Genomic DNA, 115343 nt, shown 5'->3' with positions numbered 1-115343 from the left:
GATATCACCGCTAAAAAATGGATATTTGTTTCCGATTAAGCGGTTAAATGTATACAGGTAAATATGATTTGCGAATATATGAATAAATATATAAGCACCTGCTGCGAACATCAGTGGCCAGAACCCGTCTTCTGTTGTAACTCCCGTAAACCTGTAAACGAGTCCCGCCAGCAGACTGATCAGCATAAACATTGTTGAATTCAAAGGATAGCGATAAGCCGTTTTTAAAGTAATCCGTGATTTGATCAATACCGGAATCAGTACAATCTGCATTAAAATTAATTCATAAAATAAACCATAGGTTAAAAATGCAGCAAGATTAATCCAGTGAATAATGAATATTGTTGAATGATCTACCTTAAATGGGAAGTATCCTGAAATAACTGCCAGCAGGATCAGAGATACGACAATCCGCCAGTCAAGTGCAGGAAGCGGAGTAAGCTGAAAAGCCATATATAAACCGGCTGGAAACGTAATGAGCCACGTAATCCATAATACCCACTTTGCTGTTGTAGACACTTCTTTCAACTTACCTCACCTCACTTTTATATGATAATAGACTCATTTAGCAATAATCATACCAAATTAATTTCAACTCGTCACATAATATTTAACAAATGTAAATATTCTATTAATTATACTCTAATGCTCGTGATCAGCTTTTAACAAATGTTTCAGGTCCTTATAGATACCGGATAAGAAGTACAGTGATCCAGTAATCATATAAAGTGTATCATCTGATTGATTGAGCTCAGTCATCCACTCAGTATTTTCTATGGCCTGTTTATTTTTATGATTACTCAATTCATAAAGCGACTTTGCGTCTGCTGCTCTTGGAAAATCAAATGATGTAAAGGTAATCCGATCAGCGTGTTGATCGAGTTTACTAATCATATTTGTCAGGTCTTTATCTGACACAGCTGCAAAAATAAAATGCACGTGTTTTTCAGGGTACTTTTCATGAATTGTCTGCATCATCGTGTCGATGCCTTCAGGGTTATGAGCGCCGTCCATGATTACCAAAGGGTTTTCACTGATCTTTTCAAACCGCCCCGGCCAGAATGTCTTCTCAATTCCTGTTTGAATGATATTACGATTTAGCTTGGGTTCTGTCAGCTTTGCGATCGTAACAGCCAAAGAAGCATTTTCAACCTGATGCGCACCACTCATAGATGTTTTTAATTGAATATTGCTGTTATAGCTGAACATCTCCCCTTCACTGTCAGTTTTTTCAATCTGCACATGGAATTGTTCACCTAATTCATACACAGGAGCATTCATTTTTTCAGCCTGAGTCAGAATGACTTCACGTGCTCCACTGTGCCTCACATTAAAAACTAACGGCACGCCTTCTTTAATAATCCCTGCTTTTTCAAATGCAATTTCCTCATAGGAATGTCCGAGAATGTTGACATGATCAAGGCCGATCGAAGTAATACAGCTGCATACCGGTCTCACGATATTTGTAGAGTCAAATCTTCCGCCAAGCCCGACTTCAATCAGTACATAATCCGTTTGCTGCACTTCACCAAAGTAATAAAACATCATCGCCGTAATAACTTCAAATTCTGTCGGACCGCCAAGCTCATGTTCTTCAAGTTCATCTGCCAGCGGTTTAATTTTATTTACAAGTGAAGTCCAGTCTTCTTCAGAAGCCGGCTTTCCATTAACAGAAATTCTTTCGTTAAAGACTTCAAAGTAAGGTGAGGTGAATGTCCCAACCGAATAGCCGCCCTCTTCCAGAATATTTCTTAAGAAACTGAGCGTTGATCCTTTACCGTTTGTTCCGCCTATGTGAACTGCATTAATTTTCAAATGCGGGTTACCGAGCCGCTCCATCATCCATTCCATCCGCTCAAGTCCAGGCTTTATCCCTAGTCTGAGCCTCCCATGAATCCAGCTTACTGCTTCTTCAAAAGTCTGTATCATATCGCAATCACTCCTTAAAAAAGCGGACAGACAGTTACGTCTATCCGCCCGGTATTTTTATACTGTGCGCAGCTCTTCAATACGCGCTTTTACAGCATCCTGTTTTGACAGGTAGTCTTTTTGTTTTGCACGTTCTTCTTCCACTACGGCTTCAGGTGCCTTGCTTACAAAACGCTCGTTGCCGAGTTTCTTTTCCACACGTTCAACTTCTTTTGTCCACTTATCAAGTTCTTTTTCAAGACGGTCAATCTCTTCGTCAATATTAATTAAACCTTCAAGCGGCAAGATCAATTCTGCATTGGTCACGACTGAAGTCATTGCTTTTTCAGGCGCTTTCACCTCTGTACCGATTGTCAGGTTTTCAGGGTTACAGAATTTGTCGAGAAAAGCTTCATTTTTCTTTAGACGCTCTGCTGTCTGATCATTTGCTGCACGGATCAGCAGGCTGACTTTTTTACTCATTGGCGTATTTACTTCAGCACGGATATTACGTACTGAACGGATAATCTCAATGAGCAGCTTCATTTCTTCTTCCGCTTCACGGTCAATTTGAGACTCGTTGACTTCTGGCCATGCAGCTTCTGTAATAGACTTGCCCTGGTGAGGCAGGTTCTGCCAGATCTCCTCAGTGATAAACGGCATGAATGGGTGCAGGAGTCGCATTGTTTGATCCAAAACGTGAGCAAGAATGGAGCGGGTTGTCTTCTTCGCCTCTTCGTCTTCCCCATTTAACGGCAGCTTTGCCATTTCAATATACCAGCTGCAGAAATCATCCCAGATAAAGTTATAAAGTGTACGGCCGACTTCACCGAATTCATAGCGTTTAGCAAGGCTTGTTACATTTTCAACCGTATCATTCAGACGGGTCAGAATCCATTTGTCAGCAACAGATTTCTTTCCGCTGAGATCAATCTCTTCAAATTTGAGACCATCCATATTCATCAGTGCGAACCTTGAAGCATTCCAGATCTTATTGGCAAAATTCCAGATTGACTCAACACGCTCCATTGAGAAACGAAGGTCCTGACCAGGTGAAGAACCGGTTGTCAGAACGTAGCGCAGAGAATCAGCTCCGTACTGTTCAATCACATCCATCGGGTCAATCCCGTTACCGAGAGATTTAGACATCTTACGGCCTTCTGCATCACGGACAAGACCGTGAATTAATACATCTTTAAATGGACGCTGTCCGGTAAATTCAACACCCTGGAAGATCATGCGTGATACCCAGAACGCAATGATATCGTATCCTGTTACAAGTGCTGATGTTGGATAATAACGTTTGAAGTCAGCAGATGCTTCGTCCGGCCAGCCCATTGTTGAAAACGGCCATAGCGCTGAAGAAAACCAAGTATCCAGTACATCTTCATCCTGATTCCAGTTCTCAATATCTTCAGGTGCTTCTTCACCTACATATAGTTCACCAGTTTCCTTATGGTACCAGGCCGGAATTCTGTGGCCCCACCAGAGCTGTCTTGAAATACACCAGTCTCTGATATTTTCCATCCATCTCATATACGTATTTTCAAAGCGGTTCGGAATGAAGTTAACTTTGTCTTCAGTTTCCTGAATATCCATTGCCTGTTTCGCAAGCGGCTCCATTTTTACAAACCACTGTGTTGATAAATAGGGCTCTACAACCGCACCGCTTCGCTCGGAATGTCCAACTGAGTGAAGATGTTCTTCAATTTCAAACAGTACGCCTTCTTCCTGAAGGTCTTTGACGATCTGCTTTCTGCACTCAAAACGGCCCATACCCTGATATTTACCTGCATTATCATTCATAGAACCGTCTTCATTCATCACAAGTACGCGTTCAAGGTTGTGACGATTACCGATTTCAAAGTCATTTGGATCGTGTGCAGGTGTAATTTTAACAGCACCTGAACCAAATTCCATATCAACATAGTCATCAGCAACAATCTTGATTTCACGGCCAACGATTGGCAGTTTTACAGTTTTGCCGATCAGATGCTGATAGCGCTCATCATCAGGATGAACAGCTACTGCCGTATCACCAAGCATTGTCTCAGGACGTGTTGTAGCAATTTCAATGTGTCCACTGCCATCAGTAAGTGGGTATCTCATATGATAAAAAGCACCCTGAACGTCTTTATGAATCACTTCAATATCAGATAAAGCTGTTTTTGTTGCTGGGTCCCAGTTGATGATATACTCTCCGCGATAGATCAGCCCTTTATTATAAAGGTCGATAAATACTTTCTGTACAGCTTTTGAAAGACCGTCATCAAGTGTGAATCGCTCACGGCTGTAATCGAGTCCAAGTCCAAGCTTTGACCATTGCTCTCTGATATGTTCAGCGTACTCTTCTTTCCATTTCCATGATTCTTCAAGGAATGCTTCACGGCCCATTTCATAACGGTTTTTACCCTGCTCACGAAGCTTCTGGTCCACTTTGGCCTGTGTAGCAATCCCGGCGTGGTCCATACCCGGCAGCCATAGTACGTCATAGCCCTGCATCCGTTTCATCCGTGTCAGGATATCCTGCAGCGCTGTATCCCACGCGTGTCCAAGGTGAAGTTTACCTGTTACGTTTGGCGGCGGAATGACGATGATATAAGGGTCTTTGCTCTCATCGCTTCTTGCTTCAAATACTTTTTCTTTCAGCCACCATTCATAGCGGCCTTCTTCTATCGCTTTCGGATCATACTTTGTCGGCATTGATGTTTCATTCATATGATTACCTCCATTTTGTTTCGCTCTGTCAAAGTTGGCTGATGATTTCCGCTTCAGGGGGACGCTTTCCGCAGGGTCGGCGGCAAGCCTCCTCGTGCTTCGCACTGCGGGGTCTCGCCTGTCCGACTTCTCCTGCTGGAGTCGCCCCCTGCAGCGAGGATCAACAGCTGTGCTTATTAAACAGCTGACTTCGACATAACTATAATTTTTTCATTTGGTACCATTTCACATCAGTCACTTATAAAATAAACAACAAAAAAATCCCTCTCGTCGTAAAAGGACGAAGGGATTTGATTCGCGGTACCACCTTTTTACACAGACTGGTGTCTGTGCACTTAATTAAGATAACGGCTTCTAACCGGCACGGGCTACTGAAACTTCACCAATACTGCTCACAGGCGACTTCTGCAGGGTCTGTTCTGGAAATTCTCTCACCAAATGAATTTCTTCTCTGAAGAATGACAAACTGCGTACTACTCCTGATCAATGCATCTGTTTATATCATCTATCATAATCAAAATCAGCCTGTTTAGTCAATAAAAATCGCAAAAAACACCTCTGTGCATATGATAATAGAAAGCATAATGGAAAGGAGTCTGTTATGGGTAAAAGAATGCTGCCAAAGCCTAAACCGCCATGGTGGAAAAAATGCCGCTGTTATTTACAGACAATTATTATTCCAATTTGTATTTTTCAGGCTATCCTACTTTTACTAATACCATCCACGATTGACGTGCTGATCTTAGGTATTCTGATTGGCATTGCCTGTGTACTTCACTTTGAATGGATCTGAGGCGATGGGATCCAGATCAGTTCGCCTCTGTTGAACGGCCTTCTGGATTCAAACTGGTTGCTTTTCATCAGCTGAAGCATCGGTACCCCATAGCGCTCAGCAACCATTTCAGGTGTTTCATCCTGCTGGGCGATATGTATTTTAATGATGGTCCGATTTTCTTCAAGCGTCTGAATAAAACGTGCAAACGTATCTTCATCCCGCTTTTTATATTCTTCATCTTCCTCATCCGTTTCTTCTTCCTGCTCTTCTCTTTGTTCTGTCTCTTCCTGAACTGCTTCCTCCTGTGCTGCAGGTTCCTCCCGTGCCTCGACCGTCTCCTGCTCAATAGGCGGTTCAGTTATGTCTTCTTGTGTTTCTTCTTCAGTCACGGCAGGTTCTTCAGGTTCAGCCTCCTGCGGTTCTTCTGTCAACAGTTCTGTGAGTCCCTCTCCAGACCATTCTTCAGGCTGGTTCGGCAGCATTCTGACTTCTTCACGTTTCGGCTCAGAAATCCCTTCAATCATGATATCTGCTGTTACCTGCAGCACACCTGGTTCCGGAAGCTCATAGTCCACATGATCAATATACACTTCCACATCCTGTTTTCTTTCCACCCGCGCTGAAGAAATAGAGATCGATAGCGGGAAGTGATGTTCAAAAAATACGAGTTCTTCCATGACCGTTGATTCCTGTACTTCAGGATATTCATAGTCACGGGTTCCTTCTGCTGTTACATAACTGCCTTCTCCTGCTAAATGAAGTGTTCCTTCCACAACGACCTGATCAGCGTGTTCTGTTATGGACACGCTTGGTTCGAATGAGAGCGTGCGCAGCTCACTCAGGACATGCTCTCCTTTAAAAACGATGTTTTCCTGGAGTTGATAAACTGTGTTTTTTGTCATTGGTGCCTCCTTTTAATCATTGCTCTTACAGCTTATGAATGAAAAGAGGCCTGTATGATATAAAAAGCAGGACAGTAGATATGTGCGATCTACTGCCCTGCCTTTTTAAAATTATAGCTCTGTAAAGATGGCTGTTGATTTCCGCTGCAGGGGGAACGCTTTCCGCAGGGCGTGCGGTGAGCCTCCTCAGCGCGGGGCGCTTGCGGGGTCTCACCTGTCACGCTTCTCCTGCTGGAGTCGTCCCCCTTCCGCTCCAATCACCAGCTGTGCTAAAACAAGATTGGGCTTTAATATAGCCCTAATTATTATGATCTTTTGGATGCAATTTCTTTAAATGATGCTTCGACTGCTTTTAGTGTGCGGTCGAGCTCTTCTTCTCCATGCACTGTTGAAAGGAACCAGCCTTCAAATTGTGATGGTGGAAGGAAGACGCCGTTTTCTGCCATTAGTCTGTAGAACTCACCGAACAGTTCAAGGTCAGACGTTTTCGCTTTATCAAAGTTTGTTACTTTCTCATTTGTGAAGAAAAAGCCCAGCATTGACCCTGCACGGTTCACGCTGTGAGGGATATCATACTTTTTGGCAAGTTCAGTAAAACCGGCCTCAAGCTTATCTCCATATTCAACAAATCCGTGATAGCTTTCTTCAGTCAGCTGGGACAGTGTAGCGTAGCCTGCAGCCATCGCAAGCGGATTACCGGAGAGTGTTCCTGCCTGATAGATTGGCCCTGCTGGTGCAATGTGCTCCATAATATCCTTGCGGCCGCCAAATGCGCCAACCGGCAGACCGCCGCCGATTACTTTTCCAAGACATGTCAGGTCAGGCGTTACACCAAGATGTCCCTGAGCGCAATGATAGCCAACGCGGAAGCCTGTCATTACTTCATCAAAAATCAGCAGTGAGCCGTGATCGGTTGTAAGCTTTCTCAGTTCTTCCATAAAACCTTCAACTGGTGGTACAACACCCATGTTTCCAGCAACAGGTTCAACGATTACACCTGCAATTTCACTGCCGTATTCTTTAAATACATACTGGATAGATTCAAAGTCATTATAAGGTACAGTAATCGTATTTTGAGCTACACTCGCAGGAACGCCGGGTGAGTCAGGCAGTCCAAGTGTTGCAACACCTGAACCTGCTTTAATCAGAAGACTGTCTCCGTGACCGTGATAGCAGCCTTCAAATTTAACGATTTTGTCACGACCCGTAAAACCTCTTGCCAGTCTGAGCGCACTCATTGTTGCCTCTGTACCTGAAGAAACCATTCTCACTTTTTCAATAGATGGTACACGTTCGATCACCAGCTCTGCCAGTTTATTCTCAGCAAGACTTGGCGCCCCGAAGCTTGTACCACTTTCTGCAGTTTTTTTAATTTCTTCAATCACATGATCATCTGCATGTCCTAAAATAAGAGGTCCCCACGACAGGACGTAATCAATATATTCATTACCATCAATATCGTATATCATAGATCCTTTTCCTTTTTCCATAAAAATCGGATCCATATTAACGGATTTAAATGCACGGACAGGACTGTTGACTCCTCCTGGCATTAATTCAGATGCTGTTTTAAATGCTTCCTGTGACTTTTCATATGAACGCATGATATCGCTCCTTTGTGTTTATTGATCTTTCAGCCAGCGTGATGCTTCTTTCGCATGGTACGTAATAATCAGATCTGCACCGGCACGCTTCATGCTTGTCAGCTTTTCAAGAATAACTTCCTGTTCATTAATCCAGCCGTTTGCTGCAGCTGCCTTAATCATTGAGTATTCACCGCTCACGTTATAAGCAACCACAGGCAGTGTGTGACGATCTTTCACTTCTCTCATAATATCGAGGTATGAAAGTGCAGGTTTAACAATCAGGAAATCTGCGCCTTCATTTACATCAGAGTCTGCTTCACGCAATGCTTCAAGTCTGTTAGCAGGATCCATCTGATAGGTTTTACGGTCACCAAACTGAGGCGAGCTGTGGGCTGCATCCCTGAAAGGTCCGTAAAAGCTTGAAGAATATTTCACTGCATAACTCATAATCGGAACATCATGAAAGCCTGCTTCATCAAGGCCGTAACGGATCGCTGCAACAAATCCATCCATCATATTTGACGGTGCAATAATATCAGCCCCTGCTTTAGCCTGGCTGACTGCTGTTTTTGCAAGCAGGTCCAGTGTAGGGTCATTCAGTACTTTACCGCCTTCAATCACGCCGCAGTGCCCGTGGTCAGTGTATTGGCACAGACAAGTATCTGCTACCACAACCATTTCAGGCGCTTGCTTTTTAATCAGTCTTGTGGCCTGTTGCACAATACCTTCTTCAGCATAGGCCTGAGAACCGACTGCGTCTTTCTCCTTTGGCACACCAAAAAGAATGACAGACTTGATGCCAAGAGATTGACATTCATTAATCTCATCCATCACACCATCGAGTGAAACGTGGAAGACGCCCGGCATTGAAGGAACTTCAAGATGAATATTCTCTCCCTCTACGACAAATAGCGGATAGATAAAATCCTCCGGACGGAGCCATGTTTCACGTACCATCGCACGCAGCGCGTCAGATCCTCTCAGTCTGCGGTGACGGTCAAATTGTAAGTCATTCATATTATTACCTCCTGATTGCTCATAAACTTATCATTAACACTTCAGAGTCATGGCAATTTCTTCAATCATCGCTTCCATTGTATATTCTGAAGGTTCTATATGTACAGGCAGAGACATCTCTCTTATTGCTTCTGAAGTTGTCGGACCGATACTGGCAATTTTAATTCGTCCCTGTCTGACACTGGAGATCAGCTGATGATCTGCTTTAACAGTTTCATAAAAACGGACTGCAGCAGATGGCGAAAACAGTGTAATCACATCAGCATCTCTGAAATAGTCAAGCAGCCCGTCAGATATCTCCGGAATCGTGTTTTCATATACAGTCCAGCTGATACATTTATGTCCCTGCTCATTTAAAAATTTTGCAATCTCTCCACGTGAGAGATTGCCCTGTGGAAAAAGAACAGGGCCTTGGACGTGCTCTTTAAAATCACTTCTAAAACTTGAAGCAGAATATAGAGGCGGGATATAGTGAACCTGCATCCCCTCGTTTTCTAATGCTTCTGCAGTTTTTCTCCCTACTGCCGCAATTTTTTTACGAGTCAGAAGATCCGCCATACCTGCCTCTTCTACTAATTTGCAAAAGTAGTAAACACCATTCTTGCTAGTGAAAATAATCCAGTCTGCCTGTTCAAGTTGAGACTTCTTTTGTTCATCTATCTGAACGTCTGCAGCTCCGATTTTAATCATAGGAGCGATGACAGGAATGCCGCCTTTTTCTTCAATCAGCAGGCGGTCCTGCTCGGATGATTCTACATCTCTGGTCAGTACGATCCGTATCCCTTTGAGGGAAGTCATGTCACTGACCTTCCTGTTCTTCTTTAACCTGGTCGATTAAAGCTTTAGCACCCTGCTCTGTCAGGATTTCTGCAGCTTTAAGCCCTACTTCCACCGGGTCATTTCCATTAATCACTTCTTTATATACTTTCTTGCCGTCTGGTGAAGCAACCAGTGCAGTCAGAGATACGCCATCTTCAATCTGAGTTGCATACCCTGCAATCGGCACCTGGCATCCACCCTCCATTTTATGAAGGAACGTTCGTTCAGCAGTAACAGTCAAAGCTGTTTCCTGATCAGTAAAACGGTTCAGCAATTCTCTCAGCTCTGTATCATTTTCACGGCATTCAATTGATAATGCGCCCTGACCGATCGCCGGCAGGCAGTCTTCCGGAGAAAGAAATTCAGATACAACGTCTTTTGACCAGCCCATTCTTGATAGACCTGCTGCTGCTAAAATAATGGCATCAAAGTTTTCAGTTTCCAGTTTCTTTAACCGTGTATCAATATTCCCGCGGATCCATTCCACTTTCAGGTCCGGACGTACAGCAAGAATCTGCGCACCGCGTCTAAGGCTGCTTGTCCCGACAATTGAACCAGCAGGCAGTTCAGCAAGCGTTTCTTTGTTTTTTGAAATGAGTGCATCTCGCGGATCTTCACGTTTCGGAATACTGCCGATTACCAGACCCTCCGGCAGTTCTGCCGGCATATCCTTCATACTGTGAACAGCCATATCAATCTCTCCATCGATCATTGCCTGTTCAATTTCTTTTACAAACAGACCTTTGCCTCCTACTTTAGAAAGCTTCACGTTCTGGATCTGATCACCTTTTGTAACAATTTCCTTAATCTCGAACTCAGCACCTGGTTGAAGTGCTTTCAGCTGCTCAATCACCCATTTAGTCTGTGTAATCGCAAGCTTACTTCTACGTGATCCTACAATAAATTTCCTCATTATCAAAAGCCTCCATTGAATCGTTATTTAGACTGACCAGAAGTGGAACGAAGATAATCTGCTGCCAAGCAAAAAGTTAATCAGCAGACAGCCAAAAGCAACTGTGTTAAACAGTGCCAGTGATTTCCCTGACTGGCCCTTTCCGAACCTTCTGTATAAAAACACGCCATAAATGGCTAGTAACAGGAATGACCCTGAAATCTTAATGTCATACCATAAAACAGTAGGCAGAGAAACAACTGCCCATTGGACTCCCAGAATTAAACTGAGTAACAGCATCGGGAAACCGATACTGTTCAAAATGACTGATCCCTTTTCCAACTTCGCCAAATCCGTGATCCGCTGAATTTTCTGACCCCATTTTTTCTGTTTCAACAGCCTGTATTGAAGTAAATACAGGATGGAGAATACAACGGATACAGAAAAAGCAGCATAAGATACAATTGCCATTGTTATATGAACGAGCAGCAGCTCTGACATCAGCCTTTCAGCAGCTGCTTCTGTGCTGGCCTGGATCGGGGCGAACGTATGGATCGCCATGAAAGTAAAGCCTATCACGTTGACAAAGAAAACAGTGAAATCCACTCTCATTAAGCGGTTAAGCGCCAGCGATAGAGTGAGCAATACCCAAGCATAAAAATAAATGCCCTCAAACAGCGTTAAAACTGGAAATCTTCCAGTTCTGAACATGTAGAGAAATAAAAAAATTGTTTGAAGAACCCAAACAATTGATAAAAGCCAGAAGGCAACGCGGTTCGCCTTCTGGTCTTTTTGTACATAATCCATAAAATATAATAGAACGCTGATTGCATAGAGGATAATCATGACTTCATGAAGCCGTGTCATTGACAGTTCGAACATGTGTGATCCTCCCAATCAACTTTGCAGTGAAAGTTGAGGCTGTACGTTCACTGTTTCAGCAGTTTCAATTTCCTGACGCTCCGTTTCTTGTGTCAGGTTAAAGATCTGCTTGAACAGTTCAAGTTTTTCATCACCATCCGGCAGTGCCGCCAGTTCTTTTGCCTGCAAAATCGGATCTTTTAATAGTTGATTAATAATGCTTTTTGTATGCTTGTTCAATACTTTGCGTTCACGGTCAGTGAGGCTTGGCATTTTCCGTTCAATGCTTTCCATCGTTTCTGCCTGAATCGCAAGTGCCTTTTCGCGAAGTTCTGAAATCACCGGTACGACACCGAGCATGTTCAGCCATTCTTTAAATGCAACGATTGCTTCTTCCACCATCAGGCCAATGGCTTCTGCAGCCTGCTTACGTTCTTCAAGGTTAGCCTGTACAATGCCTTCAAGATCATCAATATCATATAAGAAGACGTTATCAAGTTCATTGATTGCAGGGTCAAGATCTCTTGGTACTGCAATGTCTACCATAAAGAATGGACGGCCTTTACGCATTCTTTCAACATCTGTCATCATCTCTTTACTGATTAGTGCTTCCTGAGCTCCAGTCGAAGTAATGAGAATATCTGCTTCAATTAATGCGCACTGAAGCTCTCTCAGTTCTTTAGCGCTGCCTGAGAACTTATCAGCAAGTGCTTCCGCCTTTTCAAAAGTACGGTTAATCACGGTCACTTTAGTAGCACCGCTGCCCTGAAGGTTTTGAATAGCCAGTTCGCCCATTTTCCCGGCACCAAGAATAAGCACATGTTTTTTATTTAAATCTCCGAATATCTTCTTTGCAAGCTCAACAGCTGCATAAGATACTGATACAGCATTTGAAGCGATATCAGTTTCAGAGTGTGCTTTCTTTGCTAACGTAACAGCCTGCTTGAAAAGCTCATTAAAAACAGTTCCTGTCGTACCATTTTCCTGGCCTGTAAAGAAGCTTTTCCGGACCTGTCCAAGGATCTGAGTTTCCCCGACAATCATAGAGTCAAGGCCACAGCTTACTTTGAACAGATGCTCCATTGCACCGTCTTTTTCGTACATGAATAAATAAGGACTGAACTCGTCCTTGTCCAGATTAAACCAGTCAGCTAAAAATTGTTTTATATAATAACGACCTGTGTGAAGCTGATCTACTACTGCATATATCTCAGTACGGTTGCATGTCGAAACGATGACATTCTCCAGAATGCTCTTTCTGCCCTGAAGTTCTGTCATTGCTTTACTAAGATCCGCTTCCTGAAAAGAAAGACGCTCTCTCATCTCTACCGGGGCCGTTTTGTAATTCAAACCTACCACTAAAATGTGCATGTGCTGAATGACACCCCCACGAATTAATCATTACTCCCATTATAACATGTTTGCGGACATGGCCTAATGGTAAATGTGAACAACCCTTGAAACGTACTGACACAATGACTGGCTGAGCCAGTTCGCACCATTGCATCACGTTTTCATCTGAACTAAGGTTACCAAACCACCCGGGCGTTTTCAACAGTTCCGCTCAATATCAGAACCTTCTGTGAAAACGTTTTACTAATAACATGTTTCACTACTTTGGTCACTAGTAAACCCTTTCAACTGTAAAAGCTTTATATACAGAGAAACTTTACAGAAACGCTGTCTCTTTTCGTGGAGGGCTGCGCTTTCCTGCCCCGGGCGGTGAGCTTCCTGGGGCGGGAGTCTCCGCCCTCCACTACAAGAGCCAGCTGAATGTATGTTAATAAAAAGTTAATTCATTAAAAAAGTTGACCTTATCCGCATCGGTCCACTGCACTGCCCACAGTGAAGATCAACAATAAAAAGCACACTGACAAAACCAGTGCGCTTTTAGATAAGTCTATCATTCTGCTATTCTTTCATTTTCCTTTCGATAAAATGCCATGCCTGGTCTTTGCCGAGGCCTGTTTCTGAGGAGAACATGATGAGTTCATCTCCTTCAGCGATTTCAAGCACTTTTCGTGTGACGCTAAGGTGTTTTTGCCATTTACCTTTAGGAATTTTATCAGCTTTTGTAGCGACGATTAAGCACGGAATATCAAAGTGCTTAAGGAAGTCATACATCATAATATCATCCTTGGTTGGCGGATGTCTGAGATCGACTATCATAATAACTGCTTTTAATGGTGCTCTGTCAGTCATATAAGTTTCGATCATTTTTCCCCATGCTGCCCGTTCAGTTTTAGATACTTTGGCGTATCCATACCCCGGAACATCCACGAAGTACAGTGCTTCATTCAATAAATAAAAGTTGAGTGTCTGGGTTTTACCCGGCTTTGAAGAAATGCGTGCCAGTGCTTTTCTGTTGATCATCTTGTTAATAAATGATGATTTCCCAACGTTTGATCTGCCCGCTAATGCAAACTCGGGCAGACCTCCTTCAGGATATTGTTCAGGTTTTACAGCACTAATCACGATTTCTGATTGTGTAATTTTCATTCTTTCTCACCTACTAATGCAACTTCAAGCACTTCATCTACATGAGATACCGGGATAAACGTCAGTTCAGCACGTACGCTTTCCGGAATATCGTCAATGTCACGCTCGTTCTCTTTTGGAATAATAATGGTTGTCAGTCCCGCTCTGTGGGCACTGAGGGATTTTTCCTTCAGACCGCCAATCGGCAGCACTCTTCCTCTCAATGTCACTTCACCGGTCATACCGACTTCTTTTTTAATTTTACGATTTGTCAGTGCAGATACAAGCGCTGTTACGATTGTAATACCGGCAGATGGCCCGTCTTTTGGCACTGCACCTTCAGGAACGTGTATATGAATATCATGTTTTTCATGAAAATCTTCTTCTAAGTTCAGCTGTTCTGCACGGGATCTGACAAATGAAAATGCAGTCTGAGCAGATTCTTTCATGACATCGCCAAGCTTACCGGTCAGTACAAGCTTCCCCTTACCAGGAGAAAGTGATACTTCGATTTGAAGTGTGTCTCCACCAACAGTTGTGTAGGCAAGACCAGTAGCAACGCCAATCTGATCCTCAACCTCAGCCTGTCCATAACGGAACTTCTTCTTGCCGAGAAAATCATAAAGGCTTTTTGACGTAACTACTACCTTTTTCTTCTCTTCTCCAACAATCATCTTGGCTGCTTTTCTGCATACTGTTGCAAGCTGTCTCTCAAGACTTCTTACACCAGCTTCACGCGTGTGATAGCGGACAATATCCTTAATGGCTTCATCGCGTACCTGTACCTGCGACTTCGATAAGCCGTTTTCTTCAATCTGTTTTGGAAGCAGATGATTTTTGGCGATATTAATTTTTTCAATCTCTGTGTATCCCGCAATTGTAATGATCTCCATGCGGTCACGCAGCGGCCCCGGGATCGTCGCCAGGTTATTGGCTGTTGCAATGAACATAACTTTAGACAGATCATAAGGTTCTTCAATGAAGTGATCACTGAATGAGTTGTTCTGTTCAGGGTCAAGCACCTCAAGCATCGCTGAAGATGGATCCCCTCTGAAGTCATTGGACATTTTATCAATTTCATCAAGAAGAAATACAGGGTTCACAGTACCGGCTTTTTTCATTCCCTGAATGATACGGCCAGGCATTGCCCCTACATACGTTCTGCGGTGTCCGCGAATTTCAGATTCATCTCTGATACCACCAAGTGACGCTCTGACAAATTTTCTGCCGACTGATTCAGCAATAGAACGCGCAAGACTTGTTTTACCTACGCCAGGAGGTCCCGCAAGACAAAGAATTGGACCCTTTAACGATTTTGTCAGCTGTTGTACAGCCAGATATTCAAGCACACGCTCTTTTACTTTTTCAAGTCCGTAGTGATCACGATCAAGAATTTTTTCCGCTTTTTTAATATCCAGGTCATCTTTAGTGGACTGACTCCAAGGTACTGTAATGAGCCATTCAATATAATTGCGGATAACTGAGCTTTCTGCTGAAGTAGCAGGCACTTTTTCATAGCGGTCAAGTTCTTTACGTGCAATCTTTTCTATAGATTCAGGCATCTTCGCCTGACGGATTCTTTTTGCCAGGTCAGAAATTTCACCGGTTTTTCCATCTTTATCCCCGAGCTCTTTCTGAATCGCTTTCATCTGTTCACGCAAATAATATTCTTTTTGGGTTCTTTCCATAGACTTCTTCACACGCTGACCGATTTTCTTTTCAAGACTCAGTACTTCTTTTTCATTGTTGATTGTCTCGATCAATCTTGTCATACGTTTTTTGATATCAGTTGTATCAAGTACTTCCTGCTTCATTTTTAATTTTAATGGCAGGTGGGAAGCCACGATATCTGCAAGACGGCCTGGTTCTTCAATGTCGAGAACCGTGTTAAGTGTTTCTTTAGAGACTTTCTTTGATAGCGCAATGTACTGTTCAAAGTAATCTGTTAATGTTCTCATCAGTGCTTCATATTCCGGTGTTTTTTCAGGATCATCCGGAAGAGATTCAACTGTTACTGTAAAGAATGGCTCACTTTCTTCAAATGAAGTGATTCTTCCCCGCTCAATTCCTTCAACGAGTACGCGGATTGTCCCGTTAGGAAGTTTCAGCATCTGCTTTACTTTTGTCAGCGTCCCCATTTCAGCCAGGTCATCCTGCTCAGGCTGATCGATGGCCATATCTTTTTGAGTGGATAAAAAGATCATATGGTCCTCCATCATTGCTTTTTCAAGCGCCTGAATAGACCTTTCGCGGCCAACGTCAATATGAAGCACCATTGTTGGATACACGAGCAAACCGCGCAGCGGCAGCAGTGGTAAGGTTTGTGTAGTTGATTTCGCCATATGTAACACCTCCAGGTTGTATCTGTAAGCTTCTGTTATACTTTACCCTTTCAATACACAAAACATCCGGGCAAAGCGAAGAAAAAAGCTGACTCTATATGATGAGCCAGCTTTTGTCTTAGACTTTAAGCAGATGTCTTTTCTTCATCATCCAGATTAATTTCAGAACCATCTTCTCTCAGAAGAACAGGACGTTCCGTCTGCTCAACAGCTCCAGGTGTAATGATACACTTTTTAATTTCTTCTCTGGAAGGAAGGTCAAACATGACATCAAGCATCAGGTTTTCAATAATAGAACGAAGTCCGCGTGCACCGGTTTTTCGTTCAATTGCTTTTTTAGAGATTTCACGCAGTGCTTCTTCCTCAAATTCAAGTTCAACATCATCAAGCTCAAGCATTTTCTGATATTGTTTTACTAATGCGTTTTTAGGCTTCGTCAGAATAGAGATCAGCGCTTCTTCATCCAGTGTCTCAAGTGTTGCAGTCACTGGAAGACGGCCGATAAATTCAGGGATCAATCCGAATTTCAGAAGATCCTCCGGTACCAGCTTAGCAAGCAGTTCACGCTCAGTCAGGTCACCTTTTGAATCCCCGGATCCAAATCCGATTACCTTTTGACCAAGTCGGCGTTTAATAATCTGGTCTACACCGTCAAATGCACCACCAACAATGAACAGAATGTTCGTTGTATCAATCTGAATAAATTCCTGGTGTGGATGCTTTCTTCCACCCTGTGGCGGCACACTTGCGGTCGTGCCTTCAAGAATTTTCAGCAGTGCCTGCTGTACACCTTCACCTGAAACGTCACGTGTAATTGACGGGTTTTCAGATTTACGGGCCACTTTATCAATTTCATCGATATAGATAATTCCCTTTTCAGCACGTTCAACATCGTAATCAGCAGCCTGGATCAGCTTCAAAAGGATGTTTTCAACATCTTCCCCTACGTAACCTGCTTCTGTCAGTGATGTCGCATCCGCAATGGCAAATGGCACATTCAAAATTCTTGCAAGTGTCTGTGCCAGTAATGTTTTACCGGAACCCGTTGGTCCGATCAGACAGATGTTACTTTTTGAAAGTTCAACATCATCAACTTTACTGTTTGATTTGATACGTTTGTAGTGGTTATATACGGCAACAGAAAGTGACTTCTTCGCACGTTCCTGCCCGATAACGTAATCACCCAGAATTGATAGGATTTCCTTTGGTTTTGGAACATCCTTGAACTCTACTTCTTCTTCAGTGCCCAGCTCTTCTTCTACAATTTCAGTGCAAAGTTCGATACATTCATCACAAATATATACGCCAGGCCCGGCAACAAGCTTACGAACCTGTTCCTGGGTCTTTCCGCAGAAAGAACATTTCAATTGTCCTTTTTCATCGTTAAATTTAAACATTCCATTCACCCCTTTATCAGTCTTGCCCTGAGCTAGAGCAGCTCTTCTTCACTCTGTAGAGAAAATTGTACCATAATGAATCATTAGACGGAACTAACTCGATTTTCCCGATATGCTTTCCTTTTAAACAATTATGTATGCATGAAATAATTAAAGCCTTTATGTTATAAAACAAGGCACGATATCATCGCGCCTTGCCCTTAAATCTTATTATGCAACAGTTTTACTGTTTTCCACAAGAAAATCGATTGCTTTTTGTACACGCAGATCATTTTCAAGAATTTCAGTAGATCCGCCAAGTGCAGCTTTAATCTGATCAACTGACATATTGAATTGTTCAGTCATGCTGCTAAGCTCTGACTCAACATCTTCTTCTGTTACTGTGATATTTTCTGCATCAGCGATTGCTTCAAGTACAAGGTTTGTACGAACACGCTTAGCTGCATCTTCCTGCATTTGTCCGCGAAGTGTCTCTTCGTCCTGTCCGCTGAACTGGAAGTAAAGATCAAGGTTCATACCCTGTGCACCAAGACGCTGTTCAAATTCCTGCATCATACGGTCAACTTCTGTGTTAACCATTGATTCCGGAATATCGATTTCAGCATTTTCAGCTGCTTTTTCAACAACTGAATCGCGAAGTGCCATTTCAGCAGCATTTTGCTTTTCTTCAGTCAGACGCGTTTTCGTTTTCTCTTTTAGTTCAGAAAGAGATTCAACTTCTTCGTCTGCATCTTTCGCGAATTCATCATCAAGCTCAGGAAGTTCCTTTGCTTTGATTTCATGAATTTTCACTTTGAAAGTAGCCGGCTTACCAGCAAGCTCTTCAGCGTGGTACTCTTCAGGGAATGAAACTTCAACATCTTTTTCATCTCCTGTTGCAAGACCTACCAGCTGTTCTTCAAATCCTGGAATGAATGAACCTGAACCGATTTCAAGTGAGTAGTTTTCAGCTTGTCCGCCTTCAAACGCTTCACCATCAACGAAGCCTTCAAAGTCAAGAACAACAGTATTGCCGTCTTCAACTTTTCCGTCTTCCTTCACAACAAGCTCAGCCTGACGTTCCTGAAGCTGCTTAAGTTCAGCATCCACATCTTCATCAGTTACTTCAGCATCAAGCTTTTCCACTTCAAGCCCTTTGTATTCACCAAGCTTAACTTCCGGCTTAACCGTTACTTTAGCTGTGAAGATCAGTTCTTTACCTTTTTCCATCTGCTCAACATCAATTTCAGGACGGTCTACAGGTACGATACCTGCTTCGTCTACTGCGCTTGCGTAAGCTTCAGGAAGGATTTCATCAAGAGCATCCTGATAAAGTGACTCTACACCAAAACGCTTTTCAAACATTTGGCGAGGCATTTTTCCTTTACGGAAACCAGGTACATTAATTTGCTTAACAACCTTTTGAAACGCGCTGTCTAATCCTTTGTTAACTGTCTCAGCGTCTACCTGTACAGTTAGTACGCCTTCATTACCTTCTTGCTTTTCCCATTTTGCTGACATAAATAATTCCCTCCAAAACATCTATTAAGTTAATGGTTTCATGAACATCATGAAATCAATGATTCTTTCATTTATCGATTTAAGAATCCCATTATGCAACCATTTTATTATAACATACGCGGTTTGTGTTTCAACTGCAAACCATTAGACCATTTCCGCTTTTTCGAGTCTCCTGATTTCGTCCAGCAGCTCTTCATCTGAGAATAGCTGAAAAGCAGTTTCATCCCCCATGTATTCTCTCGAGAGTCTCAGATACGCTTCTGAGAGCAGTTCCGCATTATTATTTCTCCAAGTGAAAGGGTACAGCAGGAAAGCATGTTTTTGCAAGAGCTCCTGAGCAATTTCTGCTGTCTGCAGTTCCTGACTGTGATCTTCTATCAACGCTTTCGTCTGCTGAAAAAGCTCCTGCTCGAATGGCTCGAGCAGCTCAGCGGGATTAACAGAAATTTCTTTCCCCCACTTACTGACGATAACCTCATCACCAATGCGCTGTTCCCTTAATATATTCAGAAGTAACGTCTGAATAAATGGATGCGTCTGTTCACTTTCGATTTCCCTGATGATATCATCTTTCATCGGTCTGATATTCTGTTTAGCCAGCGCTGCTGACTGGATCATCTGCTGTTCAAGACCCTTTTGCAATTGAAAAGATGCAAAAGATTCGTCTGCCGATTCAGTGATCTCTTTTTGCTCCTGTCCCAGATCAATCAGGCTTTTGAGACGTGATGCTTTCTCAGGAGGTAATTCAATCTCTCCTAACAGTGGACTGATAAATGCTGATATTTCACTGAATTTTCTCAGCTGGATCAGATTCATTACGTAAAGCTCAATCAGTTCATCATATTCACCCGAACCTTCGTGAAGCATCTTTTCACACAGCCCGGCTGATTCTCCCCACTGACGGTTTTCATAATAAGCAACGGCCAGCGAAGTGCCAGCAGCTGCATCCTGTTCATCCATTTCATACGCCTGTTCAAGAAGGCTGATGGCTTCAACATTTTCCTGATTTTGCAGCATGTCTAATCCTCGTTCTACAAGACGCTCTTTTAAGCCCGGGAATGGAATCACACGTCTGCTCTGCTGCTCACCCATATATGATGAACCACCTTCCGTTATATTTTGTGAATAGAGTGTAGCACTGTCATCTTAAAAATGCCAAGAATCGAACTGATTTATACAAAAAGAAAACCTGTCTGTTACAGACGTAACAGACAGGTTTTAGGTAGCGTCCCAGGAGCGATTCGAACGCCCGACCGACAGCTTAGAAGGCTGTTGCTCTATCCAGCTGAGCTACTGGGACATTATGTAGTCCTTGTTGAGGACAATTACTATTATATTAACTACTTTCTAAAAAGTCAACGGATTTTAAAAATATTATTTTAAAATATTTTCAACCGATTTGAATTTGCGTAAGAATCAGTCCCGCCGGCCTCATCAAAGAGGCGCGGACGGGCGCTGTGTTTACTCGTTGAATGCTTTATTCCATGATAACAGCTTCTCGTGCTTATCTGTATAAAAATCAATATCCACCTGCCGCTCGTGAAGATCCACGATTGCATAAGTAGGTTCATTGCGGTCCCTGGGCAATCTGATACTGCCCGGATTCAAGAACAGCCGGCCATCCGTCATTTCAGCACCCAGCTGGTGGGAATGTCCGAAAATGATGACGTCAGCTTGAAGTTCATCTCCCTTATAGCTGATTCTATCAAGTGAAGATTTAATGCCGTACAGGTGCCCATGTGTGATAAAAACTTTTGTCCCATCGCAATCAACAAGTTCATCTTCAGGATATGCTGAATCAAAGTCACAGTTTCCCCGCACTTTTACAAACGGGTTCATTACATCTGACTCGTAAGGAAGTTCTGAATCACCTGCGTGGAACATATAATCCACATGGTCGCGCCAGCGTTCAGTTACTTCCGCAAGAATTGCGCTGTCTCCATGGTTATCACTCACAACCAGTAATTTCATCCTATCACCTCACCGAAACTGTAATTGCAATTTCCTGAGTGCATTTGCACGGTGGCTGATCCGGTTCTTCTCATCCGGAGTCAGTTCTGCAAAAGTTTTACCAAACACTTCAGTATAAAAAATCGGGTCATATCCGAATCCATTCTCCCCAGTTGGCTTTGAAGTTATATACCCTTCCGACTCACCTGTAAACAGAACCGTATCTTTTTCAGGTTCAGCAAGCGCCAGCGTACAATGAAATCGCGCAGTTCTTTTTTCCTTCGGGACCCCTTCAAGCTTAGCGAGTACTTTTTCAATATTTTTCTGATCATCTTTCTCTGTCCCTGCGTAGCGCGCTGAATATACGCCCGGTTCACCGTTCAGTGCATCCACGATTAAGCCGCTGTCATCAGCTATGACAATTTCGTTAAAGTGTTTTGAAATCGCTTCTGCTTTTAAAGTCGCATTTTCAGCAAAAGTTGAACCTGTTTCTTCCACTTCTTCTATTGAAGGATAGTCAGAAAGTGTTTTGATTTTGTACCCAAAAGGTTCAAGCAGTGTTTTAAAATCTTTTGCTTTACCCTGATTGTGTGTAGCAATAATCATTGTCTTCATCCGGTTACACCACCCAGAATTTTAGCCGTAATTTCTTCACCAAGAATCATTTTCTGATGTTTAACAATCTTTTCAATACCCGCCTTACCGATATCGAGCATATCAAGCAGCTCTTCATGTGTGAATTCAGCTTCTTCACCAGTACCCTGAAGTTCAACAAAATTCCCTTTTCCAGTCATGACGATATTCATATCAACTTCTGCAGTACTGTCTTCTGCATAGTTCAGATCAAGGATCGGTTCACCTTCTGTACTGATACCTGCAGATACTGCAGCAAGAAAATCTTTTACAGGAAAGGCTGGAAGTGCTTTATCTGCAGCAATTTTTTCGATAGCCAGTGCCATTGCTGCAAATGCGCCTGAAATCGAAGCAGTCCGTGTGCCTCCATCAGCCTGAATGACGTCACAGTCAATCCACACTGTCCGTTCTCCCAGCGCGTCAAGATCAACTACTGAGCGCAATGCCCGTCCAATCAGCCTCTGGATCTCCATCGTACGGCCACTGACCTTCCCTTTGGAGGATTCACGGATCGTACGTTGCCCGGTAGCCCTTGGCAGCATAGCGTATTCTGCTGTAATCCAGCCTTTACCCTGCCCTCTCATAAATGGCGGAACCCGCTCCTCAACACTTGCCGTACAAATGACTTTCGTATCGCCAAATGATACAAGGACAGATCCTTCAGGATGCACCAGGTAGTTCTTTTCAATTTTTACTTCTCTCATTTCAGAGGGAATTCTTCCATCAATTCTCACAGATATTCACTCCATTTTTAATGATGTACATGACAAAAGCCGTGATAAGCTCACGGCAGTTTCACAGATTCTACTACAATGGACTCATCATTCATCCATTCTCGTGCAACTTGTCCAAATATAACGGGTGAACCAGTTGTATAGAATACATTTTGTTTCTTCTCATGACGCGAATGAAGCTCACCGCGATAAGAAAGAATTGCACTGACTTCTCTTGCGGTCTCATCGCCCGAACTGATTACCTTTACTTTTGGACCGACGTACTGCTCAATGAGCGGCTGCAGTAGCGGATAGTGTGTACACCCAAGGATTAATGTATCAATTGGGTACTGTCTCATCTCACTCAGTGTTTCAGCGACAATTTTTTTAGCCATTGAACTGTTATACTCTCCACTTTCTACAAGCGGAACAAATTTCGGGCATGCTTTCGGATAAGTTTTAATTGATTCTTTCAGACTGTGAAGCACATGTTCATACGCTTCACTTTTAATCGTTCCGGCAGTGCCCAGAATGCCGATATGATTATTCTTTGTATACTTAATCGCTGAACGGGCTCCGGGTGAGATGACACCGATTACCGGAATATCAAAAGCAGTTCTGATCTCTTCAAGCGCTGCTGCGGTTGCAGTATTGCAGGCAATCACTAACATTTTAATATCCTGCTTGTATAAAAATTCAGCCATTTCCCACGTAAACCTTCTGACTTCTTCTTCAGGTCTCGGGCCGTACGGACAGCGTGCTGTATCCCCTAAATAAATAATATGCTCATTTGGAAGCTGGTATATAATTTCTTTGGCAACTGTTAAGCCGCCTACACCGGAATCCATTACACCAATTGCTCTGCTCAAGAAAAACGCCTCACTCTTATTTCATTTCACCATGTAATTTATTCAGCACTTTAGCAAGTGAAGTCACTTCATCTTCAGTAAAGCCGGACAATACATCATTTAAATCATGCTGACGCTTTTTAATTACTTCTTCAATAATTCTTTCGCCTTCTTCTAACAGATGAATTCTAACCACCCTGCGGTCATGTTCGTCTTTCACTCTGACAACCAGGCTGCTTCTTTCCATCCGGTCAATTAAGTCTGTTGTTGTGCTGCATGCAAGATACATTTTATTTGATAGTTCGCCAATCGTCATGTCTCCGGCTTCAAACAGCCACTGAAGTGCCACAAATTGCGGTGGCGTAATCGTGTACTGACTGAGGATTTCACGACCCTTTTGTTTGATCAGTCCGGAAATATAGCGGAGGTCTTTTTCGATATCTGCTACAACCTCTCTTGGATGAAGCTCCTGTACACTTTTCGTTTCCATCGTTATATACACTCCCTATGTTTCGTTGTATACATATTGTCGCTTTTTTAATGATAATAATCAAGAAAATTTGAATAAACAGCCGGAAACAAAAAACCGTCTCTGAATTACAGAGACAGTTCTCCCAGCCTTAATAACTCGACGATTGCCTGAGCTCTTCCTTTTACACCAAGCTTCTGGATAACATTAGAAATATGATTTCTGACAGTTTTTTCACTTATAAATAATGCAGAAGCAATTTCTTTAGTCGTCAAATCTTTCAGTAAAAGAGAAAACACTTCTCTTTCCCTTTTCGTTAATATTGAGTTTCTCCGGGCCACTCCTTTTCCCCCTTATCCATTTACGCCGTTTGTTCAGTGTATGAAACCGGCAGAAAAGAAGTGAGTGTTCATCAGTCCATTTTTACAGCCGGCCTGATGAATAATTCTTTTTGTTCTTCAGTCCAGGCAAGTCCTTTACCTGATTTCTTATCCATTTGCACCATCGTACCCCGTCCTGAGAATACAGGTTGTTCTTTTTCGTTCATACCAAGATAGTGGATATCAACGGATGAATTACCTACAGAATCTGCTTTAACATAGACTTTCAGATTTTCATCGAAAAATGCCTGTTTCAGAAAATCACACTGCAGATTCGCAACAACCGGAATAGCCTGACTTGCCGGACCAAGCCAATTCTGCATAAAACCAAGATGCTTAAAAAATTCTATTCTGGCCTGTTCAAAGTAGATAAAAGGTACGGTATTATTCATGTGACCAAAAAGGTCTGTTTCAGAGAACCTGATTTTTACCGGATGATAAAAATCAAATTCTTTTTTCCACTCTTCAAAGTTATTTATGTAAGGTATTTTCAAATTTGACATCCCCTTCGCAAAATGAATGATCATTCACTTTTATTTTACATGAAGTCTGGTCTTTTGAACAGAAAAAAGAGACTCAGACGATTTGTCTAAGTCTCTTAGAGCGGTTCACTTCGCTGCAGGCGGTGCTTTCCGGACGGTGGACCGTTTTGTGGTCCGATATGGCCTCCTCGCCTTCGGCTGTGGGGTCTCAGCTATCCCGCTAATCGTCCCGGAGTCACCGCCTTCCGCTACGTTCACCTGAATATCATGTTAATAATATTCAAATCTAGTAATAAAACGTTCTTAAACTTCTTTATCGCTTCCAAAGAAGTTTCTGAACATTTGAAGGTTTGTGTCACGGTTAAGTGCCGCGATTGACGTTGTTAACGGGATACCTTTCGGGCAGGCTTCCACACAGTTTTGTGAGTTACCGCAGGTTGAAAGTCCTCCGTCACCCATAATGGATTCCAGGCGTTCGTTTTTATTCATTGCACCCGTTGGATGTGCGTTGAACAGACGTACCTGTGAAAGTGGAGCAGGTCCAATAAAGTCTGACTTGCTGTTCACATTCGGGCAGGCTTCAAGACAAACGCCGCAAGTCATACATTTTGACAGTTCGTATGCCCACTGACGCTTTTTCTCCGGCATACGCGGACCAGGTCCAAGATCATACGTACCATCGATCGGAATCCAAGCTTTTACTCTCTTAAGAGAATCAAACATGCGGCTGCGGTCAACCTGAAGGTCACGAACAACCGGGAATGTTCTCATCGGCTCAAGACGGATCGGCTGTTCAAGCTGATCCACTAGTGCAGTACATGACTGACGCGGCTTTCCGTTAATGACCATTGAGCAGGCGCCGCATACTTCTTCAAGACAGCCCATGTCCCATGATACCGGAGTTGTTTTCTCACCTTTTTTATTAAATGGATTACGTCTGATTTCCATCAGCGCAGAAATAACGTTCATATTCGCGCGGTATGGAATCTCAAACTCTTCGAAATAAGGTGCAGAATTCTCATCGTCCTGGCGGTGAATTTCAAACTTGATTACTTTTTCTTCAGTTGCTGTTGCCATGATTATTTTGCTCCTTTCTTCTTAGAGTAATCACGTTTACGCGGTTCAATCAGTGAAACATCCACATCTTCAAAATGGAACTCAGGAGCGTTTGTTTCAGGATTGAACTTAGCCATTGTCGTCTTCAGGAATTTCTCATCATTACGTTCTGGGAAGTCAGGCTTATAGTGTGCGCCGCGGCTTTCATCACGGTTAAGTGCCCCGATTGTAACAACGCGCGCCAAGTGAAGCATTCCTTTTAACTGACGTGTAAATACAGCTCCCTGGTTACTCCATTTAGCAGTATCGTTGATGTTGATTCGCTTAAAGCGCTCCTGCAGTTCCTGGATTTTCGCATCCGTTTCGCGAAGCTTATCATTATGACGGACAACTGTTACATTATCTGTCATCCATTCTCCAAGCTCTTTATGAATGACGTATGCATTCTCGTCGCCATCCATCGCCATGATTTCATCCCACTCCTGCTGCTTTTCTTTTTCAAAGCGGGTGTAGATGTCTTCTGGCATGTCTTCTGTAGTCTTTTCAAGTCCCTCAATATATTTTACAGCGTTTGGTCCTGCGACCATTCCACCGTAAATAGATGAAAGAAGTGAGTTAGCACCCAGACGGTTTGCACCGTGAATTGAATAATCACATTCACCTGCTGCGAACAGACCAGGGATATTTGTCATCTGATCAAAATCAACCCATAGTCCGCCCATTGAATAATGTACAGCAGGGAAGATCTTCATTGGTACTTTACGCGGATCATCACCCATGAATTTCTCATAGATTTCGATGATTCCTCCAAGCTTAATATCAAGCTCTTTCGGATCTTTGTGCGAAAGGTCAAGATAAACCATGTTCTCGCCATTAATACCAAGCTTCTGGCGTACACATACATCGAAAATTTCCCGTGTCGCAATATCACGCGGTACAAGATTTCCGTATGCAGGATACTTTTCTTCTAAGAAGTACCAAGGCTTACCGTCTTTATATGTCCATACACGGCCACCTTCACCACGGGCAGACTCACTCATCAGACGAAGCTTATCGTCACCAGGGATCGCTGTCGGATGGATCTGGATGAACTCACCATTCGAATAATACACACCTTGCTGATAAGCAACAGAAGCTGCTGCTCCAGTATTAATGACAGAGTTTGTTGATTTCCCGAAGATAATCCCAGGTCCGCCTGTAGCCAGAATGACTGCGTCCCCTTTGAAAGACTTAATTTCCATTGTTTTCAGATCCTGAGATACAACACCACGGCAGACGCCGTCGTCATCCAGGACTGAACCAAGGAATTCCCAGCCTTCATATTTCGTTACAAGACCGGCTACTTCATGTCTTCTCACCTGCTCATCGAGTGCATACAACAACTGCTGACCAGTCGTTGCACCGGCGAATGCAGTACGGTGGTGCTGCGTTCCTCCAAAGCGGCGGAAGTCAAGAAGTCCTTCAGGTGTTCTGTTGAACATTACACCCATACGGTCAAGCAGGTGAATGATACCAGGTGCTGCATCACACATTGCTTTTACAGGGGGCTGATTCGCAAGGAAGTCGCCTCCGTATACTGTGTCATCAAAGTGTTCCCAGGGAGAATCACCTTCACCCTTTGTATTTACAGCTCCGTTTATACCACCCTGTGCACAAACAGAGTGTGAACGTTTTACAGGTACAAGCGAGAAGAGGTCTACTGACATTCCTGCTTCAGCTGCTTTAATTGTCGCCATCAGGCCGGCAAGTCCGCCACCTACAACGATAATTCTGCCTTTACTCATTTTGTCACTCTCCTTACTGATATCAAAAGCTGCGCGTAGCAGCTGAAAAAGTTAATGGATTAAACGAATGCAAGAATTGCACGGATACCGATCACAGTCAGCACGATAAATACGCCAAGTGTCGCGTATGTCGAAATCTTTTGCGAGCGTGCGCTCACCGTAATACCCCAGCTGACCATGAATGACCATAAACCATTAGCAAAGTGGAATGTCGTTGATACTATTCCAAGTATGTAAAAAGCAACCATCCATGGATTAGCAAGAATTTCTTCCATCATGCCAAAGTTTACTTCTGCACCAAGCGCTGCCTGAATACGTGTTTCCCATACGTGCCATGTAACGAAGATCAGTGTAATCACACCAGATACACGTTGCAGCATGAACATGTAATTACGCAGTGTGCCATAACGTCTTGTGTTGTTCTTTGCAGTGAATGCAATGTATACTCCATAGATTGCGTGGAAGTATAGCGGGATAAAGATAATAAATAGTTCTAAAAAGATTCTGAATGGTAAACTTTCCATAAAATGCGCTGCATCGTTGAAAGCCTGTTCGCCTCTAGTAGCGAAATGGTTAACAACTAAATGTTGAATCAGGAAGATCCCTACAGGTATAACACCAAGTAAAGAGTGCAGCCTCCTCCAGTAAAACTCTCGATTTTCCGCCATCGAATGTAACCCCCTCTTGAATAAGTACAGCTGCTGGAAACGATTCCCTAGAATGATCGTTTTCAACAAAATTTTCGCACAGTATAACATTTATGTGACAAATTAATTGTACTCCTCTGTTATAGGAGCGTCAAGAAAACGTATACATAAAAACTTTTCAAATGTTTCAGTAATCTTTATTAAGGTTATATAGAAAGGTTAACTCAAAAACCCTTATATCTTCACAAATTATTCACAAAATCATTTTTCACAATTTATTATTTTAATAAAACTGCTAAGACTTGTGACATTTTGCCGATTTAACAATAAAATCTCTATTTCACCTTACCCTTTGCCCATTTTCATTTTATAATAAAGAGATTGAAAGTGAGGTACGGTATGCAATGAGCGAAAATGAAAATGAACATGTACATACACCCAGAGATTTATTTGGTTACCGGCTGATCAGGGATGAACTAATACCGGACCTGCTGGGAAATCATTCGAAAGATATCTTATATTGGGCCGGCAAAAAGCTGGCACGAAACTATCCTTGTCATAATGAAGGAGAATTGATTGCATTTTTCGACCGGGCAGATTGGGGCAACCTTTCCATTTTAAAACAAAAGAATGATGAGATATTGTTTGAACTTTCGGGTCAGCCCGTTCTGGAAAGGTTCAATCATCATGATCCCGTTTTTACACTTGAAGCCGGCTTTGCAGCTGAACAGATTGCAATGATTAAGCAATATCAGACTGAAGCTGTTTACACGAGAAATAAGAAAAACTGTGTGCAAATCGAATTAAAATGGGATTTAAAAGAACCCTACGACCTTCCTTCGCGAAAAGCTAAGAAATAAATGACAGCAGGCTCCTTAATATAGGAACCTGCTGTTTTTTAACTATGAACTGCCGGTTTATCTAGTCCAAAGCTTTCGTGAATGACATTAGCTGCTTTAATCATGTTCTCTGTATCTACTACAGTTGAGACTTTAATTTCAGACGTACTGACCATTTTAACCTGAATCTTCTTATCTGCAAGCACGCTGAACATCTGGGCAGCTACTCCCGGGTTCGAGACCATGCCGGAACCGACAATCGAAACTTTTGAAAGACCCGTTTCATGTTCGATCTCCTGATATCCGATTTCTTCTTTATTGTCTGAGAGAATCTGCAAAGTCTCATCGAGTGCAGATTCCTTTATTGAAAATGACAGATTTACTCTTCCTGTATCAAGTTTACTCTGAATAATAATATCCACATCCACGTGATGCTTTGCCAGAATGGAGAAGACTGCAGGAAATCCTGTCAGCTCGTTTTCGATACCCACTACTGTCATTCTGACAATATCCTTATCAAATGCTACGCCTCTTACTACTAAATGCTCTTCCATCGGTGCATCCTCCTCTATTAACGTTCCTTCTGTTTCTTCCATACTTGATCTGACAGTCAGTTTAATACTATAGTTTTTTGCAAATTCCACCGCTCTCGGATGAAGTACACCAGCTCCAAGGTTCGCAAGCTCCAGCATCTCATCATAAGAGATGCCATTCAGTTTTCTCGCTGCTTTTACATAGCGCGGATCTGTTGAGTAAACACCATCCACATCTGTGTAGATATCACAGCGGTCAGCACCCATTGCAGCAGCAAGAGCAACAGCAGTCGTATCAGAGCCGCCGCGTCCGAGTGTAGTGATTTCTCCGTTTTCATCCATTCCCTGAAAGCCGGCTACCACAATCACTCTTCCTTCTGCTAATAAACTTTCCACACGCTTTGTTTTGACTTCTGTAATTCTTGCATTACTGAATACTGCCTCTGTCCGGATACCTGCCTGCCACCCTGTTAAAGACGTACTTTTATAGCCTCTGTTCTGCAGTGCCATCGCAAGAAGAGACATTGACATCTGTTCTCCGGTTGTCAGCAGCATATCCATTTCTCTTTTTTCAGGACGTGACGTCATTTCCCCGGCTAACCTGACAAGTTCATCCGTGGTTTTGCCCATTGCTGATACAACTACAATCACGTCATTGCCTTTTTCCTTTTCAAGAATGACTCTATTTGCAACATGATGAATTTTTTCAACTGAACCGACTGAAGTTCCTCCAAATTTCTGTACAATGATTCCCACTTTATTTTCCTCTTCCCTTACAATATTTCTCAACTGTTTACGACATAAAAAAAGCAATGGGGAGAATTTCTCCCCATTGCTTTTAGACAGATCATACATATCATCTGAATCGCACAGGTGAGATAGCTCTCCAGAACAATCAAGTTCTGACAGCCCTGCATCTGTTAAATGCAGAACCAGCGAAAAATCTGATGAAGGATTTTCTGCTTCGGCGGCCGCACCTTTCACACTGCATCATAGGATTTCATCATCCTAAGCAGTGGTACTTTTTACGTCCGCACCTCTATCACCACTTTAAATAAAGTGTTTAATTGTTGATCATTATAGCACGGGGTTTTCCCCCCAGCAATGTTATTCCTGTAATTTTTCTATCACTTTTTCTGCAGTTTTAGCAGGCACACCTGCTTTTACAACTTCCTCAAGTGATGCTTCACGGAGCTTCTTCACTGAACCGAAATATTTCAACAGCTGCTTTTTGCGCTGTGGGCCTACTCCGTCAATATCATCAAGGACAGACTGAATCGAATTTTTAGCCCGCACCTGTCTGTGGAATGTAATTGCAAAACGGTGAACTTCATCCTGGATGCGCTGCATGAAGTAAAACTCCTGACTGCGTCTATTAAGCGGGACCACTTCAAGCGGATCTCCAAACAGAAGCTGAGATGTATTATGACGATCATCTTTTGCCAAACCAGCGACAGGCACATCAAGTCCGAGTTCATGACGCAGAATTTCTTTTGCTGCGTCGATCTGACCTTTACCGCCATCAATCACAATTAAATCAGGGAGCGGCAGTGCATCTTTTAACACTCTAGAATAACGCCTTCTGATGACTTCACGCATAGATTCATAATCATCCGGCCCCTGCACAGTTTTAATTTTATACTTGCGGTATTCTTTTCTGGCAGGTTTCCCATCTATAAAAACAACCATCGCTGATACAGCATCTGACCCCTGGATGTTCGAATTATCAAAAGCCTCAATTCTGTATGGCGTATAGATATTCATAGCGCGGCCAAGGTTCTCTGCAGCTTTGATTGTTCTTTCTTCATCACGTTCAATCAGTGCAAATTTTTCAGTCAGCGCAATTGATGCGTTTTTAGCCGCAAGGTTCACAAGATCTTTTTTCTGTCCTCTCACCGGCTGCAGCACTCTTGTCTCTAACAGCTCTTCAGCCATTGACTGATCAATTGTCTGGGGAATCAGCACTTCTTTTGGTTTGAAATGATTTGCTTTCATATAGAACTGTCCTAAAAATGACAGAAATTCTCCTTCTGCTTCATCATAGATCGGGAACATTGCCACATCGCGTTCAATTAGCTTCCCTTGTCTAATGAAGAATACCTGTACACACATCCAGCCTTTATCAATGGCATAGCCGAATATATCACGATTGGTAAAGTCATTCATCGTCATCTTCTGCTTTTCCATTGTTGCTTCAATATGTGTAATCTGGTCACGGAACTCCTTGGCTCTTTCAAATTCCAAGTTTTCTGCTGCCTGCTCCATTTTTACCTTCAGATCTTTTTTCACTTCTTTGAACCCGCCGTTAAGAAACCTGGCAATATCCTCAGTCATCTGACGGTATGTGCTTTGCTCCACTTTGAATTCACATGGAGCAAGGCACTGACCCATATGATAGTACAGACAGACTTTATCAGGCATCGTTCTGCATTTCCTTAACGGATACATTCTGTCGAGCAGTTTTTTTGTTTCGTTTGCCGCCTGGGCATTCGGATAGGGACCGAAGTATTTTCCTTTATCCCTCTTTACTTTCCTTGTAATTAAAAGTCTCGGATGCCTTTCAGCAGTTACCTTAATAAAAGGATAGTGCTTATCATCTTTCAGCATCACGTTATATTTAGGGTCATGTTTTTTAATCAGATTCAGTTCAAGTACAAGGGCTTCCATATTAGATGAAGTGACAATGTACTCAAAATCTTCAATTTCAGAGACGAGTCTCTGCGTTTTGCCATCGTGAGAACCTGTAAAGTAAGATCTCACCCTGTTTTTTAACACCTTTGCTTTTCCCACATAGATGATTGTGCCCTGCCGATCCTTCATCAGATAACAGCCGGGCTGGTCAGGAAGGACTGCAAGTTTGTTTTTTAAAAGATCATTCATGTCATTAGCCTCCTGCACACTTGTTACCTATATTTTACTCAATCAGGCAGCATATTCAAAATAAAAGCCGGGCACAAGGCCCGGCTTTATCATTATGCGTGTTTGTTAAGCAATTCTTCAAGTGCTTCTTTCGGCTGGAAACCTACTACCTTGTCAACAATCTCTCCATCTTTGAAGACAACAAGCGTAGGGATACTCATTACACCGTATTTGCTTGCTGTTTCCTGGTTTTCGTCCACATCAAGCTTAACAATTTTAACTTTGTCACCCATATCTGTATCTAGCTCTTCAAGAACAGGTGCAATCATTTTACAAGGTCCGCACCATGTAGCCCAGAAATCTGCCAGTACTAAACCTTCTTGTGTTTCAGTAGCGAATGTTTGATCAGTTGCGTGTGCAATTGCCATGTGAAATTCCTCCTTGTTGAATACGAATATAGTTGAAGTATAGCAGGGAGTATTATGTATTTCCACGTTTTTGCTTGAGAATTAAAAAGAGCCTAAGACGAGTGTCAGGCTCTTACAATCGTTTCGCTTCACTTCAGGCGGACGCTTTCCGGACGGAGGTTGCTGAGCCTCCTCGGCGCAAGCGCCTGCGGGGTCTCAGCTTCCCTCTATTCGTCCCGGAGTCGCCGCCTTACGCTCCGCTGCACTTAGATATATATAGAAATAAAATTTATCTACGAGTTACTCAGCTAATTATGATACTTTAACTTTTTTGAACTCTTCAATCAGAAGCGGTACGACATCAAACAGGTCGCCGACAATTCCGTAGTCAGCTACTTTGAAGATGTTCGCTTCAGGATCTTTGTTGATGGCAACGATCACTTTAGAATTAGACATACCTGCCATATGCTGAATCGCACCTGAAATTCCGCATGCAATATAAAGATCAGGTGTTACAACTTTACCAGTCTGTCCAATCTGAAGTGAGTAGTCACAGTAATCCGCGTCACATGCACCACGTGATGCACCTACTGCACCACCAAGCAGATCAGCAAGTTCTTTTAATGGTTTAAAACCGTCTTCACTCTTCACACCGCGGCCGCCTGCAACGATTACTTTCGCTTCTGACAGATCCACACCGTCCGTTGCTTTTCTGACTACCTCTTTTATAATTGTGCGAAGGTCTGTAATGTCAACGCTTACAGATGATACGTCACCTGAGCGACCATCTTCTTTTTCAAGAGCCGGGATGTTATTCGGACGGATCGTAATGAAAGTAAGGCCATCCTTGATAACTTTTTTCTCAAAAGCTTTACCACTGTAAATTGGGCGGATAAACTTTGGTGAATCTCCATCTGCTTCAATTGCTGTTACATCCGATACAAGACCGCTGTTTAGTCTGCTCGCAAGCTTTGGTGACAGATCTTTACCTAATGAAGTGTGTCCCATGACAATTCCTTCAGGGTTTTCCTGTTCAATCACTGCAAGGAGTGCCTGAGAAAAGCCATCTGAAGAGTATTGCTCAAGCTTTGCATCCTCAACTGTAATCACACGATCTGCGCCGTAAGCAACCAGTTCATTGACCACATCTGTGATTCCGTTTCCGATTAATACGCTGATCACTTCTCCGCCGTCAGCAATCATTTTACCCGCTGCAATTGCCTCGAATGATACGTTTCTAAGTGAACCTTCTCTTGTTTCTGCTAATACAAGTACTTTTTTGCTCATCGGTTATACCTCCTGAATAGTTATAGAGTTAGACTACTTTTGCTTCAGTACGAAGAAGTTGAACAAGTTCTTTTACCTGATCATCCACTTCACCTTCAAGAATACGTCCTGCTTCTTTTGCCGGTGGCAGATAAATCTCAACCGTTTCTGTTTTAGGTTCTACATCGTCTTCTTCAAGATTAAGGTCATCAAGCTCAATTTCATCAAGCGGCTTTTTCTTCGCTTTCATAATACCAGGCAGTGAAGGATAACGAGGATCATTCAGTCCCTGCTGTGCAGTTACGAGCAGTGGAAGAGACGTTTCAATTGTTTCTGAATCACCTTCAACATCGCGCACGATTTCTACCTTTTCTCCATCTATTTTGATGCTTGTAATCGTTGTTACGTAAGGAATGTTCAGGTAATCAGCTACACGTGGTGCAACCTGTCCTGATCCGCCGTCAATCGCAACGTTACCTCCGATAATCAGATCCGCGTCTTTATCCTTTAGATATTCAGAAAGGATTTTTGCAATTGAAAATTCATCTGTCATATCAACATCATCTTCAATGTTAATTAAGACTGCTTTGTCAGCGCCCATTGCAAGTGCTGTACGCAGTTGTTTTTCTGTTTCTTCATCGCCAACTGATACGACAGTTACTTCACCGCCGTGTGCGTCTTTTAGCTGAATAGCTTCTTCAATTGCGTACTCATCGTAAGGGTTAATGATGAACTCTGCGCCATCCTCTGCAATTTTTCCACCTGAGACAGAAATTTTTTCCTCTGTGTCAAACGTTCTCTTCATTAGCACATAAATATTCATGTATATTTCCTCCTGTTTATTAAGTGATTAACGGCCCTTAAATTCAGGCTGTCTTTTTTCAATAAATGCGCTGATTCCTTCTTTAGCATCTTCTGAAACGAATACTTCTCCAAAAATGTCAGCTTCTCTTACTACACCTTCATGAAAATCTCCAGTTTTGGAGTACTGAAGAAGTTCAAGTGCCGCTTTAACTGATACAGGACTTTTGCCAGCGAGTTTTGATGCAAGCGCTTTCGATTTTTCGAGCACCTCATCCTCAGGAAAAGCTTTATTCGCCAATCCCCACTGAACTGCTTCTTCACCGGTAATCGGGTCACTTGATAGCAGCATTTCCGCTGCTTTTGCGAATCCGACAAACCGTGGAAGACGCTGTGATCCTGCAAAGCCTGGTACAAGACCTAGCTGCAGTTCCGGAAGGCCAAGTTTTGCAGTCTCACTGACATAACGGATATGACAACCCATCGCAAGTTCCAGACCGCCGCCAAGAGCTGCACCGTGAATAGAAGCAATAATCGGCTTTGAGAACGCTTCCATTCTTTCGAAAACTTTTTGACCTCTCGCTGCAAGTTTTGAGAACTCAGCTCCTGACTCAACCTGAGTGAATTCCTTAATATCTGCGCCTGCTGAGAAGAATCGGCCTTCGCCGTGGATCAGCAGAACACGGACATTTTCATCTTGCTCTACAGCATCAAGCCAGCCGTTCACTTCCATGATCAAGTCGCTTGCAAGTGCATTTGCCGGCGGCCTGTTAATGACCGCAGTAGATATATACTGGTCATTCTCCCATTTTAAGAAGCTCATTGTGATCTCCCCTTCATTTGCATAATCCTTTAACTAATAGCCTATGTACACCTGGTGACAGTTCAGTAATTGAATACTTCTGGTCGCTAATGACCCAGCTTGTTGCCACCTCATCAATCGTACCAAATACCATCTGTCTTGCCAATCTTATATCGAGGTCTTCAGAAAGCGAACCGCTATCAACGCCGCGCTGCAGGACATCATCGATAAGGACCAGATATTCCTTCAGTACTTTATTAATTCTCATTCTGATATCTTTATTAGACTGCCTGAGCTCCAGCTGTGTTACAATGGCTAAATGGTGATCATCCGCAAGCATTTGGAAATGGCTTTCCACCAGTACCTTAAGCTGATCCACCGCGTCATCTGTACCTGACATCTTATTTCTGATTTTCTGAACAAATTGCCCCATCTTTTCTTCAAAAAGTGAAATGAGAATATCTTCTTTGTTCTTAAAATATAAATAGATTGTGCCGTCTGCAACGCCAGCCTGCTTGGCAATCTTGGAAACTTGCGCATGATGGTAGCCGTTCTCAGCAATGACCACTACGGCAGCATCAATAATTAATTTGTATTTCGGTTTATCTTTCTTCATTGGTCATCACCCTTCAATCACATATAAAAAAGACGAAAATATGAATGAATAGTCATTCATATTTTCATCTTACTAAGAAAACTTTACTTCGTCAAGAAAAAACCCGGACTATGACGAATGTTTTTGCTGCTGCTTTTCTCTTTCTTCCTCTACAAGCTTTCTTCTCAGAATTTTACCGACAGCTGTTTTTGGCAGCTCTTCACGGAACTCATAGATTCTTGGCACTTTATAAGCTGCCATATGCTTTCTCGCAAATTCATCAAGCTCTTCTTCTGTTACTTTCTGGTTCTGTTTCAGTACAACAAATAGCTTCACTGTCTCCCCGCGGTATGCATCCGGAACACCGACAGCTACTACTTCCTGTACTGCAGGATGCTCATACATCACTTCTTCAATCTCACGCGGATAAATATTAAATCCTCCGGCAATGATCATGTCTTTCTTACGATCAACCACATAGAAATAACCTTCTTCATCCATATAGCCAAGATCTCCGGTATACAGCCAGCCATCCTTTAAAATTGCGGCCGTTTCTTCAGGCTGATGCCAATACCCCTTCATCACCTGAGGGCCTTTAACAATAATCTCTCCAACTTCACCCGGAGGAAGTTCTTCCCCATTATCCATTGAGATGATTTTAGATTCAGTATCCGGCCATGGCACCCCTATGCTTCCTTTGATCCGCTTAGCATCCCAGATAAAGTTCGAATGCGTGACAGGTGAAGACTCGGTCAAACCGTATCCTTCTACCAGCTTACCACCTGTTACTTTTTCAAATTCCTCCTGCACTTCAACAGGCAGCGGTGCCGAACCGCTGATACACGATTGCACCGATGTTAAATCATACTTTTTCAGATCAGGATGATTTAAAATACCGATATAAATTGTAGGAGCCCCAGGGAAGATAGTAGGTTTTTGTTTATGAATCGTTTTAATTGCTGTATCTACATCAAACTTCGGTAATAGAATCATCTTATACCCCTGCATGACGGATAGAATCATAACTGTTGTCATACCATATACATGGAAAAACGGCAGAATCCCCATAATCGATTCTTCGCCTTTTTTATTTTTGTACAGCCAGGCATCGCACATTGACGCATTAGAAATGAGATTTCTGTGAGTCAGCATCACGCCTTTTGGAAAGCCTGTTGTACCTCCTGTGTATTGAAGTATCGCAATATCTTCTTCAAAATCAAGCGGCGGGATATCCGGATCAGGTGAAGCTGTCTTAAGTATTTCAGTCAGCAGATGGTTGCTGCCTGCATGCTCAACTTTTACTGTTAATCCATATTGTTTTTTCTGGATGTAAGGATAAATCAGGTTCTTTGGAAACGGCAAAAAATCTTTAATAGCAGAAATAATAATGTGTTCAAGGTCAGTATTATTAAATACTTTTGAAATGCGCGGGAATAAAATGTCCATAGATATAATTGCTTTAGCGCCTGAGTCCTTCATCTGGTACTCAAGTTCCCGCTCAGTATATAGCGGATTTGTCTGAACGACTACAGCACCCGCGTATAAAATTCCGTAATACGCAATGACAGATGCGGGCATGTTCGGTAGCATGATGGCTACACGATCACCCTTTTGAATACCAATGTCCTGAAGGTATTTTGCCATTTTAAGAGATGAGTCGTACATTTCCTTGAATGTAAACTCCTTCCCCATAAAGTGAACGGCGATTTTCTCAGGATAATTTTTTGCAGCCTCTGTTAAATATGCGTGTACTGGTTTCGGTTCATATTCCAGGTGTGTTGGAATTGAATCGGGGTAAAGCTTCAGCCACGGCTGTGATGTCATCTTAAAACCTCCTTATTTAGGATAAAATAATTAGAAAATTCTCATTTCTGGTTTTATTATAATCTAAATAGAAAACGGTTACAATTTTATTATAAGAAAAAAGACACAGAGTGCCTTTAAAAATTTATGAAAAGATATTGCTTTTGAAAGCGCGCCTGCCCTAGACCGGTTCACTTCGCTGCAGGCGGTGCTTTCCGGACGTGGGCCGTTTTTTGGCCCCATCCCAAGCCTCCTCGCGCTTTGCGCTGTGGGGTCTCAGCTATCCCTCTAATCGTCCCGGAGTCACCGCCTTCCGCTCCGTTACCCTTAACTCATTTATAATTAATACTTTATTATAGGTAACTTCCCGGTTATATAACAAAAAAATTCCAATCAAACCATTATACACACTATAAAGTTACTAAATACACAACCCCAATGATCATAAAAATAACACAGCAGACGATGAGGATTTTGATTAAGTTTTCCATGTTTCTACTCCTTAATTTATACTTGCTCCGATCACAAATGATAATCCAATTGAAATCAGCATGGAGATAAGGCCAACTGCTCTGTTATCTGATTTGATTTCTTCATCCACTTTAAATCCCGGTGTGAGAAATTCAAATACAAAATAAGCTACCAGCAGCAGGATAAAACCGAATATTCCCCAGCCCATCATTGTAAATAATGTATCATGCTGACTGATTGAGCTTTGAAAAATATTTGCGATACCAAAGATTTTTCCTCCGGTCGCCATTGCAACAGATAGGTTTCCATTTTTAATTTCTTCCCAGTTTTTATACTTGGTTACAAGTTCAAATATGGATAAAAATACAATCATACACACTACTACCACGCTGAAATAGCCCGCTGTTTCAATTAGCGGATGCTGCCAGAAGCCTTCCATTCCGCTCACCTTCTGCCCCATTATTTGAATTCCACAACGGTTACACCGCTGCCTCCCTCACCGTCTTCTCCGAGTCTTACTTTTTTCACTGAACGGTGATTTTTCAATTTTTCCTGAACGCCTGAACGTAATGCACCAGTACCTTTGCCGTGAATAATTGATACCCGTGGATATCCGGCGAGCAGCGCGTCATCAATGTACTTATCCACCCTCAGTAGTGCGTTTTCAAAGCGCTCTCCTCTGAGGTCGAGTTCAAGGCTCACATGAAAGTCTTTTCCTTTAACGGTTGCAAGCGGCTTCGGGTCCGGTTTTTTCTCACCCTTAATAAATTCGAGATCCTTCTCGTGAACTTTCATTTTAAGAATTCCCATTTGTACAGCCCATTCTTTTTCGTCTGTCTTCTTAATGAGGGTCCCCTTCTGGCCAAAGCTCAGTACGTTCACTTCGTCTCCCGGCTGAAGCGTTCTTTCAGATTTTGCTTTTTGCTGCTTTTTCTTTGCTGAAGATTTTGGTGCAGCATCATCGAGTCTCTTTCTCGCATCGATTAATTCATGCTCTTTTACATCAGCCTGTTTTTCAAACCTCAACTGGCGCAGTTCGGACATCACCTGTTCTGCTTCAGCTTTTGACTTCTCCACAATTTCCTGTGCCTTTAATTTGGCTTTTTCAATCATGTCATCTTTTTTACTGTAGTACTCAGCCATTTGTTTTTGCATGTCACGGTGAATCTTCTCAGCATCTCTCAGCAGATCCTGAGCTTCTTCGTAATCTGTTTCAGCACCTCTTCGGCTCGTTTCAAGAGAGGCAATCATCGCTTCGACAGCCTTACTGTCTGTGCCGACAAATGATTTTGCATGTTCAATCACATGATCGCTCAGTCCAAGTCTTTTTGAAATATCAAATGCATTACTGCGTCCCGGGACTCCGATCAGCAGTCGGTAAGTCGGACTGAGCGTTTCCACGTCAAATTCAACGCTCGCATTTATCACGCCGTCGCGGTTATACCCATATGCTTTTAATTCCGGATAGTGAGTCGTTGCTACAACCCTCGCACCGATCCCATGCACTTCATCCAATATAGAAATCGCAAGGGCAGCCCCCTCCTGAGGATCTGTACCTGCACCAAGCTCATCAAACAGCACTAAGCTCTCACTGTCAGCCTGCTTTAAAATTTCTACAATATTCACCATGTGAGAAGAGAATGTACTCAGACTCTGTTCTATTGACTGTTCATCGCCTATATCTGCATGAATAGACTGGAATACAGCAATTTTTGACCCATCCAGAACAGGAATCGGCAGACCGGCCTGTGCCATTAACGTGCATAGTCCAATCGTTTTTAACGTAACTGTTTTACCCCCGGTGTTCGGGCCGGTAATAACAATCGTAGAGAACTCTTCTCCGAGGTAAATATCATTTGCTACTGCTTCATCTGTCGGCAGCAGTGGATGTCTTGCTTTGATCAGCTTGATGATTCCCTGGTCGTTTACTTCAGGCTTTGTAGCCTTAATTGTTCGTCCATATTTGGCTTTAGAAAACATAAAGTCAAGATCAGCCAGAATATCTACTGTCAAAAGCAGATTATCAGCTTCCTGCTGTACTTCAAGTGACAGTGCAATCAGGATTTTTTCGATTTCCTCCTGCTCTTTCAGGCGCTGCTCACGAAGTTGATTGTTAAATTGAACAATAGAAGCCGGCTCAATAAATAATGTCTGTCCGGAAGATGACTGGTCGTGGACAATCCCGCCGTAATGACTTCTGTACTCCTGTTTAACCGGAATCACGTAGCGGTCATTACGGATCGTGATGACTGCATCTGAAAGCATTGTTGCAGCATTTTTTGAACGGATTGCACTTTCAAGCTTTTCCCTCACTCTGCTTTCACTCGTTCTGATTCGCTGACGGATCGCACGCAGTTCTGTACTGGCTGAATCATGTACTTCTCCGCTTTCGTCAATTGAATCAAATATCTGATGCTCTAACGGTGTCAGCACAGCGAGCATTTCTTTTTTTTCAGTAATAATCGGAATTGAAATTTCCCGCTCCTCATGCATATCATCAACAAAGTTTCTGATATGTTTACCGGCTCTGATCGTGCTTGCAACCTGTATCAATTCTGCTGCACTGAGCATCCCGCCGATTTGTGAACGCTTAATATGCGGCCTGATATCAAATATCCCGCCAAGCGGCATACCGCCCTTCAATCTTAATATCGTTGCCGCTTCATCTGTTTCATCCTGAAGTCTTGTCACTTCTTCAAGTGAAAAAGAAGGCTCCATTTTTTCTATTCTCATCGAACCAAGTGATGATGCTGCGTGTTCCATCACGAGGCTTTTAATTTTATTAAATTCAAGCGTTTTAATTGATTTATTCAACAGCTTTCTCTCCTTACTCGTGGCGTTTTAGGAATTTTGACAGTTCTTCAAAAGTCAGTGCATTCATTACTGACTCTTTTTTCAACCAGCCTTTACGCCCCACTTTAACACCAAGATCCATAAACTCCAGATGAGCCTGATCGTGGGCATCTGTATTGATAAAAATCGGCACACCCATCTCCTGGGCTTTTGCCACGTGCTCATGGTTTAAATCAAATCTGTACGGATTAGCATTCAGTTCAAGGCCCGTATTTGTTTCAGCAGCCCTTTTGATCAGCTGATCGATATCCGGTTCATATCCCTTACGCTCACCGACAATCCGCCCTGTAGGATGCGCAATAAAATCAACGTGCGGATTAAGTAGTGCTGTCTCAAGTCGCTCCATAATCTTTTCCTGTGACTGCGAAAATGATGAGTGAATAGAAGCAATAACAATATCGAGCTCTGCTAACAGATCGTCTTCATAGTCAAGTGACCCATCAGGCAGGATATCCATTTCGATCCCGGCAAGCACTTCAATTTCAGGATACTTTTTATTGAGCTCCCTGATCTCCTGCATCTGTTTTCTTAACCGCTCCGCTGACAGGCCGTTTGCCACTTTCAGATAAAAAGAGTGGTCAGTGATCGCCATGTAATCGTATCCTTTTTTAATACATGCTTCAATCATTTCCTCAAGTGAGTAAGCCCCGTCACTCCAGGTCGTGTGCATGTGCAGGTCCCCTTTAATATCTTCAAGGGAAATCAGTGATGCTGCTTCTTTATGCTTTTCAACTTCGCGTCCATTTTCACGCAGTTCAGGCGACAGATATTCAAGATCAAAGTATTTGAAGAATTCTTCTTCCGTTTCGAACGTTCTTACTTCACCTGTATCATTATTTTCCACACCGTACTCACTGATCTTTTCCCCGCGCTCTTTTGCAATCTGCCGTAGCCTGACATTATGATCTTTAGATCCAGTAAAATGATGCAGCGTTGAAGGAAAAGCCTTATCTTCTATCAGTCTGATATCAATGGAAATATCCACACCCCGCTCAAGAACAATTGACACTTTCGTATCGCCGCTTGAGATGACTTCCTTTAATCCTTCCACCTGAAGAATCTGTTCTCTTACTTTTTCCGGTTCTTCAGTTGATGCAATATAATCGAGGTCTTTCACAGTTTCAGCCGTTCTCCTGAGACTGCCTGCTCTTGAATAACGGATGATTTCATTGATGCCCCCAAGCAGCAAATCGATTTCTTCTGCAATTGGCAATACAGTTGCGATCGGCAGGCGTTCCGGACGGCTCCCTGCATTCTCAACGGCTGCGAGAATTTTTTCTTCAGTCTTCGCACCAAAACCTGATAAAGCCTGCACTTTTCCTTCCTCACACGCTGCCTTCAGGTTGTCGATGGACTCAACACCAAGCTCCTGATACAGACGGGCAATTTTTTTACCGCCAAGCCCCGGCAGCTTTAATAAGGGAATTAATCCTTCAGGCACTTCTTTTTTCAGTGAAGTAAGCGTTTCAGACTCTCCTGTTTCCACATATTCCTTGATAACCGCTGCTGTTCCTTTTCCTACGCCTTTCAGCGCTGTGAAGTCATCGATTTGTGATAAGCTTCTCTGATCTGTTTCTACTGCCTGCGCAGCTTTTCTGAATGCGCTGATTTTAAAAGGATTCTCACCTTTCAGTTCCATATATACTGCAATCTTCTCAAGTAATTTAATCACATCTTTTTTATTCACTCTGAACGCTTCCTTTCGTTAAAAAGCCCGGAATCCGCGAGGTGGAATTCCGGGCTTTCTAAATGGTTAAGATGATGACGAACGCGTTTCCAGCCACCAGTCTTTTACTTGTTCTGAAAACACGGGTGTATGTTCAAGAATAAATGCCGCAATCCAGGAACCTTCCAATGTATTCTGGACGATTGCCATCGGGATCATCGCAGCAATATAGATAAGTACAAATAAGACAATATACATCTCAATAAAACCAAGCAGTCCTCCGCCAATCACATTCAGCGGACGCAGCATTGGAAACTGGGCAACAGAATCAAACATTGATCCGATCAGCTGCATAACAATTTTAGCAGCAAAGAAGATGATCGCAAAAGCAATGATTCGATAGTAAGCATCTTCAAGATTGACAGACTCCGCAATCAGCGCAAGCTGTGAATCAGTATCAAATGCAGGATACGGCACCCAGAGTACTAATTTCGGAGCCAGCTCCCCATAGTACCGGTAAGCAAGGAAAAATGAAATAATAAAGCCGATCATATGAATCAATTGTAAAATAAAACCCCGGCGCAATCCAATAAGGAAACCGGCCACAAGCAAAATAAACAGTACCAAATCTAGCATCCATCATTCAATCCCTTAATTTTTTTAATTCTTTCTCGAGTTCTTCCATTTCTTCTTTTAACTTTAAATAATCATGTACTGCATTCACAGCTGTCAGCACAGCAAGCTTTGACGTATCCAGTGCGGGGTTAACCGAACTGATCTCTCTCATTTTATCATCTACCATTGAAGCAACAAGTCTGATGTGAGACGTGGACTCACTGCCTACGATGGAGTAAGATTGTCCATAGATGTCAACGCTTGTGCGATTTTTATGATTGTTAGACAACGCAGCTGCCCCCATTCTCAAGAATCCTAATCACTATCATAACATGTAGAATTTACAGATGAAAAGAAAAGTTGATTTTATTTACAAATACCGTCACTATAGAATGCTGGCGACTCAAATCCAACATATATAAAGGAGAAATCTATGGCGAATGCAGTACTGACTTTACCAATTTCGAAGATACGCGACATGAAACTACATTATCAGCAATTTTTAAAACCTAACCCTCCAGCAGGGGCATTATTTTCAGCCAAAGGACCGGGTTACGCCATTACTGCGTATAAGTCAGGAAAGGTTTTATTCCAGGGTCAGACCGGGGAACAGGAGGCCGTAAAATGGGGCAGTCCTGAGCAGAAAGCAAAAAAGGTTTCTTCCCCTTCAAATAAGGTTCTTCCTGAAGGTATTGCAAATATGTCGATTATCGGAACAGATGAAGTGGGAACAGGTGATTATTTTGGTCCAATAACAGTTGTGGCTGCTTATGTATCAAAAGAGCAGATTCCTTTATTAAAGGAACTTGGCGTGAAAGATTCTAAACATTTAACAGATGAAACGATCGTAAAAATTGCTAAAGATCTGATCCATACCATTCCTTACAGCCTTCTCACACTTCCTAATGAAAAATATAATTCAAAGCAGCAGCAGGGCTGGACGCAGGGAAAAATCAAAGCGGTTCTTCATAATCAGGCAATTATCCATTTGAACAAAAAAATCGCTCCTGTGAGACCTGAATGTATCCTGATTGATCAGTTTGCTGAAGAAAAAGTGTACTTCCGTCATGTAAGCGGAGAAAAAGCGATTTACAGAGAAAAAGTATATTTCAGCACGAAAGCTGAAGGTATTCATCTGGCTGTTGCAGCTGCCTCAATTATCGCCCGGTATGCGTTCATTAAAGCGATGGACCAGCTTAGTGAAGAGGCAGGTTTCACCCTTCCTAAGGGAGCCGGCGCTAAAGTCGATCAGGCTGCTGCCAGACTGATCCGCTCAATGGGAGAGGAAAGTCTTAATCATTTTACGAAGGAACACTTTGCGAATACGGTGAAAGCGAAGAAGCTTGTGTGATGGATTTTTTAAGGGGGCACAGCAGGGACGGAGTTAACTGTACCATTTTTAGAATCATTCCAAAAGTGAATCAGGAAGCTCCGTCCCTCCCATGTCACCTAAATCATGTAAAAACGCCATCAAAAAAGCTGAGACCAAACGTCTCAGCTTTTTTACATTTATGAACGCAGTTCTGCGCCTGTTTCCTGCTTAACCGCTTCAAGCACTTTGGTATGTGCTTTTACGACTTCTTCATCTGTTAATGTACGTTCAGGATCCATATACGTCAGTGAGAATGCAAGAGATTTTTTACCTTCCTCCATTTTATCCCCCTGATACAGATCAAATAATTGAACCTGCTTCAGCAGTGTTCCGCCGGCTTGTTTAATAACCGACTCAATTGTACCTGCTGCTACATCTCTATCTGTCACAAGCGCGATATCGCGTGAGATAGAAGGGTATCTTGGAATCGCGTTATATTTAAGCGGCGCTGATTCTTCCTGGTAAATCGCTTCAAGCTTGATTTCAAATACATATGTTTCCTTTAGGTCAAGCTCTTTTGCTTTGACAGGGTGAACCTGTCCGACAATGCCGATCGGCTGGCCCTTGTAAATAACGGCAGCTGTTCTGCCAGGATGCAGCTGATCCATTTTAGCAGCTTCATAGCGGATATCTTCAGTTACACCAAGCTTCTCCCAAAGGGTATCTAAAATACCTTTTGCTACATAGAAGTCAACCGGCTTTTTCTCCCCCTGCCATGGATGCAGCTGCCACAGACCTGTCAGCGCTCCGGCAAGATGTTCTTCTTCGTTCGGCAGTTCTCCGCCTTCAGACAGGAAGACTGACCCTGTTTCATAAAATGCTGAAGAATCTTTTTGTCTCGCGCTGTTGTATGAAACACTCTCAAGCAATTGCGGAATGATACTTTGTCTCAGCTGGCTTCTTTCTTCACTCATTGGCATCATTAGCTCAACAGGTGTTTTCACCTCAAGCGCAAACTCAGTGACTTTCTGCTGGTTAGTCAGTGAATACGTGACAGCCTGAACAAGTCCTGCCCCTTCCATTGTCTGACGAATCAAACGGCGCTTTTGTTGTCTCGGAGATAGTCCGCCCGGATTTGTTTCATGAACCGGAAGCGTCATTGGAATATTGTCATATCCATAAAGACGTGCAACCTCTTCGATCAGATCTTCCTCAATTTCAAGATCCCCGCGGCGCGTTGGAGCTGACACTGTAATGATGCCGTCTTTTGCTTCTGCTTCAATCTGCAGCCGGCGGAAAATATCGAGCACATCAGCTTCAGAAAGATCTGTACCAGTTACACGATTAATTTTCTCAAGGCTGATTGAAATCACTTTTTCTTTGATATCCATATGTTCAGCGGCAGATGTACCGGAGAGTACTTTTCCATCTGCATACAGTGACATCAACTGGGCTGCGCGTTCTGCTGCAAGTGCTGCACGCTTGGGATCCACACCTTTTTCAAAACGCGAGCTTGCTTCACTGCGCAAGCCGATCTCTTTTGACGTCTGACGTACTGAAGACGGTGCGAAGTATGCAGACTCAATGACAACATTGACTGTCTGATCAGTCACTTCACTGTCATAGCCGCCCATCACACCTGCAATCGCCATCGGCTCTTCACCATTCGTGATCACCAGATGATTGTCACTTAACGTTCTCTCAGCCTCATCAAGCGTCTTAATCTTCTCACCCTGCTTGGCAAGACGGACGACAATTTGGCCTGTTTTAATCTGATCGAGGTCAAATGCATGAAGCGGCTGGCCGTATTCAATCAGAATATAGTTCGTGATATCAACAACATTGTTATGTGGTCTGATGCCGGCAGCAACGAGACGGTTTTTCAACCACTGTGGAGATTCACCGACTTTAACATCCTTTACTACTTTTGCAAGGTAGATCGGATTTTCTTCAGTCGCTTCAACGCTTACCTTAATCGCATCTTCCGCTTTCTCTGAGACAGTGTCATAGCTCAGATCAGGCAGCTTTACAGGACGATCAAGAATAGCGCCTGTCTCATAAGCCACACCAATCATACTCATTGCATCTGCGCGGTTCGGTGTCAGACCGAGTTCTAAAATTGCATCATCGAGCATCAGTGCTTCAAGCGCATCTGCACCGACTTCTGCATTTTGAGGGAAATTAAAAATACCTTCTGCATATTTCTTTTCAACAAGCTTTGCCTCTACGCCAAGCTCCTGAAGTGAGCAGATCATCCCGTGAGAAGCTTCACCGCGCAGCTTCGCTTTTTTAATTTTAAAATTACCGGGAAGTACTGCGCCTACTTTTGCTACAGCTACTTTCTGTCCTTCGGCAACGTTTGGAGCGCCACAGATAATCTGTACGTTCTCATCTTCTCCTACATCCACCTGACAAATGTTCAGCTTGTCTGCTTCCGGATGTTTTTCACATGAGACAACGTGTCCGATGACCACATTTTTAATCCCTTCTGCAGGTACTTCTACTCCTTCAACCTCAATTCCTGAGCGTGTAATCTTCTCAGCAAGTTCTTCAGGTGTTACATCAGTTAAGTCAATATATTCTTCCAGCCATTTATAAGATACAAACATGTCAGATCCTCCTTAGCGAATTTCCTTACGTGCGAATTGTTTTAAGAAACGGTCATCATTCGTGTAGAAATGACGGATATCATCAATTCCGTATTTCAACATGGCAATCCGCTCCGGTCCCATTCCAAATGCAAACCCTGTATATTTTTCAGGATCAAATCCAGCCATTCTTAAGACGTTTGGATGCACCATTCCAGCTCCAAGAATCTCAATCCAGCCTGTGCCTTTACACACGCTGCAGCCTTTACCACCACAGATCTTGCATGAAATATCCATTTCAACTGACGGTTCTGTAAATGGGAAGAAACTTGGACGAAGTCTGATTTCACGGTCTTCACCAAACATTTTCTTCGCAAATACATTCAGCGTTCCTTTCAGATCACTCATACGGATATTTTCATCCACTACAAGGCCTTCAATCTGCATGAACTGATGAGAGTGCGTGGCATCATCATTGTCACGGCGATACACTTTACCCGGACAGATAATTTTCACAGGGCCTTTTCCTGCGTGACGTTCCATTGTTCTTGCCTGTACAGGTGAAGTGTGTGTTCTGAGCAGCACATCTTCTGTAATATAAAATGAATCCTGCATATCTCTTGCAGGGTGACCCTTAGGCAGGTTAAGCGCTTCGAAGTTGTAGTAATCCTTCTCAACTTCAGGGCCTTCCTCAACGGTATAACCCATCGAAATAAACAGATCTTCAATTTCTTCAATGACAGTTGTCAGCGGGTGAGCGTGACCAGCTGGCACAGGACGCCCAGGCAGTGTGACATCAATTGACTCTTCAGCAAGCTGTTTTTCAACTGCTTCTTTTTCAAGTCCTATCTGCTTTTCTTCGATCGCACCTGTTATCTGGTCGCGCACTTCATTTGCCAGCGCGCCCATCTTAGGGCGTTCTTCAGCTGAGAGCTTACCCATTCCCTTCAGCACTTCAGTGATCGGTCCTTTTTTACCCAGATAAGCAACCCGGACATCATTTAATTCTTTTAAGTCAGCAGCATGCTGAACTTTTTCAAGTGCTTCCTGCTTCAGTTCCTGTAATCGTTGTTCCATTACATGCGTTCCTCCTCTAATTCATCGGCTCAGACTAGGAGCCGGATCAATATAAAAAAGCACTTCACCCCTGGTAAAAGGGACGAAGTGCTTTGATTCCGTGGTACCACCCTGATTGATCCGTCATAACAGACAGATCCGCTCATTAGACTGATAACGGCGTTTAGCCGGTACACCTTTACGCAATATGCGGTCCCGGTGACAACTCTGGAGGTGAACTTCATCATGGTTTGTGCAGGCGGATTTTCAGTCAAGGATCCACCTTCCCTGTCACACAAATTGACCAGATTACTTTTCTCCGTCAACGTTTTTATTTCTTTTCACAACAAGTATATACTACTTGAAATTCATTTTAAAGACAATCATTGTTTTTTCAAATGATAAAGCAGGATCCCTGCAGCAATCGCCACATTTAATGATTCGCTTTTTCCATAGATCGGGATATAAAGGTTTTGATCTGTCAGTTCAAGAAACTCAGGATTTACTCCGGCACCTTCATTACCGACAATCAATGCAAACTTTTCCTGCTGTGCAGTGTGACCATAAGGCTCAGCACCCTGCAGAGAAGTTCCGAATACAGGAATTCCAAGCTCTTTACATGCTTCAATTGCCGAAGACAGGTCTTGTCTGATCAATGGCAGGTGAAAATGACTGCCCTGTGCGGAGCGGAGTACTTTTGCATTATATGGATCAGCGGTGCCTTTCCCAAGTATAATGGCATCTATTCCAGCTGCATCAGCTGTTCTGATCATTGTGCCAAGGTTACCCGGATCCTGTACAGCATCAAGCATCAGAATGTTCGCTGCCTTAAGGCTCTCGAATTCAGCAGAAGGCTGTCTGCAGACGGTGAATACACCTTGTGTATGTTCAGTCTCTGCAAGCGAGAGCGCAATTTCTTCAGTGACAAAATGTATCGTTGCCTCCTCAAGATAGTCAGGCAGTTCTATTCCTTCTTTTACAATCACTTCTACTGCTGCATCAGCTTTAATTGCCTCTTCAGTCAGATGCCATCCTTCAGCTATAAATAATCCGCTCTTATCGCGGCCTTTTTTCGTCGTAAGCTTTTTCCACTCTTTTACTTTCGTATTTTGCAGTGATTGAATCACGTGTATGCAACTCCCTGTCTCATCGATTTTCTTATTATAGCCGAGTTTTTATGTATAAACAAAGTGAAGATGGAGAAACTATCATTCTGAATGGAGGGTTGACGATGAATTTGAATATTAGACAAACCGTCGTACAAAATGTAAAAGAAAACAACGTTGAGCAGCTGAAGGATACGATTGTTGATTCAATTCAGAGAGAGGAAGAACAGCTCCTGCCTGGACTTGGTGTGCTGTTTGAGATCATCTGGAAAGAAAGCCCTGAAGCAGAACAGCAAAAAATGCTGCAGGTGCTTGAAAGCGGACTTAAGCATTAAGCAAAAAGTCCACTCCAAACACTGCAGCATAGCCGAATGCAAGCGTCCACAGCGCAATACTGATCACCTGCCAGATTAATACGCGCGTTTTATCAGCACCTAATGTCAGCGCGATAAAAGCAGCAATGTGCGTACCAATCAGGATAGGTCCAAGAAGTGACAGGCCGGGTAACCCATACTTATTCCAAATATTTCTCGCCCTCGTCTGTCGCTTTCCTTCTTTTTCACCTTCACTTTTTTCTTTTCGTCTTGCCATATATTCCTTCACTTTCTGAAATAAAACAACCAGCAGAAAGACAGTTAACAGATTACCTGCAAACCCCGTTATCATCACCCAGAACGGAGACAGCCCCCTCAAAATTCCAAGCGGGATCACCAGCGCAATCTCAAGCCACGGCGTAGCTGCCGCAAGAAACAACAGCGCATATTCAATAATTGGCATAATAGACTCCTTTTTCATTATTAATGCCATCATATCAAAAAAAGGCTGAGACATGTAAAAAAGTCTCAGCCTCTGATACTGTAACCGGTTCACTGCGTTTCAGGCGGATGCTTTCCGGACGGCGGTCGCTGAGCCTCCTCACGCTTTGCGCTGCGGGGTCTCAGCTCTCCCGCTTAACATCCCGGAGTCACCGCCTTCCACTCCGTTCACCTAGAATATGATAATTAGATCGCTAATAAATCTTGTTCTTCTGCATTTATTAGACAATCATTCACATTAATCAAACGTAATTGAATTAACAGTATCACGGTCAAGCTTTTTAATGACTTCCACGATCAGATTCACTGCATTCTCATAATCATCCTTATGAATCATCGCTGCGTGTGAATGAATGTAGCGTGATGCTACAGTAATCGCAATAGAAGGTGCACCTGTCGCAGATAAGTGTATCGAACCTGCATCTGTTCCTCCGCCTGCAATCGCATCAAACTGATAAGGAATTCCGTGCTCATCAGCAATATTCGTAATGAAATCTCTCAGTCCTTTATGACCGACCATTGATGCATCATATAGAATAATCTGAGGACCGTCACCCATCTTTGAACTTGCTTCTTTAGCTGTCACACCAGGCGTATCTCCTGCAATACCAACATCGACTGCAATACCGATATCAGGTTTTACCGTTGCAGCTGCTGTACGGGCACCGCGCAGGCCGACTTCTTCCTGGACTGTACCTACTCCGAAGACTTCATTCGGATGCTGCTGGTCTTTCAGATGTCGAAGCACATCAATGGCAATCGCACATCCGATACGGTTATCCCAGGCTTTTGCAAGAAGCATTTTATCATTGTTCATCACTGTGAACTCAAAATATGGAACAGCCATATCACCAGGTGTTACGCCCCATTCCATTGCTTCTTCTTTAGATGATGCACCGATATCAATAAACATGTCTTTAATATCAACAGGCTTTTTCCGCGCTTCCGGAGGGAGGATATGCGGTGGTTTTGATCCAATTACACCTGTGATATCCCCTTTATTGGTTACGATCGTTACACGCTGAGCCAGCATGACCTGAGACCACCAGCCACCGACTGTCTGGAACTTAAGAAAGCCTTTGTCATCAATCTGTGTGATCATAAAGCCGACTTCATCGAGGTGACCTGCCACCATCACGCGCGGTCCGCCTTCTTCACCTGATTTCTTTGCGATCAGGCTTCCGATACCATCTGTTGACACTTCATCAGCAAATGGCGATATGTATTTCTTCATAACTTCTCGTGGCTCCCGTTCATTACCCGGAATTCCTTTTGCATCCGTTAAATCTTTCAGCATAGTCAGCTGTTCATTATATTTTGTCATTTCTTCGCCTCCCTAACATATTTCCAACAGTCATTATACCACTTCGACAGAGTATTCACAAAATTAGTATTCATTTTTTTGACGCTCAACGTTAACTTTGTTTTTTTGAATATAAGCCTCTATCGTATCCTGTGCACTGAAGCTGAGCTTTTCACCAATGGCTAAATACACACGCCACATCTGAATATAATGGTCTTTAGTCTGGTCCCGTTCGAACTCACTAATACTCGTGTTATATGCTATAAATAAATCCGTCAGCGATTGGCTTCCCTCTTCAGCAGCGCTGTCCGAAAATCTGAAATCCTTTTCAAGACCAATGGATAATAGAAAATGAATGCCATCTACATATTCTTCAAGGATCACACTTTTTTCCGAAGGTCCTTTTCGGCTCCAGAACTTAAAACACCTTGTTTCATTTGCAAGCTCCCCTGCTTCTACTGATAAAGCAAGCAGTTTTTCTCTTAACAGATCTTTACCTGACAGGTTATTTTCTTTTTCAATAAAAGAATCCAATTCATATTGCATGTGATACAGTTCTTCCCAGTTCAACATCATACCCTCTCCTTCTGATTCAGTTTAACAAAAAATCATAGAAAAACTGAAACTTTTCCGAGTCTGAATACGTACAAGGGTAAAAGGAGTTACAGGGGGTTTCACATGATCTTAATTCTGCTCAGAGTACTGATTACTGTACTGATACTCTATCTGCTATATAAAGGGATAAAATATTTGTTTGATCCTAAAAGAAAGCTTGAGCTCGCTCATGAAAAAGAAGACTACTACTTCCACGATGATGCACGCAACCCGAGGAAAAACTTTTTCATCACGTACAACGGAGTTATGTTTCAGGGCGAGAAATACCTTGGCGAGGCTGACCGTTCGTTTGATGTTGTGAGTATATTCGTCTGGCCGGATGACCCGGCTAATTTGCAGGGGTTTAAGGTGGAAGATTTCCGTTTTATAGAGACTGAAATCAAGAGCAACTATCCATACGCAAAAATTGACTGGAAAAGTCCGATCCGGGAGCTTCTTGAAAAGGAAGATACGGACTGATTGATTTTTCAGTTCCGCAGCTGGCTATAATGCGGCGCTCTATCTACAGAAAAAGGGGGTAAGCCTCTTCACGTTTGAAAGTGAAGAGGCTTACCCCTTTTTTGTCCCGGCAGAACAAAAGCCTGTATACATGTAGACTTTGTCAGGTGTTAACCCGTTACCCATATAATTAATCCACTATATAAAATCACAAGAAATGGCATACCGATCCTGAAGGAGGTATGTCTTGTTTTATGACGATAGAAGCTCATTCCGACCCACGATCCCAGAGCGCCTCCTAAAAATGCGATTGTCCACAATGTTTTCTCTGAAATTCTGTATTCATTCTTCTGCGCACGTTTTTTATCATTTCTCATCGACATGAATCCAACTGCAGTCATGATTAAGTAAAACAAAATAATTAACGTATCCATATTTACACCTCTTTCAAGCATTAACGATTGAACGGAACTATCTTAACACAATCTGCCTGACGACATTAAAAAAGACTGCCCGGTGAAGGACAGTCTGATTGATATTACTTGTTAAGTTCAGCTTTAGCAGCGTCTGCAAGCTGTGCGAATGCTTTTTCATCTGCAACAGCAAGATCAGCAAGCATTTTACGGTTTACTTCGATACCTGCAAGCTTAAGACCGTGCATTAGACGGCTGTAAGAAAGGCCGTTTGTGCGCGCAGCTGCGTTGATACGAGTGATCCATAGCTTACGGAAATCACGCTTTTTCTGACGACGGTCACGGAAAGCATAGTTTCCTGACTTCATTACCTGCTGATTAGCTACTTTGTATAGCGTGTGTTTTGAACCATAATAACCTTTAGCGAGTTTAAGAACTCTTTTTCTACGTTTACGAGAAACGATTCCACCTTTAACACGTGGCATAGTAAATTACCTCCTAATAAATCATGTTCATTATTTTTAGAATTAGATCATATCTTTGATGCGTTTGTAATCGCCTGAAGACACAAGTGAGCCTTTACGCAGTTTACGCTTAGCTTTTGTTGACTTGTTAGCGAAAAGGTGACTAGTGAATGCACGTGAACGCTTAAGCTTTCCTTTACCTGTCTTCTTGAAACGCTTAGCTGATCCACGGTGAGTTTTCATTTTTGGCATGAGTAGTATCCTCCTTAAATCATTACTTTTCGTTCGTTGGTGCAAGCATAAGGAACATGCTGCGGCCGTCCATCTTCGGCTTAGTTTCTACTGTAGAAAGATCTTTACATTCTTCAGCAAAACGCTCAAGCACTCTCTGACCGATTTCCTTATGTGTAATGGCACGTCCGCGGAAACGGATTGAAGCTTTTACTTTATCGCCTTTTTCAAGGAACTTCCGTGCATTACGAAGCTTTGTATTGAAATCATGTTCTTCAATTCCAGGGCTCAGACGAACCTCTTTTAAATTGATGATTTTTTGATTTTTACGTGCTTCTTTTTCTTTTTTCTGCTGTTCGAATTTGTACTTACCATAGTCCATAATTCTTGCAACAGGCGGCTTAGCATTTGGCGCAACCAGAACGAGGTCAAGGTTGACACGCGCTGCAATATCAAGCGCTTCATTCTTTGATTTAACACCTAGCTGTTCACCGTTTTGATCAATCAGACGCACCTCGCGTGAACGGATGCTTTCATTAATCTGTGTGTTGTCCTTGCTAATAGTAATCCACCTCCGGATTGATTTTGAATACCATTGTGACGTGTTTTCGACAACAAAAAAAGCCGGAAACTTCATCAGTCTCCCGCTACCATACACATAATGCCCTAGTTAAGGGTACATGCGTGTGACCATCCAGCTTATAGGCCGGGAAGGTGAGAAGCGGGTGCCTCTTCTTGTACACAAATCCGTATTCGATTCACTCTTGCTATTGTAGCAAATGTCGAGTTGAATGTCAATCCAAGTTCTTAATCAACAAAACTGATGATATCAGATATATGAAAGGGAAGCAATACTTTTTTAAAGATTTCCACATAAACTCACATATTTAACAAGTATTCATGTTTTAAAGCAATGGATTCAGGCAATAGCATGGATAACAAATCGTAACTTCCACTGGAGGAATGAAGATGAAAAAAAGATATACGATCGCTGCACTGACAAGCTTCAGTCTGGTGCTTGCTGCCTGCGGTGAAGAAAGCGAAACTGTAGAAGACCCCACGCCTGAGGAAACAGCTGAGCAGGCAGAAGAACAGCCGGCTTCAGATAATGCTTCAGGACCTGATGATACCGGTATTTCCTTTCTGACATTTGAAATGGACGCTGATTATGAAGGAAACGATAATGACTTTGAGATCTCCTATGACAGTGAAGGCAGCGAAATAGAAGCTGCTTATGAAAATGAACGGGATATGCTCACGATGTCCGGTGATGATGCGTATCAGGAGATCCAGCCCGTATTAAGTGTGTTTGATTTTACACTTGATACACCTGATGTGGAAGTGATCGACAGCGTCATTGAGGGATTTGAAGTTGAAGATGGTTATGAATCAATTGAAATTGAGGTTAAGTTCAGTGATGGGACTGAAAAAGAGTATAAAAGAGAATAATAAAAACTGCCGGAGAGCCCGGCAGTTTTTTATTATCTTGAGATTTCCTGTTTTAATTGCTGTGCAAATGCTGAAAGCGGGGCAGTATCAGTATCCTGCTCACCATACTTACGTATGTTCACTTCCTCATTTTCCATTTCCTTATCTCCTACAACCAGCATATAAGGAATCTTCTTCATCTGCGCTTCACGGATCTTATAACCCATCTTCTCATCACGCGTATCAACTTCTACACGCGCACCTGCGAGCTGAAGCTCATCCTGTACTTTTTTAGCAAAGTCAAGGTGGATTGATGGAGATACCGGAATGACCTGTACCTGCACCGGAGCAAGCCATGCAGGAAGCGCTCCTTTATGCTCTTCAATCAGAAATGCAACAAAGCGTTCCATTGTAGAAACGACGCCGCGGTGGATAACAACCGGGCGATGCTGCTTACCATCTTCACCGATATAATTCAGATCAAAGCGCTCAGGAAGAAGGAAGTCAAGCTGCACTGTAGACAGTGTTTCTTCTTTACCAATCGCTGTTTTCACCTGAACATCAAGTTTCGGGCCGTAGAATGCTGCTTCACCTTCAGCTTCAAAGTAGTCATGGCCCATATCATCCATCGCTTCTTTCAGCATTGCCTGGGCCTTTTCCCACATCGCATTATCATCAAAGTACTTTTCAGTATCTTCAGGATCACGGTAAGAAAGACGGAACTTATAATCATGCAAACCAAAGTCTTTATACACTTCTTCGATCAAACGCACAACGCGCTGGAATTCTTCTTTAATCTGGTCAGGGCGGGTAAAAATGTGCGCATCATTCAGTGTCATTGCACGAACGCGCTGCAGTCCAGATAGTGCGCCTGACATTTCATAACGGTGCATCAGACCAAGTTCTGCAATTCGGATCGGCAGTTCACGATAACTGTGAATATCCTGCTTATACACCATCATGTGGTGCGGACAGTTCATCGGGCGTAGGACAAGTGTTTCATTATCCATCTCCATCGGCGGGAACATACCTTCTTCATAGTGATCCCAGTGACCGCTCGTTTTGTAAAGCTCAGCGCTGCCCAGTGCAGGTGTGTACACGTGATCATAGCCAAGTGAAATTTCTTTATCTACAATATAACGTTCGATTGTACGGCGGATCGTAGCACCTTTTGGCAGCCAGATTGGCAGTCCCTGACCTACAAGCTGAGAGCTTGTGAACAGGTCCAGTTCTTTCCCGATCTTACGGTGGTCACGCTGCTTCGCCTCTTCAAGCATATCAAGGTGGTGCTGAAGGTCTTCTTTGTTAAAGAAGGCAGTTCCATAGATACGCTGAAGCATTTTATTATCACTGTCGCCCCTCCAGTATGCACCGGCAACGCTTAACAGCTTAAATTCTTTAATATGCTTTGTTGATGGTACGTGAATTCCGCGGCAAAGGTCAAAAAATTCGCCCTGTTTGTAAATTGATACATCTTCTTCTGCCGGGATCGCTTCAATCAGTTCAAGCTTATAAGGGTCATTGATTTCTTCAAAGCGGCTGACTGCTTCATCCCTGCTGACAACTTCACGTTCTACGTTAATATTGTCACCAGTGATTTTTTTCATTTCTTTTTCGATACGCGGAAGATCTTCAGTTGAAATAGAAGATTCAGTATCAATATCGTAGTAGAATCCACCTTCGATCACAGGGCCAACTCCGAATTTTGCATCAGGATATAACCGCTTAACTGCTTGAGCCATCAGGTGGGCTGCACTGTGACGCATCACTTCAAGAGCTTCCTCATCGTCCGGTGTTAGAATCGCAACCTCAGCATTCTGCTCAAGCGGTGTACGAAGATCAAGCAGCTGTCCATTTACTTTACCGGCCACAGCTTTTTTCTTCAGACCTGATGAGATTGATGAAGCGATTTTTTCAACTGTAATGCCTTTAGGATACTCCTTGCTGTTTCCATCAGGAAAAGTCACTTTAATTTGTTCTTCCATGCTAAACACTCCCTCAATTAAATTTTTGCATATAAAAAACCCCATCCCTGGTAAAGGGACGGAGTTATGATAACCCGCGGTTCCACCCTTCTTTCTGAACAGACGTCCAGAATCTCTGGTTCAGCTAACGGGCTGCATCCGGTACAAATTACTGCAGTGTTCACTTGTACGGCTCAAGGGTGGTAAATGCATTCCGCTTCATAAGAGGATTTCAGCCTGGTCCTCTCTCTCTTGTAATCAGCTGCAAATGATTCATGTCCCTGTCAGCGCCTTTAATGATTAATTGTTTTGATAAGAGTCATTTTAGAATAGGTTGGGTGTAAAAGCAAGTTATATTTGAAACATTGGCGCTGACTCCCTGTTTCAGGCGTATACTTTCCGGACGGCGACCGCTAATCGTCCCCGAGTCACCGCCTTCCACTGCGAGTCACGCTGCGCATAAAAAATAAACAATCTTAAAAAAGATACTCAAAAATCAAATGCACCATCTTCAGTTACGTATTGCGCTTATTCTTACCTTTCATTTCTACAGGCAGTGATAAGAATTTAATACGTTCCATAATTCTTGCAGCTTTGATCGGTTCTTCTTCCCCGCGCTGAGAGTACGTAAGGTGATGTTCGAGTTCGTTATAGTCGAAGTTTGAACTGAAGAATGTTGGAAGTCCTTCTGCCATACGGTATTGAAGAATGGTTCCAAGCACCTCATCACGTGCCCAGCTTGAAAGAGACTCTGCTCCAATATCATCGAGCATTAAAATAGATGATCTTTTTACTGCATCAATTTTGCCTGAAAATGACTGGTCTCCAAGCGACTGTTTCATTTCTTTTAAAAACTCAGGAAAATACAAAATGAAGCTCGCTTTATTCTGCTTCTTTAACTCATTAGCAATAGCACCGAGCAAATAACTTTTCCCTACTCCAAATTTCCCGTGTAGATAGAGCCCTTTATAATGCTCAGGGTCTGTTACTAACAGACGGACTGTTTCTTCAGCAGCCTGAAGTGCTTTCATTCTGGAAGGGTGATCAACATCCACTTGATCAAAAGTGGCATTGAGTACATCTTTAGGAACATACATACTTTGCACAAGCTTTTCTGTCTGACGCTGTTCCTGAGCGGCGATCTGCCTTGGACAGGGAGCGTATTGCATATCAATATACCCGTTTTGAATGAGGAGCTTCGGCTCGTACCCCTTCATTGTGTTTTTACAAGCTGCCAGGCTTGGACAGTCTGCACATTTTCTTGAACGGGTCATAAATTCATATAATTTAATCATTCCCTGATCAGCGGCATGTGGCGCAAGCTGATCCTTGTGTTTTTGAAGAAAATGCTGTATCTCGGGATCTGATGCGATTTCTTTTTTCATCATTTCATATCGCTGCTGAAATTGATTCGATCCGGATATACGTCTGATTGTTCTGTTGATCGGATCCATTATTCTTCACCTGCCTTGCGCTTATTCATTTCGCGCTCTTTGAGATAGCGCTCTCGTTCCTTCAGGAATTCAGGGTCTTCTGCTTCATCTGCATCATCTGAAGATTGAAACCACTCCGGAAGTTTCTCTTTGCGGATGGTTCTTTCTTTTTTAGCAGACTGCTTTCCGCCTGATTTCTTCCATGTTAAATAATTTTTATGTTCTTTTTTCGCTTCTGCCATCGCTTCTTCAGCAGTTTTCAGTCCGATTCTGACCCACTGTGAAGCAATTTGTTCTGTAAAACCTTTTGTCAGCTTCATATTTGTACGAAGCAGCACAAATTGAATCAGGACATTAATCACTTCATCAGGAAGTTTTTTCTCATGAATCAGGTGATCGATCAGCTCGAGTTCAGCATTCGATGGCTTTACCCCTTTAGAGGCATCAATCAGCACCTGAACCGGTGAGTTGTTCTTTAAATATTGAAGCGTCTGATCTTCTGACCCCGGAAGATTTTGCACCGGTTCAGCCTTTTGCGCATAATGCTTTAGTGCAGGCAGCGCTGATTTACTTTTCAGCTGATAGGAATCACGACAAGCCTTTCTTAAAGCTTCCATATCAATTTTATCTTCTTCTGTGACTGATGACAAAATCGGATTCTTCATCTCCTGTTCAGACAGTCCGTATAGTAGAGACAGTTTTACGATCAGTTGTTTCACATCATAGGTCAAAGCTTTTCTCGGAACCATGGCTTCTGACAATCCTGCAAATAATGCATGGAAGTCAAAAGCCTGAAAATCAGTGCGTACACCTTCACTATCAGCTTTAAAAGTCAAAGACTGCCCGTCTTCAATTTTATCAGGCATGTGTGGTGAGATATTGGCATCTGAATAAAACACGTCCTGAAAAGACCGTGTCACTTCTTCGTAGTCAGTGAGTTTTTCATAAGAAACAATGAATCTTTTCTTAAGCCGCTGGAATTGACCTGCACCAATCTGCCGGTATAGAAATACACTCAGCATCGGATCTTCAAAAAATGCTTTTGCACTGAGTGGCGGCTGCAGCTGGTATGCATATGATTTTGTTTCCCCGGTTTTCAGGTAGGTTTTTAGAAGCCCCATCCCTTCAAGACGGATTCTTGCCTGAAATATTCTCTCAAGCGGGACTCCTAGAAGGTCCATAAGGTTTTTGTGAGACCTGGCATGACTTTCAAGTGTATAACGTTCAACTTCAAGCCACATGATATTGTAGAGGCTGATTGCATCGGCTCCGAGCAATGGCTGGTATAAAAAAGACAGCAGTTCTCTGTCGTTTTCACTCAGCTGGCCATTCAGCTGAATTATATATTCATCTGATGGCAGAATTTCTTTCCATAAACCCGTCATAAGCTCAGACCTTTCTTGTTTACAAATAATCTATAGGCATAGTTAAAGTTGTCTGTTGATATCCGCTACAGAGAACGCTTACCGCAGGATGCGAGAGGTCTTACCTGTCACGCTTCTGGTGCTGAAGTCGTCCCCCTTCTCCTACAATGATCAGCTGTTCTAAAATACATTTAACTTTAACATAGTAAAAAAGAGCAGATCACTGCTCTTTATTTTCTTTCTTTATTCAACAGTTCCTTCATTTCTTCAATAAATACATTTAGGTCTTTAAACTCCCGGTAGACGGAGGCAAACCTTACGTATGCAACTTCGTCAACTGACGAAAGCCTGTCCATAACCATTTCGCCAATATCAACAGATGGAATTTCAGAGATTCCCTGACTCCGGAGTTCTCTTTCAATATCAGAAGCAATCTGTTCAAGCTTTTCAAATGGAACAGGACGCTTCTCACATGACTTGATCAGGCCTCGCAGGATTTTGTCCCTGCTGAATTGTTCTCTAATTCCGTCCCGCTTCACAACAATTAGCGGAATTTCTTCCACTTTTTCAAAGGTTGTAAAACGATATTGACAGTCTTCGCATTCTCTTCTGCGCCGGATCGATTTCCCATCATCAACTTGTCTGGAATCGATGACTCTTGTTGCGTTTTCATGGCAGGATGGACATTTCATTTCACCAGCTCCACATCAAATCTATTTCCTTTAATCATACTGAAAAAACGCTGAAATCACAAGGGTCGCTCTTACTTTTCAGCTTCTCTCATTTCTTTTGACAACGCCACGTAACAAGCTGTAATTTCCTCTTTTAATTTTGGATAGGCACCACCGACCACCATCTGGTCAGTAGATGCTTTCAAGTCAACTGCAGTATGCATCGGTCTCGTACTGACAACGGTTGCAATTAAGAACATTTTAGGACTCTTTTTTCGTGTGATCATAATTTCTCCATGATCTTTTGATTCTGAAGAAATTTCGTATCCTTCTGCTGAAAAATAGCGTTTCACTTCATCATATACTTTATCGAGTGAAACTTTATAATAGCGCGTTTCCAGTTCTTTTTCCTGGTGCCGGTCAGCCGTCTCACATTCCTGACTGAACCTTTTAAATACTCCTTTTAACTTGGCCAACGTAATTCCTCCTCAAACGTCTATATCAATAGTTTATCAGTTTTTTTAGGAAAATAAAAAAGAGATGCGAAAATGCACCTCTTTTGTCATATTAACCTGCGTGTACAGTTGATTGTGGTACTTTAACAGGACCCATGCCTCTTGGTACTTCAACTGTTTCACGAGTCTCAGCTCCAAGTGATTCTGCAATGTGGTCTGCAGCTACATTCGGATCAAGGTCTCCACAAGTGTATACATCTATGCTTGCATAACCGTGCTCGGGAAAGCTGTGGATTGTCAGATGAGATTCTGAAATAATCACAACGCCACTTACTCCCTGCGGTGCAAATTTATGAAATGCAACTTCTCTGACTTCAGCACCTGATTTTAGTGCAGCATCTACAAATGTCTGTTCAATTAATTCCATGCTGTTTAACTTTTCAAAGTCACAGCCCCATAATTCCGCTATTACATGACGACCCATTGTTTCCATTGATCGTTCCCCCTTACTGAAAATTTGAACTTACCCGGTTAAGCAAACCTGCTGCCACGGGGGAAAGTTAGTCCAATGAGGTCCTAACCCTTTAAGCAGAAGTTATGTTGTGTGAACCGGAATAAGATCACGAAAATCAGTATAAGGTTTTTTGAATGATTTTGCAATGATTTGTTTTTATTTTGAGATATTGGGCGGAATATAGATGATCATAAACCTGGAACCTACGCTTCAGGCGGGCGCTTTCCGCGCGGTCGGCGGTGAGCCTCCTCGACTGCGCCTGCGGGGTCTCAGCTGTCCGACTATTCGCGCTGGAGTCGCCCGCCTTACGCTCCGGTTCCCTCAGTATGATTGAAAAAAGAACCGCCATCACTCGGCAGTTCTTCTATAAAACGCTTATTAAAATTTTTATGAAGCAGTTACTTCTCTCTGGGATTGTTCCATCTGATTTGCCAGGTGCTGAACAAGGTCTACTACGCGGCATGAGTAGCCCCATTCGTTATCATACCATGCCAGCACTTTAACTTTCGTTGCCCCCATTACCATTGTTGAGAGTCCGTCCACGATCGCAGAACTAGGGTTTGTATTGAAATCAATAGATACCAATGGTTCAGTTGTGTATGACACAATGCCGTTCAAATCTCCCTCAGCCGCTTTTTTGAACGCCTGGTTCACTTCTTCAACGGTTACTTCGCGCTTCACATCTACTACAAGGTCTACGAGTGACACATTTGGCGTTGGTACACGCAGTGCCATTCCATGCAGTTTCCCCTGAAGGTTCGGAAGCACTTTGCCGAGTGCTTTAGCTGCACCGGTTGAAGTAGGGATAATCGACTGTCCGCACGACCGCGCACGGCGCAGGTCTTTGTGCGGGTTATCTATATTTTTTTGATCATTTGTGTATGCGTGTACAGTTGTCATCAGTCCGTTTTCAATTCCAAACTCCAGATCAAGAATTTTAGCTACTGGTGCAAGACAGTTTGTTGTACATGATGCATTTGAAATCACATCGTGTTTTTCAACGTTCAGATCCTTTTCATTTACGCCCATTACAATCATCACATCTTCCTGTTTACCAGGTGCAGTCAGCACAACTTTTTTCGCCCCTGCGTCAAGGTGAAGTGCTGCTTTATCACGCGCATTGAATTTTCCTGTTGCTTCAATGACAATATCAATATTCATCGAAGCCCATGGAAGATTTGCAGGATCTCTGTCGCTGACAAGTTTAATTTCTTTCCCATTCACAATTAATGCGTCTTCTTTTGCAATCACTTCTGCAGCGAACGCACCATGAGTCGAGTCATATTTAATCAGGTGAGCCAGTGTTTCCGGCGGGTAGCTTGCATTGATCGCTACAATATTAAGTGTATCTTCCATTACCGCTTTTCTAAACACCATACGGCCGATTCGGCCAAACCCGTTGATTGCAATGTTCGTCTTGTTCATGAGGATCCCCCTAATAATGTTATACTTATTTTCAAATTAACTAGCATTAGTATAACATATTAAAAGCGTTTGCAAATACATAATGAACATTTTGCATAAAAAAAACCCTGACGGATTTGTCAGGTCTTGAATAACCGGTTCACTGCGCTGCAGGCGGTGCTTTCCGGACGCGGTTGCTAATATCCCGGAGTCACCGTCTGCAGCAAAGTTCACATGTATTTGATTGAAAATGATCTGTCTTTTATCGAATAAATTTCTGTAAATTTACTTTCACACTATGACATTCAAGGTGTCAGTTCCCACTCTTTGATCAGCTGTTGAAGCTGATCATATGATTGGTCAATTGTACCACTGTTATCAATCACTGCGTCTGCCTGTTCCCGCTTTTTTTCAACAGAGATCTGAGAAGCGATTCTTGATTCGGCTTCCTGTTCAGTGAAGCTGTTTCTTTTCATCAGCCGTTCTTTTTGAATGTGAGGTGGCGCGTAGACAACTAGTATTTTCTCAACCATCCATTGAAGTTCACTTTCAAACAATAATGGAATATCAAGAAAAACTGTATGCTTTCCTGCAGCAAATGCCTGATCTTTTTGGGAAAGCATATCTGCCCGGACCGCCGGGTGTACAATCTGATTCAGCTGACTCCGTTTTTGTTCATCATTAAAAATAATTTCACCAAGCTTGGGTCTGTCGAGAGTACCGTCTTCAGTAAAGACTTCTTCACCAAACGTCTCTCTGATTTTTTGATGTGCTTCCTCACCAGGCTCAACTACTTTTCGCGCTGACTGGTCAGCATCAATCACTGTATACCCCAGGCGGATTAATTCGCCTGCGATTGTACTTTTACCCGTTGCAATGCTACCTGTTAATCCAATAATCATAAGTGTCCCCTTACTTTTGACATGTGGTGCAGTAATGTGAGGTTCTGCCTCCAACAACTGCTTTTTTAACCGGTGACTCGCAGACAGGACAGACAGATTTTGCATACATCTGAAGCCGCTCCTGCATCCCTCCTGCTTCACCATTTACATTTCTGTAATCTGAGATACTGCTTCCGCCAGCAGCAATGCCTTCATGCAACACATCTACTATGTGCTGAAATAATTCTTTTTTCTTTTTAAGACTGAGTCGGTCAGTTCTTCTTTTCGGACTGACACCTGCTCTGAACAAAGCCTCAGTTGCATAAATATTGCCGCAACCCGCGATCACACTGTGATGCATAATAGATTCCTTAATCGCTTTGCGCGCAAATCTTGGTAACGTTAAGGCGGCTAAAAATCTGAACTCTGCATCTTCATCAAATGGTTCAGGCCCAATTTCAGCTAGAGGCGGGTGTGCTTCTTCTGACGGCAGAAATCTCATTTCACCGAATCTGCGGATATCAGAATAAACAAGCTTCTGATCATTAGATAGGGTGAATATAACATGCACATGATTTCTGAAACGGTCTTCTAAGATCTCCCCGAGTTCATTCACAACAAACCAGGCGCCTGTCATACCCAGGTGGGAAAGAATCAGCATCCCATCGTCTCCAAGACGAAAGAGCAAATACTTACTCCTTCTTTCAATGGAGGCAATCTCACTGTTTTCTACTGCAAACTTAAAAGAATCCAGCCCTTCTCCTTTTACAACAGCTTTTCTTCCTGCTTCATGCGCCTTTATCACAGTCTCTGAAAACGAGACCTCCTTAATTGTCAGTCCTTCAATTTTAGGAGCGAGACCCCTTTTTACATGTTCAACTTCCGGTAATTCAGGCATGTCCCGTCACCCCTCTCTTATTTCGCGTCATACCATGTGTTACCGTATGAATAGTCCACTTTTAATGGAACAGATAATTCCACAGCTGATTCCATCACTTCAGGTACAATTTTTTCGAGTTTTTCGATTTCGTCTCTTGGACATTCAAAAATTAATTCATCATGCACCTGCAGCAGCATGCGTGTCTGAAGGGATTCCGCCTTCAGCCTGTCTGCCATTTCAATCATTGCCTTCTTAATGATATCTGCAGCGGTTCCCTGAATCGGTGTATTCATTGCAGTCCGTTCTGCAAATCCTCTCAGATTAAAATTACGGCTAGTGATTTCAGGAATATATCTGCGTCGGTGCAGCAGTGTCTCAACATAGCCTTTCTGCTTGGCCTCATGGATAATATCATCCATATATTCTTTTACTTTCGGATAACTGTCGAGATATTTTTTAATGAACTCTGCTGCTTCTTTTCTTGTGATATCAAGGCTTTGAGACAGTCCGTAATCACTGATCCCGTAGACAATACCGAAATTAACAGCTTTTGCATGACGCCTCATGCCCGAAGTCACTTCTTCTTTTGATACCCCAAAAACATCCATTGCTGTTTTTGTATGAACGTCCATGCCCTGGTGGAAAGCTTCTTTCAGCCCTTCATCATCTGAGATATGCGCCAGCACTCTCAGTTCGATCTGTGAGTAGTCAGCAGCAAACATCACCCAGTCTTTTTCAGATGGGACAAACGCCTGTCTGATTTTACGACCTTCTTCAAGCCTGATCGGGATGTTTTGAAGATTAGGATCAGTCGAACTCAAACGGCCGGTTTGTGTCAGTACCTGGTTATATCTCGTATGAATTTTATTCGTATCATCATGGATGACTTTTAACAGCCCTTCAATATAAGTGGATTGGAGCTTGCCAAGCTGTCTGTAATGCAGAATATGATCAATGATTTCATGCTCGGGCTTCAGTTTCTCCAAAATATCTGCTGATGTTGAATAACCTGTTTTTGTTTTCTTCAGCACAGGTAGTTTCAGGTTTTCAAACAGAATGACGCCCAGCTGTTTTGGAGAATTGATATTGAACTCCTCTCCTGCAATCCGGTAAATGTCAGACTGAATCTCTTCAAGCTTTTTCTTCAGCTCAACGCCCATGTCTTTCAAACGGCCGATATCCACCTGCACACCTTTTCTCTCCATCTCTGCAAGAACAGTCGCCAGTGGCAGTTCAAGTTTTTCAAACAGCTCAAGCTGCTCATTTTTTTCAAGAGAGGTGATACAGGTTTCCTTGATCGCATGAATGGCTGCAGCTTTTCTTGCAGTGTGCTGCATCAGTTCATTCTTTTCAGGCACCTTCTTTTTTGCGCCTTTTCCATAGACTGATTCATCTGTTGGTACTGCATCAGCACCGTGTCTTTTCGCAATAGAAGCAAAGTCATCTGCAGCTTCAGAGGCATCAATGACGTAAGAGGCAATCAGCAGATCAAAATCAATTCCCTTCAGTTCCATACCAAGGCGGTCAAAAGCAACGATGGATTCTTTTGCATCATAGACAGATTTTGTTTTACTGTCATCTTCAATCCATTTTTTAAAAGCTTCTGACGCTGCAGCATGCTCTGGTGAGATAAAATAGGTTTTCTGATCAGCATGAACAGCAATCCCGAGTATATCGGCTGTATGGTAATTCACATCATATAGCTCCACATACAGCTCTGCATGTGATGGAAGTTCGTCTTTAAAGTCAGTTACTTCTTCCCACTTTATATCCTTCAGTTCAATTTCTTCCTCTTCCCCGTCCAGCTTATCAAGAAGCGAATTGAAGCCAAGCTCTTTATACAGCTTTGTCAGCTGATCATAGTTGGCCTCCTGTTTTTCAAGTTCTGAAAGCTTGACTTCTACAGGTGCCGTCCTTGTAATCGTCGCAAGCTTTTTACTCATTTCAGCTAGCTGTTTATTTTCTTCAAGCTTTTCCTTCAGCTTCTTACCGCTGACTTCATCGATTGAATCAAGCACGTTTTCAAGTGTGCCAAACTGCTTCAGCAGCTTGATCGCTGTTTTTTCGCCGACACCCGGAACACCAGGTATATTATCTGATGCATCTCCCATCAGACCTTTCATATCAATAATCTGGTCAGGTGTCAGTCCATATTTTTCACTGATATGAGCCGGTGTATATTGTTCAAGGTCAGTGATCCCTTTTTTCGTAATGTCCACTCTGATTCGTTCTGAAGACAGCTGCGTTAAATCCTTATCTCCTGAAATAATGACCGTATTAAATCCATCTTTTTCAGCCTGCGTACTGAGAGTACCGATAATATCATCTGCCTCATACTGATCAAGCTCGTAGTATTTGATGTTATGAGCGTTTAATAAGTCACGGATAAACGGGAACTGTTCAGACAGCTCAGGTGGTGTTTTCTGTCTTCCGCCTTTATAGTCTTCAAATGTTTTGTGGCGAAATGTTGTTTTACCAGCGTCAAAAGCAACCATCAGGTGAGTCGGTTTTTCCTCTTCAAGCAGTTTCATCAGCATGGTTGTGAAACCGTAAATCGCATTCGTATGTATGCCTTTATCATTATTCAGTAACGGCAGTGCGAAAAATGCACGGTACGCAATGCTGTTCCCATCAATCAGTACTAATTTTTTGGACAAACTGACCATCTCCTTTATATTTCAACCTTTTATATTAATCATGCTTTTGAACTTCCAGCGCAGGTTCTGTCATTTATTTAACCAAATAAAAAAGCTGTTTCCTCTTCTCATTTTAGCATGTCCAAAATGAAAGGGAAAACAGCGTGGCTTATTCTGTGATACCCTGCAGTAGCTCCGCGTAAGGAGAGTCTGAAGGCAGAATAATCATGGTTTCATCATTTAAAGTTGTTTTGTAGGATTCAAGTGTTCTGTATAACTCATAAAATTCCGGATCCTTAGAGAATGCTTCGTTATATACTCTTGCAGCTTCAGCTTCTCCTTCAGCTCGGATCACATCTGCATCTGCATTCGCAGTAGCAAGCATTTCTCTTACTTCACGGTCTGTATTAGCTTCAATGATGTTTTTATTTGCATCACCGGTTGAAAGATAGTCCTGTGCCGTAGTTTGACGTTCAGAGATCATCCGGGTATAGACAGTTTCCTCGTTAGCCTGAGGTAGGTTTGTCTGTTTCATCCGGACATCGACTACTTCAATTCCGAATTGTTCCTGAGCAAGCAACTCATTCACTCTTTCTGTTACACGGTCATTCAGGCTGCCCCGCGATGATTTTTCATCATTAATGATCTGATCATATTCAAACTGCCCAAGCTCCGAGCGGACGACTGAATAAATATATTCTTCCATTCTAGATTCAGCATTGATCATTGTACCGGCATTTGAAATCATACTTACCGGGTCTGTAATACGCCAGACTGAATAATTATCAATGATGATTCTTTTTTTATCTTTTGTATTAATCTCGGCTTCCGACACATCATATGTCATCTGGTATTTCGGAAGTGTAGTGACAGATTGAACAAAAGGTATTTTCGCATTTAATCCCGGTTCGTCTATAATTTTAACGACTTCACCAAATTGACGGACAACGCGGTATTCACCTTCTTTTACGATGAAGACATTCAAAAGCGTAACAATCAGAAGGAATAGCAATAGTCCAATGACAATAAAGACTTTGGTGAATTTTTTCCACTCGATATCCACTTTCGGTTTGTCTGTCTTCGGCTTTTTATTAAACTCAAAAATCTTATTCTGATCATTGTCCATTTGCAGATTCCTCACTTTCTTCAGCCACAGCTGGCGGTTGTTGACGGTCAGGCTGCAAAGGCAGATATTTCATCGTATTTCCATCATCATTCATAATATAAAGCTTCGTTTCAGGCAGTACCTGTTCAAGTGTCTCAAGCGTTAAACGCTGTCGTGTAATATCAGGATTATTTTGATACTCAGTCAAAATCTTATTAAAAACAGCAACGTCACCGCGCGCCTGTTCAATTCTCGAAGTTTTTTCACCTTCAGCTCTCGAAGCAATAGCCTTCACTTCACCTTTGGCTTCATTCATTTTTTGACTTTGATATTTTTTTGCTTCATTTTCTTTTGTAATCATTGTTTCGCGTGCGTCTGTTACAGCAGTAAATGCCTTACGCACTTCCTGATTCGGCAGTTCTACATCTTGCAGCTGAACCGCCTGAATGGATACGCCAATTTCATACTTTTCAATTAGTGATGCAAGCAAGTCTCTTGTTTCAGCTTCAATTTCCGCTTTACCTGAAGTCAGTGCAGCATCAATTGTAGAACTCCCGATAATACTTCTGATCGAAGCTGATGTTGCATCAAATAATACTTCTTCAGGATCTTCCGCATTAAACAAGAAATCTCTTGGCTCAGTGATCTTCCACTGAACGACCAGATCAGCTAACACAATATTTTCATCCCCTGTAATCATCACTGTTTCTTCAGGAAAAGATTTAATTTCACCACCTTCTTCTTCATAACCGAACTGAAGACTGAAGGTTTCTTTTGATAATATTTCAACCTGCTGTATTGGCCATGGCAGCTTGAACTTTAAGCCTGACTCTGTGATCGTTTCATTCGCTTCACCAAATGTCAGAACGAGTGCCTGTTCAGATTCATCTACTGTATACCATGATGTGAATAGAACAACCAGTAATATTGCCGATCCCACGACAATCCCGATACCAGCCATGATTCTTCTCATACTCACTGGGCAAACTCCCTTTCTTTATGTATTACCTATGATACGGTAATGTTACAAAAAGGTTTCAAGGAATTTTATTTTTACATAAGAAAAAGCGTGAACGGGGTCTGTTCACGCTTTTAATGGGGTTCCCTGGATGAAGGGGGTTTTCACTTAGTATCTTATCAATGAAATATTAAACCACTGTCACTTTTGTGTAAATTCCATGTAAAGATTTCCATTACTTATTCATGTGAATCGGTAATGTAATCGTGAAAACCGTTCCTTTTTCAGGTTCACTTTCAACTCTGATCTCACCCTTATGCACCTCAATAATGTGTTTTACGATGGCAAGTCCAAGTCCGGTTCCCCCAGAGTTTCTGCTGCGGGCTTTATCTACGCGATAAAAGCGTTCAAAAATTCGGGACAGCTCTTCTTTTTCCATGCCGATTCCGTGATCAATAAACTGCAGCTGAATATGATCTTTTTCTTTTTTAGATCTGATGATGACATCCTGATCCGAATAAGAATACGTAATGGCATTTGTCACGAGATTAATAAAAACCTGTTTCAATCGGTCAGCATCGCCTTCAATAATCAGAGGCTTCCCGATATCAAGTCTGACTCGCGCATTCTTCTTACTTGCTTTACGCCCCATCATGACTGACACATCTTGAAGAATGTCAGCAAGATCGACCTGCTCAAGTGACAGCTTGAATCCCTGCTGCTCCACTCGCGACAATTCAAGCAGATCCTGAATCAGCATCTGAAGCCTGTCGCTTTCTTTTGCAATAATACTTAAAAATGATTCAAGGGCTCCCTGATCATGCATTGCACCATCCAGCAGGGTTTCAGTAAAGCCTTTTATAGATGTAATCGGCGTTTTGACTTCATGCGATACATTTGCCACGAAATCCTTTCTCATCTGCTCAAGTTTTTTCAGCTCAGATATATCATGAAAAACAAGAACGATTCCCTGCCATGCACTCCGCTCACCAATGATCGGTGCGCCATAGACTTCAAGGTGCTTATGGGGAAACGTTTCTTCAATGAGAATTTGCTTTCTGACTCTTTGCTCTGTCAAAAAGACTTCCTCAGCCAGCTCATTCACCTGTACATTTTTGAAAACATCCACATAACTCTCATTCAATACGTCTTCTATCCGGGAATGGAAAAAATTCAGGAATGGACGATTAACAAGTACAATATACCCCTGCTTATCAATCATGATGAGTCCACTACCCATATTCTCAATCAGCGTTCTCAGACGGTCCTGCTGAACGGACTGCTCACTGACCATCTCCTGCAGATTTCTTGCAAGAATGTTAATGGCATTACTGAGCATTCCTGTCTCATCAGCACGGTCCTCAAACGTTCTTGCTTTGTAATTCCCTTTGGCCAGCTGAATCGCTACCTCAGTGGCCGATTCTATCGGTTTTGTATATTGATTGGTAATCCTTGCTCCAATATAAATAATCATTCCCATCGCAGCACCAAGCGTAATAGCAAGGATCAGCCAGATTTGACGGTAAACCTCCTCCAGATTATCAAAAGAGGCAGCAAGGACAACATATCCGCTTTCAGAACCCGTCTCAACACTGCTGATATAATAGAAATTACTATCATCTGCAGGAAATCTTACAATCCCATCATCAGGATCAGGCAGTGAACCATTGATTTCAGTCATCATTTGATTATGATCTATATCTGAAACCGCCTGTCCTGAATCGTATACAACATCCGTATCTTCTGTCAGAATTGTAATCCTTGTTTCAAGCACTTCACTTAATTCATCAAACAACACTGATCTCAACTCACCAAAAGAAGGCTCCTGTTCTGTCTGGTTGATCACAATATTCATTTCTTTTTCAATTCTTGAATGCAGTGCATTCAGATAATAGGACTTCACAAGCTCTCCAATAATGATCCCTAAGCCAATCAGTACTAAAAAGATCAGCGTAATCAGCGCGAAAAGCAGCCGGCCTTTAAAAGAAGTCAGCTTCACGTGACTTTTGGCTTCTCCATTTTATAACCCAGGCCTCTAATTGTTTTAATGTATACCGGCTTTTTTGTATTCTCTTCAATTTTCTCACGGAGGTGGCTGATGTGAACATCAACGATTCTAGTGTCTCCTGCAAAGTCATAATTCCAGACGGTCTGAAGCAGCTGATCGCGCGTCAGCACACGCCCTTTATTTTCAATTAAATAGACGAGTAGTTCGAATTCCTTTGGTGTCAGTTCAATCTGCACACCACGGAAAAAAGCTTCATATTGTTCGGGGAAAACTTTTACTTCACCCAGTTCAATGAAATCTTCTTCTACTTCAGGTTCTTTCACTTCAAGACGGCCGGCTCTTCTTAAGATCGCCTTCACTCTTGCAACGACTTCTCTCGGGCTGAACGGCTTTGTCATATAATCATCCGCTCCTAGCTCAAGACCAAGTACTTTATCGAATTCTTCATCTTTTGCAGTCAGCATAATAATCGGTATATGAATCTGTTTTTGTCTAAGCTGCTTGCAGACTTCGATTCCATCCATCACAGGGAGCATTAAATCGAGCACAAGCAGATCAGGATTTTCACTTTCCACAAGTGCAATTCCCTCTGCACCGTCATAAGCTGTCAGCACTTCATATCCTGACTGTTCAAGATTGTACTTTAATAGTGTTACGATTGATTGTTCGTCATCTACAACGAGTACCTTTTTCTTCATCGTGTACCTCCAGAAGCTGTTATTAACCCCTATTCATCCGACTTCATTATAGTACAAATTCAGTAAGTATGGTGCTTCTATTATGTTTTCCATTAAAAAAAGCCGCGACAAGATGTCTCGACTTTTAGGAAACGGTTCGGTTCACTGCAGGTTACAAAATAAAAACTAAGTTCATTACGATTTAAAAATTATCCAGCGCAGAGCCTTCAAACTTTTGGAGTTTTGAAGGTGGACAGGCGATGACTGTTCCACTGATAACCGTATCTCCACTTTCGTCTGTTCCGCGTACGCTGATTTCAACTTCTGATTTGGGTCTGTCGATTGACTTGATTTCAAACACATAATCTACCGTAGCATAATGGTAGAGCGGCTTTGGAAAACTTAGTGAATGACTTTTAATATGTGATCCTGGCCCTGGCATGTATTTTGACACGGCTGAAGTAACAAAACCTGTCAGCATAATTGTCGGAACGATCGGCTTTTTATATGAAGTCTGTGACGCGTAGTCATGCTGGATATACAGCGGGTTAGAGTCGTTTGTTAACCCTAAAAACAGCAGCAGGTCTTTATCTTCAATTTTTTCAGTCAGCGTCAATTTTTCACCGATTGACATTTCTTCTATCTGACGTCCGATTTTTCTTTTCTTCCCGAGTAACATGATTCTTCCCCCTTGATGACTTTAATCTTTCCCCTGAAAATAAGTTAACCCCATTATAAATCATTTCTGCAATATTCAAAATCATTTTTGCCTGGTGTTCATGTCAAAAAGGAACTGCCTGTATCAGCAGTTCCCCATAGCAATTATGTTGATGACAGTGCACTCATAACGCTGCGTACAGAGTCTGCTGATTTTTGAAGCTGTTGTTTCTCATCATCAGTCAGTTCAAGTTCCATAATCTTTTCGATTCCATTGCCTCCTAGGACTGTCGGAACACCAAGGTAGATGCCTTCGAATCCATACTCACCTTCAAGGTATGCAACTGATGGAAGAACCCGCTTCTGATCTTTCAGGATCGCTTCAGTCATTTCCATTAAAGCTGCAGCCGGTGCATAGTATGCTGAACCGTTTCCAAGCAGTGCAACAATCTCTCCGCCGCCTTTTCTTGTACGTTCAATAATCGCATCAAGACGATCTTTTGGGATCAGTGTTTCTAGCGGCACGCCGCCTGCACTTGAATAGCGTGTAAGGGGCACCATATCATCCCCGTGTCCTCCGAGTACAAACCCCTGGATATCTTTCACTGATAAACCGAGCTCTTCAGCTACAAATGTATTGAAGCGTGCCGTATCAAGTACACCTGATTGTCCGATTACGCGCTCTTTTGGAAGACCGGATTCTTTATAAACTGTGTAAGTCATTGCATCGACCGGGTTAGATAAGACAAGAATTGTGGTATCAGGTGAATGATTTACAATCTCCTTTGTAACAGATTTCATAATCTTTTCGTTTGTCTGAACAAGGTCATCTCTGCTCATACCAGGCTTTCTTGGCAGTCCGGCTGTAATAATGACAACATCAGAACCGGCTGTATCCGCGTAATCTGAAGTGCCTTTTATTGTTACGTCATAGCCAAACACCGGACCCGCTTCAAGCATATCGAGCGCCTTTCCTTTGGTTGGATCTTCATTTTGAGGAATATCTACAAGCACAATATCTCCGAGTTCTTTTTGAGCTAAAAATAATGCAGTTGTTGCTCCTGTAAAACCTGCTCCGACTACTGAGATTTTATTTCGTGTAAATGCCATTTCAAATCCCCCTGTTATCAAATGATGTAGTTAAAGGCCGGCAAATGCCGGCCCGTGTCTGATTACATATTTTCAATTAACGCAGTTCCGAATTCAGAACATTTAACTTCTGTAGCGCCGTCCATCAGACGTGCAAAGTCATACGTTACAACTTTAGAAGCAATTGTTTTCTCCATTGATTTTGAAATCAGATCAGCAGCTTCATTCCATCCAAGGTGCTCAAGAAGAAGAACGCCTGAAAGGATAACTGAAGATGGGTTTACTTTGTCAAGACCTGCATACTTTGGAGCTGTACCATGAGTCGCTTCAAAGATCGCGTGTCCAGTATCGTAGTTGATGTTTGCTCCCGGTGCGATTCCGATTCCGCCAACCTGTGCAGCAAGTGCATCAGAAATGTAATCACCGTTCAGGTTCATTGTTGCAACAACATCAAACTCAGCAGGACGCGTTAAAATCTGCTGAAGGAAGATATCAGCAATTGAATCTTTTACGATAATCTTGCCGGCAGCTTCTGCATCGCTTTGTGCTTTGTTTGCAGCATCTGTACCCTGCTCATCTTTGATCTGATCATACTGGTTCCAAGTGAATACTTTATCTCCGAATTCACGTTCAGCAAGATCATAACCCCAGCGCTTGAATGCACCTTCAGTGAATTTCATGATGTTACCCTTGTGTACAAGTGTTACTGACTTACGGCCTTCTGTCAGTGCATAGTTAATAGCAGCACGCACAAGACGCTCAGTACCTTCTTTAGAAACCGGCTTCACACCAATTCCTGCAGTGTCAGGGAAACGGATATTTGTTGCACCCATTTCATCCTGAAGGAAGTTGATCAGCTTTTTCACTTCATCTGATCCTTCAGCAAACTCAATACCTGCATAGATATCTTCAGTGTTTTCACGGAAAATAACCATGTCTGTATCTTCAGGACGCTTAACAGGTGATGGTACACCTTCGAAATAACGTACTGGACGCAGGCAAGTGAACAGGTCAAGCTGCTGACGAAGCGCTACGTTCAGTGAACGGATTCCGCCACCGATTGGTGTTGTAAGAGGTCCTTTAATCGCAATAAAATATTCGTTGATTGCATCAAGTGTTGCCTGTGGAAGCCACTCTCCAGTCTGATCAAATGCTTTTTGACCTGCAAGTACTTCTTTCCATTCAATTTTCTTTTCACCGTTGTATGCTTTCTCAACTGCTGCGTCTAATACACGCTGTGCAGATGCCCAGATATCCGGGCCTGTACCGTCACCTTCAATAAAAGGTACGATTGGATTGTTTGGCACTTGAAGATTGCCGTTTGATACTGAAATTTTTTCACCTTGTGTCATAAGTCTTTCCCTCCAAATATCATTGGCCGGGGACTGACGTGAGCCGTCAGTCCCCAGGCTTTGTATACTATTACATCAGTTATCTGTCAGTTTGTAAAATGTTCTGTGAAATTATCGCTTTTCAACAGGTACATATTCCTGCATACCAGGACCTGTGTACTCAGCTCTAGGACGGATCAGGCGGTTATTTGAATATTGCTCAAGGATATGAGCCAGCCAGCCTGATACACGGCTTACAGCAAAGATTGGTGTAAATAGATCATGGTCAATACCAAGACTGTGGTAGACAGATGCAGAATAAAAGTCCACGTTTGGTGGAAGTTTCTTTTCTGAAGTCACGATCTCTTCAATCTTCACAGACATGTCATACCATTTAGACTCTCCGCGAAGTTCAGTCAGCTTTTTAGACATTTCACGAAGGTGTTTTGCACGCGGGTCTCCCTGCTGATATACGCGGTGACCGAAGCCCATGATTTTTTCTTTGTTTTCAAGCTTTTTGCGGATCACTGATTCTACATTTTCAACTGAGCCGATTTCTGTAAGTGTCTTCATTACCTGCTCATTTGCACCACCGTGAAGCGGCCCTTTAAGTGCTCCGATTGCTGCAGTTACGCCTGAATAGACATCAGATAGTGTTGCAACACATACGCGCGCAGTGAATGTAGATGCATTCAGTTCATGGTCAGCATGAAGAACAAGCGCTTTGTTCATTGCTTCCACTTCAATATCTTCAGGCATTTCGCCACTGAGCATATACAGGAAGTTAGCAGCAAAGCTCAGGTCGGATTTAGGAGCAACCGGTTCCTGGCCTTTACGGATACGTGCAAATGCCGTCACGATTGTCGCAATTTTAGCCTGCAGGCGGACTGCTTTACGGTAGTTTGCTTCCTCTTCCATTACATCAGCTTCTTCGTCGAAAAGACCAAGTGCTGATACTGCAGTACGCACTGCAGCCATCGGATGAATGTTTTGAACCGGCATTGCTTTAATTTGAGCAATCACTTCATCTGGAATTGCCATATTATCAGCAAGCTGCTTTTTAAGTTCTGACAGTTCATTTTCTTTTGGCAGGCGCAGGTGCCATAAAAGATAGATGATCTCCTCAAAGCTTGCATTCTCAGTTAGGTCGTCGATATTGTAACCAACGTATGTAAGTGTGTCATCAATAATTGAGCTGATCGATGAAGTAGTAGCGACTACATTTTCTAATCCTCTCGTTGCTGTCATAAAAATCTCTCCTTTTAATCTTAGTCTTTGTATTTAAAGCCGATCCGGCGTTTAAAATACGGCATAGACATCACATAAAAACTGAGCGGTTGCTCAGTCAGCTGACAGAATAGAATACGTCATTTCGGATGCGCTTACATTGTCCATTATAATCAATAATCAGAACTTTGTGAATGAAAACGCATTAATTTGCCGGGATTATTTTAATTTGACGGATTTTGTCATCCTCCAAACAGATTTCCACCCCACTCGAAAATCTTCATCGCACTGTATGCAATACCAGCTCCTATTAACGGTCCTACCGCAATTCCATTGAACAGTGCAACCGCTAAAATGGTACCGAATACCAGCGCCACTGTAATATGCGGATCATTCTGAAGCAGCGAGATACCGCCTTTTGCGATCAGCGCTACAGCAACTCCTGAAGCAAGCGCAACCCACGCATATGGGGATTTCACTGCATCTGTTAATTCCTTGAATCCGATTGCTCCGCTTGCGATTGGTGCTAAAACTGCGATCGTGATGATTGTGACACCCCAGTTAATTCCTTTTCCCTGAATGAATGCAAAAATCTTCTCATCAGCACCGGCAACTTTTAATAGAATTAAAAATAACACTGCAATCATCAGTGAATTATTCTTTGCAAAAAAACCGATTGCCAGTAATAAAATCAAAAAAATCATGGCGGGATTAATCATTTATATATACCTCCTTCAGTAAAATAAAAACATTTGCCCGGAAAGGACTATGTGATGCTGAGACGAGCACTTCATGTCATTATAACAACCATTGTCATATTGGTTCTGATACGCCTGGTTTTTGTCTACTTATGGCCTTTTGCAGCAGGCGCACTTCTTTCATTTATTGTGTACCCTGCAGTCAAATTCATGTTCACTCTCCTGAGGGTTCCATACAGGATGAGTGTTATTTTCGGATTGATGATTACGTTTATAACAGGGCCGCTGGTGATAACAGGTTGCATTGCCCTATTCGAAAATGAGTTATCATCGTTCATCCGCTATATTCCTGATTACGCAGGAATGATCAAAGATTTTATCTATACACTGCCTCTGTTTCTTCAGGAACTGACTGAACCTTACATATCAAAAGAACAGCTCGCTATGCTGACTGATGAAACCGGAAAGCTTATACTGACAGCCGGTAAACAACTGGTTACTGCTTCATCGTCATGGGCAGTCGCTTTACCCTCCTACTTTTTTTCTGCAGGGATCATTCTGATCGCGTCTTATTATGTACTCGTGGATTTTGAAACCTGGTTACAGCGGCTTCCAAAAGACTGGACTGCACAAATTAAGAATGTCGGCACCCTGGGCATCCATGAAGCAGGTTCATATGTATCAGCACAATTTCTGCTCGCACTGATTACCTTTATGATTTCAATGACAGGTTTTTTGTTTCTCGGCTTTGAGCATCCTTTTCTGATGGCTCTGTTATCAGCCATGCTAGATTTTGTTCCGGTTGCAGGATCACTTCTGTTGTTTTTACCTTTGATGATTTTCTATTACTTTGAGGCAGGTCCGGAAGCTGTTTTTGTTCTTGTGATTTATCTGGTGATTGTTGGTGTGAGACAGATGATGGAGCCGAAATTGATTGGATCAAGTATGGGTATTCACCCTCTGTTGGCATTAATGGTGCTCTATGTTTCGGTTCAGCTGACAGGTATAAAGGGTTTGTTTCTGACTCCTTTTTTTCTGATCATGCTGTCAGTTTTGATTAAGACCAGGTTGTTTCATCTGATCTGGCTGTATGTGAAAAACGGGAAATTCACAGTGTAAATATAAAAACACACAGCAGGCGCTGTGTGTTATGGTCTGTGAATGATCACATTTCCATTTCTCATTTTTCTTTGAACCCATTTATAAATGAAGGGCTTTAATTTATTTCTTGTAAAAGGAATCAGCAAAAGAAATCCGATCGTATCTGTGACAAATCCCGGTGTAAGAAGTAACACCCCGCCAATCAGAATACATAAGCCGTCAATCACTGCATCTCCGGGACCCCCGTCAAACACAGTCATATTCTGTACCTTTTTCAAAGCCTGCAGGCCCTGGGATTTTGCAAGGTACGCACCTACTATACCAGTTAAAATAATCAGCAGAACTGTCGGAATAACCCCAATCAGGTTACCTGCACTGATCAATATCGCAATCTCAATTGCCGGAATAATAATAATCAAAAGCATGAGCCATCTCACAAGGAATTTCTCCTTTCAATATAACGCGCTGTCTTTATTTTAGCATATTTACGATTAGAATTAAAAAACCTGAACGGACGAGTCCGTTCAGGCTGATCAATTTATTCTTACAGGACGCTTGCATGGCCGTTATAAACGACGCCGCGTTCAGCATCAACTGTTACTTCCTGGCCGTCTGTAAATGTTGCTACTGCGTTATCAACACCTACAATGACAGGAATGCCAAGGTTCAGACCGATCACAGCAGCATGACTTGTCAGGCCGCCTTCTTCGACGATTAGTGCAGAGCACTTTTCAATCGCCGGCATCATTTCTTTGTCCGTACCAATTGTTACTAGAATCGAGCCGTCTGTTACTTTTTCAAGTGCTTCAGAAGCATTTGAAGCTTTAACAACCTTACCAAAGCCGGATTTACGTCCGATTCCCTGTCCTTTAGCTAGTACGTCTCCTACGATATGAATCTTCATCAGGTTTGTTGTACCTGATTCACCGACAGGTACACCTGCAGTAATCACTACAAGGTCACCATGCTTCACACAGCCGCTGTTTAAGCTTTCTGTTACAGCCATATCAAGCATTTCATCAGTTGTTTCTGTCTTAGCTCCAACCTGTGGATATACACCCCATACGAGCGCAAGACGTCTTGATACTGATGAATCAGAGGTAACAGCTACGATCGTTGCTTCAGGACGGTATTTTGAGATCATTTTCGCTGTATGACCACTTTCAGTCGGTGCAATAATTGCATTCACTTCAAGGTTTAGTGCAGTATGAGCAACTGCCTGACCGATTGCATCAGTCATGTTGCGTTCAAAACGCTTGCTGCGCTTAGAAAGGATTGCTTTGTAGTCAAGTGCTTCTTCAGCTCTTGAAGCGATGTTGTTCATCGTCTGAACTGATTCAACCGGGTAATCACCGGCAGCCGTTTCACCTGAAAGCATAATTGCATCTGTACCATCAAAGATCGCATTAGCTACATCAGATGCTTCTGCACGTGTTGGACGCGGGTTACGCTGCATAGAATCAAGCATTTGTGTAGCAGTAATAACCGGCTTGCCTACAGCATTACATTTGCGGATCAGCTGCTTTTGTACAAGCGGTACTTCTTCAGCCGGAATTTCAACACCAAGGTCGCCACGGGCAACCATTAAGCCGTCAGACACTTGAAGAATTTCGTCAATGTTATCTACGCCTTCCTGGTTTTCAATCTTAGGAATGATATTGATCTTTGGAGAACCGTTCTTTTCAAGAAGCTCACGGATTTCCATTACGTCAGATGCACGGCGAACGAATGAAGCCGCGATAAAGTCAACACCCTGCTCGATACCGAAAAGAATGTCGTTAGCATCTTTATCTGTAATACCTGGAAGGTTAACAGAAACGCCTGGTACGTTAACACCTTTTTTATTTTTCAGGGTACCTGTATTCATAATCTTTGTTTTGATCTCACCGGCAGTTTTATCTACTGACAGTACTTCAAGACCAATCAGACCGTCGTCAAGAAGAATTTTTGATCCCTCATATACGTCGTTTACAAGGTCGCTGTAAGTAATAGAAAACTTTTCAGTTGTACCTACTACTTCTTCCATAGAAACAATAATCTCGTTACCTGCTACAAGCTCAATTGCTCCATTTTCCATTGTGTTAGTACGAATTTCCGGCCCTTTTGTATCAAGCAGGATCCCTACATTTTTACCTAGCTTTGCAGCTGCTTCACGAATGTTTTTGATTCTTGCACCGTGCTCATCAAAGTCACCATGTGAAAAGTTCAGGCGCGCAACATTCATACCTGCTTCCATCAGCTGTGTCAGCTTTTCAATACTCTCACTTGCCGGTCCAATCGTACATACAATCTTAGTTTTTCTCATTTTATACCTCCTGAAAATCTATTAAATCGATAATTCCTGTGATAAGCGGTAAAGATCCACATCCGCTTTGTGTTCCATTTTCAATGTTTCTATAATATCATAATCAACCAGTTCATTGCGCTGTATACCCACGGCGCGTCCGCCTTTGTTTTCCATCAGCAGTTCAACTGCCCGGGCACCTAGACGGCTTGCAAGTACACGGTCTGAAGCAGTTGGTGATCCTCCGCGCTGCATATGTCCAAGTACTGAAACTCTTGTATCAACACCTGTTTTTTCTTTCATCAGTGCAGCAAATTCCCCGCCTGACATGACGCCCTCAGCCACAATAATAATACTGTGTTTCTTACCGCGCGCGTGTCCTTTTTTAATTTTATCCACAACCTTCTCGAGGTTATAAGGATCTTCCGGGATCAAAATAGATTCTGCTCCTCCTGAAAGCCCCGACCATAACGCAATGTCTCCTGCGTTTCTTCCCATAACTTCAATGACAAATGTACGTTCATGTGAAGTGGCTGTATCACGGATTTTATCAATGGCGTCAATCACTGTATTGAGTGCAGTGTCAAATCCGATTGTAAAATCAGTTCCCGGAATATCATTATCGATTGTTCCCGGAACGCCAACGCATGGGTAACCATGTTCAGTTAATGCTTTTGCTCCCATATAAGAGCCGTCTCCACCGATCACAACAAGACCTTCAATACCGAACTTTTTCAGCTGTTCAATTCCTTTTTTCTGGCCTTCAAGTGTTTTGAATTCTTCACATCGTGCAGAATAAAGCTTCGTTCCTCCACGGTGAATAATATCACCAACAGAGCCAAGCTCAAGCTTTTCAATATTACCGGAGATCAGTCCCTGATATCCCTGATAGATCCCGTAAACTTCAAGACCATGATAGATGGCTTTACGTACAACTGCTCTGATTGCAGGATTCATTCCGGGCGCGTCTCCGCCACTGGTCAGTACGCCAATTCTTTTCATTATGATGTTCCCACCTTTAATTGAAAAATTATGTTAACTATTTCACAGAAATAGTGTTCTGAAGTTGGATGTACAAGTCCGTTTTCATCCTTTTAAAAATAACATGAAGCGGCCCTGTTCTCAATCATAAGTCTTTTACCTCATAAAAACTTCTTCATAACTATTTCATGTAAACGCTTCACTCTTTAAAAAATTCACACAATAGACACATATCAACCTGATTGTTCCACTCTCCTATTGTTTACACATTTAGCAAAAGAAAAAACCTTTTCGGAAAATGTTCCGAGAAGGTTTTTTAATCAGACGTGATCTTTTGTATATTCACCAATAGACTGAAACTTTTTATAACGCTGATCAATGAGTGACTCTTCATCAAGAGCAGATAATGTCTTCAGAGAGGCAAGTAGCACCTCATCAATTGACTTAGCCTGAGTCAACACATCACGATGTGCACCGCCTTTGACTTCAGGAATGATCTCATCAATGATGCCCATGTCTTTCAGGTCAGGCGCTGTAATTTTCATGGATTCAGCCGCCTGCTTTGCAAGACCTGCATCTTTCCAGAGAATTGAGGCCGCTCCTTCAGGTGAGATAACTGAATAAGTCGAGTTCTCCAGCATATGAAGGTGATTTCCAACACCAAGCGCCAGTGCACCTCCACTACCGCCTTCTCCAATAACGATACAGACAACCGGTACAGTCAAGCCTGCCATTTCAAACAGGTTTCTTGCAATTGCTTCACTCTGGCCGCGTTCTTCAGCTGCTTTACCCGGGTATGCACCTTTTGTATCGATAAAACAGATAATCGGCCGCTTGAACTTTTCAGCCTGTTTCATCAGCCTGAGTGCTTTACGATAACCTTCCGGGTGAGGCATCCCAAAGTTACGCTTAATATTCTCTTTCGTATCTTTCCCTCTCTGGTGACCAATAACAGTAACGGGTTTGCCTTTATATCGTGCAATTCCGCCCACAATGGCGTGGTCATCACCATAAAGACGGTCCCCATGCATCTCCATGAAATCTTCAAACAGCTCTTCTATGTATTCAAGTGCTGTCGGACGTTCCGGGTGACGCGCAAGCTGTACACGGTCCCATGGTTTAATATTCGAGTAAATATCAGTTTCAAGCCGCGTCAGACGATCTTCAAGCTTTGAGATTTCTTCACTGAGGTCAACTTCAGAATCCGCAGTAAAAGCCTTCAGTTCATTAATTTTTTCACGAAGCTGATTCAACGGTTTTTCAAATTCCAGTTCATTCACCAGGACTCTCCCCCTTTCTTATGAAGCGAAAGCAATACGCTCAGCTTTTCTTTCATGTCAAGGCGGGATATAACCTGATCAAGCTGACCATGCTCCATTAAAAACTCTGCTGTCTGGAAATCTTCAGGAAGCTTTTCTCTGATTGTCTGTTCAATGATGCGACGTCCGGCAAATCCGATCAATGCACCCGGTTCAGCAAAGTTGTAATCCCCAAGCGAAGCGAAACTTGCTGAAACACCACCTGTTGTCGGGTGAGTCATCATTGAAATAATCAGTCCGCCTTTATCACTGAAACGCTTAAGTGCCGTGCTCGTTTTCGCCATTTGCATCAGGGATAAAACCCCTTCCTGCATCCGTGCGCCGCCGCTTGCTGTAAATATGATAAATGGCAATCCGCGTTCTTCAGCTGTGCGGACAGCTTCTGCAATTTTCTCTCCAACAACCGAGCCCATACTGCCCATACGGAAAGTTGAGTCCATAATCGCAAGAACTGCATCATGTCCGTCAATTTCACAAATTCCTGTTACGACAGCTTCATTCAATCCTGTTTTCTTCTTATCTTTTTCAACCTTTTCAAGATAATCAGGGAAATCTAACGGATTTTCAGATGTTAAATGCTGATTAAATTCTTTGAAAGAACCTTCATCAGCTAGACATTCAATTCTTTCAGCTGCGTTCATCGGATGATGATATCCGCACTGAAGACAGACTTTTTTATTTTTATAGATTTCTTTTGTATAGATGATTTTTTTACATTTTGGACATTTCGTCAGAATCCCTTCAGGCACATCATTTTTATCGTGCTCAGATGGGATTGTTGCATACTTTTTCTTTTTTGCAAATATATCCTTCAGCAACCTGTCGTCCTCCCCGTTATGTTGTACTAGCGGTCAGCAAGCAGCCTCAATGATTGATCTGTTTCATCATTCATCAGGTACTCGTAAAATTCATTCATGATGTCATCTGTTAGTGCAGCTGACTGTTCACCTTCAGTATTGTAGAAATCATTCAGCACGAGCCAGATCTTAACGTACAGCTGATTTCCCCCTGCTTCCACGATCTCTTTTTTCAAATGAGAAAGTGTCTGCAGTTCTGATCGCTTATATTTTGCTGAAATATGTTCAAATGTATGAGAAACCTGATCTTTTGAACACGCTCTGAGTCTGCGGATTGCATCGGCTTCCATCCAGGATTTCACCTGTGCAACATCATTGATTGCACGGCCATCCTGCAGAATGAACATCCCCAGCAGGTCAATCAGATGATGATCTCTGAAATCTCTCAGATAAGTCCCTTCACCTCTTCTGGTTTCTATCAGACCAAGCAGTTCAAGTGCTCTTAATGCTTCACGCACAGAAGAGCGTGCAACGCCGAATCTTTCCGACAGTTCACGCTCCGATGGAATTCTGCTTCCCGCTGTAAGGCGATCCTGCTGAATCATATCCCTGATTTGGTGGACAACAGAAATATACCTTTTATGTTCTTTCAAATGACTGTCACTCGCCTTTTCCAATTTGAGACAGGCGGGCAGTTTTTTCCCTGACTTCTTCAGGATCAACTTTAATTCTTGCAACTCCTGTTTCCATCGCAGCATTTGCAACACGCGACGCTACTGCCGGGGCCACTCTTGCATCAAATGGTGCAGGAATAACGTAATCCTCATGAAGCTCATCTTCACTGATCAGTGAAGCGATTGCTTCAACGGCTGCAATTTTCATTTTTTCATTTATATGAGTTGCTCTTACGTCTAATGCGCCTCTGAAGATACCCGGGAATGCAAGTACATTATTAACCTGATTCGGGAAATCCGAGCGGCCGGTTCCAACCACTTTTGCTCCGTTTGCTTTTGCAAGAGCCGGCATAATCTCAGGTACCGGATTCGCCATCGCAAAGATAATGGAGTCGTCATTCATTTTCTGAACCATCTCTTCAGTCAGTGCGCCGGCAACAGATACGCCAATAAAGACATCTGCCCCTTCGATCACATCTTCTAAAGAGCCGTCAAGACGCTCACGGTTAGTGATCTTAGCAACATTATGTTTTACTTCGTTCATGCCATACGGTCTGCCTTCATAAATCGCGCCTTTAGAGTCACACATAATAATATCTCTGACACCATAACTGTATAAAAGTTTGATAATGGCGATGCCTGCAGCCCCTGCTCCATTCATGACCACTCTTATTGAAGAAAATTCTTTATCAGTGATTTTCAGTGCATTTACAAGACCCGCCACAGTAACAATCGCTGTACCGTGCTGATCATCATGGAAAATTGGGATATTTGTTTCTTTTTTCAGACGCTCTTCGATTTCAAAGCAGCGTGGTGCAGCAATATCTTCAAGGTTGACACCGCCAAATGTCGGTTCCATCAGTTTGACTGTCTCTACGATCTTATCAATCTCAGTCGTATTCAGACAGATTGGAAAAGCATCAACTCCTGCAAAACTCTTAAACAATACTGCTTTGCCTTCCATAACCGGCAATGAGGCTTCAGGACCGATATTTCCAAGCCCTAAAACAGCCGTACCATCAGATACAACTGCCACCATATTACCCTTCATTGTATAGTCATATACCGTTTCCGGCTTATCATAAATTTCTTTACAAGGTTCTGCTACACCAGGTGAATATGCCAGACTTAACTCCTCAGCATTTCTAACCAGTACTTTTGACTTTGACTCCAGCTTCCCCTGATTCACTCTGTGCATATGCAGTGCTTCATCCCGTAATGACAACGAACTTCACTCCTATTATTGGGTTACCCCTTTATTTAACAATTGGTCCGACCACATTCTCATTCACTATAACAAAATCTATTCTGCTTTTGCAATTTATTGTTCAACTACATTCTTTTGACCTAATAGCTGTATAAGCCTTGTCACAAGCTCTTCCTGCAGCCTGACACCTCTTATCTGCAGCTTCATTTTCTCCCCTGTACTTTCATCGTACACGACTACAGGTGACGTTCCTTCATATTGTCTGCAGTATTTCAATATAAGTGACATGGACTCCTGCGCATCCATAGATGACGGGATTCTGAGAAAAAGTGTTTTCGTTTTCTCTGCACGAGTATATTGATCAGCCGGTACTGCCTGCTGTATAACAAATTGATTTTTCCCGTTTCTTTCCTCTATTTTTCCAGTCAGTACTGCAGTAACACCTTTTTGAATTACAGCAGAAAATTTTCTGAATGGTTCAGGAAATACGACACCATCCATATCACCTGTTTCATCACTTAAAGCGATAAAACACATATTCTCCCCTTTTTTCGTTCTGATCACCCGCACGTCATTGATAAATGCCCCAATGATCCCTTTGCTTCCAGGAGCCGTTTCATCAATTTTCACAGCGCCGGATAAATCGAGCTGCGATCGGTACAGTGATACGGGGTGGGAGGATAGATAAATGCCAAGCACTTCTTTTTCATAAGACAGCTTCTGATCCACCGGCATTGGGGAGGCTTTAGCATGCTTCGGCTTGATATCGAGATCCTCAAACAGACTTCCTTCTCCCTGCGTGAGACCTGCATGGTTAACAGCAATATCAATAGAAGCAAGCAGAACTGACCGGTCCTGTCCAAAACCGTCCAGAGCACCTGAGAATATCAGTGGTTCAAGCAGTTTACGGTTAACCAGTTTTGGATCAAGCCTTGAGCATAAGTCAAAAAAGTCGCGGTAAGGCTTGTCCTGTCTTTTTTGAATTAATTCTTCCGCAGCAGCCTTGCTGATTCCTTTAATCGCACTGAAACTGTAGATGATTGAATCCTTCTCTCCTTTGAAGTACCTCATACTCCTGTTAATATCCGGAGGAAGCACCTGAATGGAGAGTCTTCTGCATTCTTTAATGTACTGTGCGGTTTTATCTTCATTGCCGGTTGCCGTTGTCATCAGTGACGCCATAAATTCTACCGGATAATGAGCCTTTAAGTAGGCAAGCTGATAACCGATTTTACTGTACGCTACTGCGTGACTTCTATTAAAACCATAGTCGGCAAACCTGACGATCAGATCATATAATTCATTCGCTGCCTGACTTGAGTATCCTTTTTTTACAGCACCAGCAGTAAACCTCTCTCTTTCACGGTCAAGGTCTTCCTTCTTTTTCTTGCTGACCGCTCTTCTCAGCACATCTGCCTGTCCGAGACTGAACCCTGCAAACCTTGAAGCGATCTCCATGATCTGCTCCTGATAAATGATGATTCCGTATGTTGATGCTAAAACAGGTTTAAGATCATTATGAATATACGTTACTTTTTCCTGACCGTACTTCCTTTTTATATATTGTGGAATAAACTCCATTGGTCCGGGTCTGTTTAGAGCGTTCACTGCAACGAGATCTTCAAATTCAGTCGGTTTAAGCGTCATCAGAACTTTTGTAACGCCTTCAGCCTCAAACTGAAAGATCCCGCTCGTCCACCCTCTGCCAAGCAGTTCGAAAGCTGCCTGATCATTTTGCGGTATGCCATCAATTGAAAAGCGGGCATCCGTTTTTCTGACGGCCTGAATCACTCTGTCTAAAATGGTGAGGTTTCTTAAACCCAGATAATCCATTTTTAACAGACCGATCTCTTCAAGTACGCCCATCGGCCACTGGGTAATATGCGCATACGCTGAACCTTTTTGCAGCGGGACAACATCTGCTAAAGGAACATCGCTGATGATGACACCTGCAGCGTGAACAGAAGTGTGTCTAGGCAGCCCTTCAAGCTTCACTGCTATTGCAAACCACTCCTGATACCGCTCGGACTGATTCACAAAGCGCTGCAGTGACTGGGACTGCCGGTATGCTTCATTCAGTGTAATGCCATGCAGAGACGGAATTGATTTCGAGATCACTTCCATTTCTCCAGTGCTCATCCCATACACTCTCGCCATATCTCTGGCTACCGCTTTAGCTGACAGTGAACCGAATGTAGCGATCTGTGCTACTTTTTTCATCCCGTATTTTTCAGCAGTATACTGAATCACCTCATCGCGTCTGTCATCAGGAAAATCCAGATCAATATCCGGCAGGGTGACACGCTCAGGGTTTAAAAATCGTTCAAATAAAAGGTGATGTTCAATCGGATCCACATGTGTAATAAAGAGTGCATAAGCCGTTAAAGCTCCGGCTGCTGATCCCCGCCCTGGTCCGGCTAGGATATGCTGTTCACGCGCAAACTTCATCACGTCCCATATAATTAGAAAGTAATCATTAAAACCCATGCGGTCTATGACATCAAGTTCATAACGCAGTCGCTTCATGTAACGCTCATCCGGGTTGCTGACTCTTTTTTTAAGCCCCTCTTCACACAGGTGGGCAAGCACTTCTTTTTGAGTGACATCGTCCGGTACAGGATATACCGGCAGATGGGAGCTGTTAAAATCGATCTCCACCTGACAGCGTGAAGCAATATTGTACGTATGCTCGAGCGCTTCAGGATAATCACCTAAAGAAGCTTCTATCGCTGCAGGTATCTGAAAATGATAGTCACCTTTGACCTGTACTTCATCTAAAGTGAGTCCGTCTCTGAGTGCCGTCATCGCTTCATATGCTTTCTTATCATCAGCCTCACTGTATCTGACTTCTGCAGTAGCTGCGAGCGGTATCGTTGTTTCAGCAGAGAGCCTTGTTAACTCCTGATTAAGTTCCTGGTCTTCTCTTTTATTGTGAACTGAAAGACCGATAAAGAAATGGTTCTCTCCCAATATTTCTTTTAAATTATTCGCGCGTATTGACGCTTCCTCGAATTGTCCCTGCATTAACAACTGTTCTATTTCACCGTTGTCTCCGGGTGTAATGACAATCAGTCCGGCTGCATATGCTTTCAGCCATTTTTCCGGGAGCGGCTTACCTGTAGTTGAAATCGCACTTGATATTTTAATCAGGTTTTTATACCCTTCATTGTTCTCAGCAAGTAAAACAAGCGGAAATGATTGATTATCATTTCCGCTGATATCTGCTTTCAATCCGATAATCGGTTTTATTCCTTCATTGATACAAGCTTTATAAAACGGAATCGCACCATACATCGTATTATGGTCAGTTAAGGCAAGTGCAGACAGCTTCTCACGCTTTGCAAGTCTGATCAGCTGAGGGATCGATACTGTACTGCTCAATAGACTGTATGCACTTGTTACCTGCAAATGTGTAAAAGCCATCTTCAATCTCCTTTCAAGCCTTAAGCTTTACAAATCGCTTCAAGCTTTTGAATCACTTCTTCTGCATCATCCCAGTTGTATATTGATGCACCCGCTGCAACCGGATGACCGCCGCCGTTATATTCTTTTGCTAGCTGATTCACAATTGGTCCTTTAGAGCGGAGTCTTACACGTATTTCTTTTTCTTCTTCTATAAAAAAGACCCATGCGCGAATCCCTTTTACACTGCCGAGCGTACTGACCAGCAGTGAAGCTTCTGATGGTGCTGCCCCGAACTCCTTAAGCTGCTCTCTTGTGAGCTTGACATGTGCGGCTCCATTCTCTGACATATAAAAGTTCTGCAGCACATACCCCTGAAGCTTTAATACGTGAGCATCCATTTCATAAAGGGAGTTGTACAGCGCTGTACGGTCAAATGAGTATTTAATCAGTTCCCCCGCGTAATCAAATGTTTTCTGCGTAGCACTTGGATATAAAAAGCGGCCGGTATCGCCGACAATTCCCGCATAAATTAACCGTGCAGCACTGTCGGACATTTTCAGCCCCTCCTGCACGCCGGAAAGATATAGCTCATAGATCATTTCACTCGCAGAACTCGCTGAAGTATCCACCCACAACAGGTCACCATACGGATCTTCGTTTGGATGATGATCGATTTTAATACATTTGTCTCCAAGTTTATATCGCTGGTCGTCGATGCGGTCAGTGTTTGCTGTGTCACAGACAATCACAAGCGCATCTTTGAAATCTTCATCTGCAATATCATCAAGCTCGTGGAGAAATGCAAGAGTCGGCTCAGCCGTTCCTGCTGTTAATACTTTTTTATCCGGAAAAGAAGCTTTGATCAGCTCTGCGAGGCCCGCCTGTGAACCATAAGCGTCCGGGTCCGGTCTGACGTGTCTATGTAGTATAATTGTGTCATATTTTTTAATTTCCTGAATGATTTGCTCTTTCAATGAATGTCACTCCCTGATTTAGTGGAATTTAGGCTGATAAGCCATTACAATAATAGTAGTTTATTATTGGAGGAATCGAAATGGCGATATTAGTTTTTTTAATTATTATGTCCGGTGTTGCTTACCTGTATTTCAAAACAAAGCAGATCCGAACACCCCGCCCTGCTGAAAAAGCCTGGCAGAAAAGCCGCGCCGGCATGGCACTTGGTGCACTGATGGGCTTAGTCGGCCTGAATACATTTTTTCTTTTTAACTTTGAGATCGCAACAGATCTGATCTTTACTTATATCATTGCGCTGTTGTTTATTGTCATTGGTTTTTCGAGCGCATGGATCCGGTATAAAGCTGTAAAGCACTTTACGCCTCTCATGGAGGAAGAAGATCGTAACTGGAACGAATAATGAAAGGACTGAAACCGGCTGAAGACAGCCGGTTTCATTATTTCTCCAGCAATTGGCACATCATCATGGCTTTTCCTACGAGGACGTTTTCGCTGAATACTTCCACATCAACTTTCCCGAATTTCCGTCCAACATCCAGCAGTTTCGGAACAATCTCGAGCTCACTTTCCATCTGAACCGGTTTAATAAAGTAAATAGTAATATTTTCGACTACAAGGTCACTGCGCTTGTATTCTTTCAGTAACTGATTAGCTGATTCAGTCACGAGCGTTGTGAATACTCCATAAGAAATAGCGCCAAGGTGGTTGGTCATCTGTGGTGTGACCTGGAAAGTCTGACGTTTGCTTTCCGTTTTCTCTACCTGCAGCTCCTTTAGAATCAGGTCATCAATTGTTTCTCCCATCTGTGGCTGACGCTGAATCATCTGCATGGCTTTTAATACATCCTGCCTGCTGATCACGCCCTGCAGCTGATGGGATTCATTGACAACCGGCAACAGTTCAATTCCTTCCCAGATCATAATGTGTGCTGCTGATGCAACACTTGTTTTTGCATTGACAGTCAGCGGATATTTTGTCATGACTTTTTCAAGCACTTCATCTTTACTGCGTCCGAGTATATCTTTCGCCGTCACCATTCCGGTTACTTTCAGTGTTGTGGCATCTACAACCGGGAAACGGCTGTGCTGCGTTTCTTTATTCATTTCTTCCCACTGACGGATTGATGACTTTGACGTCAGATAATAAGACCGTTCAAGTGGAATCAGGATATCATCGACGAGTACAATCTCTTTTTTAATCATCTGGTCATAGATCGCCCTGTTAATCATTGCTGCTACTGTAAATGTATCATAGCTTGTTGAAATGACAGGAAGCTCAAGGTCATCAGCGAGTTTTTTGACAGAATCATCTGCATCAAACCCACCCGTGATCAGGACTGCAGCGCCTGCATTTAAAGCATACTCATGTGCTTTAGTCCGGTTACCGACGATCAGCAGGTTACCGGCTTCAGTATATCTCATCATCGCTTCAAGCTTCATCGCTCCGATGACAAATTTATTCAGCGTTTTGTGAAGGCCAGTGCGTCCTCCAACAACGTGTCCATCCACTATATTAACGACCTCTGCATAGGTCAGCCGCTCAATGTTTTCGCGTACTTTCTTTTCAATTCTGATCGTCCCGACACGCTCAATTGTGCTGACGAGCCCTTTGTTTTCTGCTTCTTTTATCGCACGGTATGCTGTTCCTTCGCTTACAGCCATATGTTTTGCTACCTGTCTGACTGAAATTTTATTTCCGACAGGCAGGGATTCTATATGCTGAAGTATCTGTTCGTGTTTTGTAGCCAATCGCTAATCCCCGCTTTCTGCGTCCTGTGTACGTGTTTATATTATAACCGCAGTGGTAAGAAAGGTTCAAATCCACTTACAATAATATGATGCTTGTGATGAAGCTGGCTGGTGATGTTTGCTTTTTGTACGCGCGAATACAGGGGTTTTTGGTCACTTTTGGTCAATTCCGCATACTCGAACGTCGTATGTTGCCGGTTGAACGTCGCGTGTTGCTCCGGGAAGGTCCGATACACCCGGGTTGGAGGTCGCGTATGCACAATCGAACGTCACATTCAGCAATTTTATTACAGTGCCCAGCCCACGCCTTTAACAAAGACATAATAAAAAGAAGATGCGCGGGCGCATCTTCTTTTTATTATAGTTCCGTACTATCGCCGGCTTTCATCATTTTGCCTTGTCCTTCTTTTAGCGTGCTGATGAATTTCTGCGGGTCCTGTTTGATTGGCGGGAAAGTATCGTAATGAATCGGTACGACCTGTTTTGCCCCTAACAGTTCAGCAGCGTATGCAGCATCTTCCGGGCCCATGGTGAAGTTGTCACCGATTGGTAGGAACGCAAGGTCAATCAGGTGCCTGTCCCCAATCAGTTTCATATCGCTGAATAGCGCTGTGTCTCCAGCATGATAAACTGTCTTGCCTTCAGCCATGAATAATATACCTGCTGGCATACCTGTATAGATAATCTGGTTATCTTCAGTGGTGAAAGACGAGCCGTGAAATGCCTGTGTGAATTTTACTTTACCAAAGTCAAATTCATAAGCACCACCGATATGCATCGGATGGGTGTTAAGCCCCTGCATTTCCATGTAATTCGCAAGTTCAAACGGTGCTACTACCAGCGCTCCGCTGCGTTTTGCGATATCAACTGTGTCACCTACATGATCATTATGTCCGTGCGTCAGAAGAATCACATCAGGATTCTGGTCATCCGCCTTTAAGTCTGTCTGTTCATTTCCATTAATAAAAGGATCGATCAGAATCGTTTTACCGTTTGTTTCGATTTTAACAACAGAATGTCCATGGTAAGAAATTTTCATTTTTATTCCTCCTAAGTTCCGCGTTTTCACTCAACTTTTCCCTTCCTGAGACTGCTGAAACATTTACATGTGCAAATTTAAATGATAATTTTGAAGAGACTGAATATGAGAGGATGTTTGTACATGATTAAAAAAGTTCAGACGTACTTACAAAAAGAGAATATTGAAGGTGCATTTTTAACTTCAACAGAAAATGTAACTTATACGACCGGATTTAGAAGTGACCCGCATGAAAGATGGCTGGCAGTCTTTATTCCCGCTGATGGAGATGCAGTGCTGATCTGTCCCGGGATGGAAACTGAAGATGCGAAACGTGCAGGCTGGGACGGGGACATTATTGGCTACAGCGATACAGAAAACCCACTCACTCTTCTAAAAGAACGCGTTCCATCTATTGACAGCCTTGCAATTGAAAAAAATCATCTGACAGTTGAGAGACTCGAGCTTCTTCAGGGTGTATTCGGACAGCTGACGGTACATCCAGCTGAACATTTCATGAATGACCTCAGAGTCATTAAAAACGAGTCAGAAATCAAGCTTCTGAAAAAGGCGGCTGAATTTGCAGATTTTGCAATTGAAACTGCATGCAAAGAACTCGCTGAAGGTAAAACGGAACTTGATGTGCTTTCTATTATTGAATTTGAATTAAAGAAAAAAGGGATTACCGAAATGTCGTTTTCAACAATGGTATTGACGGGTGAGAATGCGTCCTCGCCACACGGTACACCTGGTGAGTCAAGAATCCAAAAAGGGGATCTTGTGTTATTTGATCTTGGCGTTGTATATAAAGGATACTGCTCAGATATTACGAGGACTGTTGCATTTGGGGATATCGATGGAAGACAGCGTGAAATCTATGACACTGTATTAAAAGCGGAAATGACTGCGCTTGAGATGGTCAAGCCTGGAGTAAAAGCAAGTGAGCTGGATCTTGCTGCGAGAAAAGTAATTGAGGATGCAGGTTACGGAGACTACTTCCCCCACCGCCTTGGGCACGGACTCGGGCTGAATGTTCATGAGTTCCCTTCCATTACTTCTGAAAGTGATTTTGTTCTTGAGGAAGGTATGACATTTACAATAGAACCCGGTATCTATGTACCTGGTGTTGCCGGAGTGAGAATTGAAGATGATGTACTGGTAACAAAAGAAGGGTATGAAACATTAACAAAATTCCCAAAAACACTGCAAACTTATTAAATGAAAAGCGCCTGGCGGAAGATCCGCAGGCGCTTTTGACATTAATTAATCAGAAGATCTCTTACATTCGCATACTCAAGATTATGTGCTTCAGCTACAGCATTATAAGTCACATATCCATCAAGCGTATTGATACCGCTCATTAAAGCTTCATTATCAATACATGCCTGACGGTAACCTTTATTAGCAATCTGAATGCCATAAGGAACAGTCACATTCGTCAGCGCAATCGTAGAAGTACGCGGTACAGCACCCGGCATGTTCGCTACCGCATAGTGTACAACGCCGTGCTTTGTATAAGTCGGGTTATCATGTGTTGTAATTTTATCTGTTGTTTCAAAAATTCCACCCTGGTCAATTGCAATATCCACTACAACAGCACCAGGCTTCATTGCTTTAATCATCTCTTCACTGACAAGCTTAGGTGCTTTTGCTCCAGGAATCAGAACAGCTCCAATCACAAGATCAGATTCTGCTACACTGTCAGCGATATTCAACGGATTAGACATTAACGTCGTTACATCTTTTCCAAACAAATCATCGAGCTGACGCAGTCTTTCAGGGTTCAGGTCAAGAATTGTCACATCTGCACCGAGTCCTACTGCCATTTTCGCAGCATTCGTACCTGCTACTCCGCCGCCGATAACCGTTACTTTTCCTCTTGAGACCCCAGGCACACCTGCAAGCAGGATTCCCATACCACCATGGATTTTTTCAAGGAATTGCGCGCCGATCTGTGTAGACATTCTTCCTGCTACTTCACTCATTGGTGTCAGAAGCGGCAGTGAACCGTTAGGAAGCTGAACTGTTTCATAGGCGATAGAAACAACTTTGTTATCAATCAGCGCTTTTGTCAGCTCAGGTTCAGGTGCTAGGTGCAGATACGTAAAGAGGATCTGTCCTTCGCGGAAATATCCGTACTCACTCTCAATCGGTTCTTTCACCTTCATGACCATCTCACAAGCCCATGCATCTGCAGCAATTGCAGCAATCTGTGCACCGGCAGCAGTATAATCCTCATTTGTAAAACCTGAGCCAAGACCGGCTCCGTCTTCAACTAATACGTCATGCCCCTGTTTGACAAAATGGTATACCCCTGATGGAGTAATGGCTACACGATTCTCATTATTTTTTATCTCTCTTGGAATCCCGACACGCATGTTTATTCCTCCTGTATCCTGATAGAATTTTATGCTTCATTTATGCAGTTCCATTTTAACAAATCCCCTATGCCTTGTCCTTACTTATTTCACACTTCTAAATTGATTAATTATTCGCACATTTTGAAACCGTTTTCGCTATTTCGCTAATGTGTTAAAATGACAGTATTCTGACGACAGGAGACTGATTATGACAGTGGTAAACAAGAAACGGGTCCAGATTGAAACCATTGGATTGTCTGAAGTGCCCGAATCTGAGAAAAAAACAAAATGGTTTGATTATGCTTTTATACAGATGGCTTTTTCAGTTAATACAGGAAATGTGCTCGTCCCTGCCCTAGCCGTTACTGCAGGAGGATTGTCAGCAGGCTGGGCGATCGCTTCCACGTTAACAGGAGCCATTTTAGCTTTTATTCTTGTATCTCTTCTGTCACTCCCCGGGGCCAGGTACGGGCTGCCTGCCCAATATGTAATCCGTACGATGATTGGCTCGAGACTGTCTATGTATTTTGCTTCACCTGTCAGATCTCTCACATCATTATACTGGTTTGCCGTCCAGACGATTGGCGGCTCCATTGTTGTACAGTTTCTGCTGATGGAATTTGCGGGTATTCAAATTTCTTTATACATACTTGCCCCGCTATTTTCAATCATTATGGCTGTCCTTGCTTTAATCGGGTTTGAGGCCGTTAAAAAAACAATTAAGTGGTTTATCCCGCTGTTATTTATAAGTCAGCTTTTAATGATCTATTTGATTATAGATTTGATCATGAGTGATTCGACTGTCATGATGACAGGTGAATTCTCACTTGGAACCTGTTTATTCTATGGGAGTCTTGCGTTTATGCAATACGTCTCAGGTGTCAGTGCCTCGTCAGACATTACACGTTACGCAAAATCTCCCCGCGAAGGATTTACAGGCGTTCTTGTGGGAAATATTGCAGGGTTTACTGTTGTTGCAGTACTCGGATCACTGTTTGCTGCCGCACTGCAGTCGGTGAATCCTTTCGTAGCTGCAAGTCAGCTGACAGATTCTTCAGCCGCGATCCTGCTGATTGCTGCGGGTGCTGTGATTTCCATGATTTCTATTAATCTAAGCAATGCTTATACTGGCGGCTACAGTCTTTTAAACGCACTGCCTCTTCTCGGTCGGGTAAAAAGTGCTGTCATTTTCGGCTGTGCTGCCACAGGTCTCAGTCTGTTTCCTTCCATCGTAAATGAAGCAGAGCAATATATCTCGCTCCTCGGTGCAGCAATCGTTCCATTATCAGCTGTCATTATTGCTGACTATACCGTCGTGAAGAAACTGTCAATTACACCTGAACACTTAGCCCGTCTTGGCAGAGGTGGTCACTATACAAATATGCCTGCTCTTATTACAGTAGCTGTTTTTATCCCTGTATATTTTATTCTTCCTGACACTTTATCGCCTGGTTTAGTTGTATTCGCAGCTGCTTCAGCCTTTTATCCTCTTTTACGAAAATACGTCACAAATCAGTCAGAAATTTCTCATAATTAGCAGGAATATTGACACGATTCGGTGTAATATATAAGTAAAGGAGGCGATCAACATGACATTAAGCTATGACCACATTCTCGTTGCTGTAGACGGTTCTAAGGAAGCGGAGTGGGCATTTAAAAAGTCAATTGATATCGCGAAAAGAAATGATGCAACGCTGAATCTGCTTCACGTAATTGATACCCGTTCATTTGCGGTTGTTGAAGCGTACGACAGAAGCGTTGCGAAAAGAGCTGAAACCTTTGCTGAAGAAATGCTGAATGATTACAAGAAGGAAGCTGAAAGCAAAGGTGTTTCAAAGGTTAACGTTTTTGTAGAATACGGTTCTCCTAAAGTGCTTGTTCCAAAAGAATTTGCACATAAAGTTGAAGCAGATCTGATCATTTGTGGCGCGACTGGTCTCAATGCGATGGAACGCTTTCTGATCGGAAGTATTTCTGAGCATATTGTACGGGCAGCAAAATGCGATGTGCTGGTTGTCCGCACTGACCAGCCTCCGGAAAAAGAAGCGAAAGATTTGGATATTTAAAAAATAAGAGGGTGAGACATTATACATACAATGTCTCACCCTCTTTAATCGTTTCGCTCCGCTACACTTGAATTTCCATCTATTAAATTTAGCTATTATCTTTAGCTGATATAAAAGATTAGGACTTCACATGAGCCTTAATAATACTTTCAGCCTTATTCAGCTGATTTCTCACCTGCTCAAACCCTGTTCCGCCTTCTGATTCCCGGCGTTTTACTGCTTCTGCCGGTTCAAGGACCTGATAGATATCTTCTGCGATCAATGATGATGCAGCCTGCATTTCACTCAATGGAAGGTCTTTCAGGTAGATGCCCTGCTGGATGCAGGTTAGTACGAGTTTTCCTACTACTTCATGTGCCTCACGGAAAGGCATTCCTTTAGAAGCCAGGTAATCCGCGAGCTCTGTGGCATTAGAGAAGTCCTCATTCACTGCCTTTGACAGCTGCTCTGTGTTCACATTCATTGTATTGATCATGCCGGCGAAAATTTTCAGAGAGCCCATTAGTGTATGCACAGTATCAAACATACCCTCTTTATCTTCCTGCATATCTTTGTTATAAGCGAGCGGCAGTCCTTTAAGAACCGTCAGCATCGCTACCAGATGCCCAAATACTCTGCCTGTCTTCCCTCTAACCAGTTCTGCCATATCAGGATTCTTCTTTTGCGGCATGATACTGCTGCCTGTTGAAAACGCATCAGCCAGCTCAATAAACCGGAATTCCTGACTTGACCAGATAATCATCTCTTCTGAAAATCTCGAAAGGTGCATAATCGTCATCGAGGCATTAGACAGGAATTCAACGATAAAGTCACGATCGCTGACAGCATCCATACTGTTTTCATAAATATCACCGAAGCCAAGTAATTCCGCAGAACGCTTTCGATTGATTGGAAATGTTGTTCCTGCAAGCGCCCCTGCTCCAAGTGGAGAGATATCGATTCTCTTTAATGAATCATTGAAACGGTTATAATCTCTTTCAAGCATCCAGAAATAAGCCATGAGATGATGGCCGAATGATACCGGCTGGGCACGCTGCAGATGCGTATAGCCAGGTGCGATTGTCTCTACATGTGCTTCTGCCTGATTAACAACTGCCTGCTGAACAGCACGGATGAGCTCCATAATTTCAATCACTCTGTTTTTCAAGTACAGGTGCATATCCGTTGCCACCTGGTCATTTCTGCTTCTACCGGTATGAAGCTTGCCGCCTGTCTGTCCGATTTCCTGGATGAGAAAATGTTCAAGGTTCAGGTGGATATCTTCATTTTGTACAGAGTAAGAAAGTTCACCCTTCTGTGCTTTTTCTTTTAGCACAGAAAGGCCTTCAATAATCTGTTTGACTTCTGATGGTTCGAGTATGCCGCACTCCCCAAGCATGGTTACGTGGGCAACAGACCCTTCAAGGTCTTCCATTACAAGATTCTGATCGAACCCGATTGATGCGTTGAACTCGTCAACCCACTCCTCTGGTGATTGTGAAAAACGTCCGCCCCAGAGTTTGCTCATGAAGTGGTCACACCTTTTGATTCCTTCTGAACCATTGAGTGAACTTTAGTCGGCAGTCCCCACAGCTTGATAAATCCTACAGCTGCACCGTGGTCGAACTCATCATCAGAAGTATAAGTTGCAAGCTTTTCATTATAAAGGGAATTCGGTGACGTTCTGCCTTCTACAATGGCATGTCCTTTAAACAGTTTTACTCTTGCAACACCATTTACATACTGCTGCGTTTCCTGCAAAAATGCTTTCAATGCATCAGTCAGCGGTGAGAACCATAGACCTTCATAGATTACTTCAGTCAGCTTTTTCTCAATGACAGGCTTGAAGTGTGCCATTTCCTTTACAAGCGTTAAGTCTTCAAGTTCTTTATGGGCTTTCATCAATGTAATTGCACCAGGGCACTCATATACTTCTCTTGATTTGATTCCAACAAGACGATTTTCCACATGGTCAATTCTTCCGACTCCATGCTTCCCGGCGATATCATTCAATTTGAGGATCATCGCAGAAAGCTCCATGCCCTGCCCGTTTAATGCAACCGGTACACCGTTCTCAAATGTAATCTCGATTGTTTCCGGTGCGTTCGGTGTTGTTTCAAGTGAAGCTGTCAGATCATAAGCGCCTTCTGGTGGAGCTGCCCATGGATCTTCGAGAATACCGCATTCATTACTTCTTCCCCAAAGGTTCTGATCAATTGAATATGGGCTGTCGAGATTGATCGGGATTGGAATATTGTGCTCTTTTGCATATTCAATTTCTTCTTCTCTTGACCAGCCCCACTCACGAACCGGTGCAAGTACTTCAAGCTCAGGATTCAGACCGTTGATTGCCACTTCAAATCTGACCTGGTCATTTCCTTTCCCTGTGCAGCCGTGAGCCACAGCTGATGCACCAGTCTTTTCTGCCACTTCAACCAGTTTTTTTGCAATCAGCGGTCTTGAAAGTGCAGATACTAATGGATATTTTCCTTCATACATTGTATGAGCCTGAAGCGCAATTAAAGCAAAATCCTGTGCAAACTCTTCTTTGGCATCAATCACGTAACTGTCAACTGCACCGACAGTCAGTGCCTTTTCTTTTACGAAATCAAGATCTTTCCCTTCTCCAACGTCAAGGCAGCATGCTACTACAGAGTATCCCTGGTCTTTTAACCACTGAATCGCTACTGATGTATCAAGTCCGCCTGAATATGCTAATACTACTTTTTTGTTTTGTGTCATATGAATCAACCTCTTTCGTATTTTTATTAATTATTTTGTATATTTATTCTTTATATGATGAATGTATCATAACAGGGTATTTATAAAGATGCAACACTTCTTATAAAAATTCTTTAAGTTTAAATATTCTGATTTTATATTTTAACTTTGTTCAATTGGGCTGGTAATTTCCGCTCCAGCTGTGCTACAACGATAGTTATTTTTAAAATTGTAGTGAGCACCAGTACAGTTGCACTGAAAATAGTATTTTTAAAACAAAAAAAGAACAGACTCAGCTGTTCTTTTCGATGAGGTAACGGTATTGATAGAAGCGTTCTGCATATTCTGTGACGGTTCTGGTGAGCTGGTAATTGGCTGTGGCCCCGATAGCCATCGAGATCACCGGATAACCGCCGGCGCGTTTATTTTTGAACATTTTGATGGCGAGTGTTTTAAACAGTTGAAGTCCTGGTCCCTCAAGCCAGCGTTCATTTGTCAGTTCATCACTGCCGGTAAAAAAGTAGTCGCTTTGTACGTGATTCAGTGTATCAATCAAATCATCCCACGCATCTCCCTGAAATTTTCTCGGGAGTGTGGATGCATGGAATACTTTAAGCGCAATGGTCATTTCATAAGGCGTATGGACATCGCGCCCGTATGCAGATGCCGTAAATTGAATGGCGCGTATATTAATGATTAATAACGCAACCAGGTCACTTAAAAAGGCCGCTGCGCCTCCTGAGCCTGCAATTCCACCCTGAAGAAATGAATATAGTCTGTGCCGGCCGCTTTGCTGCAGTGAAAGATAGTTCAGCTGATCAATCGTCAGTCTGCGTATATCCTCTACCTGCATAATGGAATCATCAAATGCTTTAGCCGTTCTCAATATGTTTTCTCTTTCATCCTGCTGAAGCTGAAACCCCTGCATGGTGCTATGTATATGAAACAGAGATGTATCGATGTGCGCAAAAATTTCCTTTTTAATGTCTTCAGGTAATAGTGAGAAGGAGCGTTCGATCCATTTTGAATAGACGTTTGTCAGATCGTTGCCTGATCTTTCATTCAGCGATTGTCTCCAGAGCTCTATTTCCTGGTACACTTCCCGATCGCGTGCTGACCAGCTCATATAACCACCCCGCCTTTCTTTTGCTTTATTATACTATTTATTAGAAATTTTCACAGGTACAAAAAAGGCACATCAATGATCGCTCAGAGATGTGCCTTTTCTAAAATTGATTAAGTTAATCGCATAACGTCACGTGCAATCATGACTTCTTCATCTGTCGGGATCACAATGACTTTGACTGGTGAGTGCGGGTAGTTAATGAATGCTTCTTCACCGCGTATTTTATTTAATGCAGGATCCCAGTATACGCCCATGAATTCTAGACCTTTTAATACTTCTGCACGGATAACGTCACTGTTTTCACCGATTCCAGCAGTGAAAATGATCGCATCCACGCCATTCATGCGTGCAGCATATGAACCGATGTATTTGTGAATACGGTTTGAGAATACATCAAGTGCAAGCTTCGCACGTTCGTTTCCTTCAGCAGACTGAATCTCGATATCACGAAGGTCACTTGAGAAACCTGATACGCCAAGCATACCTGACTGCTTATTCAGAACGTTCAATACGCCTTCAGCTGTCTGGTCAGTCTTTTCCATGATAAATGGAATCAGTGCAGGGTCAATGTTACCGCTTCGCGTACCCATTGTAACGCCGGCAAGCGGTGTAAAGCCCATTGACGTATCAATCGAATGACCGCCTTCAATTGCAGCGATACTCGCACCGTTACCAAGGTGACATGAGATCAGACGAAGCTGTTCAAGCGGACGCCCAAGCATTTCAGATGCACGTTGTGATACGTATTTATGAGAAGTACCGTGGAAGCCGTATTTACGGATACCAAAGTCTTTATAATAATCATAAGGAAGGCTGTATAAAAATGAGCTTTCCGGCATTGTCTGATGGAACGCTGTATCAAATACTGCAACAGCAGGCACATTTGGCAATACGTTCTGGAATGCCTTGATCCCTGTAATATTTGCAGGATTATGAAGAGGTGCAAGTTCTGACAGTTCTTCAAACTTTGCAATTGCTTCATCTGTGATCATGACTGAGTCACTGTATACCTCTCCGCCATGAACAACGCGATGTCCTACACCGTTAATCTCATCGAGTGATTGAATAATCCCTGCAGATGTCAGCTTATCAAGCAGCAGTTTTACCGCCACTTCATGATCCGGAATATCCGTCACTTCTTTTTGCTTTTCACCATCTACTGAAATTGTAAATACACTATCATTTAATCCGATTCGTTCAATTAACCCTTTTGTAATGACTTCTTCAGAGGGCATATCAAAAAGCTGAAACTTCAGTGAAGAGCTTCCTGCGTTAATTGCAATGACTTTAGTCATAAATAAATTCGCTCCTTTTATTATGAAAACGTAGGTAATCATTATATACCCAGTTAAACAATTTACTATCCATGTTCATTTAATCACTCTCACCATCAGGCTTCAAGAGAAAGCTTGCTGTGGCAACGTTTACATGGAAAAGTGTTTATTTTCAGAATACATTTATAGAAAAAAGACTGAAACATGTAGTCTCAGTCTTAATAACCGTTGCACTGCGCTGCAGGCGGTGCTTTCCAAGTGGATGGGCCGTTTTGTGGCCCCGGTGAGCCTCCTCGAGCTTCGCTCTGCGGGGTCTCACCTGTCCGTTTTATCCCGCTGGAGTCACCGCCTTCCGCTTCATTTCACTGAATATCTAATTCACACTATTACATTTGATCCTGAAAAGATTTAAATTATTTATTCTCTTTCACCCACTGCTGGATCTTTGCCATCATGTTCTGTACAGCAGGGCCGTTAGAGAGCTTTGGCATGTCGGCAAGGAGGACCTGCTTAGGAGCTTTTGTATCCGCACCCTGCTTTTGCAGAATCAGAATGCTTTTTGCTGACTGTTCATTTTTGAACAGTGACTGGGGCAATTTAATCAGCCCCTGAATATGCGCCTCTTCTTTCAGGAATTCGTGCAGCTGTCCCGCAAGAGGTGATTCAAATAAACTGTTCGGTACAAGGAAGAATAAATATCCTCCTGCTTTTACATGCTTTAATGACTGTTCAATAAATAAGTGATGCGCATAAGAATGGCCTTCTTTTGCCTGAAGCTGATAGTCAGCCGCTCTCACATCATTCGGATAGTATCCTACCGGAAGATCACTGATAACGGCGTCTGCCGGATCAATGAACAGCGGTTCGAGTGCATCCTGGGTGTACAGGTGAATCGGCTGTTCTGAGAGATTAGCCCCCGTGTATGCCAGACGGATCAGCACTTCGTCGATCTCAACACCATGTGCAACTTCCACTTTTCCATCAAGCTGATTCATAATGGATAAAATAAGGTTGGCTGTTCCAAGTGCAGGATCAAGAAGGGTGATTTTTTCCTCACCTTCTGTGAACTTTTCAAGCAGATAACCAATGACCATTGCGATTGAATCAGGTGTCATCTGGTGATTAGGCTGAGTATGCTCTTTCATTCCTTTCAGAACAGCAAGCTGGAATGCTTTTCTTCTGTCATCCCGTGAGAATGATTCAAGCGACATTCCGCGGTATTTGAGTTCAAGCCTCTGCTTCAGTTCAAGGTCTGAATCTTCAACTGTACCGGTAAACCAGTGTTCACCTGACTCCGCAAGTGCTTCTAAATATGAAAGTGAATGAACATGCTGTATGTCTTCTGCTGTTTCATTCAATAATGTAAAAATTGATTCTACAGGTGATATGCTCATGAGTTTGTGCCTCCTGTTTAATTTCTGACGTTTCATTTTAACACGTAAATAAAAAAAAGAAAGCCATGACGGCTTCCTTTTATGATTACTCTGCTTTTTTTGCAGCTTCAATCGCTGCTTCGTAGTCAGGGTGATCTGTTGCTTCTTTTACGTACTCAACGTACGTGACTTTATCATCTGTATCAATGACGAATACAGCACGTGCCAACAGGCGCATTTCTTCAATGGCCACTCCATAAGCTTTTCCAAACGACAGGTCGCGGTGATCGGATAATGTTATGACGTGTTCAAGACCGCTGTCACCACACCAGCGTTTTTGTGCAAATGGAAGGTCAACAGAAATCGTAAGGACTTCTGTATTCGAAAGCTTTGAAGCTTCTTCATTGAATTTGCGTGTCTGTGCATCACATACGCCTGTATCGAGTGATGGTACAACGCTGATAATTTTTACTTTTTCAGCAGAGTCCTTCAGATGAAATGGTGACAGATCGTTTGCGAGCACTGTGAATTCAGGTGCCTGATCCCCAACCTTCACTTCATCACCAAGTAATGTAACCGGGTTATTTTTAAATGTTATAGAAGCCATGAAAATCCTCCTTCAGTATATGTATTCTTTTTTATCATACTGAAAGGCGGAAGTGTCAATCAACTAATATGATTGATCCTGGCGAAATGCATCTGTAATTCTGCTGACTGTATCCGGTGCCATATCCATTAATTTCTCGAGCAGATGAGCGCCTTCATTCATATGATGAAGATGAATGCCATCTTTCCCTACAATCAGAAAAGCGACAGGCGTGATCGATACGCCTCCGCCGCTGCCGCCGCCAAAAGGTAGTTCAGCAACTTCTTCATAAGTCGTCTGATAATCACTGCCTCCCGCTGCAAATCCGAATCTGACACGTGAAACTGTCATAATAGTACTGCCATCCGCAGTTTCAACCGGATCCCCGATGATCGTGTTTACATCTACCATTTCCTTCAGCTGTTCCATCGCTGTTGTCATGACACCTTCAATTGGATGCTCCAACAAAGCCACCTGCTTTCTCCCGTTTTTTCAGTCTGCTGCCAATTCTTCTGATCAGCAGCATCATACCTGCTCTTATAAGATGTCCTGCTGATACTGATATTATGCAACTGAGATCCGCTGAAAAATGCTTCCCTGGATTGATTGAAAACTGAGGCAGTGTATTCAGCCGGATGACTCTTGATAGCTGCTGCACGAATAGAGCCTGAGCGATTGCAATCCCTCCATTCAGCCACGCATTCCAATCCGGACGCTCAAGTCCTGCACCAGCTGATAATTGAAAAGAATCAATACTGAAGCCTTTCAGGGTGCCGACTGCCCAATGCTTCAGATGATAAATCTTCTCTTTTATTATACGAAATTTAGTTTTCATATTTTGCAAATCATTTTTAGTAAACATTTTCTTCTCCCGATTCACTTTATATTCAGGATTAAATGAAAGCTCAATTGGAATATGCCACCGTTTGATGAGTAGCTTCATCACTTTCATGTTTATCGTAATCTCTAAAGATTTTCCTTTACAAACAGCAGTGATTGCAAACTTTATCCGCACAAACAAAATAAATGGCAAACATAATAAAAAGAGCAGCTTGATCATAGCATCCACCTCTATGATAAACTGCCCTTCTTTTGTTCAATTATACTTTTACAGCCTCAGCTTTGACGACCGTTCTCTCATGCACAACTGTTGTATCAGCAAACAGATCATGCACTCCCTGTTTCTTTGGTGTGAATCCGGCAACGATATAAAGTAATGCTAAAAACGGAATGCCGAAAAACGTGATGGCTGTATAAATGTAACGTCCTGCGAGCTCTCTGATCAGTACGGTTACCCAGCCCGGTTTCGCACCGTCTTTTGATATCACTTTTAATCCGAAAATCATCTTTCCGAGTGTCTGGCTGAAGAATTTTGTCATCAGTACAAAATAGGCAAAAAAGACAATGGCAGTGGCGATATTAACGCCGCTGAACATGCCGCTTCCCATTTCAAGACCGCTTAATCTGAATACCGGATAAATCAGCAGACCGTTCAGCGCCCCGATTACTAGCAGATCGAATAAAAATGCACATACTCTGATCCAGAACCCGCCGTAATGAGGGAGGAAAGCTGGAGTTTCCGGCTGATAGGTTTCATTCGTTTCCATAAAGCTTCCTCCTTTTAATCAGCATATAAGTACATTGGGCGTGGACCGCCTGTATGACTCATCACTTCTGAAAGAATCTGGCCTTCCAGCCCGCCAAGTGATTTTTGCACCTGAAGTGACAGCAGTGAACTTAAGTCATTTGGCATACCGTAATGGATGACCGAAGCATTTTCCATATCCAGATCCGTTTTAATCGCCCTGATGACGTCTTCCTCATATCCGAATTCATCAATGAGGTTCAGTTCAAGTGCCTGCACACCATTATAAATACGGCCATCCGCCAATTCACGCACGCGGTCTTCCGGTATATCACGGCCATTCGCAATGACATCCACAAATCCATCGTATGAATCATTCAAAATACTGCGGACGATTTCAAGATCCGCTTCCTGCACTTCTTCACCAGGGTTTAACATATCCTTGAATTCCCCTGATGTAACTGTGACAAATTCTACGCCATAATTATCCGCAAGCTCACTGTAGTTGATGCTTTGCAATACAACACCGAGTGAACCGGTCATTGTTTCTCTGCTTGCATAGATTTTATCAGCAGGAGCTGCCACGTAATACCCGCCTGAAGTTGCCTGAGCGCCCATAGAAACATAAACGGTTTTACCAGTTTCCTGAATTTCAAGAATTTTATCGTGGATCTGCGCACTTTCCACTACACCGCCACCCGGTGTATTCACACTTAACACAATTCCTTTAATCGTATCGTCATCTTTTACCTGATTAAGCTGATTCATAAAATGAGTGTGGTTGTAGCCGGCTGCCCCAAGCAGGCCTCCCGCTTCACCTGTATCCTGAATCGTACCGTTCAGGTCAATGACAGCGATTCTGTCAGTTGCACTTCCGGCTTCTACAATTTCTTCAGAAAGACCTCCTGAAGTTTCAAAGCCGGCAAACATTTCATCAAAGTTAGTCGACAGTGCTGCAGTCGCAAAGTTAATCCCTGCAGATACTACAAATAAAAATGCAGCAATACCGAGGGCAATCCATCTTTTAGCATTCATATTGAAAACCTCCTGTATAATCTCTCTTGTCTATACGTTCTTCTTTCAGATATGTTTCATTTCATGATACACTTTAATCAATCTTTTTGTATGTTTTGTTTTCACAACATTCTTTAAAGTTTGATTTGGAGGTATTCACATGACTGAAAGAAGAAATATTTATTTCTATGCACGTAAAACGGAACAGGCCAAAGAACATCTGAGAATGCTCGAGGAACTTGCTGAGCGTTATCATTTTAATGTTGTTCAGGATTATAAAATCGCAAACATTATTGTCAGTCTTGGCGGTGATGGTGCTTTCCTTCAGGCTGTCAGAAAAACCGGCTTCAGACAGGATTGCCTGTATGCAGGCGTATCAGACTCCGGGAAAAAGAGTCTCTATTGTGATTTCCATGTAGATGACGTTTCATCCATGATTGAAGCGATGACACAGGATCAGATTGAAATCAGAAAGTATCCGACAATCAAGGTTACTGTAGATGATGAGACGAGCTTTCATTGTCTGAATGAATTCAGTATTCGTTCAGGTATCATCAAAACATTCGTCATGGATGTGCATATTGATGATCTTCACTTTGAAACGTTCCGTGGAGATGGAATGATCATCTCAACCCCTACAGGCAGTTCAGCTTATAACAAATCTGTCGGCGGTGCTGTAGTAGATCCAATGCTTCCATGTATGCAGGTCAGTGAACTCGCATCAGTAAACAGTAACCGTTTCCGTACGCTTGGTTCTTCATTTATTCTAAGCGGTCAGCGCAAACTGCGCCTATCTGTCACGCAGGACGGCAATGATTATCCTGTTATGGGCCTTGATAATGAAGCACTTGGCATCAGTCACGTGCATCACGTGGACCTTGTGCTGAGTGATCAGATTGTTAAAACTGTGAAACTGAAAGATAATTCCTTCTGGGAAAAAGTTAAAAGAACATTTCTTTAAGAGAAAAGCTGCGGTCATTGAACCGCAGCTTTTACTGTTTCTGCAATTTGACACGCCTTGAGATCCTTACTCTTGAAAGTGTAAATACCGTCAGACTGAGCCAGATGAATACAAACGAAATCAGATCAATCAAGGAAAAAGGTTCCCCGTATAAAAATACGCCTAGTATCAGTGTTAAGGTTGGTGCAATATACTGAAGGAAGCCAACCATAAAGAGCGGGATTCTCTGTGCCCCGTTTGCAAACAACAGGAGAGGAACAGCAGTCACTGCTCCTGCACCAAGCAGCAGGAAGTCTGTAGTGAGTGAGACATGAAACAGTGACAGGAGGTCTACCTGCTGTAAATATGCCAAGTAGATCAGTGCAATCGGCATAATTGTCAGTGTTTCAAGTGTCAGTCCGACTGCTGCATTGACACGGAGCACTTTTTTCACCAGACCATACAATCCAAATGAAAACGCCAGCGCAAAAGCAATCCATGGAAATTCCCCATATGAGATCGTTAAGATCAATACTCCGATCAACGCTAAAATAAACGAGACAACCTGCGCTTTTGATAACACTTCTTTCAAAATAAATACACCAAGCAGCACTGAAACCAGCGGATTAATATAATACCCCAAACTCGCTTCCACCATTTGTTCAGAGTTTACTGCCCATATATAAACAAACCAGTTAATACTGATTAAAATGGATGCAGCGACTAGAGCGGCAAATAGTTTCGGCCGCTTAAAAAGAGAGAGTGCTTCTCTTTTAAAATAGTTAAACTGCTTGGTGACAATCAGTAACACCAGCATAAACCAGAATGACCAGAAGATTCTGTTTGCTAAAATCTCGTCAGCGGATACGTGCTGTACAAACTTCCAGTATAAAGGAAGCAGCCCCCATAATGTATAAGCAAGGGCAGTATAGATTATGCCTTTTCTTTCTTCGTTCTCCATCATACCACCCATTCATTCAGACGATTAGACGGGTCTTGAATAAACCGTTTTACCATCTACAATTGTACGTTCTATATCTAATGTAAGAAGGCTTTCAGGACCTTCTTTGAATGGATCAGCGCTGAGTACAGTAAAATCAGCTGCAAAACCCGATTGGATCACGCCTCTGTCATGCTCATGATGACACGCATACGCACTCCCTTTTGTAAACAGTGAGATCCCTTCATACATACTCAGTTTTTCACTTTCACCATACACTGTACCTGGTTCCTCAGGCTTCGTTCTTGTCACAGCTGCATGAATGCCAAGAAGCGGCGAAACAGGCTCAATCGGTGCATCAGATCCCCCTGCGCAGGCTATTCCTCTGTTCAGCAGCGTTCTCCATGCATAATTAAACTTCATTCTGTCATGACCGATCCGCTCCTCAACCCACGGGAAATCAGATGGAACAAATCTCGGCTGAATATCAAGAACGATTGGCAGCTTTTCAGCTCTTTTGATCAGTTCTTCATCCAGAATCTGCGCATGAATCAGTCTGTCTCTTTCACCATTTGAAGGAAAAGCTTCAATCGCATCAAGCATATACTCAAATGCCTGGTCACCAATTGTATGCACCGCAACCGGCATATCATATTGTCTTGCTTTCCAGACGAGCTGCTTCAGTTTTTCAGGTGAGTGAATGGCTACACCCTTTTCTCCAGGCGCATCTGCATAACCATTTTTCAGCAGCGCCGTCCGTCCGCCAAGCGCACCGTCAGCAAATATTTTCATCGCGCCAAATTCAACGTAGCGCGATCCTGATCTGAATGAGTGTCCCTGCCTGTGCCAGTCTTCAATGACGTGATGGTGAACCAGCAGGTGTGCACGGAATGGACGCCCTTCCTCTTCAATCACTTTTTGAAAGGCACGGTATGTACGCGTGAAATCACCATAATAACTCAGGTCTTCAGTATGCCCTCCTGTCAATCCCAGTGACCAAGCATGCTCAAGCGCTGTTCTTAATGCATTCTGAATATATTCATCCTCTATCGGTGGCAGTGCAGGAATCATCAGGTCCTGAGCCTGATCCTTCAACTGGCCTGTCAGCCTGCCATCTTTCTTTTCAATAACCCCGCCTTCAGGATCAGGAGTCTGGTCATCAATTCTTGCCAGGAATAAGGCAAATGAATTGACCACCACCGCATGACGGCAGATCCGTTTCAGCATAACCGGGTGATCCGGAGCGATTTCATCAAGCTCTGCAGCTGTTGGTACTGAAGAATCCTCCCACTGGTTCTCATTCCAGCCGTCCCCCTGGATCCATTCTCCTTTTGGCAGCTCCTGTGCCTTTTTCTTTACTGCATCCAGTACTTCCTGTCTGGACTTCATCCCGGACAGGTCAAGCTTCAGCAGGGTTTCTCCCACCCCGACAATATGTAAATGACTATCGACAAATCCCGGAAACATGGTCTTGCCATTCAGATCAATCGTTGTAATATCCTCACTGCCTGCTAGTGCTGACAGTTCTGCTTCCGTACCGACTGCTTTTATTTTTCCGTTACTCGTCAAAACAGCTTCTGCCATTGCGCCTTCCTGTTCCATTGTATAAATTGTTCCATTTTTAAAAAGCTGCAGCATATCAGATCCCTCATCTTTCAACACATTTATTCTCAGTGTACAAAAAATATTTCGAAAGATGAAGTGTTTGGACTTTTATTCTGTAGAGAATTGAAGAGAAATCAGTTTTGAAGTTGCTGAATGATTACTGGCGAGCAGGTAGATGCCTGGGAGTGACCTTTTATTTGAGAGATGTGACCTGTAAACAAAGATGTGATCTCTAATTTCACGGATGTTACCCGTAAAATAAGGAATGTGACCTCTAAACAGTCCTCCATCTTTAAGCACCGATTCCTCCTTATTCACAATACAAAAAACAGCAGGCTCAGCGCCTGCTGTTCTTCATTTCATTATTTCTGGTATCCGCTAAGCTGTTGTTCAGCCATCTGAACTAGACGCTTAGTGATTTCTCCACCTACTGAACCGTTTGCGCGTGATGTAGAGTCAGCTCCAAGCTGTACGCCGAATTCAGTAGCAATTTCGTATTTCATCTGATCAAGAGCTTGTTCTACACCTGGAACAACAAGCTGATTTGAGCTTCTGTTTGCCATGTGCTATCACCTCCTTGTGAGATTAGAATGTGCAATAACACACGGCTTATTAATGGTAAATGTTCCTAAGAAATTCTCACCTTATAAAGTGATCGGTGTTTGATCAAAATAGCGCTGAATCAATTTCAGTTTCAGCGGTGTATCCCGGTTTCATTGTGATGACTTCAGTACCTTCCACAGCTTTTAGGATCATCTCATCAAAATCGATAAAGCTTTCATAAAATGCTACTTTTTCTGTCTTCGGTCTTGTTTTTGGTGCTGCAGGCGTAAAGATCGTACAGCAATCTTCAAACGGCAAAATAGAGGTCTTATACGTACCGATTCCTTTAGCAATGTCGATAATTTCCGTTTTATCTGATGATATAAGCGGACGCAGTACAGGCGTGTTTGTTACGGCATTGATGGCTTCCATACTTTCAAGCGTCTGGCTCGCAACCTGACCTAGACTTTCACCTGTCACAATTGCTTTTGAGTTTGTTTTCTTTTTCAATTCATCTGCAATTCGGAGCATCATTCTTCTTGTTGATGTCATTGTATAATTTTCCGGCACCTGCTGATGAATGGTCTGTTGAATATCTGTGAAAGGCACAATATGCAGTTTGACAGAACCTGAGAACCCTGCGAGCTCAGAAGCGAGCATTTTAACTTTTTCTTTCGCCTTCTCACTTGTAAATGGTGGGCTGAAAAAGTGCACAGCTTCGAGCTCCACGCCTCTTTTCATCATCTGATAGCCTGCAACCGGACTGTCGAGACCGCCTGAGAGCATGAGTACAGCCTTATTACCGGATCCGATCGGCATCCCGCCTGCTCCCTGAATCGTCTGAGCTGATAAATAAACTGCTTCACTTCTGACTTCAACTGTCAGTTCAACTTCAGGACGTTTCATTTCAACTTTTAATCCGGGCACCTGTCTTAATACGTGAGATCCGATTTCATAATTCAATTCATTTGTATCAAGCGGGTAAGTTTTATCAGATCTTCTTGCTTTTACTTTAAATAACGTTCCCTCAGAAACAACAGATCTTACAAGATCAACTGCATTTCTTTTTACTTCATCAAGATCGCGGTCTGATTTAATGACAGGACTGAATGACTGAATACCAAATATGATTTTCAGTCTATCCATTACCTGGTCTGCTTCATCAGGGTTATTCAGTTCAAGGTGCATTCTGTCTCTGCCTGATTCAATGTGGAAAGGAGTGAGATCAGAGCAGGCATCTGTTATATTCTTTTGAAGCCTTTTAATAAATTTATTACGATTTCTTCCTTTAGTGGAGATTTCCCCGTAACGGATTAAAATCCGGTCAATTTGCATGTTTATTTAACTCCTTTCAATAATGGCGGAATGACTTCCTGCCAGCGTGTCATAAATTCCTGTATATCTTCAGCGGACTGCATCGTGCTCATACTGATTCTCACCGCTCCGCGTATCGCGCGGTCGCTTACTCTGCATGCAGTCAGCACATGACTTTTTTTATTGAGCTTTGAAGAGCAGGCGCTTGAGGTGGTAATATAGACATCTTTTTGAGCCAGAGCATGTACAACTACTTCTCCGGTTAACCCCGGTACACTTACCGATAAAATATGAGGTGCTGCACGTTCAGGAGAAATCAGGGTCACTTCAGCCTGATGAGTAAAAAAGTCTCTCAGCATGATATGATATTTCTTCAGATTTTCACTGGCAGCCAGCTGCCCTTCTACTGTTAATCTCATGGCTTTTGCAAGTGCCACAGTTCCCGGCGTGTTAACAGTACCGCTTCTGTCACCTTCCTGCTGACCGCCACCAAGCATTTCAGGTGCTAATTGGATGCCATTTTTCACAGCAAGTAACCCTGAGCCCTTCATGCCATGAAACTTATGAGCTGAGAGCGTCATCAGGTCGAGTGATCTGAAATCTGTTTTTATTTTACCAAAAGCCTGCACAGCATCTGAATGAAATAGAGCTTGTGAATAACTGTGGATCAGCTCCCCTGCTTCATGAATGGGCTGTATACTGCCGGTCTCGTTATTCACATACATAATCGAAACTAAAATGGTATCTGATCTAAGTTCATTTTTCAGATTTTCTAATGAAATCACTCCATCACGGTCAACCGGAAGATATGTGACGTCAAATCCATCCTTTTCAAGATTTTTGAAAACCTCAAGAACTGAAGGGTGCTCAATTTCAGTTGTAATCAGATGTTTCCCTGCACCTGCACGAGTGTAGGCAATCCCTTTGATGGCAAGATTATTGGATTCAGTACCCCCGGAAGTGAAAATAACGCGGCTGTCTGGCATGCCGATTAGTTCTTCACACTGCTTTTTAGCCCTGTTGAATAGAGACGATGCCTGTTCACCAAACGTATGATTAGATGATGGGTTAGCATAATATTGTTCGTTTACCTTTATATAGGAAGAAACAACTTCAGAATGCGGCTTAGTTGTTGCACTGTTATCGAGATAAATCAATTTAATCACTCTTTCATCAGGTCTTTTCCAAAAAGCTCTGTAAAAGATGGCTGTTGATTTCCGCTCCAGGGGGAACGCTTTCCGCAGGGCGTGCGGTAAGCCTCCTCGACGCTTCGCGTCTGTGGGGTCTCACCTGTCACGCTTCTCCTGCTGGAGTCGTCCCCCTGCAGCGAGAATCAACAGCTGTGCTAAAACAACACTGGACTTTAACAAAGACTTTCCAAAAAGAAACCTCATCAGTTTTAAATCTAATTAATCCTAACATATCTAGTATGAGAATGTTATGTGTTGAAAATGGGTCCGCATTATGCGGAATATTCCTTATATTTAGACTTTTGCTATTTTCGACAAATTTCAACTTTTCTATGATATGATGTTGCGGACAAAACATTGAACATTGGTGGAGGGTATTATGAGTAGTAACAAAATAACATTTGGTAGCGTTTTCACGATTGGTCTCATGCTTTTTGCACTGTTTCTTGGCGCAGGAAATATGATCTTCCCGCCTCTTCTGGGACAGCAATCGGGTGACAGCAGCTGGGTTGCAATTGCAGGCTTTCTGTTAACAGGTGTAGGGTTACCGTTACTTGGGGTCATTGCTATTGCGAAGTCAGGCGGGAGCCCGCTGGACCTGGCAAGGCGTGTACACCCAATTTTCGGAATAATCTTTACAATCATCCTGTACCTGGCAATCGGTCCTTTCTTTGGGATACCAAGAACGGCTACTGTTTCCTATGAAATCGGTGTTTTACCGTTTCTGGAGCAGGATTCAGCCGGTGGATGGACGCTTCTTTTATTCTCAATTCTCTTCTTTACTGTAACAGCATGGCTGTCTTTAAATCCTGCAAAGCTTGTAGACAGGATTGGTAAGTTCCTGACACCTGTACTGGTAATCATTCTTACCGTGCTTGTGGGAGGAGCATTTATAAATCCAATGGGTAAGCCGGGCCAGGCAACTGCCGGTTATGCTGAATCACCATTTATCACAGGTTTCCTGGAAGGCTATTTAACACTTGATGCGATCGCTGCACTGGTCTTTGCCATTGTAATTATTTCAGCTATACAATCTAAAGGGATGACAGAGCGAAAAAGTGTTGTCAGAGCAGCTACTTTTGCAGGTCTGATCGCAGCGACCGGGCTTGCTGCTGTGTATATTTCACTCAGCTATCTTGGTGCTACAAGCCTTAATGCGATTGGTGTTCAGGATAATGGAGGTGCTTTACTTGCTGCCTCTGCAAGTTATCTGTACGGTTCTTCAGGCGCTATTATACTTGGACTTGCCATTGGTGCAGCCTGTCTGACTACATCAATCGGTCTTGTATCTGCTACTTCGACATATTTCGCAAAGACATTCCCTAAAGTCAGTTACAAAGGGTTTGTACTTTTATTTTCGGTCTTCAGTATGCTGATTGCCAACGTAGGTCTGGCTCAGCTGATTGCTGTTTCAGTTCCGGTACTGGTGATGATTTATCCGATGACAATTGTGTTGATTGTCATGTCATTCTTAGATAAATGGGTGAAAGGGAAAAGGTCAGTCTATATCGGCGCGATTATTCCAACACTGCTGATTGGCATAATGGACGGGTTGGCAGCTGCCGGCTTTACATCGTTGGCTTCCGCTTTTTCGTTTCTTCCATTAATGGCTTCGAGCCTGGGCTGGATCCTGCCTGCCATTATAGGCGGTCTAATTGGATTGGCTCTTCCTGAAACTGCCCGTTCACAGGTTTCTGCAAAATATAATAATTAAAAAAAGCAGTACTTCCTTGAACTGCGCCCTGTCAAGTAGACAGTAAAAAAGAAAAAAGGTTAGAACTACGCTACGGCCTGGTACCGATACTCTATCGGTGCCAGGTTGTTTAATTT

The 115343-nt window shown here is 42.8% G+C and carries 107 protein-coding genes, 1 tRNA gene, 1 riboswitch and 3 other annotated features (1 of these 112 running past the window's edge); of the genes, 13 read left to right on the top strand and 95 right to left on the bottom strand.

What is annotated here, in order from left to right; all coding sequences use genetic code 11:
* From KP77_RS01640 to KP77_RS01630, 3 genes are all read right to left on the bottom strand, one after another.
* On the bottom strand, nucleotides 1–519 hold the 5' portion of the coding sequence (locus KP77_RS01640) for a sensor domain-containing diguanylate cyclase (protein ID WP_235420648.1). Its footprint begins 1182 nt before the window's first position; the window shows 519 of its 1701 coding nt (coding positions 1–519); it begins with the start codon at nucleotides 517–519; its stop codon lies beyond the left edge, outside the window.
* Nucleotides 520–642: 123 nt separating this feature from the next.
* Entirely contained in the window at nucleotides 643–1929 is a 1287-nt protein-coding gene (locus KP77_RS01635) for a bifunctional folylpolyglutamate synthase/dihydrofolate synthase (RefSeq protein ID WP_041120993.1), read from the bottom strand.
* Between the two features lie 57 nt (nucleotides 1930–1986).
* Entirely contained in the window at nucleotides 1987–4626 is a 2640-nt protein-coding gene (locus KP77_RS01630) for a valine--tRNA ligase (RefSeq protein ID WP_041120992.1), read from the bottom strand.
* 273 nt (nucleotides 4627–4899) lie between these two features.
* Nucleotides 4900–5122 (bottom strand) — a binding site (T-box leader).
* A 105-nt stretch (nucleotides 5123–5227) separates the two neighbouring features.
* Between KP77_RS01630 and KP77_RS01625 the strand changes: the two genes are divergently transcribed.
* Nucleotides 5228–5419: a hypothetical protein gene (locus KP77_RS01625; RefSeq protein WP_041120991.1), complete on the top strand. Its 192-nt coding sequence runs from the start codon at nucleotides 5228–5230 to the stop codon at nucleotides 5417–5419.
* On the opposite strand, the gene KP77_RS01620 is transcribed toward KP77_RS01625, so the two are convergent.
* The 23 genes from KP77_RS01620 to KP77_RS01510 all read right to left on the bottom strand — a co-directional run bounded on the left by KP77_RS01620 (nucleotide 5401) and on the right by KP77_RS01510 (nucleotide 28178).
* On the bottom strand, nucleotides 5401–6303 hold the full coding sequence (locus KP77_RS01620; RefSeq protein ID WP_041120990.1) for a hypothetical protein: 903 nt from the start codon (nucleotides 6301–6303) through the stop codon (nucleotides 5401–5403). The two genes, KP77_RS01625 and KP77_RS01620, sit on opposite strands and share 19 nt — an antisense overlap.
* Before the next feature lie 305 nt (nucleotides 6304–6608).
* Nucleotides 6609–7907, bottom strand: a complete 1299-nt coding sequence (gene hemL / locus KP77_RS01615; RefSeq protein ID WP_041120989.1) for a glutamate-1-semialdehyde 2,1-aminomutase — start codon at nucleotides 7905–7907, stop codon at nucleotides 6609–6611.
* Between the two features lie 18 nt (nucleotides 7908–7925).
* On the bottom strand, nucleotides 7926–8906 hold the full coding sequence (hemB, locus tag KP77_RS01610; protein WP_041120988.1) for a porphobilinogen synthase: 981 nt from the start codon (nucleotides 8904–8906) through the stop codon (nucleotides 7926–7928).
* 33 nt (nucleotides 8907–8939) lie between these two features.
* A complete protein-coding gene (locus KP77_RS01605) occupies nucleotides 8940–9704 on the bottom strand; it encodes a uroporphyrinogen-III synthase (protein ID WP_041120987.1) in 765 nt (254 codons plus the stop codon).
* 1 nt (nucleotide 9705) lies between these two features.
* Nucleotides 9706–10638, bottom strand: coding sequence for a hydroxymethylbilane synthase (hemC, locus tag KP77_RS01600; RefSeq protein WP_041120986.1), 933 nt, complete (start codon nucleotides 10636–10638; stop codon nucleotides 9706–9708).
* Between the two features lie 27 nt (nucleotides 10639–10665).
* Nucleotides 10666–11499 (bottom strand): cytochrome c biogenesis protein, encoded by an 834-nt coding sequence (locus KP77_RS01595; RefSeq protein WP_041120985.1) that lies wholly within the window; start codon nucleotides 11497–11499, stop codon nucleotides 10666–10668.
* Between the two features lie 15 nt (nucleotides 11500–11514).
* Nucleotides 11515–12849 carry a glutamyl-tRNA reductase gene (gene hemA, locus KP77_RS01590; RefSeq protein WP_041120984.1) on the bottom strand — a complete coding sequence of 445 codons (1335 nt, stop codon included), beginning with the start codon at nucleotides 12847–12849 and terminating at the stop codon, nucleotides 11515–11517.
* Nucleotides 12850–13389: 540 nt separating this feature from the next.
* A complete protein-coding gene (gene yihA, locus KP77_RS01585; RefSeq protein WP_041120983.1) occupies nucleotides 13390–13977 on the bottom strand; it encodes a ribosome biogenesis GTP-binding protein YihA/YsxC in 588 nt (195 codons plus the stop codon).
* Nucleotides 13974–16298 (bottom strand): endopeptidase La, encoded by a 2325-nt coding sequence (gene lon / locus KP77_RS01580; RefSeq protein ID WP_041120982.1) that lies wholly within the window; start codon nucleotides 16296–16298, stop codon nucleotides 13974–13976. The genes yihA and lon overlap by 4 nt, the downstream gene beginning before the upstream one ends.
* Before the next feature lie 125 nt (nucleotides 16299–16423).
* Nucleotides 16424–17695, bottom strand: coding sequence for an ATP-dependent protease ATP-binding subunit ClpX (gene clpX, locus KP77_RS01575; protein ID WP_041120981.1), 1272 nt, complete (start codon nucleotides 17693–17695; stop codon nucleotides 16424–16426).
* A gap of 210 nt (nucleotides 17696–17905) precedes the next feature.
* A complete protein-coding gene (tig, locus tag KP77_RS01570; RefSeq protein WP_041120980.1) occupies nucleotides 17906–19195 on the bottom strand; it encodes a trigger factor in 1290 nt (429 codons plus the stop codon).
* Nucleotides 19196–19339: 144 nt separating this feature from the next.
* The gene (locus tag KP77_RS01565; RefSeq protein WP_041120979.1) at nucleotides 19340–20287 is read right to left on the bottom strand and encodes a hypothetical protein; all 948 of its coding nucleotides are present in this window, start codon (nucleotides 20285–20287) and stop codon (nucleotides 19340–19342) included.
* A gap of 134 nt (nucleotides 20288–20421) precedes the next feature.
* A tRNA-Arg gene (locus KP77_RS01560) sits at nucleotides 20422–20495 on the bottom strand.
* Nucleotides 20496–20656: 161 nt separating this feature from the next.
* Nucleotides 20657–21166: a metallophosphoesterase gene (locus tag KP77_RS01555; protein ID WP_041120978.1), complete on the bottom strand. Its 510-nt coding sequence runs from the start codon at nucleotides 21164–21166 to the stop codon at nucleotides 20657–20659.
* Nucleotides 21167–21175: 9 nt separating this feature from the next.
* Complete coding sequence (locus KP77_RS01550) at nucleotides 21176–21760, bottom strand: XTP/dITP diphosphatase (RefSeq protein WP_041120977.1); 585 nt, start codon at nucleotides 21758–21760, stop codon at nucleotides 21176–21178.
* Complete coding sequence (gene rph / locus KP77_RS01545; RefSeq protein WP_041120976.1) at nucleotides 21757–22512, bottom strand: ribonuclease PH; 756 nt, start codon at nucleotides 22510–22512, stop codon at nucleotides 21757–21759. The genes KP77_RS01550 and rph overlap by 4 nt, the downstream gene beginning before the upstream one ends.
* Nucleotides 22513–22562: 50 nt before the next feature.
* Nucleotides 22563–23360, bottom strand: coding sequence for a glutamate racemase (gene racE, locus KP77_RS01540; protein WP_041120975.1), 798 nt, complete (start codon nucleotides 23358–23360; stop codon nucleotides 22563–22565).
* Nucleotides 23361–23376: 16 nt separating this feature from the next.
* Nucleotides 23377–23829: a MarR family winged helix-turn-helix transcriptional regulator gene (locus KP77_RS01535; protein ID WP_041120974.1), complete on the bottom strand. Its 453-nt coding sequence runs from the start codon at nucleotides 23827–23829 to the stop codon at nucleotides 23377–23379.
* A gap of 107 nt (nucleotides 23830–23936) precedes the next feature.
* On the bottom strand, nucleotides 23937–24149 hold the full coding sequence (locus tag KP77_RS01530) for a helix-turn-helix domain-containing protein (protein ID WP_041120973.1): 213 nt from the start codon (nucleotides 24147–24149) through the stop codon (nucleotides 23937–23939).
* Between the two features lie 71 nt (nucleotides 24150–24220).
* On the bottom strand, nucleotides 24221–24691 hold the full coding sequence (locus KP77_RS01525) for an acyl-CoA thioesterase (protein WP_041120972.1): 471 nt from the start codon (nucleotides 24689–24691) through the stop codon (nucleotides 24221–24223).
* Nucleotides 24692–24973: 282 nt separating this feature from the next.
* Nucleotides 24974–25747 (bottom strand): succinate dehydrogenase iron-sulfur subunit, encoded by a 774-nt coding sequence (gene sdhB / locus KP77_RS01520; protein ID WP_041120971.1) that lies wholly within the window; start codon nucleotides 25745–25747, stop codon nucleotides 24974–24976.
* A gap of 2 nt (nucleotides 25748–25749) precedes the next feature.
* Nucleotides 25750–27510 (bottom strand): succinate dehydrogenase flavoprotein subunit, encoded by a 1761-nt coding sequence (gene sdhA / locus KP77_RS01515; RefSeq protein WP_041120970.1) that lies wholly within the window; start codon nucleotides 27508–27510, stop codon nucleotides 25750–25752.
* Nucleotides 27511–27569: 59 nt separating this feature from the next.
* Nucleotides 27570–28178 carry a succinate dehydrogenase cytochrome b558 subunit gene (locus tag KP77_RS01510; protein WP_041120969.1) on the bottom strand — a complete coding sequence of 203 codons (609 nt, stop codon included), beginning with the start codon at nucleotides 28176–28178 and terminating at the stop codon, nucleotides 27570–27572.
* 383 nt (nucleotides 28179–28561) lie between these two features.
* On the opposite strand from KP77_RS01510, the gene KP77_RS01505 reads away from it, so the two are divergent.
* Nucleotides 28562–29017, top strand: a complete 456-nt coding sequence (locus KP77_RS01505; protein ID WP_041120968.1) for a YslB family protein — start codon at nucleotides 28562–28564, stop codon at nucleotides 29015–29017.
* Nucleotides 29018–29055: 38 nt separating this feature from the next.
* Here KP77_RS01505 and KP77_RS01500 read toward each other — a convergent pair whose 3' ends face one another.
* The 13 genes from KP77_RS01500 to zapA all read right to left on the bottom strand — a co-directional run bounded on the left by KP77_RS01500 (nucleotide 29056) and on the right by zapA (nucleotide 43956).
* The gene (locus KP77_RS01500; RefSeq protein ID WP_041121201.1) at nucleotides 29056–30285 is read right to left on the bottom strand and encodes an aspartate kinase; all 1230 of its coding nucleotides are present in this window, start codon (nucleotides 30283–30285) and stop codon (nucleotides 29056–29058) included.
* 115 nt (nucleotides 30286–30400) lie between these two features.
* Nucleotides 30401–30579: riboswitch (Lysine riboswitch) on the bottom strand.
* A 57-nt stretch (nucleotides 30580–30636) separates the two neighbouring features.
* A complete protein-coding gene (uvrC, locus tag KP77_RS01495; RefSeq protein WP_041120967.1) occupies nucleotides 30637–32409 on the bottom strand; it encodes an excinuclease ABC subunit UvrC in 1773 nt (590 codons plus the stop codon).
* A 92-nt stretch (nucleotides 32410–32501) separates the two neighbouring features.
* Nucleotides 32502–32816 carry a thioredoxin gene (gene trxA, locus KP77_RS01490; RefSeq protein ID WP_041120966.1) on the bottom strand — a complete coding sequence of 105 codons (315 nt, stop codon included), beginning with the start codon at nucleotides 32814–32816 and terminating at the stop codon, nucleotides 32502–32504.
* A 291-nt stretch (nucleotides 32817–33107) separates the two neighbouring features.
* The gene (locus KP77_RS01485; protein WP_041120965.1) at nucleotides 33108–34082 is read right to left on the bottom strand and encodes an electron transfer flavoprotein subunit alpha/FixB family protein; all 975 of its coding nucleotides are present in this window, start codon (nucleotides 34080–34082) and stop codon (nucleotides 33108–33110) included.
* A 28-nt stretch (nucleotides 34083–34110) separates the two neighbouring features.
* The gene (locus tag KP77_RS01480) at nucleotides 34111–34884 is read right to left on the bottom strand and encodes an electron transfer flavoprotein subunit beta/FixA family protein (protein ID WP_041120964.1); all 774 of its coding nucleotides are present in this window, start codon (nucleotides 34882–34884) and stop codon (nucleotides 34111–34113) included.
* 27 nt (nucleotides 34885–34911) lie between these two features.
* Complete coding sequence (locus tag KP77_RS01475; protein ID WP_041120963.1) at nucleotides 34912–35685, bottom strand: enoyl-CoA hydratase; 774 nt, start codon at nucleotides 35683–35685, stop codon at nucleotides 34912–34914.
* A gap of 13 nt (nucleotides 35686–35698) precedes the next feature.
* Nucleotides 35699–36280, bottom strand: coding sequence for a TetR/AcrR family transcriptional regulator (locus KP77_RS01470; protein ID WP_041120962.1), 582 nt, complete (start codon nucleotides 36278–36280; stop codon nucleotides 35699–35701).
* Nucleotides 36281–36388: 108 nt separating this feature from the next.
* Complete coding sequence (locus KP77_RS01465) at nucleotides 36389–38083, bottom strand: long-chain-fatty-acid--CoA ligase (protein WP_041120961.1); 1695 nt, start codon at nucleotides 38081–38083, stop codon at nucleotides 36389–36391.
* Between the two features lie 481 nt (nucleotides 38084–38564).
* Entirely contained in the window at nucleotides 38565–38972 is a 408-nt protein-coding gene (locus KP77_RS01460) for a DUF350 domain-containing protein (protein ID WP_041121200.1), read from the bottom strand.
* A 20-nt stretch (nucleotides 38973–38992) separates the two neighbouring features.
* The gene (locus tag KP77_RS01455) at nucleotides 38993–41350 is read right to left on the bottom strand and encodes an endonuclease MutS2 (RefSeq protein ID WP_041120960.1); all 2358 of its coding nucleotides are present in this window, start codon (nucleotides 41348–41350) and stop codon (nucleotides 38993–38995) included.
* 10 nt (nucleotides 41351–41360) lie between these two features.
* A complete protein-coding gene (gene polX / locus KP77_RS01450; RefSeq protein WP_041120959.1) occupies nucleotides 41361–43073 on the bottom strand; it encodes a DNA polymerase/3'-5' exonuclease PolX in 1713 nt (570 codons plus the stop codon).
* 66 nt (nucleotides 43074–43139) lie between these two features.
* Nucleotides 43140–43688 carry a CvpA family protein gene (locus KP77_RS01445; RefSeq protein WP_041120958.1) on the bottom strand — a complete coding sequence of 183 codons (549 nt, stop codon included), beginning with the start codon at nucleotides 43686–43688 and terminating at the stop codon, nucleotides 43140–43142.
* Nucleotides 43689–43695: 7 nt separating this feature from the next.
* A complete protein-coding gene (zapA, locus tag KP77_RS01440) occupies nucleotides 43696–43956 on the bottom strand; it encodes a cell division protein ZapA (RefSeq protein ID WP_041121199.1) in 261 nt (86 codons plus the stop codon).
* 144 nt (nucleotides 43957–44100) lie between these two features.
* On the opposite strand from zapA, the gene rnhC reads away from it, so the two are divergent.
* On the top strand, nucleotides 44101–45018 hold the full coding sequence (gene rnhC, locus KP77_RS01435; RefSeq protein WP_041120957.1) for a ribonuclease HIII: 918 nt from the start codon (nucleotides 44101–44103) through the stop codon (nucleotides 45016–45018).
* Between the two features lie 158 nt (nucleotides 45019–45176).
* Here the strand turns inward: rnhC and pheT are convergent, their stop codons facing one another.
* The 3 genes from pheT to KP77_RS01420 form a co-directional block, all read right to left on the bottom strand.
* On the bottom strand, nucleotides 45177–47588 hold the full coding sequence (gene pheT / locus KP77_RS01430; protein WP_041120956.1) for a phenylalanine--tRNA ligase subunit beta: 2412 nt from the start codon (nucleotides 47586–47588) through the stop codon (nucleotides 45177–45179).
* Between the two features lie 12 nt (nucleotides 47589–47600).
* Nucleotides 47601–48644: a phenylalanine--tRNA ligase subunit alpha gene (gene pheS / locus KP77_RS01425; protein WP_041120955.1), complete on the bottom strand. Its 1044-nt coding sequence runs from the start codon at nucleotides 48642–48644 to the stop codon at nucleotides 47601–47603.
* A gap of 75 nt (nucleotides 48645–48719) precedes the next feature.
* Nucleotides 48720–48958, bottom strand: a binding site (T-box leader).
* A gap of 48 nt (nucleotides 48959–49006) precedes the next feature.
* On the bottom strand, nucleotides 49007–49756 hold the full coding sequence (locus KP77_RS01420) for a TrmH family RNA methyltransferase (protein ID WP_041120954.1): 750 nt from the start codon (nucleotides 49754–49756) through the stop codon (nucleotides 49007–49009).
* A 98-nt stretch (nucleotides 49757–49854) separates the two neighbouring features.
* On the opposite strand from KP77_RS01420, the gene sspI reads away from it, so the two are divergent.
* A complete protein-coding gene (gene sspI / locus KP77_RS01415) occupies nucleotides 49855–50064 on the top strand; it encodes a small acid-soluble spore protein SspI (protein WP_041120953.1) in 210 nt (69 codons plus the stop codon).
* On the opposite strand, the gene KP77_RS01410 is transcribed toward sspI, so the two are convergent.
* From KP77_RS01410 to KP77_RS01400, 3 genes are all read right to left on the bottom strand, one after another.
* A complete protein-coding gene (locus KP77_RS01410) occupies nucleotides 50054–50506 on the bottom strand; it encodes a small multi-drug export protein (protein ID WP_041120952.1) in 453 nt (150 codons plus the stop codon). The two genes, sspI and KP77_RS01410, sit on opposite strands and share 11 nt — an antisense overlap.
* Nucleotides 50507–50782: 276 nt before the next feature.
* Nucleotides 50783–51868: a M42 family metallopeptidase gene (locus KP77_RS01405; protein ID WP_041120951.1), complete on the bottom strand. Its 1086-nt coding sequence runs from the start codon at nucleotides 51866–51868 to the stop codon at nucleotides 50783–50785.
* Nucleotides 51869–51931: 63 nt separating this feature from the next.
* Entirely contained in the window at nucleotides 51932–52423 is a 492-nt protein-coding gene (locus KP77_RS01400; protein WP_235420641.1) for a dUTP diphosphatase, read from the bottom strand.
* Nucleotides 52424–52525: 102 nt separating this feature from the next.
* Between KP77_RS01400 and KP77_RS01395 the strand changes: the two genes are divergently transcribed.
* Nucleotides 52526–52921 (top strand): hypothetical protein, encoded by a 396-nt coding sequence (locus tag KP77_RS01395; RefSeq protein WP_041120950.1) that lies wholly within the window; start codon nucleotides 52526–52528, stop codon nucleotides 52919–52921.
* A gap of 149 nt (nucleotides 52922–53070) precedes the next feature.
* Here the strand turns inward: KP77_RS01395 and KP77_RS01390 are convergent, their stop codons facing one another.
* From KP77_RS01390 to infC, 4 genes are all read right to left on the bottom strand, one after another.
* Complete coding sequence (locus KP77_RS01390; protein ID WP_041120949.1) at nucleotides 53071–53334, bottom strand: DUF1294 domain-containing protein; 264 nt, start codon at nucleotides 53332–53334, stop codon at nucleotides 53071–53073.
* Between the two features lie 104 nt (nucleotides 53335–53438).
* Nucleotides 53439–53798 carry a 50S ribosomal protein L20 gene (gene rplT, locus KP77_RS01385; protein WP_041120948.1) on the bottom strand — a complete coding sequence of 120 codons (360 nt, stop codon included), beginning with the start codon at nucleotides 53796–53798 and terminating at the stop codon, nucleotides 53439–53441.
* A 42-nt stretch (nucleotides 53799–53840) separates the two neighbouring features.
* Entirely contained in the window at nucleotides 53841–54029 is a 189-nt protein-coding gene (gene rpmI / locus KP77_RS01380; protein ID WP_039810275.1) for a 50S ribosomal protein L35, read from the bottom strand.
* A 22-nt stretch (nucleotides 54030–54051) separates the two neighbouring features.
* The gene (infC, locus tag KP77_RS01375; protein WP_084218545.1) at nucleotides 54052–54645 is read right to left on the bottom strand and encodes a translation initiation factor IF-3; all 594 of its coding nucleotides are present in this window, start codon (nucleotides 54643–54645) and stop codon (nucleotides 54052–54054) included.
* Between the two features lie 332 nt (nucleotides 54646–54977).
* Between infC and KP77_RS01370 the strand changes: the two genes are divergently transcribed.
* On the top strand, nucleotides 54978–55457 hold the full coding sequence (locus tag KP77_RS01370; protein WP_041120947.1) for a YusW family protein: 480 nt from the start codon (nucleotides 54978–54980) through the stop codon (nucleotides 55455–55457).
* A 32-nt stretch (nucleotides 55458–55489) separates the two neighbouring features.
* Here the strand turns inward: KP77_RS01370 and thrS are convergent, their stop codons facing one another.
* The 19 genes from thrS to KP77_RS01275 form a co-directional block, all read right to left on the bottom strand.
* Nucleotides 55490–57421 carry a threonine--tRNA ligase gene (gene thrS, locus KP77_RS01365; RefSeq protein ID WP_041120946.1) on the bottom strand — a complete coding sequence of 644 codons (1932 nt, stop codon included), beginning with the start codon at nucleotides 57419–57421 and terminating at the stop codon, nucleotides 55490–55492.
* A gap of 51 nt (nucleotides 57422–57472) precedes the next feature.
* Nucleotides 57473–57697, bottom strand: a binding site (T-box leader).
* A gap of 218 nt (nucleotides 57698–57915) precedes the next feature.
* Nucleotides 57916–58854: a primosomal protein DnaI gene (dnaI, locus tag KP77_RS01360; RefSeq protein WP_041120945.1), complete on the bottom strand. Its 939-nt coding sequence runs from the start codon at nucleotides 58852–58854 to the stop codon at nucleotides 57916–57918.
* Nucleotides 58854–60218, bottom strand: coding sequence for a replication initiation and membrane attachment family protein (locus KP77_RS01355; RefSeq protein ID WP_041120944.1), 1365 nt, complete (start codon nucleotides 60216–60218; stop codon nucleotides 58854–58856). The genes dnaI and KP77_RS01355 overlap by 1 nt, the downstream gene beginning before the upstream one ends.
* A gap of 209 nt (nucleotides 60219–60427) precedes the next feature.
* Nucleotides 60428–60889, bottom strand: a complete 462-nt coding sequence (nrdR, locus tag KP77_RS01350) for a transcriptional regulator NrdR (RefSeq protein ID WP_041120943.1) — start codon at nucleotides 60887–60889, stop codon at nucleotides 60428–60430.
* 71 nt (nucleotides 60890–60960) lie between these two features.
* Nucleotides 60961–61344 (bottom strand): hypothetical protein, encoded by a 384-nt coding sequence (locus KP77_RS01345; RefSeq protein ID WP_041120942.1) that lies wholly within the window; start codon nucleotides 61342–61344, stop codon nucleotides 60961–60963.
* A 91-nt stretch (nucleotides 61345–61435) separates the two neighbouring features.
* Entirely contained in the window at nucleotides 61436–61816 is a 381-nt protein-coding gene (gene speD, locus KP77_RS01340; RefSeq protein ID WP_041120941.1) for an adenosylmethionine decarboxylase, read from the bottom strand.
* A 408-nt stretch (nucleotides 61817–62224) separates the two neighbouring features.
* Nucleotides 62225–63262, bottom strand: a complete 1038-nt coding sequence (locus KP77_RS01335; RefSeq protein ID WP_041120940.1) for a glyceraldehyde-3-phosphate dehydrogenase — start codon at nucleotides 63260–63262, stop codon at nucleotides 62225–62227.
* Between the two features lie 284 nt (nucleotides 63263–63546).
* Entirely contained in the window at nucleotides 63547–64143 is a 597-nt protein-coding gene (gene coaE, locus KP77_RS01330) for a dephospho-CoA kinase (RefSeq protein WP_041120939.1), read from the bottom strand.
* Between the two features lie 10 nt (nucleotides 64144–64153).
* Entirely contained in the window at nucleotides 64154–65020 is an 867-nt protein-coding gene (gene mutM / locus KP77_RS01325; RefSeq protein WP_041120938.1) for a bifunctional DNA-formamidopyrimidine glycosylase/DNA-(apurinic or apyrimidinic site) lyase, read from the bottom strand.
* 17 nt (nucleotides 65021–65037) lie between these two features.
* The gene (gene polA / locus KP77_RS01320; RefSeq protein WP_041120937.1) at nucleotides 65038–67668 is read right to left on the bottom strand and encodes a DNA polymerase I; all 2631 of its coding nucleotides are present in this window, start codon (nucleotides 67666–67668) and stop codon (nucleotides 65038–65040) included.
* A 139-nt stretch (nucleotides 67669–67807) separates the two neighbouring features.
* Nucleotides 67808–68764 (bottom strand): protease modulator HflC, encoded by a 957-nt coding sequence (hflC, locus tag KP77_RS01315; RefSeq protein ID WP_041120936.1) that lies wholly within the window; start codon nucleotides 68762–68764, stop codon nucleotides 67808–67810.
* The gene (gene hflK / locus KP77_RS01310; protein ID WP_041121196.1) at nucleotides 68754–69716 is read right to left on the bottom strand and encodes an FtsH protease activity modulator HflK; all 963 of its coding nucleotides are present in this window, start codon (nucleotides 69714–69716) and stop codon (nucleotides 68754–68756) included. Before hflK ends, hflC begins: the two co-directional genes overlap by 11 nt.
* A 220-nt stretch (nucleotides 69717–69936) precedes the next feature.
* Nucleotides 69937–71694: a two-component system histidine kinase PnpS gene (gene pnpS, locus KP77_RS01305; protein ID WP_041121195.1), complete on the bottom strand. Its 1758-nt coding sequence runs from the start codon at nucleotides 71692–71694 to the stop codon at nucleotides 69937–69939.
* Nucleotides 71695–71696: 2 nt separating this feature from the next.
* A complete protein-coding gene (locus KP77_RS01300) occupies nucleotides 71697–72407 on the bottom strand; it encodes a response regulator transcription factor (RefSeq protein ID WP_041120935.1) in 711 nt (236 codons plus the stop codon).
* Nucleotides 72408–72588: 181 nt separating this feature from the next.
* Nucleotides 72589–73065: a MaoC/PaaZ C-terminal domain-containing protein gene (locus tag KP77_RS01295; RefSeq protein ID WP_041120934.1), complete on the bottom strand. Its 477-nt coding sequence runs from the start codon at nucleotides 73063–73065 to the stop codon at nucleotides 72589–72591.
* A 143-nt stretch (nucleotides 73066–73208) separates the two neighbouring features.
* Nucleotides 73209–74153 (bottom strand): malate dehydrogenase, encoded by a 945-nt coding sequence (mdh, locus tag KP77_RS01290; RefSeq protein WP_041120933.1) that lies wholly within the window; start codon nucleotides 74151–74153, stop codon nucleotides 73209–73211.
* Between the two features lie 62 nt (nucleotides 74154–74215).
* Nucleotides 74216–75484 carry an NADP-dependent isocitrate dehydrogenase gene (gene icd, locus KP77_RS01285; protein ID WP_041120932.1) on the bottom strand — a complete coding sequence of 423 codons (1269 nt, stop codon included), beginning with the start codon at nucleotides 75482–75484 and terminating at the stop codon, nucleotides 74216–74218.
* 111 nt (nucleotides 75485–75595) lie between these two features.
* Nucleotides 75596–76711 (bottom strand): citrate synthase, encoded by a 1116-nt coding sequence (gene citZ, locus KP77_RS01280; protein WP_041120931.1) that lies wholly within the window; start codon nucleotides 76709–76711, stop codon nucleotides 75596–75598.
* Nucleotides 76712–76932: 221 nt separating this feature from the next.
* Nucleotides 76933–77409 carry a DUF441 domain-containing protein gene (locus tag KP77_RS01275; RefSeq protein WP_041120930.1) on the bottom strand — a complete coding sequence of 159 codons (477 nt, stop codon included), beginning with the start codon at nucleotides 77407–77409 and terminating at the stop codon, nucleotides 76933–76935.
* A 54-nt stretch (nucleotides 77410–77463) separates the two neighbouring features.
* On the opposite strand from KP77_RS01275, the gene KP77_RS01270 reads away from it, so the two are divergent.
* A complete protein-coding gene (locus KP77_RS01270) occupies nucleotides 77464–78507 on the top strand; it encodes an AI-2E family transporter (RefSeq protein WP_041120929.1) in 1044 nt (347 codons plus the stop codon).
* A gap of 29 nt (nucleotides 78508–78536) precedes the next feature.
* On the opposite strand, the gene KP77_RS01265 is transcribed toward KP77_RS01270, so the two are convergent.
* From KP77_RS01265 to KP77_RS01225, 9 genes are all read right to left on the bottom strand, one after another.
* Nucleotides 78537–78926: an FxsA family protein gene (locus KP77_RS01265; RefSeq protein ID WP_041120928.1), complete on the bottom strand. Its 390-nt coding sequence runs from the start codon at nucleotides 78924–78926 to the stop codon at nucleotides 78537–78539.
* Nucleotides 78927–79033: 107 nt separating this feature from the next.
* Nucleotides 79034–80794: a pyruvate kinase gene (gene pyk / locus KP77_RS01260; RefSeq protein WP_041120927.1), complete on the bottom strand. Its 1761-nt coding sequence runs from the start codon at nucleotides 80792–80794 to the stop codon at nucleotides 79034–79036.
* Nucleotides 80795–80815: 21 nt separating this feature from the next.
* Complete coding sequence (gene pfkA, locus KP77_RS01255) at nucleotides 80816–81775, bottom strand: 6-phosphofructokinase (protein WP_041120926.1); 960 nt, start codon at nucleotides 81773–81775, stop codon at nucleotides 80816–80818.
* A gap of 299 nt (nucleotides 81776–82074) precedes the next feature.
* Nucleotides 82075–83037, bottom strand: coding sequence for an acetyl-CoA carboxylase carboxyl transferase subunit alpha (gene accA, locus KP77_RS01250; RefSeq protein WP_041120925.1), 963 nt, complete (start codon nucleotides 83035–83037; stop codon nucleotides 82075–82077).
* On the bottom strand, nucleotides 83031–83891 hold the full coding sequence (gene accD / locus KP77_RS01245) for an acetyl-CoA carboxylase, carboxyltransferase subunit beta (RefSeq protein WP_041120924.1): 861 nt from the start codon (nucleotides 83889–83891) through the stop codon (nucleotides 83031–83033). Before accD ends, accA begins: the two co-directional genes overlap by 7 nt.
* Nucleotides 83892–83917: 26 nt before the next feature.
* Nucleotides 83918–84523: a FadR/GntR family transcriptional regulator gene (locus KP77_RS01240; protein ID WP_041121194.1), complete on the bottom strand. Its 606-nt coding sequence runs from the start codon at nucleotides 84521–84523 to the stop codon at nucleotides 83918–83920.
* A gap of 7 nt (nucleotides 84524–84530) precedes the next feature.
* Nucleotides 84531–85769: an NAD(P)-dependent malic enzyme gene (locus KP77_RS01235; RefSeq protein ID WP_041120923.1), complete on the bottom strand. Its 1239-nt coding sequence runs from the start codon at nucleotides 85767–85769 to the stop codon at nucleotides 84531–84533.
* Nucleotides 85770–85865: 96 nt separating this feature from the next.
* Entirely contained in the window at nucleotides 85866–89174 is a 3309-nt protein-coding gene (gene dnaE, locus KP77_RS01230) for a DNA polymerase III subunit alpha (protein ID WP_041120922.1), read from the bottom strand.
* 20 nt (nucleotides 89175–89194) lie between these two features.
* On the bottom strand, nucleotides 89195–90130 hold the full coding sequence (locus KP77_RS01225; protein ID WP_041120921.1) for a DHH family phosphoesterase: 936 nt from the start codon (nucleotides 90128–90130) through the stop codon (nucleotides 89195–89197).
* A gap of 80 nt (nucleotides 90131–90210) precedes the next feature.
* Here KP77_RS01225 and KP77_RS01220 point away from each other — a divergent pair, with 80 nt between their 5' ends.
* Entirely contained in the window at nucleotides 90211–90531 is a 321-nt protein-coding gene (locus tag KP77_RS01220; RefSeq protein ID WP_041120920.1) for a YtpI family protein, read from the top strand.
* Nucleotides 90532–90568: 37 nt separating this feature from the next.
* Here the strand turns inward: KP77_RS01220 and KP77_RS01215 are convergent, their stop codons facing one another.
* Together KP77_RS01215 and KP77_RS01210 are read right to left on the bottom strand one after the other, a co-directional pair.
* On the bottom strand, nucleotides 90569–91879 hold the full coding sequence (locus tag KP77_RS01215) for a DRTGG domain-containing protein (protein WP_041120919.1): 1311 nt from the start codon (nucleotides 91877–91879) through the stop codon (nucleotides 90569–90571).
* Nucleotides 91880–92237: 358 nt separating this feature from the next.
* The gene (locus tag KP77_RS01210) at nucleotides 92238–92918 is read right to left on the bottom strand and encodes a metal-dependent hydrolase (RefSeq protein WP_041120918.1); all 681 of its coding nucleotides are present in this window, start codon (nucleotides 92916–92918) and stop codon (nucleotides 92238–92240) included.
* A gap of 123 nt (nucleotides 92919–93041) precedes the next feature.
* Between KP77_RS01210 and KP77_RS01205 the strand changes: the two genes are divergently transcribed.
* Nucleotides 93042–94115, top strand: a complete 1074-nt coding sequence (locus KP77_RS01205; RefSeq protein ID WP_041120917.1) for a M24 family metallopeptidase — start codon at nucleotides 93042–93044, stop codon at nucleotides 94113–94115.
* A 41-nt stretch (nucleotides 94116–94156) separates the two neighbouring features.
* Here KP77_RS01205 and ald read toward each other — a convergent pair whose 3' ends face one another.
* On the bottom strand, nucleotides 94157–95275 hold the full coding sequence (ald, locus tag KP77_RS01200) for an alanine dehydrogenase (protein WP_041120916.1): 1119 nt from the start codon (nucleotides 95273–95275) through the stop codon (nucleotides 94157–94159).
* Nucleotides 95276–95465: 190 nt separating this feature from the next.
* Between ald and KP77_RS01195 the strand changes: the two genes are divergently transcribed.
* Nucleotides 95466–96794, top strand: a complete 1329-nt coding sequence (locus tag KP77_RS01195; RefSeq protein ID WP_041120915.1) for a purine-cytosine permease family protein — start codon at nucleotides 95466–95468, stop codon at nucleotides 96792–96794.
* A 52-nt stretch (nucleotides 96795–96846) separates the two neighbouring features.
* Complete coding sequence (locus KP77_RS01190; RefSeq protein ID WP_041120914.1) at nucleotides 96847–97323, top strand: universal stress protein; 477 nt, start codon at nucleotides 96847–96849, stop codon at nucleotides 97321–97323.
* A gap of 118 nt (nucleotides 97324–97441) precedes the next feature.
* On the opposite strand, the gene argH is transcribed toward KP77_RS01190, so the two are convergent.
* From argH to sppA, 10 genes are all read right to left on the bottom strand, one after another.
* The gene (gene argH / locus KP77_RS01185) at nucleotides 97442–98830 is read right to left on the bottom strand and encodes an argininosuccinate lyase (RefSeq protein ID WP_041120913.1); all 1389 of its coding nucleotides are present in this window, start codon (nucleotides 98828–98830) and stop codon (nucleotides 97442–97444) included.
* Nucleotides 98827–100044, bottom strand: coding sequence for an argininosuccinate synthase (locus KP77_RS01180; RefSeq protein ID WP_041120912.1), 1218 nt, complete (start codon nucleotides 100042–100044; stop codon nucleotides 98827–98829). The genes argH and KP77_RS01180 overlap by 4 nt, the downstream gene beginning before the upstream one ends.
* A 271-nt stretch (nucleotides 100045–100315) precedes the next feature.
* Nucleotides 100316–101149 carry an EcsC family protein gene (locus KP77_RS01175; RefSeq protein WP_041120911.1) on the bottom strand — a complete coding sequence of 278 codons (834 nt, stop codon included), beginning with the start codon at nucleotides 101147–101149 and terminating at the stop codon, nucleotides 100316–100318.
* A gap of 110 nt (nucleotides 101150–101259) precedes the next feature.
* A complete protein-coding gene (locus KP77_RS01170; protein ID WP_041120910.1) occupies nucleotides 101260–102444 on the bottom strand; it encodes an acetate kinase in 1185 nt (394 codons plus the stop codon).
* Between the two features lie 392 nt (nucleotides 102445–102836).
* Entirely contained in the window at nucleotides 102837–103817 is a 981-nt protein-coding gene (locus tag KP77_RS01165; RefSeq protein ID WP_041120909.1) for a class I SAM-dependent methyltransferase, read from the bottom strand.
* Nucleotides 103818–103902: 85 nt separating this feature from the next.
* Entirely contained in the window at nucleotides 103903–104403 is a 501-nt protein-coding gene (gene tpx, locus KP77_RS01160) for a thiol peroxidase (protein WP_041120908.1), read from the bottom strand.
* 63 nt (nucleotides 104404–104466) lie between these two features.
* Nucleotides 104467–104850 carry a GerW family sporulation protein gene (gene ytfJ, locus KP77_RS01155; protein ID WP_041120907.1) on the bottom strand — a complete coding sequence of 128 codons (384 nt, stop codon included), beginning with the start codon at nucleotides 104848–104850 and terminating at the stop codon, nucleotides 104467–104469.
* Nucleotides 104831–105442: a hypothetical protein gene (locus KP77_RS01150; protein WP_041120906.1), complete on the bottom strand. Its 612-nt coding sequence runs from the start codon at nucleotides 105440–105442 to the stop codon at nucleotides 104831–104833. Before KP77_RS01150 ends, ytfJ begins: the two co-directional genes overlap by 20 nt.
* 40 nt (nucleotides 105443–105482) lie before the next feature.
* Nucleotides 105483–105989: an RDD family protein gene (locus tag KP77_RS01145; RefSeq protein ID WP_041120905.1), complete on the bottom strand. Its 507-nt coding sequence runs from the start codon at nucleotides 105987–105989 to the stop codon at nucleotides 105483–105485.
* A gap of 14 nt (nucleotides 105990–106003) precedes the next feature.
* Complete coding sequence (gene sppA / locus KP77_RS01140) at nucleotides 106004–107002, bottom strand: signal peptide peptidase SppA (protein WP_041120904.1); 999 nt, start codon at nucleotides 107000–107002, stop codon at nucleotides 106004–106006.
* A 139-nt stretch (nucleotides 107003–107141) separates the two neighbouring features.
* Between sppA and KP77_RS01135 the strand changes: the two genes are divergently transcribed.
* Nucleotides 107142–107942, top strand: a complete 801-nt coding sequence (locus tag KP77_RS01135) for an NAD kinase (protein ID WP_041120903.1) — start codon at nucleotides 107142–107144, stop codon at nucleotides 107940–107942.
* Nucleotides 107943–107973: 31 nt separating this feature from the next.
* Here the strand turns inward: KP77_RS01135 and rarD are convergent, their stop codons facing one another.
* The 5 genes from rarD to KP77_RS01105 all read right to left on the bottom strand — a co-directional run bounded on the left by rarD (nucleotide 107974) and on the right by KP77_RS01105 (nucleotide 113480).
* The gene (gene rarD / locus KP77_RS01130) at nucleotides 107974–108885 is read right to left on the bottom strand and encodes an EamA family transporter RarD (RefSeq protein WP_041120902.1); all 912 of its coding nucleotides are present in this window, start codon (nucleotides 108883–108885) and stop codon (nucleotides 107974–107976) included.
* 21 nt (nucleotides 108886–108906) lie between these two features.
* Nucleotides 108907–110499, bottom strand: coding sequence for an amidohydrolase (locus tag KP77_RS01125; protein ID WP_041120901.1), 1593 nt, complete (start codon nucleotides 110497–110499; stop codon nucleotides 108907–108909).
* 329 nt (nucleotides 110500–110828) lie between these two features.
* Nucleotides 110829–111029, bottom strand: a complete 201-nt coding sequence (locus KP77_RS01115; RefSeq protein ID WP_041120899.1) for an alpha/beta-type small acid-soluble spore protein — start codon at nucleotides 111027–111029, stop codon at nucleotides 110829–110831.
* Nucleotides 111030–111132: 103 nt separating this feature from the next.
* Nucleotides 111133–112344 (bottom strand): tRNA uracil 4-sulfurtransferase ThiI, encoded by a 1212-nt coding sequence (gene thiI / locus KP77_RS01110; protein ID WP_041120898.1) that lies wholly within the window; start codon nucleotides 112342–112344, stop codon nucleotides 111133–111135.
* A gap of 2 nt (nucleotides 112345–112346) precedes the next feature.
* Nucleotides 112347–113480 carry a cysteine desulfurase family protein gene (locus KP77_RS01105; protein WP_041120897.1) on the bottom strand — a complete coding sequence of 378 codons (1134 nt, stop codon included), beginning with the start codon at nucleotides 113478–113480 and terminating at the stop codon, nucleotides 112347–112349.
* A gap of 412 nt (nucleotides 113481–113892) precedes the next feature.
* Between KP77_RS01105 and brnQ the strand changes: the two genes are divergently transcribed.
* Entirely contained in the window at nucleotides 113893–115227 is a 1335-nt protein-coding gene (gene brnQ, locus KP77_RS01100) for a branched-chain amino acid transport system II carrier protein (protein WP_041120896.1), read from the top strand.
* Nucleotides 115228–115343: the final 116 nt, after the last annotated feature.

Origin of the sequence: Jeotgalibacillus alimentarius, assembly GCF_000829445.1 — a bacterium.
GTDB lineage: Bacteria > Bacillota > Bacilli > Bacillales > Jeotgalibacillaceae > Jeotgalibacillus > Jeotgalibacillus alimentarius.
Note: the sequence above shows the minus strand (reverse complement) of the source record. Positions and strands in the feature narration are given on the sequence as shown.

What these genes read in the sequence shown, in the direction of transcription:
- KP77_RS01635 (WP_041120993.1), bottom strand. Translation starts at nt 1,929, where the DNA reads ATGATACAGACTTTTGAAGAAGCAGTAAGCTGGATTCATGGGAGGCTC.
- KP77_RS01630 (WP_041120992.1), bottom strand. Translation starts at nt 4,626, where the DNA reads ATGAATGAAACATCAATGCCGACAAAGTATGATCCGAAAGCGATAGAA.
- KP77_RS01625 (WP_041120991.1), top strand. Translation starts at nt 5,228, where the DNA reads ATGGGTAAAAGAATGCTGCCAAAGCCTAAACCGCCATGGTGGAAAAAA.
- KP77_RS01620 (WP_041120990.1), bottom strand. Translation starts at nt 6,303, where the DNA reads ATGACAAAAAACACAGTTTATCAACTCCAGGAAAACATCGTTTTTAAA.
- hemL (WP_041120989.1), bottom strand. Translation starts at nt 7,907, where the DNA reads ATGCGTTCATATGAAAAGTCACAGGAAGCATTTAAAACAGCATCTGAA.
- hemB (WP_041120988.1), bottom strand. Translation starts at nt 8,906, where the DNA reads ATGAATGACTTACAATTTGACCGTCACCGCAGACTGAGAGGATCTGAC.
- KP77_RS01605 (WP_041120987.1), bottom strand. Translation starts at nt 9,704, where the DNA reads ATGACTTCCCTCAAAGGGATACGGATCGTACTGACCAGAGATGTAGAA.
- hemC (WP_041120986.1), bottom strand. Translation starts at nt 10,638, where the DNA reads ATGAGGAAATTTATTGTAGGATCACGTAGAAGTAAGCTTGCGATTACA.
- KP77_RS01595 (WP_041120985.1), bottom strand. Translation starts at nt 11,499, where the DNA reads ATGTTCGAACTGTCAATGACACGGCTTCATGAAGTCATGATTATCCTC.
- hemA (WP_041120984.1), bottom strand. Translation starts at nt 12,849, where the DNA reads ATGCACATTTTAGTGGTAGGTTTGAATTACAAAACGGCCCCGGTAGAG.
- yihA (WP_041120983.1), bottom strand. Translation starts at nt 13,977, where the DNA reads ATGAAAATTACACAATCAGAAATCGTGATTAGTGCTGTAAAACCTGAA.
- lon (WP_041120982.1), bottom strand. Translation starts at nt 16,298, where the DNA reads ATGGCGAAATCAACTACACAAACCTTACCACTGCTGCCGCTGCGCGGT.
- clpX (WP_041120981.1), bottom strand. Translation starts at nt 17,695, where the DNA reads ATGTTTAAATTTAACGATGAAAAAGGACAATTGAAATGTTCTTTCTGC.
- tig (WP_041120980.1), bottom strand. Translation starts at nt 19,195, where the DNA reads ATGTCAGCAAAATGGGAAAAGCAAGAAGGTAATGAAGGCGTACTAACT.
- KP77_RS01565 (WP_041120979.1), bottom strand. Translation starts at nt 20,287, where the DNA reads ATGGGTGAGCAGCAGAGCAGACGTGTGATTCCATTCCCGGGCTTAAAA.
- KP77_RS01555 (WP_041120978.1), bottom strand. Translation starts at nt 21,166, where the DNA reads ATGAAATTACTGGTTGTGAGTGATAACCATGGAGACAGCGCAATTCTT.
- KP77_RS01550 (WP_041120977.1), bottom strand. Translation starts at nt 21,760, where the DNA reads ATGAAGACAATGATTATTGCTACACACAATCAGGGTAAAGCAAAAGAT.
- KP77_RS01535 (WP_041120974.1), bottom strand. Translation starts at nt 23,829, where the DNA reads ATGGAAACGAAAAGTGTACAGGAGCTTCATCCAAGAGAGGTTGTAGCA.
- KP77_RS01525 (WP_041120972.1), bottom strand. Translation starts at nt 24,691, where the DNA reads ATGTCAAATTTGAAAATACCTTACATAAATAACTTTGAAGAGTGGAAA.
- sdhB (WP_041120971.1), bottom strand. Translation starts at nt 25,747, where the DNA reads ATGGCAACAGCAACTGAAGAAAAAGTAATCAAGTTTGAAATTCACCGC.
- sdhA (WP_041120970.1), bottom strand. Translation starts at nt 27,510, where the DNA reads ATGAGTAAAGGCAGAATTATCGTTGTAGGTGGCGGACTTGCCGGCCTG.
- KP77_RS01510 (WP_041120969.1), bottom strand. Translation starts at nt 28,178, where the DNA reads ATGGCGGAAAATCGAGAGTTTTACTGGAGGAGGCTGCACTCTTTACTT.
- KP77_RS01505 (WP_041120968.1), top strand. Translation starts at nt 28,562, where the DNA reads ATGAGCGAAAATGAAAATGAACATGTACATACACCCAGAGATTTATTT.
- uvrC (WP_041120967.1), bottom strand. Translation starts at nt 32,409, where the DNA reads ATGAATGATCTTTTAAAAAACAAACTTGCAGTCCTTCCTGACCAGCCC.
- trxA (WP_041120966.1), bottom strand. Translation starts at nt 32,816, where the DNA reads ATGGCAATTGCACACGCAACTGATCAAACATTCGCTACTGAAACACAA.
- KP77_RS01485 (WP_041120965.1), bottom strand. Translation starts at nt 34,082, where the DNA reads ATGAGCAAAAAAGTACTTGTATTAGCAGAAACAAGAGAAGGTTCACTT.
- KP77_RS01480 (WP_041120964.1), bottom strand. Translation starts at nt 34,884, where the DNA reads ATGAATATTTATGTGCTAATGAAGAGAACGTTTGACACAGAGGAAAAA.
- KP77_RS01475 (WP_041120963.1), bottom strand. Translation starts at nt 35,685, where the DNA reads ATGAGCTTCTTAAAATGGGAGAATGACCAGTATATATCTACTGCGGTC.
- KP77_RS01470 (WP_041120962.1), bottom strand. Translation starts at nt 36,280, where the DNA reads ATGAAGAAAGATAAACCGAAATACAAATTAATTATTGATGCTGCCGTA.
- KP77_RS01465 (WP_041120961.1), bottom strand. Translation starts at nt 38,083, where the DNA reads ATGACATCACAGCCGTGGCTGAAGCTTTACCCCGATTCAATTCCAACA.
- KP77_RS01460 (WP_041121200.1), bottom strand. Translation starts at nt 38,972, where the DNA reads ATGGAAGGCTTCTGGCAGCATCCGCTAATTGAAACAGCGGGCTATTTC.
- KP77_RS01445 (WP_041120958.1), bottom strand. Translation starts at nt 43,688, where the DNA reads ATGCTAGATTTGGTACTGTTTATTTTGCTTGTGGCCGGTTTCCTTATT.
- rnhC (WP_041120957.1), top strand. Translation starts at nt 44,101, where the DNA reads ATGGCGAATGCAGTACTGACTTTACCAATTTCGAAGATACGCGACATG.
- pheT (WP_041120956.1), bottom strand. Translation starts at nt 47,588, where the DNA reads ATGTTTGTATCTTATAAATGGCTGGAAGAATATATTGACTTAACTGAT.
- pheS (WP_041120955.1), bottom strand. Translation starts at nt 48,644, where the DNA reads ATGGAACAACGATTACAGGAACTGAAGCAGGAAGCACTTGAAAAAGTT.
- sspI (WP_041120953.1), top strand. Translation starts at nt 49,855, where the DNA reads ATGAATTTGAATATTAGACAAACCGTCGTACAAAATGTAAAAGAAAAC.
- KP77_RS01410 (WP_041120952.1), bottom strand. Translation starts at nt 50,506, where the DNA reads ATGCCAATTATTGAATATGCGCTGTTGTTTCTTGCGGCAGCTACGCCG.
- KP77_RS01405 (WP_041120951.1), bottom strand. Translation starts at nt 51,868, where the DNA reads ATGACAAAATATAATGAACAGCTGACTATGCTGAAAGATTTAACGGAT.
- KP77_RS01400 (WP_235420641.1), bottom strand. Translation starts at nt 52,423, where the DNA reads ATGATGTTGAACTGGGAAGAACTGTATCACATGCAATATGAATTGGAT.
- KP77_RS01395 (WP_041120950.1), top strand. Translation starts at nt 52,526, where the DNA reads ATGATCTTAATTCTGCTCAGAGTACTGATTACTGTACTGATACTCTAT.
- KP77_RS01390 (WP_041120949.1), bottom strand. Translation starts at nt 53,334, where the DNA reads ATGGATACGTTAATTATTTTGTTTTACTTAATCATGACTGCAGTTGGA.
- rplT (WP_041120948.1), bottom strand. Translation starts at nt 53,798, where the DNA reads ATGCCACGTGTTAAAGGTGGAATCGTTTCTCGTAAACGTAGAAAAAGA.
- rpmI (WP_039810275.1), bottom strand. Translation starts at nt 54,029, where the DNA reads ATGCCAAAAATGAAAACTCACCGTGGATCAGCTAAGCGTTTCAAGAAG.
- infC (WP_084218545.1), bottom strand. Translation starts at nt 54,645, where the DNA reads ATGAAGTTTCCGGCTTTTTTTGTTGTCGAAAACACGTCACAATGGTAT.
- KP77_RS01370 (WP_041120947.1), top strand. Translation starts at nt 54,978, where the DNA reads ATGAAAAAAAGATATACGATCGCTGCACTGACAAGCTTCAGTCTGGTG.
- thrS (WP_041120946.1), bottom strand. Translation starts at nt 57,421, where the DNA reads ATGGAAGAACAAATTAAAGTGACTTTTCCTGATGGAAACAGCAAGGAG.
- dnaI (WP_041120945.1), bottom strand. Translation starts at nt 58,854, where the DNA reads ATGGATCCGATCAACAGAACAATCAGACGTATATCCGGATCGAATCAA.
- KP77_RS01355 (WP_041120944.1), bottom strand. Translation starts at nt 60,218, where the DNA reads ATGACGGGTTTATGGAAAGAAATTCTGCCATCAGATGAATATATAATT.
- nrdR (WP_041120943.1), bottom strand. Translation starts at nt 60,889, where the DNA reads ATGAAATGTCCATCCTGCCATGAAAACGCAACAAGAGTCATCGATTCC.
- speD (WP_041120941.1), bottom strand. Translation starts at nt 61,816, where the DNA reads ATGGAAACAATGGGTCGTCATGTAATAGCGGAATTATGGGGCTGTGAC.
- KP77_RS01335 (WP_041120940.1), bottom strand. Translation starts at nt 63,262, where the DNA reads ATGAACAAGACGAACATTGCAATCAACGGGTTTGGCCGAATCGGCCGT.
- coaE (WP_041120939.1), bottom strand. Translation starts at nt 64,143, where the DNA reads ATGATTATTGGATTAACAGGTAGCATTGCAACGGGTAAAAGTACAATC.
- mutM (WP_041120938.1), bottom strand. Translation starts at nt 65,020, where the DNA reads ATGCCTGAATTACCGGAAGTTGAACATGTAAAAAGGGGTCTCGCTCCT.
- polA (WP_041120937.1), bottom strand. Translation starts at nt 67,668, where the DNA reads ATGGTCAGTTTGTCCAAAAAATTAGTACTGATTGATGGGAACAGCATT.
- hflC (WP_041120936.1), bottom strand. Translation starts at nt 68,764, where the DNA reads ATGGACAATGATCAGAATAAGATTTTTGAGTTTAATAAAAAGCCGAAG.
- hflK (WP_041121196.1), bottom strand. Translation starts at nt 69,716, where the DNA reads ATGAGAAGAATCATGGCTGGTATCGGGATTGTCGTGGGATCGGCAATA.
- KP77_RS01300 (WP_041120935.1), bottom strand. Translation starts at nt 72,407, where the DNA reads ATGAAGAAAAAGGTACTCGTTGTAGATGACGAACAATCAATCGTAACA.
- KP77_RS01295 (WP_041120934.1), bottom strand. Translation starts at nt 73,065, where the DNA reads ATGTTACTCGGGAAGAAAAGAAAAATCGGACGTCAGATAGAAGAAATG.
- mdh (WP_041120933.1), bottom strand. Translation starts at nt 74,153, where the DNA reads ATGGCATTTACACGAAATAAAATCTCAGTAGTCGGAGCAGGTTTTACA.
- icd (WP_041120932.1), bottom strand. Translation starts at nt 75,484, where the DNA reads ATGACACAAGGTGAAAAAATTTCAGTATCAAACGGCAATCTTCAAGTG.
- citZ (WP_041120931.1), bottom strand. Translation starts at nt 76,711, where the DNA reads ATGACAGCAACGAGAGGATTAGAAAATGTAGTCGCTACTACTTCATCG.
- KP77_RS01275 (WP_041120930.1), bottom strand. Translation starts at nt 77,409, where the DNA reads ATGATTAATCCCGCCATGATTTTTTTGATTTTATTACTGGCAATCGGT.
- KP77_RS01270 (WP_041120929.1), top strand. Translation starts at nt 77,464, where the DNA reads ATGCTGAGACGAGCACTTCATGTCATTATAACAACCATTGTCATATTG.
- pyk (WP_041120927.1), bottom strand. Translation starts at nt 80,794, where the DNA reads ATGAGAAAAACTAAGATTGTATGTACGATTGGACCGGCAAGTGAGAGT.
- pfkA (WP_041120926.1), bottom strand. Translation starts at nt 81,775, where the DNA reads ATGAAAAGAATTGGCGTACTGACCAGTGGCGGAGACGCGCCCGGAATG.
- dnaE (WP_041120922.1), bottom strand. Translation starts at nt 89,174, where the DNA reads ATGGCTTTTACACATTTGCAGGTAACAAGTGCATACAGTCTATTGAGC.
- KP77_RS01220 (WP_041120920.1), top strand. Translation starts at nt 90,211, where the DNA reads ATGGCGATATTAGTTTTTTTAATTATTATGTCCGGTGTTGCTTACCTG.
- KP77_RS01210 (WP_041120918.1), bottom strand. Translation starts at nt 92,918, where the DNA reads ATGAAAATTTCTTACCATGGACATTCTGTTGTTAAAATCGAAACAAAC.
- KP77_RS01205 (WP_041120917.1), top strand. Translation starts at nt 93,042, where the DNA reads ATGATTAAAAAAGTTCAGACGTACTTACAAAAAGAGAATATTGAAGGT.
- ald (WP_041120916.1), bottom strand. Translation starts at nt 95,275, where the DNA reads ATGCGTGTCGGGATTCCAAGAGAGATAAAAAATAATGAGAATCGTGTA.
- KP77_RS01195 (WP_041120915.1), top strand. Translation starts at nt 95,466, where the DNA reads ATGACAGTGGTAAACAAGAAACGGGTCCAGATTGAAACCATTGGATTG.
- KP77_RS01190 (WP_041120914.1), top strand. Translation starts at nt 96,847, where the DNA reads ATGACATTAAGCTATGACCACATTCTCGTTGCTGTAGACGGTTCTAAG.
- argH (WP_041120913.1), bottom strand. Translation starts at nt 98,830, where the DNA reads ATGAGCAAACTCTGGGGCGGACGTTTTTCACAATCACCAGAGGAGTGG.
- KP77_RS01180 (WP_041120912.1), bottom strand. Translation starts at nt 100,044, where the DNA reads ATGACACAAAACAAAAAAGTAGTATTAGCATATTCAGGCGGACTTGAT.
- KP77_RS01175 (WP_041120911.1), bottom strand. Translation starts at nt 101,149, where the DNA reads ATGAGCTGGTCAGCACGCGATCGGGAAGTGTACCAGGAAATAGAGCTC.
- KP77_RS01170 (WP_041120910.1), bottom strand. Translation starts at nt 102,444, where the DNA reads ATGACTAAAGTCATTGCAATTAACGCAGGAAGCTCTTCACTGAAGTTT.
- KP77_RS01165 (WP_041120909.1), bottom strand. Translation starts at nt 103,817, where the DNA reads ATGAGCATATCACCTGTAGAATCAATTTTTACATTATTGAATGAAACA.
- tpx (WP_041120908.1), bottom strand. Translation starts at nt 104,403, where the DNA reads ATGGCTTCTATAACATTTAAAAATAACCCGGTTACATTACTTGGTGAT.
- KP77_RS01150 (WP_041120906.1), bottom strand. Translation starts at nt 105,442, where the DNA reads ATGATCAAGCTGCTCTTTTTATTATGTTTGCCATTTATTTTGTTTGTG.
- KP77_RS01145 (WP_041120905.1), bottom strand. Translation starts at nt 105,989, where the DNA reads ATGGAAACGAATGAAACCTATCAGCCGGAAACTCCAGCTTTCCTCCCT.
- sppA (WP_041120904.1), bottom strand. Translation starts at nt 107,002, where the DNA reads ATGAATGCTAAAAGATGGATTGCCCTCGGTATTGCTGCATTTTTATTT.
- KP77_RS01135 (WP_041120903.1), top strand. Translation starts at nt 107,142, where the DNA reads ATGACTGAAAGAAGAAATATTTATTTCTATGCACGTAAAACGGAACAG.
- rarD (WP_041120902.1), bottom strand. Translation starts at nt 108,885, where the DNA reads ATGATGGAGAACGAAGAAAGAAAAGGCATAATCTATACTGCCCTTGCT.
- KP77_RS01125 (WP_041120901.1), bottom strand. Translation starts at nt 110,499, where the DNA reads ATGCTGCAGCTTTTTAAAAATGGAACAATTTATACAATGGAACAGGAA.
- KP77_RS01115 (WP_041120899.1), bottom strand. Translation starts at nt 111,029, where the DNA reads ATGGCAAACAGAAGCTCAAATCAGCTTGTTGTTCCAGGTGTAGAACAA.
- thiI (WP_041120898.1), bottom strand. Translation starts at nt 112,344, where the DNA reads ATGCAAATTGACCGGATTTTAATCCGTTACGGGGAAATCTCCACTAAA.
- brnQ (WP_041120896.1), top strand. Translation starts at nt 113,893, where the DNA reads ATGAGTAGTAACAAAATAACATTTGGTAGCGTTTTCACGATTGGTCTC.